102 protein-coding genes are annotated in these 115,343 nt (G+C 56.3%); 26 read left to right on the forward strand and 76 right to left on the reverse strand.

From position 1 onward, the window contains the following. Window positions 1-57: 57 nt before the first annotated feature. Window positions 58-318 carry a DUF2534 family protein gene (locus tag GM298_RS12820; protein ID WP_008500962.1) on the reverse strand — a complete coding sequence of 87 codons (261 nt, stop codon included), beginning with the start codon at window positions 316-318 and terminating at the stop codon, window positions 58-60. A 208-nt stretch (window positions 319-526) separates the two neighbouring features. On the opposite strand from GM298_RS12820, the gene eco reads away from it, so the two are divergent. Beyond that, window positions 527-1,030, forward strand: coding sequence for a serine protease inhibitor ecotin (eco, locus tag GM298_RS12825; protein WP_025756296.1), 504 nt, complete (start codon window positions 527-529; stop codon window positions 1,028-1,030). A gap of 103 nt (window positions 1,031-1,133) precedes the next feature. Here eco and mqo read toward each other — a convergent pair whose 3' ends face one another. After that, window positions 1,134-2,786 carry a malate dehydrogenase (quinone) gene (mqo, locus tag GM298_RS12830; protein WP_025756297.1) on the reverse strand — a complete coding sequence of 551 codons (1,653 nt, stop codon included), beginning with the start codon at window positions 2,784-2,786 and terminating at the stop codon, window positions 1,134-1,136. A gap of 187 nt (window positions 2,787-2,973) precedes the next feature. On the opposite strand from mqo, the gene GM298_RS12835 reads away from it, so the two are divergent. Beyond that, the gene (locus GM298_RS12835; RefSeq protein ID WP_266154255.1) at window positions 2,974-4,263 is read left to right on the forward strand and encodes a SulP family inorganic anion transporter; all 1,290 of its coding nucleotides are present in this window, start codon (window positions 2,974-2,976) and stop codon (window positions 4,261-4,263) included. Here GM298_RS12835 and mgtE read toward each other — a convergent pair. The 6 genes from mgtE to GM298_RS12865 form a co-directional block, all read right to left on the reverse strand. Beyond that, window positions 4,226-5,662 carry a magnesium transporter gene (gene mgtE / locus GM298_RS12840; protein WP_025756298.1) on the reverse strand — a complete coding sequence of 479 codons (1,437 nt, stop codon included), beginning with the start codon at window positions 5,660-5,662 and terminating at the stop codon, window positions 4,226-4,228. The two genes, GM298_RS12835 and mgtE, sit on opposite strands and share 38 nt — an antisense overlap. A gap of 582 nt (window positions 5,663-6,244) precedes the next feature. Then, window positions 6,245-7,888, reverse strand: a complete 1,644-nt coding sequence (locus tag GM298_RS12845; RefSeq protein WP_266154201.1) for a multidrug ABC transporter permease/ATP-binding protein — start codon at window positions 7,886-7,888, stop codon at window positions 6,245-6,247. 69 nt (window positions 7,889-7,957) lie between these two features. Beyond that, window positions 7,958-8,614, reverse strand: a complete 657-nt coding sequence (gene alkB / locus GM298_RS12850; RefSeq protein ID WP_025760348.1) for a DNA oxidative demethylase AlkB — start codon at window positions 8,612-8,614, stop codon at window positions 7,958-7,960. After that, window positions 8,614-9,672, reverse strand: coding sequence for a bifunctional DNA-binding transcriptional regulator/O6-methylguanine-DNA methyltransferase Ada (ada, locus tag GM298_RS12855; protein ID WP_262746063.1), 1,059 nt, complete (start codon window positions 9,670-9,672; stop codon window positions 8,614-8,616). The genes alkB and ada overlap by 1 nt, the downstream gene beginning before the upstream one ends. Window positions 9,673-9,744: 72 nt before the next feature. Continuing rightward, a complete protein-coding gene (gene apbE / locus GM298_RS12860; protein ID WP_266154202.1) occupies window positions 9,745-10,800 on the reverse strand; it encodes an FAD:protein FMN transferase ApbE in 1,056 nt (351 codons plus the stop codon). A gap of 115 nt (window positions 10,801-10,915) precedes the next feature. Continuing rightward, window positions 10,916-12,031, reverse strand: a complete 1,116-nt coding sequence (locus GM298_RS12865; protein ID WP_045286069.1) for a porin OmpC — start codon at window positions 12,029-12,031, stop codon at window positions 10,916-10,918. Between the two features lie 742 nt (window positions 12,032-12,773). On the opposite strand from GM298_RS12865, the gene rcsD reads away from it, so the two are divergent. Together rcsD and rcsB are read left to right on the forward strand one after the other, a co-directional pair. Next, window positions 12,774-15,446, forward strand: coding sequence for a phosphotransferase RcsD (gene rcsD, locus GM298_RS12870; RefSeq protein ID WP_266154203.1), 2,673 nt, complete (start codon window positions 12,774-12,776; stop codon window positions 15,444-15,446). 16 nt (window positions 15,447-15,462) lie between these two features. Then, on the forward strand, window positions 15,463-16,113 hold the full coding sequence (gene rcsB / locus GM298_RS12875; RefSeq protein ID WP_003859405.1) for a response regulator transcription factor RcsB: 651 nt from the start codon (window positions 15,463-15,465) through the stop codon (window positions 16,111-16,113). Window positions 16,114-16,202: 89 nt separating this feature from the next. On the opposite strand, the gene rcsC is transcribed toward rcsB, so the two are convergent. Together rcsC and gyrA are read right to left on the reverse strand one after the other, a co-directional pair. Further along, a complete protein-coding gene (rcsC, locus tag GM298_RS12880) occupies window positions 16,203-19,049 on the reverse strand; it encodes a two-component system sensor histidine kinase RcsC (protein WP_266154204.1) in 2,847 nt (948 codons plus the stop codon). Window positions 19,050-19,184: 135 nt separating this feature from the next. Next, window positions 19,185-21,821 carry a DNA topoisomerase (ATP-hydrolyzing) subunit A gene (gyrA, locus tag GM298_RS12885; RefSeq protein WP_095441342.1) on the reverse strand — a complete coding sequence of 879 codons (2,637 nt, stop codon included), beginning with the start codon at window positions 21,819-21,821 and terminating at the stop codon, window positions 19,185-19,187. A 146-nt stretch (window positions 21,822-21,967) separates the two neighbouring features. Here gyrA and ubiG point away from each other — a divergent pair, with 146 nt between their 5' ends. The 4 genes from ubiG to yfaE all read left to right on the forward strand — a co-directional run bounded on the left by ubiG (window position 21,968) and on the right by yfaE (window position 26,814). Next, window positions 21,968-22,696 carry a bifunctional 2-polyprenyl-6-hydroxyphenol methylase/3-demethylubiquinol 3-O-methyltransferase UbiG gene (ubiG, locus tag GM298_RS12890; protein ID WP_025757205.1) on the forward strand — a complete coding sequence of 243 codons (729 nt, stop codon included), beginning with the start codon at window positions 21,968-21,970 and terminating at the stop codon, window positions 22,694-22,696. Between the two features lie 347 nt (window positions 22,697-23,043). Further along, on the forward strand, window positions 23,044-25,329 hold the full coding sequence (gene nrdA, locus GM298_RS12895) for a class 1a ribonucleoside-diphosphate reductase subunit alpha (RefSeq protein WP_025757204.1): 2,286 nt from the start codon (window positions 23,044-23,046) through the stop codon (window positions 25,327-25,329). A gap of 100 nt (window positions 25,330-25,429) precedes the next feature. Continuing rightward, complete coding sequence (gene nrdB / locus GM298_RS12900) at window positions 25,430-26,560, forward strand: class Ia ribonucleoside-diphosphate reductase subunit beta (protein WP_045286072.1); 1,131 nt, start codon at window positions 25,430-25,432, stop codon at window positions 26,558-26,560. Next, window positions 26,560-26,814, forward strand: coding sequence for a class I ribonucleotide reductase maintenance protein YfaE (yfaE, locus tag GM298_RS12905; RefSeq protein ID WP_025757202.1), 255 nt, complete (start codon window positions 26,560-26,562; stop codon window positions 26,812-26,814). The genes nrdB and yfaE overlap by 1 nt, the downstream gene beginning before the upstream one ends. A gap of 83 nt (window positions 26,815-26,897) precedes the next feature. On the opposite strand, the gene glpQ is transcribed toward yfaE, so the two are convergent. Continuing rightward, the gene (gene glpQ / locus GM298_RS12910) at window positions 26,898-27,959 is read right to left on the reverse strand and encodes a glycerophosphodiester phosphodiesterase (protein ID WP_047959136.1); all 1,062 of its coding nucleotides are present in this window, start codon (window positions 27,957-27,959) and stop codon (window positions 26,898-26,900) included. Window positions 27,960-27,970: 11 nt separating this feature from the next. Then, window positions 27,971-29,323 (reverse strand): glycerol-3-phosphate transporter, encoded by a 1,353-nt coding sequence (glpT, locus tag GM298_RS12915; RefSeq protein WP_045286075.1) that lies wholly within the window; start codon window positions 29,321-29,323, stop codon window positions 27,971-27,973. A 255-nt stretch (window positions 29,324-29,578) separates the two neighbouring features. On the opposite strand from glpT, the gene glpA reads away from it, so the two are divergent. From glpA to glpC, 3 genes are read left to right on the forward strand one after another with little or no spacing between them, the layout of a single operon-like run. Then, window positions 29,579-31,207, forward strand: coding sequence for an anaerobic glycerol-3-phosphate dehydrogenase subunit A (gene glpA / locus GM298_RS12920; RefSeq protein WP_266154208.1), 1,629 nt, complete (start codon window positions 29,579-29,581; stop codon window positions 31,205-31,207). Continuing rightward, the gene (gene glpB / locus GM298_RS12925; protein WP_266154209.1) at window positions 31,197-32,414 is read left to right on the forward strand and encodes a glycerol-3-phosphate dehydrogenase subunit GlpB; all 1,218 of its coding nucleotides are present in this window, start codon (window positions 31,197-31,199) and stop codon (window positions 32,412-32,414) included. Before glpA ends, glpB begins: the two co-directional genes overlap by 11 nt. Continuing rightward, window positions 32,411-33,601 carry an anaerobic glycerol-3-phosphate dehydrogenase subunit GlpC gene (glpC, locus tag GM298_RS12930; RefSeq protein ID WP_045286078.1) on the forward strand — a complete coding sequence of 397 codons (1,191 nt, stop codon included), beginning with the start codon at window positions 32,411-32,413 and terminating at the stop codon, window positions 33,599-33,601. Before glpB ends, glpC begins: the two co-directional genes overlap by 4 nt. 33 nt (window positions 33,602-33,634) lie before the next feature. Here the strand turns inward: glpC and GM298_RS12935 are convergent, their stop codons facing one another. The 10 genes from GM298_RS12935 to GM298_RS12980 all read right to left on the reverse strand — a co-directional run bounded on the left by GM298_RS12935 (window position 33,635) and on the right by GM298_RS12980 (window position 43,499). Beyond that, window positions 33,635-34,834: a nicotinamide mononucleotide deamidase-related protein YfaY gene (locus GM298_RS12935; protein ID WP_047959140.1), complete on the reverse strand. Its 1,200-nt coding sequence runs from the start codon at window positions 34,832-34,834 to the stop codon at window positions 33,635-33,637. A 93-nt stretch (window positions 34,835-34,927) separates the two neighbouring features. Further along, a complete protein-coding gene (locus GM298_RS12940) occupies window positions 34,928-35,467 on the reverse strand; it encodes a YfaZ family outer membrane protein (protein ID WP_025757196.1) in 540 nt (179 codons plus the stop codon). Window positions 35,468-35,589: 122 nt separating this feature from the next. Continuing rightward, on the reverse strand, window positions 35,590-36,951 hold the full coding sequence (gene menE / locus GM298_RS12945; protein WP_266154211.1) for an o-succinylbenzoate--CoA ligase: 1,362 nt from the start codon (window positions 36,949-36,951) through the stop codon (window positions 35,590-35,592). Next, window positions 36,948-37,913 (reverse strand): o-succinylbenzoate synthase, encoded by a 966-nt coding sequence (gene menC, locus GM298_RS12950; protein ID WP_045286081.1) that lies wholly within the window; start codon window positions 37,911-37,913, stop codon window positions 36,948-36,950. Before menC ends, menE begins: the two co-directional genes overlap by 4 nt. Continuing rightward, window positions 37,913-38,770, reverse strand: a complete 858-nt coding sequence (gene menB / locus GM298_RS12955) for a 1,4-dihydroxy-2-naphthoyl-CoA synthase (RefSeq protein WP_025757193.1) — start codon at window positions 38,768-38,770, stop codon at window positions 37,913-37,915. Before menB ends, menC begins: the two co-directional genes overlap by 1 nt. Continuing rightward, complete coding sequence (gene menH / locus GM298_RS12960; protein ID WP_266154212.1) at window positions 38,767-39,543, reverse strand: 2-succinyl-6-hydroxy-2,4-cyclohexadiene-1-carboxylate synthase; 777 nt, start codon at window positions 39,541-39,543, stop codon at window positions 38,767-38,769. The genes menB and menH overlap by 4 nt, the downstream gene beginning before the upstream one ends. Beyond that, entirely contained in the window at window positions 39,540-41,210 is a 1,671-nt protein-coding gene (gene menD, locus GM298_RS12965) for a 2-succinyl-5-enolpyruvyl-6-hydroxy-3-cyclohexene-1-carboxylic-acid synthase (protein WP_045286084.1), read from the reverse strand. Before menD ends, menH begins: the two co-directional genes overlap by 4 nt. 88 nt (window positions 41,211-41,298) lie before the next feature. Next, window positions 41,299-42,594 (reverse strand): isochorismate synthase MenF, encoded by a 1,296-nt coding sequence (menF, locus tag GM298_RS12970; protein WP_266154214.1) that lies wholly within the window; start codon window positions 42,592-42,594, stop codon window positions 41,299-41,301. A gap of 84 nt (window positions 42,595-42,678) precedes the next feature. Next, window positions 42,679-42,984 carry a stress response protein ElaB gene (gene elaB, locus GM298_RS12975; protein ID WP_008500219.1) on the reverse strand — a complete coding sequence of 102 codons (306 nt, stop codon included), beginning with the start codon at window positions 42,982-42,984 and terminating at the stop codon, window positions 42,679-42,681. A 53-nt stretch (window positions 42,985-43,037) separates the two neighbouring features. Further along, window positions 43,038-43,499 carry a GNAT family N-acetyltransferase gene (locus GM298_RS12980; RefSeq protein WP_266154215.1) on the reverse strand — a complete coding sequence of 154 codons (462 nt, stop codon included), beginning with the start codon at window positions 43,497-43,499 and terminating at the stop codon, window positions 43,038-43,040. Window positions 43,500-43,570: 71 nt separating this feature from the next. Here GM298_RS12980 and rbn point away from each other — a divergent pair, with 71 nt between their 5' ends. Then, a complete protein-coding gene (rbn, locus tag GM298_RS12985; protein WP_266154217.1) occupies window positions 43,571-44,488 on the forward strand; it encodes a ribonuclease BN in 918 nt (305 codons plus the stop codon). A 64-nt stretch (window positions 44,489-44,552) separates the two neighbouring features. Further along, window positions 44,553-45,557, forward strand: a complete 1,005-nt coding sequence (locus tag GM298_RS12990) for a chemotaxis protein (protein WP_045286087.1) — start codon at window positions 44,553-44,555, stop codon at window positions 45,555-45,557. Between the two features lie 91 nt (window positions 45,558-45,648). Here GM298_RS12990 and nuoN read toward each other — a convergent pair whose 3' ends face one another. From nuoN to lrhA, 14 genes are all read right to left on the reverse strand, one after another. Further along, window positions 45,649-47,106 (reverse strand): NADH-quinone oxidoreductase subunit NuoN, encoded by a 1,458-nt coding sequence (nuoN, locus tag GM298_RS12995; RefSeq protein ID WP_023312531.1) that lies wholly within the window; start codon window positions 47,104-47,106, stop codon window positions 45,649-45,651. Between the two features lie 6 nt (window positions 47,107-47,112). Then, window positions 47,113-48,642, reverse strand: a complete 1,530-nt coding sequence (nuoM, locus tag GM298_RS13000; RefSeq protein WP_025757186.1) for an NADH-quinone oxidoreductase subunit M — start codon at window positions 48,640-48,642, stop codon at window positions 47,113-47,115. Between the two features lie 76 nt (window positions 48,643-48,718). After that, window positions 48,719-50,560, reverse strand: a complete 1,842-nt coding sequence (gene nuoL, locus GM298_RS13005) for an NADH-quinone oxidoreductase subunit L (protein ID WP_023312533.1) — start codon at window positions 50,558-50,560, stop codon at window positions 48,719-48,721. Beyond that, a complete protein-coding gene (nuoK, locus tag GM298_RS13010; protein WP_003861496.1) occupies window positions 50,557-50,859 on the reverse strand; it encodes an NADH-quinone oxidoreductase subunit NuoK in 303 nt (100 codons plus the stop codon). The genes nuoL and nuoK overlap by 4 nt, the downstream gene beginning before the upstream one ends. Beyond that, window positions 50,856-51,410, reverse strand: coding sequence for an NADH-quinone oxidoreductase subunit J (gene nuoJ / locus GM298_RS13015; protein ID WP_008500212.1), 555 nt, complete (start codon window positions 51,408-51,410; stop codon window positions 50,856-50,858). The genes nuoK and nuoJ overlap by 4 nt, the downstream gene beginning before the upstream one ends. Window positions 51,411-51,420: 10 nt before the next feature. After that, entirely contained in the window at window positions 51,421-51,963 is a 543-nt protein-coding gene (gene nuoI / locus GM298_RS13020; RefSeq protein ID WP_003861491.1) for an NADH-quinone oxidoreductase subunit NuoI, read from the reverse strand. Window positions 51,964-51,976: 13 nt separating this feature from the next. Then, window positions 51,977-52,954 carry an NADH-quinone oxidoreductase subunit NuoH gene (gene nuoH / locus GM298_RS13025; RefSeq protein ID WP_008500211.1) on the reverse strand — a complete coding sequence of 326 codons (978 nt, stop codon included), beginning with the start codon at window positions 52,952-52,954 and terminating at the stop codon, window positions 51,977-51,979. Next, window positions 52,951-55,674, reverse strand: coding sequence for an NADH-quinone oxidoreductase subunit NuoG (gene nuoG, locus GM298_RS13030; protein ID WP_266154218.1), 2,724 nt, complete (start codon window positions 55,672-55,674; stop codon window positions 52,951-52,953). Before nuoG ends, nuoH begins: the two co-directional genes overlap by 4 nt. Before the next feature lie 55 nt (window positions 55,675-55,729). Next, a complete protein-coding gene (nuoF, locus tag GM298_RS13035) occupies window positions 55,730-57,067 on the reverse strand; it encodes an NADH-quinone oxidoreductase subunit NuoF (protein WP_008500209.1) in 1,338 nt (445 codons plus the stop codon). Then, complete coding sequence (nuoE, locus tag GM298_RS13040; protein WP_003861486.1) at window positions 57,064-57,564, reverse strand: NADH-quinone oxidoreductase subunit NuoE; 501 nt, start codon at window positions 57,562-57,564, stop codon at window positions 57,064-57,066. The genes nuoF and nuoE overlap by 4 nt, the downstream gene beginning before the upstream one ends. A 2-nt stretch (window positions 57,565-57,566) precedes the next feature. Beyond that, window positions 57,567-59,369 (reverse strand): NADH-quinone oxidoreductase subunit C/D, encoded by a 1,803-nt coding sequence (gene nuoC / locus GM298_RS13045; protein ID WP_025757183.1) that lies wholly within the window; start codon window positions 59,367-59,369, stop codon window positions 57,567-57,569. Window positions 59,370-59,458: 89 nt separating this feature from the next. After that, the gene (gene nuoB, locus GM298_RS13050) at window positions 59,459-60,133 is read right to left on the reverse strand and encodes an NADH-quinone oxidoreductase subunit NuoB (protein WP_003861482.1); all 675 of its coding nucleotides are present in this window, start codon (window positions 60,131-60,133) and stop codon (window positions 59,459-59,461) included. A 15-nt stretch (window positions 60,134-60,148) separates the two neighbouring features. Further along, the gene (gene nuoA, locus GM298_RS13055; protein WP_014171000.1) at window positions 60,149-60,589 is read right to left on the reverse strand and encodes an NADH-quinone oxidoreductase subunit NuoA; all 441 of its coding nucleotides are present in this window, start codon (window positions 60,587-60,589) and stop codon (window positions 60,149-60,151) included. Window positions 60,590-61,219: 630 nt separating this feature from the next. Next, the gene (gene lrhA / locus GM298_RS13060; RefSeq protein WP_095449820.1) at window positions 61,220-62,158 is read right to left on the reverse strand and encodes a transcriptional regulator LrhA; all 939 of its coding nucleotides are present in this window, start codon (window positions 62,156-62,158) and stop codon (window positions 61,220-61,222) included. Window positions 62,159-63,094: 936 nt separating this feature from the next. Here lrhA and alaA point away from each other — a divergent pair. After that, window positions 63,095-64,309: an alanine transaminase AlaA gene (gene alaA / locus GM298_RS13065; RefSeq protein ID WP_003861471.1), complete on the forward strand. Its 1,215-nt coding sequence runs from the start codon at window positions 63,095-63,097 to the stop codon at window positions 64,307-64,309. Between the two features lie 118 nt (window positions 64,310-64,427). Continuing rightward, window positions 64,428-65,027, forward strand: a complete 600-nt coding sequence (gene yfbR / locus GM298_RS13070) for a 5'-deoxynucleotidase (protein ID WP_045285782.1) — start codon at window positions 64,428-64,430, stop codon at window positions 65,025-65,027. A gap of 53 nt (window positions 65,028-65,080) precedes the next feature. Here the strand turns inward: yfbR and GM298_RS13075 are convergent, their stop codons facing one another. From GM298_RS13075 to yfbV, 4 genes are all read right to left on the reverse strand, one after another. Then, window positions 65,081-66,913 (reverse strand): SLC13 family permease, encoded by a 1,833-nt coding sequence (locus GM298_RS13075; RefSeq protein WP_025757180.1) that lies wholly within the window; start codon window positions 66,911-66,913, stop codon window positions 65,081-65,083. A gap of 75 nt (window positions 66,914-66,988) precedes the next feature. Then, complete coding sequence (locus GM298_RS13080; RefSeq protein WP_025757179.1) at window positions 66,989-67,648, reverse strand: sugar phosphatase; 660 nt, start codon at window positions 67,646-67,648, stop codon at window positions 66,989-66,991. 11 nt (window positions 67,649-67,659) lie between these two features. Further along, the gene (locus GM298_RS13085) at window positions 67,660-68,154 is read right to left on the reverse strand and encodes a YfbU family protein (protein WP_008502874.1); all 495 of its coding nucleotides are present in this window, start codon (window positions 68,152-68,154) and stop codon (window positions 67,660-67,662) included. Window positions 68,155-68,245: 91 nt separating this feature from the next. Next, entirely contained in the window at window positions 68,246-68,701 is a 456-nt protein-coding gene (gene yfbV / locus GM298_RS13090; RefSeq protein WP_045285783.1) for a terminus macrodomain insulation protein YfbV, read from the reverse strand. Window positions 68,702-69,038: 337 nt separating this feature from the next. Between yfbV and ackA the strand changes: the two genes are divergently transcribed. Continuing rightward, window positions 69,039-70,241, forward strand: coding sequence for an acetate kinase (gene ackA, locus GM298_RS13095; RefSeq protein WP_025757177.1), 1,203 nt, complete (start codon window positions 69,039-69,041; stop codon window positions 70,239-70,241). A gap of 76 nt (window positions 70,242-70,317) precedes the next feature. Then, window positions 70,318-72,459 (forward strand): phosphate acetyltransferase, encoded by a 2,142-nt coding sequence (pta, locus tag GM298_RS13100; RefSeq protein WP_025757176.1) that lies wholly within the window; start codon window positions 70,318-70,320, stop codon window positions 72,457-72,459. 110 nt (window positions 72,460-72,569) lie between these two features. Here the strand turns inward: pta and GM298_RS13105 are convergent, their stop codons facing one another. The 5 genes from GM298_RS13105 to GM298_RS13125 form a co-directional block, all read right to left on the reverse strand. Continuing rightward, window positions 72,570-73,523, reverse strand: coding sequence for a transketolase family protein (locus GM298_RS13105; RefSeq protein WP_025757175.1), 954 nt, complete (start codon window positions 73,521-73,523; stop codon window positions 72,570-72,572). Then, on the reverse strand, window positions 73,516-74,346 hold the full coding sequence (locus GM298_RS13110) for a transketolase (RefSeq protein WP_266154222.1): 831 nt from the start codon (window positions 74,344-74,346) through the stop codon (window positions 73,516-73,518). The genes GM298_RS13105 and GM298_RS13110 overlap by 8 nt, the downstream gene beginning before the upstream one ends. Continuing rightward, the gene (locus GM298_RS13115; protein ID WP_025757173.1) at window positions 74,343-75,734 is read right to left on the reverse strand and encodes a PTS ascorbate transporter subunit IIC; all 1,392 of its coding nucleotides are present in this window, start codon (window positions 75,732-75,734) and stop codon (window positions 74,343-74,345) included. Before GM298_RS13115 ends, GM298_RS13110 begins: the two co-directional genes overlap by 4 nt. 21 nt (window positions 75,735-75,755) lie before the next feature. Continuing rightward, on the reverse strand, window positions 75,756-76,028 hold the full coding sequence (locus tag GM298_RS13120; RefSeq protein ID WP_025757172.1) for a PTS sugar transporter subunit IIB: 273 nt from the start codon (window positions 76,026-76,028) through the stop codon (window positions 75,756-75,758). Window positions 76,029-76,108: 80 nt separating this feature from the next. Beyond that, window positions 76,109-76,552: a PTS sugar transporter subunit IIA gene (locus GM298_RS13125; RefSeq protein WP_025757171.1), complete on the reverse strand. Its 444-nt coding sequence runs from the start codon at window positions 76,550-76,552 to the stop codon at window positions 76,109-76,111. Between the two features lie 233 nt (window positions 76,553-76,785). Between GM298_RS13125 and GM298_RS13130 the strand changes: the two genes are divergently transcribed. Then, window positions 76,786-77,805, forward strand: a complete 1,020-nt coding sequence (locus GM298_RS13130; protein ID WP_262783357.1) for a LacI family DNA-binding transcriptional regulator — start codon at window positions 76,786-76,788, stop codon at window positions 77,803-77,805. A gap of 3 nt (window positions 77,806-77,808) precedes the next feature. On the opposite strand, the gene yfcD is transcribed toward GM298_RS13130, so the two are convergent. Genes yfcD through yfcF form a run of 3 tightly spaced genes read right to left on the reverse strand, consistent with a single transcriptional unit; the run spans window position 77,809 to window position 79,670 of the window. Continuing rightward, complete coding sequence (yfcD, locus tag GM298_RS13135; protein ID WP_025757169.1) at window positions 77,809-78,363, reverse strand: NUDIX hydrolase YfcD; 555 nt, start codon at window positions 78,361-78,363, stop codon at window positions 77,809-77,811. 55 nt (window positions 78,364-78,418) lie between these two features. Then, window positions 78,419-78,970: a phosphodiesterase gene (yfcE, locus tag GM298_RS13140; protein ID WP_047959153.1), complete on the reverse strand. Its 552-nt coding sequence runs from the start codon at window positions 78,968-78,970 to the stop codon at window positions 78,419-78,421. Between the two features lie 55 nt (window positions 78,971-79,025). Continuing rightward, window positions 79,026-79,670: a glutathione transferase gene (gene yfcF / locus GM298_RS13145; RefSeq protein WP_266154226.1), complete on the reverse strand. Its 645-nt coding sequence runs from the start codon at window positions 79,668-79,670 to the stop codon at window positions 79,026-79,028. A 141-nt stretch (window positions 79,671-79,811) separates the two neighbouring features. Between yfcF and yfcG the strand changes: the two genes are divergently transcribed. The 4 genes from yfcG (at window position 79,812) to GM298_RS13165 (ending at window position 82,346) form a co-directional block, all read left to right on the forward strand. Next, the gene (yfcG, locus tag GM298_RS13150; protein ID WP_047959154.1) at window positions 79,812-80,441 is read left to right on the forward strand and encodes a GSH-dependent disulfide bond oxidoreductase; all 630 of its coding nucleotides are present in this window, start codon (window positions 79,812-79,814) and stop codon (window positions 80,439-80,441) included. A gap of 75 nt (window positions 80,442-80,516) precedes the next feature. Further along, window positions 80,517-80,885, forward strand: a complete 369-nt coding sequence (gene folX, locus GM298_RS13155; protein WP_025757165.1) for a dihydroneopterin triphosphate 2'-epimerase — start codon at window positions 80,517-80,519, stop codon at window positions 80,883-80,885. A 13-nt stretch (window positions 80,886-80,898) separates the two neighbouring features. Beyond that, on the forward strand, window positions 80,899-81,792 hold the full coding sequence (locus GM298_RS13160) for a TIGR01777 family oxidoreductase (protein ID WP_032672455.1): 894 nt from the start codon (window positions 80,899-80,901) through the stop codon (window positions 81,790-81,792). A 44-nt stretch (window positions 81,793-81,836) separates the two neighbouring features. Continuing rightward, complete coding sequence (locus tag GM298_RS13165) at window positions 81,837-82,346, forward strand: GNAT family N-acetyltransferase (RefSeq protein WP_128338736.1); 510 nt, start codon at window positions 81,837-81,839, stop codon at window positions 82,344-82,346. A 121-nt stretch (window positions 82,347-82,467) separates the two neighbouring features. Here GM298_RS13165 and hisP read toward each other — a convergent pair whose 3' ends face one another. The 15 genes from hisP to pdxB form a co-directional block, all read right to left on the reverse strand. Then, complete coding sequence (gene hisP / locus GM298_RS13170) at window positions 82,468-83,241, reverse strand: histidine ABC transporter ATP-binding protein HisP (RefSeq protein WP_014832781.1); 774 nt, start codon at window positions 83,239-83,241, stop codon at window positions 82,468-82,470. A gap of 8 nt (window positions 83,242-83,249) precedes the next feature. Then, window positions 83,250-83,966 carry an ABC transporter permease gene (locus GM298_RS13175; protein WP_008502590.1) on the reverse strand — a complete coding sequence of 239 codons (717 nt, stop codon included), beginning with the start codon at window positions 83,964-83,966 and terminating at the stop codon, window positions 83,250-83,252. After that, window positions 83,963-84,649 (reverse strand): histidine ABC transporter permease HisQ, encoded by a 687-nt coding sequence (locus tag GM298_RS13180; protein WP_008502591.1) that lies wholly within the window; start codon window positions 84,647-84,649, stop codon window positions 83,963-83,965. Before GM298_RS13180 ends, GM298_RS13175 begins: the two co-directional genes overlap by 4 nt. An 88-nt stretch (window positions 84,650-84,737) precedes the next feature. Then, complete coding sequence (hisJ, locus tag GM298_RS13185) at window positions 84,738-85,520, reverse strand: histidine ABC transporter substrate-binding protein HisJ (RefSeq protein WP_023336423.1); 783 nt, start codon at window positions 85,518-85,520, stop codon at window positions 84,738-84,740. A 226-nt stretch (window positions 85,521-85,746) separates the two neighbouring features. Beyond that, entirely contained in the window at window positions 85,747-86,529 is a 783-nt protein-coding gene (gene argT, locus GM298_RS13190) for a lysine/arginine/ornithine ABC transporter substrate-binding protein ArgT (RefSeq protein WP_025757162.1), read from the reverse strand. Window positions 86,530-86,820: 291 nt separating this feature from the next. Next, window positions 86,821-87,390 carry a UbiX family flavin prenyltransferase gene (locus tag GM298_RS13195; RefSeq protein ID WP_025757161.1) on the reverse strand — a complete coding sequence of 190 codons (570 nt, stop codon included), beginning with the start codon at window positions 87,388-87,390 and terminating at the stop codon, window positions 86,821-86,823. Between the two features lie 88 nt (window positions 87,391-87,478). Beyond that, a complete protein-coding gene (gene purF, locus GM298_RS13200; protein ID WP_045285794.1) occupies window positions 87,479-88,996 on the reverse strand; it encodes an amidophosphoribosyltransferase in 1,518 nt (505 codons plus the stop codon). Window positions 88,997-89,032: 36 nt separating this feature from the next. Next, window positions 89,033-89,521, reverse strand: coding sequence for a colicin V production protein (gene cvpA, locus GM298_RS13205; RefSeq protein WP_000262116.1), 489 nt, complete (start codon window positions 89,519-89,521; stop codon window positions 89,033-89,035). Window positions 89,522-89,774: 253 nt separating this feature from the next. Then, window positions 89,775-90,473, reverse strand: coding sequence for a cell division protein DedD (gene dedD / locus GM298_RS13210; protein ID WP_025757159.1), 699 nt, complete (start codon window positions 90,471-90,473; stop codon window positions 89,775-89,777). Continuing rightward, window positions 90,463-91,731 (reverse strand): bifunctional tetrahydrofolate synthase/dihydrofolate synthase, encoded by a 1,269-nt coding sequence (gene folC / locus GM298_RS13215; protein WP_047959158.1) that lies wholly within the window; start codon window positions 91,729-91,731, stop codon window positions 90,463-90,465. Before folC ends, dedD begins: the two co-directional genes overlap by 11 nt. Window positions 91,732-91,801: 70 nt before the next feature. Then, window positions 91,802-92,707 carry an acetyl-CoA carboxylase, carboxyltransferase subunit beta gene (accD, locus tag GM298_RS13220; protein ID WP_025757157.1) on the reverse strand — a complete coding sequence of 302 codons (906 nt, stop codon included), beginning with the start codon at window positions 92,705-92,707 and terminating at the stop codon, window positions 91,802-91,804. 154 nt (window positions 92,708-92,861) lie between these two features. Further along, window positions 92,862-93,521 (reverse strand): DedA family protein, encoded by a 660-nt coding sequence (locus GM298_RS13225; protein ID WP_039263236.1) that lies wholly within the window; start codon window positions 93,519-93,521, stop codon window positions 92,862-92,864. Between the two features lie 28 nt (window positions 93,522-93,549). After that, the gene (truA, locus tag GM298_RS13230) at window positions 93,550-94,362 is read right to left on the reverse strand and encodes a tRNA pseudouridine(38-40) synthase TruA (RefSeq protein WP_025757155.1); all 813 of its coding nucleotides are present in this window, start codon (window positions 94,360-94,362) and stop codon (window positions 93,550-93,552) included. Further along, complete coding sequence (locus GM298_RS13235; protein WP_025757154.1) at window positions 94,362-95,375, reverse strand: aspartate-semialdehyde dehydrogenase; 1,014 nt, start codon at window positions 95,373-95,375, stop codon at window positions 94,362-94,364. Before GM298_RS13235 ends, truA begins: the two co-directional genes overlap by 1 nt. Window positions 95,376-95,442: 67 nt before the next feature. Further along, on the reverse strand, window positions 95,443-96,579 hold the full coding sequence (gene pdxB, locus GM298_RS13240; protein WP_266154229.1) for a 4-phosphoerythronate dehydrogenase PdxB: 1,137 nt from the start codon (window positions 96,577-96,579) through the stop codon (window positions 95,443-95,445). 113 nt (window positions 96,580-96,692) lie between these two features. On the opposite strand from pdxB, the gene flk reads away from it, so the two are divergent. Further along, window positions 96,693-97,697, forward strand: coding sequence for a flagella biosynthesis regulator Flk (flk, locus tag GM298_RS13245; protein ID WP_045285799.1), 1,005 nt, complete (start codon window positions 96,693-96,695; stop codon window positions 97,695-97,697). Window positions 97,698-97,787: 90 nt separating this feature from the next. Here the strand turns inward: flk and GM298_RS13250 are convergent, their stop codons facing one another. Both GM298_RS13250 and fabB read right to left on the reverse strand, forming a co-directional pair. Beyond that, on the reverse strand, window positions 97,788-98,966 hold the full coding sequence (locus GM298_RS13250) for an MFS transporter (RefSeq protein WP_252087547.1): 1,179 nt from the start codon (window positions 98,964-98,966) through the stop codon (window positions 97,788-97,790). Between the two features lie 208 nt (window positions 98,967-99,174). Beyond that, a complete protein-coding gene (gene fabB / locus GM298_RS13255) occupies window positions 99,175-100,392 on the reverse strand; it encodes a beta-ketoacyl-ACP synthase I (protein ID WP_266154230.1) in 1,218 nt (405 codons plus the stop codon). Window positions 100,393-100,550: 158 nt separating this feature from the next. Here fabB and mnmC point away from each other — a divergent pair, with 158 nt between their 5' ends. Continuing rightward, window positions 100,551-102,548, forward strand: coding sequence for a bifunctional tRNA (5-methylaminomethyl-2-thiouridine)(34)-methyltransferase MnmD/FAD-dependent 5-carboxymethylaminomethyl-2-thiouridine(34) oxidoreductase MnmC (mnmC, locus tag GM298_RS13260; protein WP_266154231.1), 1,998 nt, complete (start codon window positions 100,551-100,553; stop codon window positions 102,546-102,548). 62 nt (window positions 102,549-102,610) lie between these two features. Here mnmC and GM298_RS13265 read toward each other — a convergent pair whose 3' ends face one another. The 6 genes from GM298_RS13265 to prmB are packed head-to-tail and all read right to left on the reverse strand — an operon-like array spanning window position 102,611 to window position 107,159. Then, the gene (locus GM298_RS13265; protein WP_025757148.1) at window positions 102,611-102,886 is read right to left on the reverse strand and encodes a YfcL family protein; all 276 of its coding nucleotides are present in this window, start codon (window positions 102,884-102,886) and stop codon (window positions 102,611-102,613) included. A 13-nt stretch (window positions 102,887-102,899) separates the two neighbouring features. Then, entirely contained in the window at window positions 102,900-103,445 is a 546-nt protein-coding gene (locus GM298_RS13270; RefSeq protein WP_025757147.1) for an elongation factor P hydroxylase, read from the reverse strand. Continuing rightward, on the reverse strand, window positions 103,445-104,254 hold the full coding sequence (locus GM298_RS13275; RefSeq protein WP_025757146.1) for a sulfite exporter TauE/SafE family protein: 810 nt from the start codon (window positions 104,252-104,254) through the stop codon (window positions 103,445-103,447). The genes GM298_RS13270 and GM298_RS13275 overlap by 1 nt, the downstream gene beginning before the upstream one ends. Then, window positions 104,254-105,078: a penicillin-insensitive murein endopeptidase gene (gene mepA / locus GM298_RS13280; protein WP_266154233.1), complete on the reverse strand. Its 825-nt coding sequence runs from the start codon at window positions 105,076-105,078 to the stop codon at window positions 104,254-104,256. Before mepA ends, GM298_RS13275 begins: the two co-directional genes overlap by 1 nt. Window positions 105,079-105,080: 2 nt before the next feature. Next, window positions 105,081-106,166, reverse strand: coding sequence for a chorismate synthase (gene aroC, locus GM298_RS13285; protein WP_025757144.1), 1,086 nt, complete (start codon window positions 106,164-106,166; stop codon window positions 105,081-105,083). Between the two features lie 60 nt (window positions 106,167-106,226). Continuing rightward, window positions 106,227-107,159, reverse strand: coding sequence for a 50S ribosomal protein L3 N(5)-glutamine methyltransferase (gene prmB / locus GM298_RS13290; protein WP_025757143.1), 933 nt, complete (start codon window positions 107,157-107,159; stop codon window positions 106,227-106,229). Between the two features lie 145 nt (window positions 107,160-107,304). Between prmB and smrB the strand changes: the two genes are divergently transcribed. Further along, window positions 107,305-107,856 carry an endonuclease SmrB gene (smrB, locus tag GM298_RS13295; RefSeq protein ID WP_045285802.1) on the forward strand — a complete coding sequence of 184 codons (552 nt, stop codon included), beginning with the start codon at window positions 107,305-107,307 and terminating at the stop codon, window positions 107,854-107,856. 49 nt (window positions 107,857-107,905) lie between these two features. On the opposite strand, the gene sixA is transcribed toward smrB, so the two are convergent. From sixA to GM298_RS13315, 4 genes are all read right to left on the reverse strand, one after another. Next, window positions 107,906-108,391 carry a phosphohistidine phosphatase SixA gene (gene sixA / locus GM298_RS13300; protein ID WP_025757141.1) on the reverse strand — a complete coding sequence of 162 codons (486 nt, stop codon included), beginning with the start codon at window positions 108,389-108,391 and terminating at the stop codon, window positions 107,906-107,908. A 209-nt stretch (window positions 108,392-108,600) separates the two neighbouring features. After that, on the reverse strand, window positions 108,601-110,748 hold the full coding sequence (gene fadJ, locus GM298_RS13305; RefSeq protein WP_266154237.1) for a fatty acid oxidation complex subunit alpha FadJ: 2,148 nt from the start codon (window positions 110,746-110,748) through the stop codon (window positions 108,601-108,603). Continuing rightward, window positions 110,748-112,058 carry an acetyl-CoA C-acyltransferase FadI gene (gene fadI, locus GM298_RS13310; protein ID WP_025757139.1) on the reverse strand — a complete coding sequence of 437 codons (1,311 nt, stop codon included), beginning with the start codon at window positions 112,056-112,058 and terminating at the stop codon, window positions 110,748-110,750. Before fadI ends, fadJ begins: the two co-directional genes overlap by 1 nt. Window positions 112,059-112,304: 246 nt before the next feature. Then, window positions 112,305-112,589 carry a YfcZ/YiiS family protein gene (locus GM298_RS13315; RefSeq protein ID WP_014832805.1) on the reverse strand — a complete coding sequence of 95 codons (285 nt, stop codon included), beginning with the start codon at window positions 112,587-112,589 and terminating at the stop codon, window positions 112,305-112,307. 372 nt (window positions 112,590-112,961) lie between these two features. Between GM298_RS13315 and fadL the strand changes: the two genes are divergently transcribed. Next, window positions 112,962-114,284 carry a long-chain fatty acid transporter FadL gene (gene fadL, locus GM298_RS13320; RefSeq protein ID WP_032672454.1) on the forward strand — a complete coding sequence of 441 codons (1,323 nt, stop codon included), beginning with the start codon at window positions 112,962-112,964 and terminating at the stop codon, window positions 114,282-114,284. Window positions 114,285-114,328: 44 nt separating this feature from the next. Here the strand turns inward: fadL and mlaA are convergent, their stop codons facing one another. After that, window positions 114,329-115,081 (reverse strand): phospholipid-binding lipoprotein MlaA, encoded by a 753-nt coding sequence (gene mlaA / locus GM298_RS13325; protein ID WP_025757137.1) that lies wholly within the window; start codon window positions 115,079-115,081, stop codon window positions 114,329-114,331. Window positions 115,082-115,343: the final 262 nt, after the last annotated feature.

A 115,343-nucleotide genomic window follows, 5' to 3' on the forward strand; every position in this document is an offset into this window, starting at 1 on the left:
TCGTCAGGCATAAAAAAAGCCACCCCGCAGGATGGCTTAGTTATCGCAAATCGGTGCTTAGTGCTTCTCGCGTCCGCCCAGGAAAAAAATACCCAGCGGTATGGCCAGCAGAACGGTGAACACCAGGCTATAGACGAAGATCATTGCCGATTGCAGCACGTACATGCTGGTTGTCCAGGCTGAGAGGGGGATATTGTACTGTTCGATCACACCCACAATGGTTGCCCGCCCCACGCACGCAGCAGCAATCATAAAGACCACCAGCAGCGCCAGGAGGAACTTACGGCCTTCAGGTGTTTTCAGTTTTGCACGAACCATCTCTCTTCCCTTCACAGATGAATAACATTATGTGAGGAATAAAATAACACGATCTGCCGCCCGATTCCATTCCAGCACAAAAAACCAATTCACTGGCAAAATCGTAGTTTATTACGCTACCCGCATTGAAAATGTAAGTAAATGAAGCTAATCATTCAGAATTGTTATGCTAATCTGGTTCTGCTCGTTTTGACATAAAGGAATGACAATGAAAAACGCACCTAAATTTGCCATCGCTCTGATCGCCGCCGCGTGTGCCAGCGCCAGTGCTTTTGCCAGCGAAACCCCAAAAGAACAGCCGCTGGAAAAAGTCGCCCCGTATCCGAAAGCAGAGAAAGGGATGAAGCGTCAGGTGATTCAACTGCCGGTTCAGCAGGATGAAGCCAATTTCAAAGTGGAACTGTTAATTGGCAAGACGCTGGAAGTGGATTGCAACCAGCACCGTCTGGGTGGCCAGCTTGAAAGCAAAACGCTGGAAGGCTGGGGTTATGACTATTACGTCTTTGATAAAGTGACCTCTCCGGTCTCCACCATGATGGCCTGCCCGGATGGCAAGAAAGAGAAGAAATTTGTGACGGCGTATCTGGGTGATAACAGCCTGATCCGCTACAACAGCAAGCTGCCGATTGTGGTCTATACGCCTGAAAACGTGGAAGTGAAATACCGCGTGTGGAAGGCTGAAGAGAATGTCGGCCAGGCGGTAGTACGTTAAAACCAGGTCGGGTGCGCTCTGGCGCCCTCACCGCAACCCTCTCCCACCGGGAGAGGGAGAAAACACGAAAAACGGCAACGTATGTTGCCGTTTTGCTTTTACCTTACAGCGCGATATCCGCAACCGGTTTGTTTTCCGGCTGAGCCTTCAGCTCCGCTTTTGGTGCGGCATCTGCAGCAGCCTGCGGTTTGACGTATTGCAGTTGCAGTACGCGGCTGGTGTATTCCAGCTCCTGCTCCGTCGCGTCCACGTTACCGTTCAGCTTCGTGCCGTAGGATGGAATAATCGTTTTCAGCTTCGCCTGCCATTCCGGGCTGGAAACTTTATCTTTAAACACTTTTTCCATCAGGTGCAGCATGATTGGCGCAGCAGTAGATGCTCCCGGGGACGCCCCCAGCAGCGCGGCAATGGTGCCGTCCTTATCGCTTACCACTTCGGTACCCAGACGCAGCACGCCACCTTCTTTCGGATCGCGTTTGATGATCTGTACGCGCTGACCCGCCTGCCACAAACGCCAGTCTTCTTTTTTCGCCTGCGGATAGTACTCTTTCAGCGCTTCAAAGCGTTCTTCGTCTGAGAGCATCACCTGGCTAATCAGGTATTTCACCAGGTCGAAGTTATCCAGACCGACATCCATCATCGGCTTGACGTTAGACGTGGTCGTGGCGCTCAGCAGATCCCACAGGGAGCCATTTTTCAGGAACTTGGTGGAGAAGGTTGCGAACGGTCCAAACAGCACCACGCGTTTGCCGTCAAGCATGCGGGTGTCGATGTGCGGCACGGACATCGGAGGTGCGCCTACGGAAGCCTGGCCGTACACTTTTGCCAGATGGCGATTCACCACTTCCGGATTATCGGACACCAGGAACTGACCGCCCACCGGGAAGCCCGCATAGTCGTCAGCTTCCGGAATACCGGACTCCTGCAGCAGTTTCAGCGCGGCACCACCCGCACCAATAAAGACAAACTTCGCCTTGATAACGTGCTCAGCTTCGTTGTTTTTCAGATCGGCAACGGTCACGCTCCAGCTGTTGTCCGCGTTGCGCTTGAAGCCACGCACTTCGGTGCTGAGCTGCAGGTTGAAGTTCTCTTTCTTCTTCAGAGAGGCTACCAGCTGACGGGTGATTTCACCGTAGTTGACGTCGGTACCAATCTCAGTGCGGGTCGCCGCCACTTTCTGGTTCGGATCACGACCTTCCATGACCAGCGGAGCCCATTCTTTGATCTGCGCGTGATCTTCAGAGTATTTCATGCCGCGGAACAGCGTGCTCTGCTGCAGAGCAGCGTAGCGCGCGCGCAGGAAGTTGACGTTCTGCTCGCCCCACACAAAGCTCATGTGCGGTACGGTGTTGATGAAGGAGTGCGGATCGTGCAGCACGCCGTTGTTGACCTGGTGAGACCAGAACTGGCGAGAAATCTGGAATGCTTCGTTGATCTCTACCGCCTTCTCGATACTAATGGAACCGTCCTTTTTCTGCGGCGTATAGTTCAGTTCCATGAGTGCCGAATGTCCGGTACCGGCGTTATTCCAGCCGTTCGAACTCTCCTGCGCCACGCCATCGAGGCGCTCGACCATGGTCATTGACCAGTCCGGCTGCAGTTCCTGCAGATAGGTTCCCAGCGTGGCGCTCATGATACCGCCACCAATTAAAAGGACGTCCGTTTCCTGCTCTTTTGGTGCGTCAGCTTTCGCCGCCATAGAGACGGTGTTAAGCCCCACGGCCAGAGAAAAGAGCATGGCAGTCATTTTTTTCATAATTTATGCCTTAGTGTAAAAGTGCTTGATGCGTGGAAATTGCAGGTGAAAAAAGCTGCGGGGGCACGGTAACAACTTTTAAATATTGTTTAAAGGTTACGAAATTATTGTAATTGTGAAATTTAATGATGGATTGTTTGTGGGGGATTACGCTGGCGGCTGGCAATAGGCGCATTTTCTGGCTACTATCCTGCACTTTGTGATCGCGCGCACGGAAGCCTGCCCTAACCAGCGAAGTGTTATGTCCTTACCCCAACCTGCTTTACCCCGCGAAGGCCACGTCAGCATGGTCCTCAGCTCACCCAAACGTCTGATGCGTGAAACGCTGGCGGGTGTGATTACCGCTCTGGCGCTGATCCCCGAAGTGATTTCATTTTCCGTGGTTGCGGGCGTTGACCCAAAGGTCAGCCTTTTTGCCTCTGTAGTGCTGTGTCTCGCCCTGTCCGTGCTGGGTGGTCGTCCGGCGATGGTCACGGCAGCGGCCGGTTCCGTCGCGCTGGTCATTGGCCCAATGGTGCATCAGCACGGCGTGCAGTACATTCTGCCAGCGGTGCTGATGGCTGGCGTGATTCAGATCCTGTTCGGGGTATCGGGCATGGCGCGGCTGATGCGCTTTATCCCGCAGGCCGTCATGACCGGGTTTGTTAACGCGCTCGGTATATTGATTTTCTTCGCCCAGGTTCCCCACTTCTGGAGCCGAAGCCCGCTGATTGTAGGCCTGTTCGCGCTGACGGTGCTGATTGTGCTGTGGGTACCACGCTACATCAAAAGTGTCCCCTCGCCGCTGATCGCCATTGTGGTGTTGACGCTGTATACCGTGAGCACCGGTCAAATCCTGCCGACCGTGGGTGATGAAGGTGCGATAAGCGGCGGTTTACCGGGGCTTACCGAACTGCGGGTACCGCTGAATTTACAGACGCTGAGCATTATCTGGCCGTGCGCGCTGAGTATCGCGTTCGTCGGCCTGCTGGAATCCCTGCTTACGGCAAAGCTGGTGGATGAGCTGACCGCAACGCCGTCGAGCAAGCGCCGTGAGAGCATCGGGCTGGGCGTGGGGAATATTCTGTCCGGTTTTTACGGTGGCATTGCGGGCTGCGCGATGATCGGACAAACCATCGTCAACGTCGAGATGGGGAAAGGACGAAGCCGCATTTCAACCCTTGCGGCGGGCATCGTGCTGCTGGTTCTGGTGACGGCGCTCAGTGACGTAATGGCCAAAATCCCGATGGCCGTGCTGGCCGGGATCATGGCGATTGTCGCCATTAAAACCTTCAGCTGGCACAGCCTCCAGCCTGCAACCGTAAAAAATGCCCCGATTGCGGAAACGGTGGTCATGCTGGTCACCGTGGCCGCCACGGTATCAACGGGCAACCTGGCGATTGGCGTACTGGGCGGGATCATCGTCATGGCGCTGCTTCCCGCCCGCGTTAAGCGTCGGCCTAAAGCAGAAAAATCGTCGCCAGGCCAAGAAAAATAAAGAAACCGCCGGTATCGGTGATGGCGGTGATCATCACGCTCGACCCCACCGCGGGGTCGCGCCCCAGTTTGGTCATCGTTAACGGAATAATAACTCCCATCATCGATGCCACCAGCAGATTCAACACCATCGCCAGCATCATGACCCCACCTAACGCCATATCGTCATACAGCCACCAGGTGATGCCGCCCATAATGCCGCCCCATACCAGGCCGTTAATCAGCGCCACGCCCATCTCTCTGAAAATCAGAAAGGCGAAGTTACCCGGCTGAATGTTCTCCAGCGCCAGCGCGCGGACGATCATAGTAATGGTCTGGTTGCCGGTGTTACCGCCAATCCCGGCCACAATCGGCATCAGCGAGGCTAAAGCCACCAGTTGCGAAATGGTATGTTCAAAGCCATCAATCACGCGGGAGGCGATGAACGCGGTACACAAATTTATGGCAAGCCAGGCCCAGCGGGTTTTGACCGCCTTGCCGACGGAGGCATGGACATCGTCTTCGGCGCTGATCCCCCCAAGGGCGCGCAGGTCGTTATCCGTTTCTTCATAAACGACGTCAACGATCTCATCGATGGTCAGACGCCCCATCAGTTTGCCGACGGAGTCGACAACCGCCGCGCTCACGAGGTCGTCACGTTCGAAGGTACGCGCCGCTTTTTCCGCATCGTCTTCCGGGGAGAAGACCATCGGCTCGTTTTCCATCACCTCGCTCACCTTCCGCTGGGTGCTGTTAAGCAGGATGGTTTTCAGCTCCAGCTCGCCGAGCAGGGTTTTATCCCGCGAGGTGACAAACAGTTTATCGGTGTTGTCCGGCATCCTGCCCAGGCGACGCAGGTAGCGCTGGACGGTACCGAGCGTGACGTCAGGACGGACGGTGATAACGCCGAACTCCATAATCGCGCCGACGCTGTTTTTCTCATAGTGCATCACCTGACGCACCCGCGCCCGTTCATCGGCAGGCAGGGAAGCCAGCAGGCGACCGGTCAGGTTTCGCGGCAGGTGCTGGACCAGGTAAATCTGCTCGTCGATATCCAGCGTTTGCAGGGCGTCGAGGATGTCCCGGTCGCTCATTTCATCAATGAGGTCATCCCAGACGTTTTCCGAGGCCTCAAGCAGCACCTGCCCGCGCTCGTGGTCCTGTACCAGCCGCCACAGAGCGTGACGCTCTTCCGAGGGAAGCGCTTCCAGGGTGTCCGCCAGGTCAGGTGGGGGTAAATGCGCAACCAGCGCCCCTACCTCAGCAATATCGTCGGCTAACGTGCCGACATCATATTGCTCAGCCAGGGTGAGTTTGCCTAATAACGTAGACGTGACCGCTTTATCGGTCGTGAGAAGCCAGATAAGTCGCGCGCGTTCCTGGTCGCGCTGTCTGGCGCTGTTTTTCTTTAATACCGACATCAATCATAAATCCATGAAATAAGTTGGTATTAAGCATAGCGCGGGGATATGTAAATAAGAATAAACAACGGGTCGGGATGGAGAAAAAATCGGCATTACGGCCACGATCTATCCCCTCTCCCTGTGGGCTGAGGGATCCCCAGTAATTTTTTACCTGAAGCGATGAACGTTGCTTCAGCAAAATTAATGACTTACAGCGATGCCCTGGTCCGGCTGTAAATCGCCGAAGCGTTTCCGTAAGGCCGGGGCGAGGCGCAGGGATGCGCCGAGAGGGCGTGGCCTGCAGGGATGCAGGCTCATGCCCGACCCGATAGCCTGGAGGAATAAGCTGAGGGTACCGCGAAGCGGCGATTTACCGCCGGGAGCCCGGGTCGCCAGGGCGGTGGCGATTGAGCCGCCCTGGCACGTTCACTGGTCATGCCGTTACAGAGTAGCAAGGAACATAAAGTGAACGGAATAACCTCTACAGCCGTATGTTCCCCCTCACCCCGGCCCTCTCCCTCAAGGGAGAGGGGGTTGTCTGTGCAGGCATTATTTTGTGGGGATCCCTCAGCCCTGTGGGAGAGGGTTAAGATGAGGGCATCAGGCCGTGCGCGCCACCGCATCACGCGATGCCGCATCGCGCGCTTCACCGGTCAGCTCGCTCAGCTTGCCCTCGCGCATCTCCAGCAAACGGTCAGCATGAATAAAGTAATGATCGTCATGGCTGATGGCGAAAATGGTTTTGCCCATCTGCTGCATCAGCGGCAGCAGCACCTGGTAAAACTCGCGGCGGAAGTGGGGATCCTGATCCGCCGCCCACTCATCCAGCAGAATGATGTCACGCTCTTCCGCCAGCGCCAGCAGCAGCGCCACGCGTTTTTTCTGCCCTTTCGAGAGCCTGAGGTTGAGGATCTTGCCGTCCTGCAGCTCCAGCTTGTGCGACATCTGCAGCTGCGCCAGCCATTTCTCCACCAGCGCAGGATTGGCCAGTTGCCCTTCCGGTCCCAGCAGGTGGTCAAACAGCCAGACGTCGGTGAACACCGCCGAGAAAAGCTTGCGGTAATCCTCAGGTTTTTCTGCGCTCAGCGCCTTACCATCCAGCAAAATCTCACCCGACTGCGGCTGATAAAGCCCGGTGAGCAGCATCGCGAGGGTCGATTTCCCACTGCCGTTACCGCCAATCAGGAACAGCAGCTCGCCGCGGTGAATCGTCAGATTGATCGGCCCCACGGAGAAAGCGTTGTCCTGATAGCGGAACGTGACGTTACACAGCTCCAGCGTCTGCCAGTTCGGGAAGGCCTGCGGGCGCGGGAATTCAGGGTTAAACGGTGCGAGATCGAACTTTTTGAGCTTATTAAACGCCACCTGCGCGCTCAGCAGGGTCGGCAAAGCTCCGACGGCCGAAAGCAGCGGCGTGCGCAAGAACAGCAGCGTCAGCGAGTAGGTTGCCGCGACGTTCGTATCCGCCCAGCCCAGGCTGTTCGCCATCCAGAATACCAGGCCAATCGCCCCCAGCATCATAATGTTTGACCAGTTCACCGCGCTCAGGTGGAAGGTATCGGCACGAATAATATGGTGCCGGTATTCGCGGGCGTCCGGGATATAGAGATTGTTAAAGATATGCTCGGCGCGCTCGCGGTTCAGGGTCAGCTCTTTGCGCCCTTCGAGTACCGTCTGGTAATCGTTGTAGAGTTTATCCTCGGTTTCGCGCAATACCGCCATGTGTTTGTAGACGCGTGACACCAGCACAAAACCGCCCCAGATGGTGATGGCAATCCACAGGGCGGTTACCGCCAGCATTTTGCTGGAGAGCCAGGCGAGATAAGCCGCAGAGCCGAAGGTCAGAATAATCCCCTGCACCAGCTCCGGCAGACGAACGAACGCAATGGTAATGGCGCGCACGTCACTGGTTAACCCCGCCAGCAGAGACGCGCTGCCGAGCTGTTCAATGCGCTCTACGTGGGTGTCCAGAATCCGCTTGATAAACTCGCTGCGCAGACGAAAAACGAAATGGTGGCCGAGCGCGGTCAGCGCCAGCTGAGAGCCGAGCGTGACTGCCATCAACAGCATGAGCAGGGCAAGAAATTCCGGCAATACGGCGAGTGATGTGTCGACCATTTCAATCAAACGCACGTTGATAAACGCGATCAGGCCAATACCCAGTGCGGCGCTGGCGAGGCTTAGCGCCATGACGGCCATGAACGGCCAGCGATACTGACGCCAGACAAGGAGAAGTAGTTGCATGCAGGCAATCCGGACAATAAAAATCAGCCAGCAGTGTAAACTGCCCGGCGTGTACATCAAGAATAATTCTTATTTTTGTTTACTAAAACCCGCCTGGCGGAACGTCAGGTTGTAACGGTACTCGCCCGTCAGGGGGTGAACGCCGGGTTTCAGCGGCTGAATGCCGTGATAATACAACCGCGACTCCCTGCCCCACACCACCACATCGCCATGTTCCAGCATGATGCGTTTGAGCGGGTCGTTGCGGCGTAACCCGCCAAACTGGAACACGGCGGGCAGACCTAACGATACCGAGACGATAGGCGCGCGCAGATCGGGCTCATCCTTATCCTGATGCAGCGAAAGCTTTGCACCAACGGCGTAGCGGTTAATCAGGCAGGCATCAGGACGGAAGTCGGCATAATCCGCGGCGACGGCGGCATCGTGACACAGCGTCTGAAAAACCGCAGGCATGGGAGGCCACGGCTGGCCGGTTGCGGGGTCGTTCGGCGCATACAGATAGCCGCGTTCGTTGGTCGCCCACCCCAGTTCACCGCAGTTAGCCATCGCAACCGACATGGTGTAGCCGCCCGGCGTGACCATGTGACGAAACGGTGAAACCGCCGTGACCTCGTCAATACCCTCCAGCAGCGCCGCCGCACGGGAAAGTGCAAAGCGGCGCAGGATGACCGCCCCCGGCGCCAGCGGCTCCTGCCAGGGTTCAGCATCCGCAAAAAGATCGAGCATTATCCCTCCCGGCGTTTCGCCTCACGTTTCAGTAATAACGCTTTTCGCGCTGTCCCCCACCGATAACCTGACAGCGCGCCGTCGTTGCGAACAACACGATGACAGGGGATCACAATCGCCAGCGTGTTTGCCGCACAGGCACCGGCAACCGCGCGTACCGCGTTGGGCTGACCAATCGCCTGCGCCACCTGCTGGTAACTTGCCGTTTCACCGCAGGGGATAGTTCGCAGGGCTTGCCAGACCCGCTGCTGGAACGCCGTCCCGCGAATATCCAGCGGCAGCGCAAGCGGTACAGAACGGTTATCAATACTGGCAATTACCTGATGGATCCGTTGCACGAAGTCGTCGTCCAGCGGCGCGTGCTCTGCGTTTGGGAACACCGTCGCCAGCTCTTCGATTAATTGCGCATCGGTGTCAGCCAGCAGGATCGCGCAGATCCCCCGCTCACTTTCTGCCACCAGGCAGCGTCCTAAAGCGCAATTATCGATGGCATAACGCACTGCCGCATCCCCTTTACGGTACTGCTTCGCCGTCATACCCAGCGCATCGTTGGCTTTACGATAATAGCTACTGCTGTCAGGAAACCCAGCCGCCAGCACGGCATCGGTAATTTTATCACCCTGCGCTAGCGCGGCGCGCAGGCGCTGACCTCGCGCCGCCTGCTGCCAGGCTTTCGGGGTCATACCGGTGACAGACTTAAACAGACGGTGGAAATGGTAAGGACTCATGGCAACCTGCTGCGCCAGCTTCTCCAGGGTTAACGCCGGATCCTGCTCCAGCAGACGGCAGGCGTGTTCCACTTTGGCCAGCTTCTGTGCCTGCGGATCGCGCCTGTCCGGCATGCAGCGCTTGCATGGCCGGAATCCTGCCTGAACGGCATGGTGGGCATCAGGATAAAAGCGGACATTTTTACGCAGCGCGTGGCGGGCACGGCATGACGGACGGCAGAAAATACCCGTCGTCTGCACAGCGAAGACAAACTGATCGTCAGCGCGCGGATCGCGGGCCAGCACGGCCAGCCAGCGATCCTCATCGGTCATTAAGGTCAGATTTCTCATGATCGGCTCCTCGTATAAGCATATATACAGCCTGCCTGAGCGCCACAGATTAAAAACCCGCAACCTTGCTTTTTAATTTTTTTCATTCACCAGGAAGCTGGCGAACTGCGGCGAATGCCAGGTTTTGAACCCGTCGGCCTCTTTAACGATCATATACACCGCCAGCCCTTCCTGACGCACTACCTCTTTGGCTTTCTCCGGACCGAGAACCATCAACCCGGTGTCCCAGGCATCCGCTTCCAGCGCGGTCGGTGCAATAACCGTCACCGACACCAGATTATGCGTAATGGGTCGCCCGGTCTGCGGGTCGATAACGTGCGAAATACGCTTTCCGTCAAGCTCGTAATAGTTACGGTAGCTCCCTGAGGTGCTGATGCCATGTCCGTTGATGTCCACCATCGCCTGCACGGCATTTTGTTGATCGGTCGGTTTTTGAATCGCTACGCGCCATGGTTTGCCGCTGGCGTTCATGCCCCGGCTGACTAACGCGCCACCCACTGATACCAGATAGCGGGAGATGCCTTCCTGCGCCATCAGCGCAGCCAGATGATCCGCCGCATAACCTTCGCCTACTGTCGACAGATCGACAAACAGATCGGGAATATCTTTTTGCAGGTACTGTTGCCCGTACTGATTGATCACCGTCAGATGCTGTAGCCCTGTCCGGGCGCGGGCGTCATCAATGGCCGCCTGATCGGGCGTGGTCGCCGGCTGCTTGTTGGGGCCAAATCCCCAGAGGTTCACCAGGGGCCCCACCGTCACGTCCATCGCCCCGTTGGTTTTGTAGCCCACGCGCATGGACTCGGTCACGATATCGGCCATCGCCTCGCTCACCGGCCACAGGGAGGTACTGCTTGAAAGGTTAAAGCGCATCAGCGCCGAGTCATTTTTGTAGGTCGACAGCAACTGATCGTCAGCATCCAGCTGTGACTGAATTTTGCTACGCAGTTCTTCGGCGCGTGCCTTCTCAAGATTCATTACGCTGACGCGCCAGAAAGTGCCCATCGTTTTGCCTTCGAGCACCGTCGCCGCGGGGGCGTCGGTGGTGCTCGAAGGCGTGGAAGCGTCACAAGCGGTCAGGAAAAAAAGGATTGCCAGGAAGCTGGCGCGTAAAAAAGTCATGTCCATTCATTATTATCCTCATGCCAGGGCGGCAAGAGTACACCAAAACGGGTGAATTGTGAGAGCCTAAAAAAAACACAAAAAAGGGGCCGTGAGGCCCCTGAGTCATACCGTGTAGCGATTAGAACTGGTAAACCAGGCCCAGCGCGACGATATCGTCCGTGCTGATACCTGCCTGACGGGTGAACTCTTTGTCATCCAGCAGGTTGATTTTGTAGTCCACATAGGTAGACATGTTTTTGTTGAAGTAGTAAGTCGCGCCCACATCAACATATTTCAGCAGATCCTGGTCGCCGTAGCCTTCGATGTCCTTACCTTTAGACTGCAGGTAAGCCACGGATGGACGCAGACCAAAGTCGAACTGGTACTGAGCGACCACTTCGAAGTTCTGTGCTTTGTTAGCAAAGCCGTAAATGTCGCTGCTGCTCTGAGAGTTGCCGAAACGCGTTGCGTTATAGGTCTGGGAGTATTGCGCCGCCAGATAAATGTTGTTGGCGTCGTATTTCAGACCACCCGTATAGACTTCAGCACGATCGCCTTCGCCTTTCAGCGCCAGGTTACCCGTGTCGTTCTGGTCAGCGGTACGTTTGGAAGAAGACAATGCACCACCGATGCTGAAGCCTTCACCCAGGTTATAGGTCAGGGACGCACCGTAGCCGTCGCCGTTCTGTTTCAGGGTGCTACGACCGGTGTCGTTTTCACCGCTTACGCTGCCGTTTTTACCCTGATACTGCAGAGCAAAGTTCAGGCCATCCACCAGACCGAAGAAGTCCTGGTTACGGTAGGTTGCTACGCCGTTAGCACGGGACTGCAGGAAGTTATCTGCACCGTAAGTATCTCCACCAAATTCTGGCAGAACGTCGGTCCAGGAGGTCACGTCGTAGATCACGCCGTAGTTACGACCGTAATCGAAAGAACCCGCTTCAGCGAACTTCAGACCCGCGAACGCCACACGCGTCCAGGCCTGGTTGTCGCTTTCAGAGGTGTTGCCCTGGATCTGGTATTCCCACTGACCGTAACCGGTCAGCTGATCGTTAACCTGGGTTTCGCCTTTGAAACCAAGACGCATGTAGGTCTGGTCGCCATCAACGCTGTCGTCATCGGAGAAATAGTGCAGACCATCCACTTTACCGTACAGATCTAATTTGTTGCCGTCTTTGTTATAAATTTCAGCCGCATTTGCTGCGCCTGCCACCAGCAGAGCTGGTACCAGGAGGGACAGTACTTTAACTTTCATTTTATTAACCCTCTGTTATATGCCTTATAATTGCCACTGCTTACTGGTTAACCCTCATTAACCAGTCGGCAATTTCATTCTCCGCAAAATTACAGAATAATCCAATGCGAATATGATACGAAAACTTTGAAGATGTTTCATTTATCTATCAACATGTTTCAAAATGTAAACAGGAAGGAACTTTTGCAAAGCACAAATAGCTTAGAAATTTAGCACTTATAATCAAACGAGAAAATCACCACATTAATATCAACAAGTTACAATAAAATACGTTACCGCACTGAATGACAAAACAAGATCGCGCCTAATCTCTAAAATATCTCTCGCTATCATCATTAACTTTATTTATTACCGTCATTCAGTTTTGAATGTCTGTTTATCCCTAATTCAACCGGATGCTTCGCATTCGGTTTTTTTTTACCTTTCTTTACGTAACCTTTCTTTTTTTGTGCTACCGCCGCGTAATTGTAACGACTATTAACTAAACGTCCGCCGGATCGCTGTAGAAAGCTCGTAATTCTCGAAAAACTTAATTTCTTGTTAATTCGTGCTATTTGCCGACTGGTGATGCGCCATATTTGTACGACTCTGACGACTTTGTACATGTCTGGAGCCCGTCTGGCGACGATATTGTCCGTTGAAAAAGTCGCCTGTTCCAGGACAGTGGCGCTGGAAATTCAGTTATTACCCTTTATACTGCCCTATCGCCACAGAGCACGACCATAACGGGTTAAAGATATCAATGAGTCAGACTGAAACTACCGCCCCGAGCAAATTCTCCCTCCTTCCCGGGAGCATCACCCGTTTCTTTCTTCTTTTGATCGTTGTGCTGTTAGTCACAATGGGCGTTATGGTCCAGAGTGCGGTGAACGCCTGGCTGAAGGATAAGAGCTATCAGGTCGTTGATATCACCCACGCCGTACACAAGCGCATTGATACCTGGCGCTACGCCACCTGGCAGATTTACGACAACATCGCGGCAGCACCGGCCTCGTCATCCGGCGACGGACTTCAGGAGACGCGGCTTAAGCAGGATGTCTATTATCTTGAGAAACCGCAGCGTAAGACCGAAGCGCTTATTTTTGGCTCTCACGACAGCGCCACACTTGAGATGACGCAGCGAATTTCAACCTATCTGGATACCCTCTGGGGTGCCGAGACGGTGCCGTGGTCGATGTACTACCTGAACGGTCAGGACAACAGCATGATCCTGATTTCGACCCTGCCGTTAAAAGATCTCTCGTCCGGGTTTAAAGAGACAACCGTGGGCAGCATTGTTGATTCCCGCCGCGCTGAGATGCTGCAGCAGGCGAACGCCCTCGATGAACGGGAGAGCTTCTCGTCCCTGCGTCGGCTGGCCTGGCAAAATGGCCACTATTTTACCCTGCGTACCACCTTTAACCAGCCGGGGCATCTGGCAACGGTCGTGGCCTTCGATTTACCGATTAATGATTTAATCCCGCCGGACATGCCGCTCGACAGCTTCCGTCTGGAGCCAGACAACAGTACCCAGAATATGCGTTCGGCACCTGATAAAGAGGCCGCAGAGAGCGTATCGATCTCCTTTAATGGCTCGAAAATCGAGATTGCCTCGTCGCTGAACTCGACCGGCATGCGTCTGGTGTGGCAGGTGCCGTTTGGCACCCTGCTGCTTGATACCCTGCAAAATATCCTCTTGCCTCTGCTGCTGAATATTGGCCTGCTGGCGCTGGCCCTGTTTGGCTACAGCACGTTTCGTTTCCAGCCGGGGCGCCAGAGCGACGCTTCTGCGGTTCCGGCCGGAACCAGCAATGAGCTGCGCGTACTCCGCGCGCTGAATGAAGAGATTATTTCCGTACTGCCGCTTGGGGTGCTCGTTCACGATCAGGAGGCGAACCGTACGGTGATGAGCAATAAAATTGCCGATCATCTGCTGCCGCATCTTAACCTGCAGAACATCACCACCATGGCGGATCAGCATCAGGGCGTCATTCAGGCCACCATAAATAATGAACTGTACGAGATCCGTCAGTTCCGCAGCCAGGTCGCCTCCCGCACGCAGATCTTCATCATTCGCGATCAGGACAGGGAAGTGCTGGTGAATAAAAAGCTCAAGCAGGCGCAAAGGCTGTATGAGAAAAACCAGCAGGGACGTGCCGCCTTTATGCAAAATATCGGCGATGCCTTCAAGCAGCCGTTAAGGATGCTGGCAAGCCAGGCGGCGGCGTTGAATACCTCTGAAAGTCATCAGCTTGCCTGCCAGGCCGACTCGCTGGTGCGTATGGTCGATGAGATCCAGCTGGCGAACATGCTGGAGAATGATTTCTGGAAGGGAACGCCAACCCTCTTCTCCATCCAGGATCTGATCGATGAAGTGGTTCCGGAAGTTCTTCCCGTGATTAAGCGTAAAGGGCTGCAGCTGCTGATCAATAACCATTTGTCCGCGAATGACGAACGCCATGGCGATCGAGAAGCGCTGCGTCGCATTCTGTTGATGATAATTCAGTATGCCGTCACCACCACGCAGATCGGCAAGATCACCCTGGAAGTGAATACGGACGAGTCGGCTGAGGATCGCCTGACGTTCCGCATTCTGGACACCGGGGAAGGTGTCACGACAAGTGAAATTGATAATCTCCACTTCCCGTTCCTGAATGACACACAAAGCGATCGTTACGGCAAAGCCAATGCCCTGACCTTCTGGCTGTGCGACCAGCTAGCACGTAAGCTTGGCGGCCACCTGAATATTAAAGCCCGCGAATCCCTCGGCACCCGTTATTCTCTGCACGTGAAAATGGCCGCCAATCCGCAGGAAGAAGACGAAGAACGTCTGCTGGATGATGTCGTGGTGATGGTTGATGTGACCTCAAATGAGATCCGCAATATAGTGGTTCGTCAGCTGGAAAACTGGGGTGCGGCCTGCATCACGCCGGATGAAAGACTTGCAAGTCAAGAATTTGATCTGTTTTTAACGGATAATCCGTCTAATCTTACTGCCTCAGGCTTGCTTTTAAGCGATGATGAGTCAGGCGTGCGAAAAATCGGCCCAGGCCAGTTGCGCGTCAACTTTAATATAAGCAATGCGATGCAGGAAGCTGTACTACAACTAATAGAAGAGCAACTGGCGCAGGAAGAGATAGCGGAATCACCGTTAGGCGGCAATGAAAATGCCGAGCTTCACGCCAGCGGATACTATTCACTCTTTGTTGATACAGTACCAGATGATGTTAAGCGGTTGTATACTGAGTCCGCTGCGAATGATTTTGCAGCGCTGGCACAGACAGCACACCGGCTTAAAGGGGTGTTTGCCATGCTTAATCTGGTTCCCGGCAAGCAGTTATGTGAAACGCTGGAACATCTAATTCGTGAGAAAGATGCCTCTGGCATTGAAAAATACATCAGCGACATTGACGCCTACGTCAAAAGCTTGCTGTAGCAAGGTAGCCTAATACATGAACAATATGAACGTAATTATTGCCGATGACCATCCGATTGTACTGTTCGGTATTCGCAAATCACTTGAACAGATCGAGTGGGTGAATGTAGTCGGTGAATTTGAAGACTCTACAGCACTGATCAATAACCTCCCAAAGCTTGATGCACACGTGCTCATTACCGATCTCTCCATGCCCGGGGACAAGTACGGTGATGGGATCACGCTCATCAAATATATTAAGCGTCACTTCCCGGACATCTCGATCATTGTTCTGACCATGAACAACAACCCGGCGATCCTGAGCGCCGTGCTGGATCTGGATATCGAAGGGATTGTGCTGAAACAAGGCGCACCGACCGATCTGCCAAAAGCGCTCGCCGCGCTGCAGAAAGGCAAGAAGTTCACCCCTGAGAGCGTCTCTCGTCTGCTGGAAAAAATCAGCGCGGGTGGCTACGGTGACAAACGTCTGTCGCCAAAAGAGAGCGAAGTTCTGCGCCTGTTTGCAGAAGGTTTCCTGGTGACCGAGATCGCCAAGAAACTGAACCGCAGTATTAAAACCATCAGCAGCCAGAAGAAATCAGCAATGATGAAGCTGGGCGTGGACAACGATATTGCTCTGCTGAACTATCTCTCCTCCGTTACGCTGAGCGCAACGGATAAGGATTGATCCCAAACGGGTGTGCGGCCTGATGCCCTAACCCCGCCCTCTCCCACGGGGAGAGGGGGAAAAACGTAAAAGGCCCTTACGGGCCTTTTTTATATTCTGGTTTTTCTCACCCGGTCTGCGTAAATCGACAATGTCTGCTTCAGCACGTCCAGGGTCACCGGTTTCGACAGACAGCTGTCCATGCCTGACTCCAGACAGCGCTGCTTCTCCTCGGCTAGCGCATTCGCCGTGACGCCTACAACCGGCAGCGTCAGGCCAAGCTGTCGGATGCGCTGCGTCAGGCGGTAACCATCCATGTTAGGCATGTTGACGTCGCTAAGGACGATATCAATGTGATTTTTACTCAGCACATTCAGCGCATCCACGCCATCATTCGCGGTTTTACACTGGTAGCCAAGCGATCCGAGCTGATCAGCCAGCAGGCGGCGGTTAATCGGATGGTCATCCACCACCAGAATCATCATATCGTCATTCACTGACGCCAGCGCCTCCGGTGAGGGCAACCCGCCCGCGCTGTCGCTCTCTTCCAGCTGTACCTTGTAGATGCGCGCCAGCAGGCTCAACAGCTCATGCGGCGTTGCGACACTGTGTACCCACTCCCCAGGTGCACGTTCAACCGGGATACCAATGTGGCGACGACAGAACATCACCACGCCTCTTCCCTGCCATGGCTGTTCCAGCATCTCGTCGGTAATCAGCACATCGTCGACGTCCGGCGTCTGGCCTTCATATCCCGAGACCCGCACGCCGCTGTGGGTCAGCAGTGCCGTCAGATAATCATTCAGCGAAGCATTGTGCACTGCCAGCCAGCAGCGCTTATCGCTTAGACCATCAACCGTCGCTTTCGCCGGATACTGCGCCGAATAGAGCGGAATACGGATGGTGAACTGGCTACCCATGCCGGGCTCGGTATCCACCGAGATATCGCCGTCCATCATGCTGACGAGTTTCTCACAAATCGCCAGCCCCAGTCCGGTGCCCTGGAAGTTACGCTGCACGCCGGTTCCCACCTGGAAGAACGGGTCAAACAGACGAACCACTTCCTTCGCCGGGATGCCCACCCCCGTGTCGCGCACGCGGATGCTCAGGTAATCCCCCGCCCGGCGGACGTGCAACACAATGCAGCCGATATCGGTGAATTTAATGGCGTTGCTGAGCAGGTTAGAGATAACCTGCTGCAGACGCATCGGATCGCCGTGCAGCGTCAGCGGTACATCCGGTTCGATAAAGCAGTAAAGCCCCAGCTGTTTACGCACCACCAGCGGCAGATAGTTGGCGCTAATATGGTTCATCACCTCGCGCGGTGAGAACTCCCGCGGTTCGATTTTCAACTGCTCAGACTCAATTTTAGAGAAGTCGAGAATATCGCTAATGATTTTCAGCAGCAGACTGGAGGAGTTGTTCATCGCCGTCACCAGCCTGTCGACCCCTTTCGGCAGCTCTTTCGTCTGCAGCAGATCGAGGTTACCGATAATCCCGTACAGCGGCGTGCGCAGCTCGTGGCTGACCGTTGCAAGGAACATCGATTTCGACTGGCTGGCCTGCTCGGCAGCCTGGGCCATCTCCTGCAACGACTCTTCCATCTTCACGCGCGCAGAGACATCCACCAGCACGCAAATCGCCACGTTTTCATTGCGATAGCGGGAATGGACAAAGCTGATCTGCAGGTTGGTATGGGTACTGGTGAGCACGTCGACAAAGTTAACCTGCTGACCGCAGATAATCTGCGTCAACCGCTGCCGGTCCTCATGCGTCAGCATATTCAGGTAGTTATGCGCCAGCTCGTTACTCAGAATATTTGTCCCGTCCTGGGTACGCAGAATGCAGATCCCCACCGGGGCCGAGGCAACAATCTTACGGTTAAACTGCTCGTGCTCCTCCAGTCGCTGGGCGTCGCTTTCGGCGGGAATAAAGATCTTTCGCTCATACATGCGTGCCAGGGTAAACAGCGCGCCGCCCGCCAGCAGGTTCAGCAGAATGGCATTCATGATAAGAATGCGTATCCGCTCGAGCACCATGTCCACCGGCAGCGAATAGACAATACTCAGCGAAGAAGGCGGCAGACTTTTCTTCAGCACCAGCTCGCGGAAGCCTGAGGTATAACCAAACCATGACCGCTCCTGCATCCATTGCGGTTCAACGTTTAAACGGTTATCGGGTCCGGCAAGGGAGATCAGCTGATGACCGTTTTCATCCAGAATGGTCACCCCCATGGGCAGGCTGCCTGGGGTAAAGAAGTTTTCCATGCGAATGGTCTGCTCAATCCCCAGCAGTGCCTGCAGGCGATTGCCGAGATAGACCGGGGTCAGGGCGTAGAAATAGCCCACGCCTGTACGCGGGCCCTGGCTAACCCAGAAGATGTTATTCCCGCGCTCGTCCTGCGGCGCATTGCGATATTTCACGATACGTTCATGCAGGCTTTTCAGCGCATCATCACGCTCAACGGGCACATCGCGCAGGCCAAAATCCGCCATGCAGAGATTTTCACTGCCAATCAGGAATACGCGGTTCAGGTCATAGGCGGCGGAGAAATTATCACGCCAGTAACGCATGAACCAGGCAAGTGATTCCAGCGATCCGCGCCAGGTGTTGCTCAGCGTGGAACAATCGGAATCCGGGAACAGGGGCTGGAAGTCCGGGACTTCGGTTTTCTCACTCCGGCCGCGAAGCGCCAGAATACCGTTTTCCGCCGTGAGGCGATTTTCGGCAATATACTTCAGCTCCTTCATCACATCAGACGTTCGCTGAATGTAGCGCTGGGCCTGGTCGGAGCTTAAATTAAACTCCTGGCGGATCTCCGCTTCTTTCTGGTGCAGCGCGTTAACGATGTAAAACACCGAGAACAGGGCTACCAGCAGCCAAAGCAGGAGCGCCAGCGCCCGAAACAGATAGCGAGAAACTTTCAGCGTAGTACGAAAGGAGACGAGGTATTTCAAAGGGGCGAGGCTCCGCCGTCGGGGTCAAAAGAATGTGGTTAAGGTAGCGGTAAACGCGCCAGGTCGCAACGTTGACTTCTCTGCTTGTGCAAAAGAAAAGGGCCGGAATCCGGCCCTTTTTTGCATCAGGAGACATTACTCGTCAGCGTCGTCCGCTGCATCATCATCGGTGTCGGCTTCCGGCGCGATATCATCATCACCTTCCGCGACGCTACCGTCGATGGAGTCGAGCTCTTCGTCATCCACTGGCTCAGCAACGCGCTGCAGACCTACCACGTTTTCATCTTCCGCAGTACGGATGAGGATCACACCCTGGGTGTTACGACCCACGACGCTGATCTCAGAAACGCGAGTACGCACCAGCGTACCGGCATCGGTGATCATCATGATCTGATCCGCGTCGTCTACCTGCACCGCGCCAACAACGGAACCGTTGCGCTCGGTCACCTTGATAGAGATAACGCCCTGCGTGCCGCGAGACTTGGTTGGGTATTCCCCTTCCGCCGTACGTTTACCGTAACCATTCTGCGTGACGGTCAGGATGGCTCCTTCACCGCGCGGAATGATCAGCGAAACGACGCTGTCTTCGCCCGCCAGTTTGATACCGCGAACGCCCGTCGCGGTACGGCCCATTGCGCGAACGGCGTCTTCTTTGAAGCGCACCACTTTACCGGCAGCAGAGAAGAGCATGACTTCATCGGAGCCCGAGGTCAGATCGACACCAATCAGCTCGTCGCCTTCGTTCAGGTTCACCGCGATGATACCGGCAGAGCGTGGACGGCTGAATTCGGTCAGCGCGGTTTTCTTCACGGTACCGCTGGCGGTCGCCATAAAGACGTTCACGCCCTCTTCGTACTCACGTACCGGCAGAATGGCGGTGATACGTTCGTTCGCTTCCAGCGGCAGCAGGTTAACGATTGGACGACCACGTGCGCCACGGCTCGCTTCCGGCAGCTGATAGACTTTCATCCAGTACAGACGACCCCGGCTGGAGAAGCAGAGGATCGTGTCATGGGTGTTCGCCACCAGCAGACGGTCAATAAAGTCTTCTTCTTTAATACGTGCCGCAGACTTGCCCTTGCCGCCACGACGCTGTGCTTCGTAGTCGGTCAACGGCTGGTACTTCACGTAGCCCTGGTGAGACAGGGTCACAACAACGTCTTCCTGGTTGATCAGGTCTTCGATGTTGATGTCCGCGCTGTTGGCGGTGATTTCGGTGCGACGCTCATCGCCGAACTGATCGCGGACCAGCTCCAGCTCTTCACGGATCACTTCCATCAGGCGCTCTGCGCTGCCCAGGATGTGCAGCAGCTCGGCAATTTGCTCAAGCAGCTCTTTATATTCGTCGAGCAGTTTTTCATGCTCAAGGCCGGTCAGTTTCTGCAGACGCAGATCCAGAATCGCCTGGGCCTGCTGTTCAGTCAGGTAGTATTGACCGTCACGCACGCCAAACTCAGGCTCCAGCCACTCAGGACGCGCCGCGTCATCACCCGCACGCTCCAGCATCGCCGCAACGTTGCCCAGATCCCACGGACGGGAAATCAGCGCGGTTTTCGCTTCCGCCGGGGTTGGCGCGCGACGGATCAGCTCGATGATCGGGTCGATGTTGGCCAGCGCAACCGCCAGCGCTTCAAGGATATGGGCACGGTCACGCGCTTTGCGCAGTTCAAAGATGGTACGGCGGGTCACCACTTCACGGCGGTGACGCACGAACGCGCTCAGGATCTCTTTCAGGTTCATGATCTTCGGCTGACCATGGTGCAGTGCAACCATGTTGATACCGAAGGAGACCTGAAGCTGAGTCTGGGAGTACAGATTGTTCAGCACAACCTCACCCACCGCGTCGCGTTTAATCTCAATCACGATGCGCATCCCGTCTTTATCAGACTCGTCACGCAGCGCGCTGATGCCTTCAACGCGTTTTTCTTTTACCAGCTCGGCGATTTTCTCAATCAGACGCGCTTTGTTCACCTGATACGGGATCTCGTGAACAATGATGGTTTCACGGCCGGTTTTGGCGTCCGCTTCCACTTCAGCGCGGGCACGGATGTAGATCTTGCCGCGACCGGTACGGTACGCTTCTTCGATACCGCGACGACCGTTGATGATCGCCGCCGTCGGGAAGTCCGGGCCCGGGATGTGTTCCATCAGCCCTTCAATGCTGATGTCTTCATCGTCGATATAGGCCAGGCAGCCGTTGATCACTTCCGTGATGTTGTGCGGCGGAATGTTGGTTGCCATACCTACGGCGATACCGGACGAACCGTTGACCAGCAGGTTAGGGATTTTCGTTGGCATAACGTCAGGAATTTTTTCCGTGCCGTCGTAGTTATCAACGAAATCAACCGTCTCTTTTTCCAGGTCGGCCATCAGCTCATGGGCAATCTTCGCCAGACGGATTTCCGTATAACGCATTGCCGCGGCGGAGTCGCCGTCGATAGAACCAAAGTTACCCTGACCATCTACCAGCATGTAACGCAGCGAGAATGGCTGCGCCATACGGACGATAGTGTCGTACACCGCGGAATCACCATGGGGATGGTATTTACCGATTACGTCACCAACGACACGGGCAGATTTTTTGTAGGCTTTATTCCAGTCATTGCCCAATACGTTCATGGCGTATAGTACGCGACGGTGTACCGGCTTCAGGCCATCGCGGACGTCCGGCAGCGCACGGCCAACAATGACCGACATCGCATAGTCCAGATAGGAGCTCTTCAGCTCTTCCTCGATGTTAACCGGTGTAATTTCTCTCGCAAGGTCGCTCATCTAACCGCTATCCCTCTACTGTATCCCGGATTCAAAGGTCGCAAATTATAACACAGCCGAGGTGATACAGGTAAACCTATACGCTTTATTCACGGGGATTGCCTGATATACTCATTCGTCTTGCTAAATAAGGAGTAAAAGCGCCCATGAATGCCGAAAAATCCCCGGTGGCTCACAACGTTGACCACGAAGAGATTGCCAAATTTGAAGCGGTGGCCTCCCGCTGGTGGGATCTCGAAGGTGAGTTCAAACCGCTGCATCGCATTAATCCGCTGCGTCTGGGCTATATCGCGGAGCGTTCCGGCGGTCTGTTCGGTAAGAAAGTGCTCGATGTCGGCTGCGGCGGCGGTATCCTGGCTGAGAGCATGGCGCGCGAAGGGGCGAACGTCACGGGTCTGGATATGGGCTTCGAGCCGTTGCAGGTTGCCCGTCTGCATGCCCTGGAGTCGGGTATTCAGGTTGAGTATGTGCAGGAAACCGTCGAGGAACACGCGGCGAAACATGCCCATCAGTACGATGTGGTGACCTGCATGGAGATGCTGGAGCACGTTCCCGATCCGCAATCCGTGGTGCACGCCTGTGCAAAACTGGTGAAACCGGGCGGCCAGGTCTTCTTCTCGACCATCAACCGTAATGGTAAAGCCTGGCTGATGGCCGTCGTCGGTGCGGAGTATGTGCTGCGCATGGTGCCGAAAGGGACGCACGACGCGAAGAAATTCATCAAGCCTGCGGAGTTGTTAAGCTGGGTTGACCAGACGTGGCTCAAAGAGCAGCACATTACCGGCCTGCACTACAATCCGCTGACCAATAAATTCAAACTCGCACCGGGCGTTGATGTTAACTATATGTTGCACACAACCGCCAAAAACGACTAACGTCATTCGTTATTCTTATAAAGATTGCGCGACATCATGTTGCGCAATTCTGACCACCCGTCGAAGAAATCAGCACTCGATCAAATTTTGAATTTTTTTTCTTAATTATTGACATCTCTTCCAGGCCTTACAGCATGAGGACTTAGCCTTTTTTACCCTTTCACAACCTCAATTTAACGTCAAAATCAACCCTTGTGCTGAAAAGAATCCTTACTAGAATACTCACCATATAGCGTTTTTCTTATCGCAAACCCCCTATATGTAGTATTTATCCACAGAGTTAGTCACAAGACGGTTCTGTGGATAAGCGGGGGATATTTTTTATTTCACGGACAGGTAAACCCCACATGAATCAGAGTCTGCTGGTGACAAAGCGCGACGGTACTACCGAGCGTATCAATCTGGACAAAATCCATCGAGTTCTCGACTGGGCAGCAGAAGGACTGAACAACGTATCTATCTCCCAGGTTGAACTGCGTTCTCACATCCAGTTCTACGACGGCATCAAAACGTCTGATATCCACGAAACCATCATCAAAGCGGCGGCAGACCTGATCTCCCGTGAAGCACCGGATTATCAGTACCTTGCGGCACGTCTGGCCATTTTCCACCTGCGTAAAAAAGCCTACGGCCAGTTTGAGCCGCCGAAGCTGTACGACCACGTGGTGAAAATGGTTGAGCTGGGCAAATACGACACGCATCTGCTGGAAGACTATACGGAAGAAGAGTTCGAGCAGATGAACGGGTTTATCGATCACTGGCGCGATATGAACTTCTCCTATGCGGCAGTGAAGCAGCTCGAAGGCAAATACCTGGTTCAGAACCGTGTCACCGGTGAGATCTACGAAAGCGCCCAGTTCCTCTATATTCTGGTGGCCGCCTGCCTGTTCTCCAACTATCCGCGTGAAACCCGTCTGGACTACGTGAAGCGTTTCTACGATGCGGTTTCTACGTTCAAGATTTCTCTGCCTACGCCAATCATGTCTGGCGTGCGTACTCCAACCCGTCAGTTCAGCTCCTGCGTACTGATCGAGTGCGGTGACAGCCTGGATTCCATCAACGCCACCTCCAGCGCCATTGTGAAATACGTTTCCCAGCGTGCCGGTATCGGTATCAACGCCGGCCGCATTCGTGCGCTGGGCAGCCCGATTCGCGGCGGTGAAGCGTTCCACACCGGCTGTATCCCGTTCTACAAACACTTCCAGACGGCCGTGAAATCCTGCTCTCAGGGCGGCGTGCGTGGTGGTGCAGCGACCCTGTTCTACCCAATGTGGCACCTGGAAGTGGAAAGCCTGCTGGTCCTGAAAAACAACCGCGGCGTGGAAGGCAACCGCGTGCGTCACATGGACTACGGCGTACAGATCAACAAGCTGATGTATACCCGTCTGCTGAAAGGCGAAGATATCACCCTGTTCAGCCCTTCTGACGTCCCGGGCCTGTATGACGCGTTCTTCGCCGATCAGGACGAGTTCGAGCGTCTGTATACCAAATACGAAAAAGACGACAGCATCCGTAAACAGCGCGTGAAAGCGGTCGACCTGTTCTCCCTGATGATGCAGGAACGTGCCTCTACCGGTCGTATCTACATCCAGAACGTTGACCACTGCAACACCCACAGCCCGTTTGACCCGGTGGTTGCCCCAGTGCGCCAGTCTAACCTGTGCCTGGAGATCGCCCTGCCGACCAAACCGCTGGAAGACGTGAACGACGAAAACGGTGAAATTGCGCTGTGTACGCTGTCCGCGTTCAACCTGGGTGCGATTAAGAGCCTGGACGAGCTGGAAGAGCTGGCTGTGCTGGCCGTCCGTGCCCTCGACGCCCTGCTGGACTACCAGGATTACCCAATCCCGGCAGCCAAACGCGGTGCGATGGGCCGTCGTACCCTGGGTATCGGCGTGATCAACTTCGCCTACTGGCTGGCGAAAAACGGCAAGCGTTACTCTGACGGCAGCGCCAACAACCTGACCCACCAGACGTTTGAAGCCATTCAGTACTATCTGATGAAAGCCTCTAACGAGCTGGCGAAAGAGCAAGGCGCGTGCCCGTGGTTCAACGAAACCACCTATGCGAAAGGCATTCTGCCTATCGACACCTACAAGAAAGACCTGGATGCGATTGTCAGCGAGCCGCTGCATCTCGACTGGGAAGGCCTGCGCGAGTCCATCAAGACCTACGGCCTGCGTAACTCCACGCTCTCTGCGCTGATGCCGTCCGAGACCTCTTCGCAGATCTCCAACGCCACCAACGGTATTGAGCCACCGCGCGGCCACGTCAGCATCAAAGCCTCGAAAGACGGCGTGCTGCGTCAGGTGGTGCCGGATTACGAGACGCTGGGTGACAACTACGAGCTGCTGTGGGAAATGCCTAACAACGACGGCTACCTGCAGCTGGTGGGTATCATGCAGAAATTTATCGACCAGTCGATCTCTGCCAATACCAACTACGACCCGACGCGCTTCCCGTCTGGCAAGGTTCCGATGCAGCAGCTGCTGAAAGACCTGCTGACCGCCTACAAATTTGGCGTGAAAACCCTGTACTATCACAACACCCGTGATGGTGCGGAAGACGCGCAGGACGACCTGGTTCCGTCAATTCAGGACGATGGCTGCGAAAGCGGCGCATGTAAGATCTAAGCACTTTGCCGGGTAGCGCTACGCTTACCCGGCCTACGATTTTGGAGGCCCGGCAAACGCAGTGCCGCCGGGCAATAAAATCTCAACAGGACTCACCGCAATGGCATATACCACCTTTTCACAGACGAAAAACGACCAGCTCAAAGAGCCGATGTTCTTCGGCCAGCCGGTCAACGTGGCACGCTACGATCAGCAAAAATATGACATCTTCGAAAAGCTGATTGAAAAGCAACTCTCCTTCTTCTGGCGTCCGGAAGAAGTGGACGTTTCCCGCGACCGTATTGACTACCAGTCGTTGCCGGATCACGAAAAACATATCTTCATCAGCAACCTGAAATACCAGACGCTGCTGGACTCCATTCAGGGACGTAGCCCAAACGTGGCGCTGCTGCCGCTGATCTCCATTCCTGAGCTGGAAACCTGGGTAGAAACCTGGGCGTTCTCCGAGACGATCCACTCCCGCTCTTACACCCACATCATCCGCAACATCGTCAACGATCCGGCGGTGGTATTTGACGATATCGTCACCAATGAGCAGATCCAGAAGCGCGCGGAAGGCATTGCCCATTACTACGACGAGCTGATTGAGATGACCAGCTACTGGCATCTGCTGGGCGAAGGCACTCACCATGTGAACGGTAAAACCATCACCGTGAACCTGCGTGCGCTGAAAAAGCAGCTGTATCTGTGTCTGATGAGCGTCAACGCGCTGGAAGCGATCCGCTTCTACGTGAGCTTTGCCTGCTCCTTCGCCTTTGCCGAGCGCAAGCTGATGGAAGGTAACGCCAAAATCATCCGTCTGATCGCCCGTGACGAAGCCCTGCACCTGACCGGTACCCAGCACATGCTGAATCTGCTGCGCAGCGGTTCGGACGACCCGGAGATGGCGCAAATTGCCGAAGAGTGCAAACAGGAGTGCTATGACCTGTTCGTGCTGGCGGCCCAGCAGGAGAAAGAGTGGGCAGACTACCTGTTCCGCGACGGCTCCATGATTGGCCTGAACAAAGATATTCTGTGCCAGTACGTTGAATACATTACCAACATCCGTATGCAGGCAGTTGGTCTCGACCTGCCGTTCCAGACGCGCTCTAACCCTATTCCGTGGATCAACACCTGGCTGGTGTCCGATAACGTGCAGGTGGCGCCACAGGAAGTGGAAGTCAGTTCTTACCTGGTCGGTCAGATTGATTCTGAAGTGAACACTGACGACCTGAGCGACTTCCAGCTCTGATGACACGCGTCACGCTGAGCCTTTCGGGCACCGAAGTGCTGTGTCAGGAAGAGCACCCTTCCCTGCTGGTGGCGCTTGAAGCGCATCAGGTGGAGGTGGAGTACCAGTGTCGTGAAGGTTATTGCGGCTCCTGCCGCTGCCGCCTGGTCGCAGGCCAGGTGGACTGGCTGACCGAACCGCTGGCCTTTATCAACGAAGGGGAAATTTTGCCCTGCTGCTGCCGGGCAAAAGGCGATATAGAAATCGAGATGTGATTGTGTCGGGTGACGCTTCGCTTACCCGACCTACAAAACCGCAGTTCGTAGGCCGGGTAAGGCGCAGCCGCCACCCGGCAATTTCAGCGTTTATCCTTCAAAAAACTCACCGCTTTATCCGGGAAATCCGTAAACAGTCCGTCCACGCCCGCCTGGTTATACAACACCTCATAAAGCTGATTCACGTCCGTGGCATACGGCGGCAGCTGGTCTGCGCGCACCGTGTACGGATGGACCTGCATCTTGCTGGCATGCGCCTCTTTCACCATCGCCGTCAGCTTCACGTGGCCCGGTGTAGAGCCCTCTGCCACCAGCATGTGGTAATCCGGCCCGATACCGTCGGCGTACTGCGCAATCTGCTTCATCGCGCCCGGCTTAAACATCCAGTCGTAGTTGTAGTTTACCCACTTGCCGTCCGGCTGCTTCTCCTGGGTTTCATTCCAGTCGGTGTAGGCAATCAGCTGCACCAGATTGAGATCCATCCCCATCTTCGGCTCCAGCTCGGTCTTGATGCGCTTGAGCTCAGCGGCGTCAAAACACTGCAGATAAACCTTGTCCTTCTTGCTGGTGTAGCCGTACTGCTTCAGCACTTCCAGCGTTTTCGCGGCAATGTCTTTCCCTTCCTGGTGGTGGAACCACGGCGCCTTGATTTCCGGGTAGATGCCGATATTTTTCCCGGTTGAGTGGTTCAGCCCCTGAACAAACTCAATCTCGTCCTGGAAGGTATGGATCCGGAAGTCAGATTTGCCCATCGGGAAACGTCCCGGATAAACCTGCTTCTTCTTGCCATTTTCAATCTCGAAGCCTTCCGTGAACTTCAGCGAGCGGATTTCTGCCAGCGTAAAGTCAATGGCGTAGTAGCGGCCATCTTTGCGGGCGCGGTCCGGGAAACGCTCTGCCACGTCCGTCACGCGGTCAAGGTAGTGATCGTGCAGGACAACCAGCTGGTCATCCTTCGTCATCACCAGATCCTGCTCCAGATAATCCGCACCCTGCGCATAGGCCATCGCTTTTGCCGGCAGCGTATGCTCCGGCAGATAGCCGCTCGCGCCGCGGTGGGCGATGACGATTTTATCTGCCGCCAGCGCGGACCCGGTCATCAGGCCCGCCAGCAGCAGGCCCGTCGCTAACTGTGTTAATTTCATAACAATGCTCCTTATTGACGACGCGCCAGCACTTCCGCGTGGTGACGTTTTTCACCGATCATCACAACAACCAGCAGCAGGACCGCCAGCACGCTGCCGCCAATCATCACCATAAAGCCGCCGTCCCAGCCGAAGAAGTCAACGGTGTAGCCGACAATGGCGCTCGCCGCGACCGAACCGCCCAGATAGCCAAACAGACCGGTAAAGCCCGCCGCCGTGCCTGCCGCTTTTTTCGGTGCCAGCTCCAGAGCGTGCAGACCAATCAGCATTACCGGACCGTAAATCAGGAAGCCGATGACGATCATACAGGCCATATCGACTGATGGGTTACCCGGCGGGTTGAGCCAGTACACCACGGTGGCGATGGTGACCAGAGTCATAAAGAAGACGCCCGTCGCACCGCGGTTGCCTTTAAACACTTTGTCCGACATCCAGCCGCAAATCAGGGTGCCCGGGATCCCCGCATATTCATACAGGAAGTAGGCCCAGGAGGATTTATCCAGCGCGAAGTGCTTCACCTCTTTCAGGTAAGTCGGCGACCAGTCGAGAATGCCGTAGCGCAGCAGATAAACGAACACGTTGGCGATCGCGATATACCACAGCAGCTTGTTAGGCAGCACGTACTTCATGAAGATCTGCTTTGCCGTCAGCTCTTCTTCGTGCTTCTCGCTGTAATCATCCGGGTAGTCGTTTTTGTACTCTTCAATCGGGGGCAGGCCGCAGGACTGCGGCGTATCGCGCATCAGGGCGAAGGCAATAATCGCCACCAGAATGGCGCCAAAGGCCGGCATGTAGAGCGCTGCATGCCAGTCGTTAAACCAGGCCATCCCCAGCAGGAACAGCAGAGGCGGAATGCCGCCCCCCACGTTATGCGCACAGTTCCATACCGACACGATGCCGCCACGCTCTTTCTGCGACCACCAGTGCACCATGGTACGTCCGCATGGCGGCCATCCCATCCCCTGGAACCAGCCGCAGAGGAACAGCAGCACGAACATGATGGCAATGCTGGAGGTTGCCCACGGCACAAAGCCCATAAACAGCATGACCGCAGCCGCGAGGATCAGACCCGCCGGCAGGAACACGCGCGGATTCGAGCGATCCGAGACGGACCCCATGATGAATTTGGAAAAACCGTAGGCGATGGAGATCCCCGACAGCGCGAACCCCAGATCGCCGCGCGAAAAGCCCTGCTCCACCAGATACGGCATAGCAAGCGCGAAGTTTTTGCGCACAAGGTAATACGCCGCGTACCCGAAGAAGATCCCGAGGAAAATTTGCCAACGCAGACGGCGGTATAGCGGATCAATTTCTGCCTCTGGCAGACGCGCCCGATGCGGCGCAGGTTTGAAGATACTGAGCATGACAGCCTCCGTGGCCAGCTATTGAATTTACAGGGGTTTAACTGCCCCATACTCCAGAGAGGTCGCGATGTTAAGAAATCACGGTGATTGTTACTGTGAATCAACGCACAAATTGTTACAGAAATATGACAGGATGCGCAAAAAAGCGCATGAAATCACGTTTTACTTTCGAATTTCGCTCGTTTGTGTTCGAAATCAAACAAACCACAGTTTTCATGTGGCTAAATGATAAAAAACGAACACTGAGGGATGACAATGACAATTCACGATCCACGCTTTCGCGATGTGATTATCATTGGCGGTGGCGCAACCGGCGCCGGCATCGCGCGCGATTGTGCCCTGCGGGGGTTAAGCGTCACGCTGGTGGAGCGCCATGACATTGCGACAGGCGCAACCGGACGCAATCATGGACTGCTTCACAGCGGCGCCCGCTACGCCGTGACGGACGGCGAATCAGCACGCGAATGTATCGCCGAAAATCAGATCCTGCGGCATATTGCCCGCCACTGCATTGAGCCGACCGACGGTCTGTTTATCACCCTTCCCGAAGACGATCTCGCCTTTCAGTCAACCTTTTTGACGGCATGTCATGCGGCGGGGATTCAGGCCGAGGCCATCGACCCGGCCCTCGCGCGCCGCCTTGAACCCGCCGTCAACCCGGCCCTGACGGGCGCGGTCAAAGTGCCCGACGGGACGGTTGATCCCTTCCGCCTGACGGCCGCCAATATGCTGGACGCCCGCGAGCATGGGGCGCACATCCTGACCGGGCACGAAGTAACCGGGCTGATCCGTGAAGGCCATCGCATCTGCGGCGTGCGGGTGTTTGATACGCAATACAACGAACACAGCGAGCTGCTTGCCTCCGTCGTCATCAATGCCGCCGGGATCTGGGGTCAACGTATTGCGGAATATGCTGACCTGTCGGTACGCATGTTCCCGGCGAAAGGCTCCCTGCTGATCCTCGACCACCGCATTAATAACCATGTGATCAACCGCTGCCGCAAACCCTCCGATGCCGATATTCTGGTGCCGGGCGATACCATTTCGTTAATCGGCACCACCTCCACCCACGTGGACTACAGCGAAATTGATTACAACCGCGTGACCGCCGAAGAGGTGGACATCCTGCTGCGCGAAGGGGAAAAACTGGCCCCGGTCATGGCGCAGACCCGGATCCTCCGCGCCTATGCCGGCGTCCGCCCGCTGGTGGCCAGCGACGACGATCCGAGCGGGCGTAACGTCAGCCGCGGCATTGTGCTGCTCGATCACGCCGCGCGCGATGGCCTGGACGGGTTTATCACGATTACAGGCGGCAAGCTGATGACCTATCGTCTGATGGCCGAGTGGGCGACGGATGCCGTCTGCCGCAAGCTGGGCAATACCGAACGGTGCGTGACGGCAGAACAGCCTTTACCCGGATCGCGCCAGTCTACCGAGAAAACGCTGCAAAAAATCATCTCCCTGCCCGCGCCGCTGCGCGGGTCCGCAATTTACCGCCACGGCGACAGAACGCCACAGTGGCTCGGTGAAGGACGATTGAGCCGCAGCCTGGTGTGCGAGTGCGAAGCCGTGACCGCCGGTGAAGTGCAGTACGCGGTGGAGAACCTGACGGTCAATAGCCTGCTCGATCTCCGCCGCCGCACCCGCGTCGGAATGGGAACCTGTCAGGGTGAGCTCTGCGCCTGCCGTGCCGCCGGGCTGCTGCAGCGTTTTCATACCACCACCGCCACCCAGTCGCTCGATCAGCTCAGCGCGTTTTTAAACGAGCGCTGGAAGGGGATTCAGCCTGTCGCCTGGGGTGATGCCCTGCGGGAAAGCGAGTTTACCCGCTGGGTCTACCAGGGACTGTGCGGTCTTGAGAAGGAGCAACACGATGAAATTTGATGCCGTGATTGTCGGCGGCGGGCTGGCAGGCCTGCTTTGTGGAATCAAACTCACAAAGCAGGGGCTGCGCTGCGCCATTATCACCCGGGGACAGAGCGCCCTGCACTTTTCGTCAGGCTCGCTGGATCTGGTGGACGAAACCTGCCGCGAAAAGCTGCCGCCGCAGCATCCGTATCACCTGATTGGCGCGCAACATATTGACCGCTTTGCCCTGGAAACCGAAGCGCTGCTGGCAGAGTGCGGCGCACGTCTGCAGGGCAGCGCCAGGCAAAATCATCAGCGCGTCACGCCGCTTGGCACCCTGCGTTCAGCCTGGCTCAGCCCGGAGGAGGTGCCCGTTGCCCCGTTCAGCGCCGTGCGCGTGCGGGTGGTGGGCATCAGTGGTTTTCTGGATTTTCAGCCCCATCTCGCGGCAGCGTCACTCTGTCGCCAGGGGGTTAATGCTGACACCGCAGAGATAGAGCTGCCAGAGCTGGACGTTCTGCGCGATAACCCAAGTGAATTTCGCGCGGTGAATATCGCCCGTTTCCTTGATAACGAAGAGAAATGGCCGCTGCTGTATGAGGCACTCAGCCCGCTTGCGGCAGGATGCGATGCGCTATTGATGCCCGCCTGCTTTGGCTTAAACGACAACCGACTCTGGCGCTGGCTCTCAGACCGTCTGCCCTGCACGCTCGGTTTGTTGCCCACGCTGCCCCCTTCCGTACCCGGTATTCGCCTGCATACCCAACTCCAGCGCCAGTTTGTTGCGCAGGGTGGCGTCTGGATGGCAGGGGATGAAGTGAAAAAAATCCCCCTGACGGACGGCGCGGTGAACGAAATCTGGACGCGCAACCACGATGATATCCCCCTTCGGGCCCGTTATACGGTGCTGGCCAGCGGCAGTTTCTTCAGTAACGGGCTGCTGAGTAGCCGGGAGGGCATCCGGGAAGCCATTATGGGGCTGGATGTCCGACAGAGCGCCTCCCGCGCTGACTGGTACCAGAGCGATTTCTTCTCGCCGCAGCCCTGGCAACAGTTTGGCGTCATCGTCGATAACCGGCTACATCCGCAGCTTGCCGGTAAGCCCATCAGTAATCTTTTTGCCATTGGCTCGCTGCTGGGTGGATACGACCCCATCGCCCAGGGCTGCGGTGGCGGCGTCTGCGCCGTTACGGCGCTGTATGCGGCAGAGCAGATTAGCCAGCGCATGGAGGCTGAACAATGAACGATACCCGTTTTGAAAGCTGCATCAAATGCACGGTGTGTACCACGGTCTGCCCGGTCAGCGGCGTCAATCCACGCTATCCAGGCCCGAAACAGGCCGGGCCGGACGGCGAACGCCTGCGCCTGAAGGACGGCAAGCTGTACGACGAAGCCCTGAAATACTGCATCAACTGCAAACGCTGTGAAGTCGCCTGCCCATCGGATGTGAAAATCGGCGATATCATCCAACGCGCCCGGGCGCGCTACAGCACGCAAAAACCGTCACTCCGGGACGCCATTCTGAGCCATACCGATCTGATGGGCAGCCTGTCGACGCCGTTCGCTCCGCTGGTAAACGCCGCCACCTCCCTCAAACCGGTACGCCAGCTGCTGGATGCCACCCTTAAGATCGATCATCACCGCAGCCTGCCGAAATATTCTCACGGCACCTTCCGCCGCTGGTACACGTCCGTCGCGGCGAAGCAGGCGCAGTATGCCGACCAGGTGGCTTTTTTCCACGGCTGCTACGTGAACTACAACCACCCGCAGCTGGGGAAAGATCTGCTGAAGGTGCTGAACGCCATGGGAACAGGCGTACAGCTACTGAACAAGGAGAAGTGCTGCGGCGTGCCGCTGATTGCCAACGGGTTTACCGATAAAGCGCGCAGGCAGGCGCAGAGCAACGTCACGTCGCTGCGCGAAGCCATCGTCGAGAAAGGTATTCCGGTGCTGGCGACCTCCTCCACCTGTACCTTTACCCTGCGCGATGAGTATCCTCATCTGCTGGATGTGGATAACCGCGGGCTGCGCGAGCACATCGAGCTGGCGACGCGTTTCCTGTGGCGCAAACTGGACAGCGGGCAGACCCTGCCGCTCAGGAAATTGCCCCTGAAAGTGGTGTATCACACGCCGTGTCATATGGAGAAAATGGGCTGGTCGCTGTATACGCTGGAGCTGCTGCGGTTAATCCCGGGCCTGAAGCTGACGGTGCTGGATTCGCGCTGCTGCGGAATTGCGGGAACCTACGGCTTTAAACGGGAAAACTACGCCACGTCACAGGCAATTGGCGCCCCGCTGTTCCGTCAGATTGAAGAGAGCGGCGCGGATATCGTGGTGACCGACTGCGAAACCTGCAAGTGGCAGATTGAGATGTCCACAAGCTTACGCTGTGAACATCCGATTACCCTGCTGGCGAAGGCGCTGGGCTGAACATGGCCGGGGCGAAAGGCCCCGGCCAACGATTTACTCAACGAACAGCGACTCGACAACGTGGATCCAGCCGTGCTCGCTGGCCACCTCTTTGCCATTCAACCAGCGGCGCAGCATGTTCAGTGCCATCATCGCACAAACCTCCTGACGCACCGCCAGGCTGTGGCGGGTGATACTCATCTTAACCCGCAGCGCCCAGGTGCCTTCCGGCGTGGCCAGCGCGAAGTTAAGGTATTCCTCATCCAGCCCCCCGACAAACAGCGCCAGCCCGGCAAAATGTTTTACCCTTCTTTCAGATGCCCAACGGGCGGTCTGCGCCAGGGTCTCCTGCTGGAACGGCACCACTTCGCTGGCCAACAGCGGCGCGTTGACGCGAGACAACTGCAGCGCCAGCAGGCCGCCGGTGAACTGCTCGCTTAAGGTCACGCTCAGCTGGCGCGACTGCAGATGCTTCGCAATCTGCGCCGGTAGCCCTTCCGTGCCTTCGAAAATCAGGCTTTCGCCCGCCACGCGCTGCACCTCGGGCCACAAGGCCAGCATCGCCTCTTTCTGCGTGGCAGGTCCGGTCAGCTTAAGCTCAATGATTGGCATGGAGGAGCGATAGCCCATGGAAACGCCCGGCGGGAGTGAGAGGTGATCGAGGCTCTGGGCCAGATCGCTTTCAGAGCGGCCAAAAGTGGTCAGGCGCAGGCAAAGCGGGGGTTCCGGCAGGGTAAAGCGCTGGCGAAGGCGCGGCAGGATCTGCTGCTCGACCATCACCTTAAATTCTGAGGGCACGCCCGGCGTAAAGAACATCAGGCAGCGGTTCAACTGCATGGCAAACCCACATGCGGTACCAACCGGGTTATCGACCAGCTCCGCGCTGGCGGGGATCTCAGCCTGTTTGCGGTTGCTGGGGGCCATGACGCGACCGCGTTCGGCGAAAAAGCGCTCCATCTGCGAGAGCCACGCTTCATGCAGCACCAGCCCTTCGCCTTTGGCAGTCGCAGCGGCCAGCGCGCTGAGGTCGTCGCTGGTGGGGCCGAGCCCACCGTTTACAATCAGCACGTCACAGTGTTCGCTGCGCTCGCGCAGAACACTCACCAGCGACTCAAGATTGTCGCCCACGGTATTGCGGCGCGTTAACGGTAATCCTTGCTCAAAGAAAAGATCGGCAAGCCAGGCGGCATTGGTATCAATAATTTGTCCATGCAGCACTTCGTCGCCGGTGGATAACATCTCCACGTTAATCATTATGTTCTCCCGCTTATTTGGTCAGAACACTATAGCGCAAACGTGGGTGGGAGAAGAGAGAAACTGGCGCGACAGCGTGCCGCGCCGGTGTGTTTAGAAGCCTGCGCTAACGCCCACGTATGGACCGTCAGCCAGCGCATTGTCGCGGTTGCCGTCTTTGCCGGCCAGGTTCAGATAACGATAGCCCGCTTCAATGGTAATCGGACGCATGATGGTCCAGCGCGCACCGGCGTTGGCCTCTTCATAGCTGTCGATACCGCTGGAAAGCGAGTCCGGTGAGTAGTAGTACTCGCCGAACAGGCCGAAGCTGTCGCCAATTTTCCACTGCAGACCGCCGCCCACCGCCGCCGCGTACCCTTCGTCACCGTCATTCGGGTTGGTGTAGATACCTTTACCGCCAACAGTCGCCAGGAACGGGCCCAGCGGAACGTTCAGACCGAGACCGAGGCTTGCCGCGTCGCCGTCGTCATCGTTATGCGTCCAGCCACCGGTCATCGCCAGACCGGAGGTTTCCGTGCCCATGCCGAAGCCCAGGTGGGTATAATCCTGACCCGCCGAGCCGTTAATGCTAATGGCGTTTGCCGCCGCAGAAACAACCATCAGGCCGAAGCCCATTAATGCCACTTTTTTCATTATTGCGATCCCGCACATTTTATAGAGAAGTCCCAAAACCGCGAGATTTTAACCGGAGTCTTCCGGGGATCAAGGACTCTGCGTGCGGCAGGTCGAAAGATTGTCACTATTTGAAACGGCGCTTATCCCTTAAGTGATGCATTGACCCACTGCTGCAGCGCGCGACGGGAGACTTTGATGCCGCCATTTTTGAGCTCGGTCGGCAGCAGCAGCCAGCGGATGGGTTGCTCAAACCGCGCCAGCTTATCCCTGACCCAGTCAGGGAAACAGGTGATATCCGTTCCCGGTTCACACTCCACCACCGCCACCGGACGTTGGCCAAATTCGGCGTCGTCCAGCGGGACGATAAACACCTGATTAATCTGCGGGTGTGTTGCGATAACCCGCTCAAGGCTTTCCGGCTGGATCCCTTCTCCCCCGCTAAAAAAGAGGTTGTCCATACGACCCAGAATCGTCAGGCGGCCATCATGCCATTCACCGCGATCGCGGGTGGCGAACCATCCCTGCGCGTTGGTCAGTGGAATTAACGCACCGTCCCGCCAGTAGCCTGAGGCCATGCTGTGCGCCTTGATCCAGACCTCACCGTTCACGATCTGCACCTCTCTGCCCGGCAGCGCAGAGCCCACGTCCGGCTCGCCGTCCGCCTCTTTCGCGCAGACGGTAGAGGCAAACTCGGTCAGGCCGTAACCGCAGAAGCTGCGGATCCCCTGCTCCCGCGCCTGTTGCGTTAACGCCACCGGGATCGCCGCCCCGCCAAGCAAAACCGCTTTCAGGGCAATGTGGCTGTCGGTATTCAGAAGACGCCAGAGCTGGGTTGGCACCAGCGAGGCGTGCGTGCAGCCGCGCAAAGCCTGCTCCAGAGGCTGTTTCTCGCGCACGGTTAACCTCGCCCCCGCCTGCAGCCAGCGCCATAAAATCCCCTGGCCGGAGACATGAAACAGCGGCAGCGAAAGCAGCCAGTCATCGTCACCGCCATAGGGCATCAGCGACAGTACGCCGCGCGCGCTGGCAAGATGGGCCGCGCAGGTATGGACCGCCGCTTTTGGCAGCCCGGTGGAGCCTGAGGTGAGCGTCATGGACGCCAGCCGCGCCGGTTGCCACGCGACGCGATGTTCCCCTTCACGATCGCGCATGCTCAGGGCAGGAAGAGCGTCATAGCTGCCGTCCAGCGCCAGCGCAAAGCGCAGCGTCATCTGCGGGAGTAACACCTCCAGCAGCGGGCGCGGCAGCTGTGGGTTAACGGGAAGGATACGCGCGCCGCACTGAAGCAGCGCCAGCCACGCCAGCAGGGTCTGCGGATGGTTATGGGCCAGCAGCAGCACGCCGTCGCCCTCCGCCACGCCCTGCTGGTGAAACCCCGCCGCGAGACGGTCGACGCGGGCGCACAGCTGTTGCCAGGTAAGCACCTCGTCGTTCAGTCTCAGGGCCGGTTTATCCGCAAACTGCACGCACCAGTGACGCCAGGGCCAGTCGACAAAACTCATAACAACGGCTCCAGCGCCCCGGTATTCAGGCACGGCAGCGTACTGCCCGGCCACGTGCGGATAAGCTGAGCCTGCATCAGGTTCAGCGTGTCGAGGCCAGGCACCGTGTCCGGCGTTAACCAGGCGGCAATACGCGCCAGCTGCGTCAGCCCAAGGCTGGATTCTATAGAGGAGCTGATCACCGCCGTCAGCCCTGCGGCGTGCGCCGCTGCAACCTGCTCGCGCACCTTCGCCAGACTGCCGGTCAGGGTCGGTTTTATCACCACTGCGCTGACGCCGGGCTCGGCAACGAAGGCAAAATCCGCTTCGCGCAGGCTTTCATCCCAGGCGATGGCAATCCCCGTTTCGCGGGCAAACGCGCGCGAATCGTCGCGGGTTTTACACGGCTCTTCCAGAAAGGCAATGCGGCTGCGGTATGCCGGGTTGACGTACTTTGCAAACTGCTGCGCCTTCAGCGGCGTCCAGGCGCGGTTCGCATCCAGACGCAGACGAAGGTCGGGGATCGCTTCCAGCAGCAGGTTGGCCACCATGCCGTCGCGTACCGCTTCGTAGAGGCCGACTTTGATTTTTGCGACCTTCTCACCCGGCGTGGCGGAGAGCAACGCGAAGAGTTCGTCCGGATCGCCCGTACAGAGCGGCGCCGCGCGATAATCGGCCGCTTCCGGCAGGCTACCGTCGAGCTCCGCCAGCGCGCAGCTGATGCCAAAGGCGGCGGAAGGCACGTCCGGCAGCGGTGGATTGGCCCCCTCGCGCCAGGCATCCGCCCAGGCCACCAGCGCGGCCTGCGCTTCCTCCAGCGACTCCAGGCTAAAGCCCGGCAGCGGCGACACCTCGCCCCAGCCTTCCCGCTCGCCCTGCTGCAGATGCACGAAAACGCCGTCACGGGTTTTTAACCGCCGTTCACGCAGCACCACGCCCGCGTCCATCGGTATCTGCCAGCGGTAAACCTGCGCGCGACGCATTACGGGTTCCGTTTGAATTTGCTGAAGTCTGGCTGGCGTTTTTCGTTAAACGCGTTGCGCCCTTCCTGACCCTCTTCGGTCATGTAGAACAGCATGGTGGCGTTGCCCGCCAGCTCCTGCAGGCCTGCCTGGCCGTCACAGTCGGCGTTGAGGGCCGCTTTCAGGCAACGCAGCGCCATGGGGCTGTTTTGCAGCATTTCGCGACACCAGCGGACGGTCTCTTTTTCGAGGTCGGCAATCGGGACCACGGTATTGACCAGCCCCATCTCCAGCGCTTCCCGGGCGTTGTACTGACGGCACAGGAACCAGATTTCGCGGGCTTTTTTCTGCCCGACGATACGTGCCATATAGGAGGCGCCCCAGCCGCCGTCGAAGGATCCCACTTTCGGGCCGGTCTGGCCGAAGATGGCGTTCTCTGCGGCAATGGTCAGGTCACACATCATGTGCAGCACGTGACCGCCACCGATGGAGTAACCCGCCACCATCGCCACCACCGGTTTTGGACAGGTGCGGATCTGACGCTGGAAATCGAGCACGTTCAGGTGGTGCGTGCCCGCATCGTCCTGGTATCCGCCGTAGTCACCGCGTACTTTCTGATCGCCGCCGGAGCAGAACGCCTTATCCCCTTCGCCGGTCAGGATAATCACGCCGATATTGTCGTCGTAGCGCGCATCCGCCAGGGCCTGAATCATCTCTTTAACGGTCAGCGGACGGAAGGCGTTACGCACCTGCGGACGGTTAATGGTGATTTTGGCAATGCCGTCGGTGGATTTGTGGTAACGAATGTCGGTATAGCCTTCGGAGCAGTCTTGCCATTCAACCGGTGCATAGAGCATGTTTTCATCAGGATAGATCATAGAGTGTCCTTTATTCGAAGACGCAGTATCTGAGCCAGACTCGCGCTCACCGCTTCGGGGTTTTCCCGATGGGCGTTGTGTCCGGCGTTTGGAATGAGATGGCGAACGGCGTTCAGTTCAGCGGCAAGGGCCGCAAACTTCTCATCGCGTTCGCCACAGAGATAATCAAAAGCGAAATCGCGTGCGCTAAGCGCGGCGCGTAAATCGGGCTGCACCGCCAGCGACGTCGCCTCGAGCATCATCGCCAGCGCCACGCCGCTGTTCTGGCTGCGCAAGGTAATCAGCGCATCGCGCTGAGTGTCCGTCAGGGTGGCAAAAACGGGCTGTTGATACCAGTCAGTGAATACCTTATCCAGCGGTTCGGTGCGAAAACGTCTCGCCCAGTTGCGGTCCGATGCCAGGCGCGTATGACGCGCTTCGGCATCCTGCAAGCCCGGATGCCCGCCTTCAACTATCAGGCCCAGCAACCCCTTTGGCTGCTGGCAGGCGTGGAACATCGCAATGCGGCCGCCGAGGGAGTACCCGATGAGCCAGAAGTTGAGTATGTTGTAACTAATTAAAGTTCGGGTGAGTAATGTGCTCATCTCTTCGAACCCCGCCACGCCAACCTGCCGGGATCCGCCGTGCCCCGGCAGATCGAGATACAGCCGGGGGTAGTCGCTGAGTTTTTCACCCACCTTCTGCCACTCGCGGCTGTCGCCGGAAAAGCCGTGCAGAAAAACCAACCAGGGGTAGCCTGGCTTACCGGCCTGCTGTACCGCCCGGAGGATCACAGCTGGCTCACCTGCGCCAGCAGGCTTTGCAGCGCCTGCGCACCGTCAGCCTCGTTCACCACCAGCTCAATCAGCGTCGCACCCGGCTGTTTCCAGGCGGTCGCTAGCGCGGCACCCAGCTGCTCCCAGCTTTCCGGACGATGATATTTCAGGCTGAACATCGCTGCGGCGTGTTCGAACTGCACGTTCTGCGGCATCAGATAGAATCGCTCGCGCTCGGTCTGCGGCGTGGGCAACAGGGAGAAAATTTGCCCGCCGTTGTTGTTTACCACCATCAGCACGAACGGGGCGGACGCCTGACGCAGTAGCGCCAGCGCATTGAGATCGTAGAGCGCGGAGAGATCGCCCACGATGGCCAGCGTCGATTTCGCGCTGGCGCGCTGCACGCCCGCCGCTGTCGAAATAAGCCCGTCGATGCCGCTGGCGCCACGGTTGCTGTACACCGGGTAGCCAGCAGGCAACTGTGAAAAGGCGTCAATCAAACGCACGACCAGGCTGTTGCCGACAAACAGTTGCCCCTGTTCAGGCAGGAGCTGGTGAATACGGTGCGCCAGCCCGGCTTCGCTAAATGCCTCACAGTGCGCCGTTGTTCGTTCCCACGCCTGGCGCGAGAGTTCCGGGATGGCAACCGCCCAGGGTTTACGTTTTTCAGCCGGATGGAGCGTCAGCCAGGTCTCGATACTGCTGACCAGGCGACGACCGCGATGGTGCGCCGGGTCGAGCCGCCCCTCCAGCGCGTCCACCAGCCAGTACTCTTCGGGCGTGCAGGTCGCCTGCCACTGCAGTAACCGTTTGCCGGTTAAACTCGATCCAAGCTGGACCACAATCTGCGCCTGCGACAGCTCGGTGACCGCTTTCGCATTACCCAGCCAGAGGTCGGCGCACGGCAGCGGCTGACCGGTCTGGGAAAGCACGTCGCCAATCAGCGGCCAGCCGAGCGTTTGCGCCCATTCGGCCACCAGCTTGCCTTCCGCGGCGCTCATACGCCCGGCGATGACCACGCCGCGCTTCTGCCGCCAGAAGAACCAGTCCCGCTGTTTTGCGCTTTCAAGATGCGTCTGCTCGCGCAGCCACGGTTTCTCACTCTCCCACCAGCTACCCAGGGCGTGCTGCCATTCAAGCCCCGTGTCGTCCATTTCACCGTACAGCGGCTCGGCAAACGGGCAGTTGATATGCAGCGCCCCGCCGCGCAACGTCTCCATGGCGTGATCGACAGTAGAGACCAGCCAGCTTGCCGGAATATCCTGAGTGGGGCGAGGAAGCGATATCGTCTGCGAAGGATGGGAAGAAAAGAGCCCCGGCTGACGAATCGCCTGATTGGCGCCGCAGTCGATAAGTTCGGGAGGGCGGTCGGCGGTGAGCAGGATCAACTTTTCACCGGTTAACCCGGCTTCAATCAGTGCCGGATAGAGGTTTGCCACCGCGGTACCGGAGGTGACAATCACCGCCACAGGTTCTTTGCTGGCTTTCGCCAGCCCCAGCGCCAGATGACCGAGGCCGCGTTCATCGAAGTGGGTGTGATGAATCAAGGCCCGGTTTTCGGCAGCCGCCAGCGTCAGCGGCGTTGAGCGAGAACCCGGTGCAATACACACGTGCCTGACGCCATGGCGCGTCAGGGCTTCAAGGATCACCGCCGCCCAGCGTCGGTTAAAAGAACTTACTGACATGAGATTGTCCGGTATCAAGAATACGACACAGTATAAATAATAGAAAAAACTGGAATTTTGATATGAATCGGGATTGCGCGAATCTGTATTAATCCCTTAGTAGCAGAGAGCGCAATCCGGCGGCTTTGTTTTCAATCTCCTGCCACTCCTGCTCCGGGTCAGACCCGCTGACAATGCCGGCGCCGGCGTAGAGACGCAGGGAGTCCTCCTGGACGCGGGCGGAGCGCAGCGCCACGCAGAACTCACTCTGGTCAGGCGATAAATACCCGGCCGAACCGGCGTACCACTCGCGGTTAAAAGGCTCCACCTTCTGGATAAACTCGCGCGCTGGCTGTCGCGGTAATCCGGCAACGGCCGCCGTTGGCTGCAGCATGTGCAGACACTGCTCATCATCGGCCTGTTTTAGCTCGGTCCAGATACAGCGGCGCAAATGCTGCACTTTACGCAGGCGCACCACCTGAGGCGGCAGTACCTCAAGGGTCTGCGTATGGCGCTGAAGGCGCTGGCAAATATCTTCCACGACCAGCATATTTTCACGCTGGTTTTTATCATCATTCAGCAGCCACTCCCCCAGGCGCTGCGCCTGTTTATCATCGGGATGGCTGGCGACCGTACCCGCCAGGGCTTCCGTGCGCAGCAGCTTGCCGCGCCGCCGCCAGAGACGTTCGGGCGTTGAGCCGAGAAAGGCGTTGCTGGCGTCGAATACCATGCAGAAGTGAAAGCAATTTAAATTCAGGGCGCGGCTGGCCGCCATCAGCGCGACGGGATTAACGCGCTGTGTAAACTGCAGGTCGGTAGCGCGGGCGAGGACAACCTTTTCAAAATCACCGCGTGCGATGGTGTCTGTCGCTTTGCGGACCAGCCTCAGCCATTCGGGCTGTTGCGGCTGATGGGTTTCGTGCTCAACCTGAACGGAGAGCGGGCGGACAGGCTTTGCAGGACGGAGCTGCTGTAAGAAATCCCGTGCGGCCAGGGCATCGTCCTGCAGCGAACTGTCGCTCCACAGCTGCAGGCGCAGCGTGGCGTGACCCGCGCTACGTCGCCAGAGCAGGCGCGGCAGAAAGAGACTGCCCTGCTCCGGGTTAAACGCGTTCAGGCCGCAAATGCGGGTATCCCCTGCCGCGTGTTGCGCACGTAAAAACTGCGAGGCTTCTGTCAGAGAGGAAAACCGGGTAACCGCCCCCAGCGCCGCCAGCTCTTCATCGCCGTTACGCTGTTGCCAGTAAAACTGAGGATAGGACTGCTGCGCGCCCAGCCAGGCGAGCGGATCGAAAGCATCGTTTAACGGGAAAGAGACGTCGAAATGACGTAAACCGGGTATAGCGGGTAACGCTTGCGCAAGCTGAGTACGCAGACGTTCCAGCGCGGTGGAAATCGAATGCACGCGAACCTCTCCCTGTGAAAACGCTTAGTATACGGGGTACCATCAGAAATATCAGTACCCACGTATAGGGAGTGGTTAAGCGGCCTAACGACGGGCTAACAGCAGACCGAGTACCAGCCCTACGGCGGCCCCGACGCCAATACCCTGCCACGGTTTTTCATGCACGTAATCATCGGCACGATACACCGCTTTTTTGGCGCGGTAGTAATAGGTATCCGATGCGTGGCTGACGCGATTTTTAACCTCATGCAGCGCCTGTTCGGCACGGGCTTTAAGCTCAATATATTTCTGATCGGCAGGGTCGCCCGAGGAACGTAACACCTCTTCCAGCGTTTCACTCAGTAAGGCCAGATCGTCATCGATACGGGTATCCCAGGATTGAAATGACATATTTTTCTCCATGTTAGTACACCAGTCCGCTAACTATAGCCAACGACTCGCCATTACGCCTGCTTCGCTTCCCGCGCCATACCAATGTGGGGAATGCCATCTTCGTCGTAGACTTCAGTAACCGGCACGAAGCCAAAGTGGCCATAGAAGGGTTGAAGGTGTGCCTGCGCACCCAGGTATAACGCCTTGTCTGGCCACTGTTTCTGGCACGCTGCCAGCGTTTTTTCCATCAGCTGATAGCCCAGTTTTTCACCGCGCGCGCTACCGCTGATGATGACGCGGCCAATGACCACGGGCTCCATATCGTCTTCGCTTTTCAGAATCCTCGCATACGCCACCAGCTCGTTATCGCGCCAGCCGAGGATATGGCGGTTTTCGCCGACCAGATCATCGCCATCGATGTCCTGATACGGGCAGGTCTGTTCGACCACAAACACTTCACAGCGCAGTTTAAGCAGGGCATACAGCACATTAACGGTGAGTTCACTATGGTGTAAATCTTGCCACTGGATCATGTCAGTCTCCTTCCTGGGGTTCATCACGTTATACTAAACCCCTCCCCGTTCGGCAAAGGGCTGATTGCGTTATGGAACTGATATTTCTGGGTACGTCCGCTGGCGTGCCAACCCGCTCACGAAATGTGACGGCGATTCTGCTGGATCTTAAACACCCAACCCGCGGTGGGCTGTGGCTGTTTGACTGTGGCGAAGGGACGCAGCATCAGCTGTTACGCACCGCTTATCACCCTGGCAAGCTGGATAAAATCTTTATCACACACCTGCATGGCGACCATCTTTTTGGCCTGCCCGGGCTGCTGTGCAGCCGCTCCATGGCCGGCAATGCCAACCCGCTGACGATTTACGGGCCTGCGGGTGTGCGTGAATTTGTTGAAACCACGCTGCGCCTGAGCGGGTCGTGGACGGATTATCCGCTGGAAATCGTTGAGATTGGCGACGGTCTGGTTTTCGATGACGGGGATTATCACATCACCGCCCAACCGCTCAATCATCCTGTGGCGTGCTACGGCTACCGCATTGAAGCGCATGACAAACCCGGCGCGCTGGATGCCGCCGCGCTAATGGCCGATGGCGTCAAACCCGGGCCGCTGTTCCAGCGCCTGAAGCACGGAGAGACCGTCACGCTGGAGGACGGGCGCGTCATCAACGGTCAGGATTATCTCGCCGCCCCGCAGCCCGGCAAAAAACTGGCGATTTTTGGCGACACGGCCCCTTGCCCGGCAGCGTTAACCCTGGCGCAGGGCGTGGACGTGATGGTGCATGAAGCCACGCTTGAAACGGCGATGGAAGAAAAAGCCAACAGCCGGGGCCATAGCTCAACGCGACAGGCAGCGCAGCTTGCCCGTGACGCAGGGGTCGGCAGGCTCATCATCACCCATGTCAGCTCACGCTACGACGCACGGGGGTGTGCAGGCCTGCTGGCAGAGTGTCGCGCGCTGTTCCCGGAATGTGAGCTGGCCGAAGATTTCGCTCAGGTCAGCGTTTAGTCCTTCATTTTTCTCTCAGGATGCCGATAACGATTAAAAGGTCAGCATTTCTCTCGAGGGTAGAATGGATAATTTCCAGAAAGATATTGATGACAGGGCGAATCTGACCCTGTCGAACCGTTTTGAACTGTTGCTGTTCCGTCTCGGCACCTCTCTTAACGAAAATAAATCTGAGCTGTTTGGCATTAACGTCTTTAAACTGCGTGAAATAGTGCCGATGCCGGAGTTCACGAAACCCGCAGGAATGAAATCACCGCTGATGGGAATGGTGAATATTCGCGATCAGGTGATCCCGGTGATTGACCTGGCCGCCGTGGCGGGCTGTAAGCCCACTACCGGGCTGAACATTCTGCTGATCACCGAATATGCACGTAGCGTGCAGGCGTTCGCCGTGGAATCGGTTGAGAACATCATGCGTCTGGACTGGAAGCAGGTGCACGCCGCGGAAACCGCCGTCAGCGGGCGCTACATCACCAGTATTGCGTGTCTTGACGAGAAGACGGATACCAACGAACTGGCGATGGTGCTGGACGTTGAGCAGATCCTGTATGACATCACGCCGGCCAACCACGATCTTCATGCCACCAATCTGAAGACCACCAAATTCCATATTAAGCCTGGCGCTGTCGCGATTGTCGCGGAAGATTCCAAAGTGGCGCGCTCCATGCTGGAGAAGGGCCTGCAGGCAATGGAAATTCCGGCGCAGTTGCATATCACCGGTAAAGACGCATGGGAGAAAATTGGCGTGCTGGCGGCACAGGCGCAGGCGGAAGGGGTGCCGATTACCGATAAGATTGCCCTGGTACTGACCGACCTCGAAATGCCGGAGATGGACGGTTTCACGCTGACGCGTAAAATCAAAACCGACCCGCTGCTGAAAGATATTCCGGTGGTGATCCACTCCTCCCTTTCCGGCAATGCCAACGAAGATCATATTCGTAAGGTGAAGGCGGACGGTTATGTGGCGAAGTTTGAGCTGAACGAGCTGTCATCGGTGATTGAGGAAGTGCTGGACCGCTCGATGAAGAAGATTGACGGGCCGTTGATTAGCAGAAAACAGCTGGCTTAAATCTGGTGCGGGCTGGTGCCCTCACCCCGGCCCTCTCCCACGGGGAGAGGGAGAAAACCATAAAAAAACCCGCCGAGGCGGGTTTTTTGTTTTACATCAGCGGCATCGCTCGCTGCACGATATCAATTAGCGGCTGCGGATAGATACCGAAGATCAGTACCAGCAGTGCGGAGATGAGGACCACAATACCGCCGGCGCTGTACTGCCAGTTGGTTGGGGCGTCACGGTTGAGCTGCTGAGGAGCACTCAGGTACAGACTCACGGCCACACGCAGGTAGTAGTACAGACCAATCGCAGAGCCGATCACCACGCCCGCGGTCAGCCACCACAGATGCGCCTGCACACCGACAGCCAGCACGTAGAACTTACCGATAAAGCCCAGCGTCATCGGGATACCCGCCAGAGAGAGCATCATCACCGTCATCACCGCGGACAGGATCGGACGGTGCCAGAACAGACCACGGTAGGAGAACAGTGAATCGGCATCCGGGCCACGGTACGGGCTGGACATCAGGCTCACCACGCCGAACGCGCCGAGGCTGCTGAACAGATAACCGGCCAGATAGACGCCCACGGTTTCCATCGACATCTCACCGCTCTGCAGCGCAATCAGCGCCACCATCAGGTAGCCCAGATGCGAGATAGAGGAGTAACCCAGCAGACGTTTGATGTTGGTCTGGCTCAGCGCCATCAGGTTACCGAAGATGATGGAGACGAACGCGATGATGCCCAGCACCACGCGAACCGCTTCGCTGTCACCCACCGGTGCGTACAGGAACAGACGCATCACCACCCCGAAGATAGCGATTTTGCTCGCCGTCGCCAGGAAGGTAGACACCGGCGCTGGCGCACCCTGGTAGACGTCTGGCGTCCACAGGTGGAACGGAACCAGAGAGAGTTTGAAACCAAGGCCAACAATCATCATGCCCAGACCCGCCAGCAGCAGCGGCTCATGCAGCATGCCGTCGCCGAGGCTCTTGCCGAGCGCCATGAAGGAGAGATTACCGGACTGTGCGTACAGCAGCGCAATACCAAACAGCAGGAACGAGGACGCCGCCGCAGACAGGATGGTGTACTTGATGCTTGCTTCCAGCGAGCGCTTCTGACGGAAGGCGTAACCAATCAGACCGAACAGCGGCAGAGAGATCAGCTCAATGCCGAGGAACAGCGCAGCCAGGTGGTTCGCGTTCGCCAGCAGAATGCCGCCCAGTGCGGCAATCAGAACCAGCAGGTAAAACTCTTCTTTGTTGTCGTTGTAGCCTTCAAGCCACGGGTACGCAAAGGTACAGGTTGCCAGGCTCGCCAGCAGAACCAGACCGGTATACAGCATAGCGTAACCGTCAACGCGCATCAGCGGGGTGACGTCCATCGCCCCACCCTGGCCAACAAACCAGAGAGAGACTAACGCGGCGTTCAGGCCAATGACCGACAGCGTGGCATTCAGGAAGTGATTGCGTCGCCACGCAATGGAGAGCATCACAACCACCACCGTCAATCCGACGATCAGCAGCGGTAGCAGCGCGATCAGTTGTTGTGGAGTTATTGTCATGGCGAATTACGGCCTTGTAGTAGAAGCAGAATTAACAAACCACTGCTGGATGTTACCCATCGCGCTATGCGAGGTATCCAGAATCGGCTGCGGGAAGAAGCCCAGCAGCACCAGCAGTACGACCAGCAGCAGGATGATGAACAGCTCACGCAGCGACATCCCCGGCAGTTCTTGTGCAGCAATTTCGCTCTTCGCTTTACCGAAGTAAGCGCGGTGCAGCATCGCCAGCGAGTACACGGAAGCGAACACCAGACCAAAGGTGGAGATCACGGTAATCACCGGTACCACTTTGAAGCTGCCGAACAGAATCATAAATTCGCCGACGAAGTTACCGGTGCCCGGCATCCCCAGGGTGGCCACTGCGAAGAACATGGACAGCGCTGGCAGCCATTTAATTTTGCTCCACAGGCCGCCCATCATACGCATGTCGCGAGTGTGCAGACGTTCGTACAGCTGGCCACACAGGATGAAGAGACCGGCTGCGGACAGGCCGTGCGCAATCATCTGGATCACCGCGCCCTGGTACGCCAGCTGGCTGCCGGTGTAGATAGCAATCAGCACGAAGCCCATGTGGGAGACGGAGGTGTAGGCAATCAGACGTTTGATGTCGTACTGCGTAAACGCCATCCAGGCACCGTAGAAGATACCGATCACACCCAGCCACATGGCAATCGGTGCGAACTCAGCGGAGGCGTTCGGGAACAGCGGCAGTGCGAAACGCAGCAGGCCGTAGGCCGCGGTTTTCAGCAAGATGCCCGCCAGGTCAACGGAACCCGCCGTTGGTGCCTGAGAGTGCGCGTCTGGCAGCCAGCCGTGCAGAGGAACCACCGGCATTTTCACCGCGAAGGCGATGAAGAAGCCCAGCATCAGCAGGTATTCCACGCCGTGCGACATCGGAGTCTTCAGCAGCTCTTCGTAGTTGAAGGTCCAGACACCGGTCGCATTGTGGTGCACAAACACCAGCGCCAGAATGGCAATCAGCATCACCAGACCACTCGCCTGGGTATAGATGAAGAACTTGGTGGCCGCCGTGATACGCGTTTTACCGTCGGACGCCTTATGGCCCCACAGCGCGATCAGGAAGTACATCGGCACCAGCATCATTTCCCAGAAGAAGAAGAACAGGAACATGTCGATGGCCAGGAACACGCCGATAACGCCGCCCAGGATCCACATCAGGTTCAGGTGGAAGAAGCCCTGGTATTTTTCGATTTCACGCCAGGAGCAGAGTACCGCCAGAACGCCGAGCAGACCGGTCAGCACCACCATCAGCAGCGACAGACCGTCAATCGCCAGGTGGATCGTAATGCCGAAACGTGGGATCCACGGCAGGATAAACTCAGACTGCCACTGCGGAATGCCCGCAGACTGAGTCAGAGAGTAGCCACCCTGCAACCAGAGTTGCAGACCAAGCGCGAGCGTCAATCCCATGGTGATCAGCGCGATCCAGCGCGGCATTTTCACGCCAAAGCGTTCAGTCTGCCAGCACAGGAAGCCGCCGATGAAGGGAATTAATATTAGCCAGGGTAGTAACATGGCGATTTACATTCCTTTTTAAGGCCCCCAGCAGGGGCCTGATTTTCAACGAATTCGAATAAAATTCACTTAACGATCAACGCAACACCATCAGCAGCGCCAGCACGACAACCGCACCGATGCTCATGGACGCCACATACCAGCGCAGGTAACCGTTCTCGCTGTACAGCAGGCCTTTACCTGCAAAGCGGGAAAGGATCGCCGGGATATTCATCAGGCTGTTCAGTGGGTCGCGCTTCAGCAGCCACGCAATGCCCAGGAACGGCTTCACGAAGATCATGTCGTACAGCCAGTCGAAGCCCCACGCGTTGTACCACCAGGTGCCCAGCAGACGGCCCGGCGCACTGTTGGCAACGGCAGTTACCAGCGTACGTTTACCCAGCCACAGCCATGCAGCGATCAGGATGCCCGCGATAGCGACCACACCGGAGGTGATTTCAAGCGTCAGAACGCGACCATGCTCAAGCTCGGTGGTGTCTGGCAGTACGCCCTGCAGTGGCGGAACAATCATCGCGCCAACGAAGGTGGACAGGACCAGCAGCACAATCAGCGGCAGGTGGTGGGTAATCCCCTTCCCTGCGTGAGCGTGAATTTGTTCTTTACCGTGGAATACGATGAAAATCATACGGAAGGTATACAGGGAGGTCATGAACGCGCCGACCAGACCCGCTACCATCAGATTGATATGACCATTCGCCATGGCACCCGCAAGGATTTCGTCCTTACTGAAGAAGCCCGCGGTGATCAGCGGCAGTGCCGCCAGCGCCGCGCCGCCCACCAGGAAGCAGACATAAACCAACGGGATGGACTTACGCAATCCGCCCATCTTGAAGATGTTCTGCTCGTGATGGCAGGCCAGAATGACGGAACCGGATGAGAGGAACAGCAGCGCTTTAAAGAACGCGTGCGTCATCAGGTGGAAAATCGCCGCGTCCCACGCCTGAACGCCCAGCGCCAGGAACATGTAACCAATCTGGCTCATGGTGGAATAAGCAAGAACGCGTTTGATATCGGTCTGCACCAGCGCGGCAAAGCCTGCCAGCACCAGCGTGACCGCACCGACGATACCCACCAGATGCAGAATTTCCGGGGTCATCAGGAACAGGCCATGGGTACGCGCAATCAGGTAGACACCGGCGGTGACCATGGTCGCAGCGTGGATCAGCGCGGAGACAGGGGTTGGACCCGCCATCGCGTCGGCCAGCCATGTCTGCAACGGCAGCTGTGCGGATTTACCCACAGCACCACCCAGCAGCATCAGCGTTGCCCACCACAGCATGTTGTTGCCTGCAGCGAAGTGTGCCGGCGCCAGTTCCACCATTTCGCGGAAGTTCAGCGTGCCCAGTTCGTTATAGAGAATGAACAGCGCGAACGCGAGGAAGACGTCACCCACACGGGTCACGACGAACGCTTTCATCGCCGCTGCGCCATTCTTCGGATCGGTGTAGTAGAAACCGATCAGCAGGTACGAGCACAGGCCCACGCCTTCCCAGCCCAGATACATCAGCAGCAGGTTATCGGCCAGCACCAGAACCACCATGCTGGCGATAAACAGGTTGGTGTAGGCGAAGAAGCGGGAGTACCCCTCTTCACCGCGCATATACCAGGAGGCGAACATGTGGATCAGGAAGCCGACGCCGGTGACCACGGAGAGCATGGTCAGCGAGAGACCATCCAGCACCAGGTTGAAACCGATGTTGAAATCACCGACCGACATCCAGGTCCACAGCGGCACGCTGAAGGGCTGACGTCCGTTATTAAAGAAGTCGATACCCGCATACGCTGTCACCAGCGCAGCCAGACCAACAGAGCCGATGCCGACGGTCGCAGACAGATTCTCAGACCAGCGGCCGCGAGAAAACGCCAGCAGCACGAAGCCAATCAGCGGAAAAATAATGGTTAAGGCAAGCATGTTCATCCACGCAACTCACTTACTGAATCGATGTTCAGATTCTGGCGGCGACGATGGAGCTGCAGTAACAGCGCCAGGCCAATACTCGCTTCAGCAGCCGCAAGGCTGATGGCGAGAATGTACATCACCTGACCATCGGTCTGGCCCCAGTAGCTTCCGGCGACCACGAAGGCCAGCGCAGAGGCGTTAATCATGATTTCCAGACCGATCAGCATAAACAGCAGATTGCGGCGGATAACCAGACCCGTCAGACCCAGAACGAATAAAATCGCAGCGAGGATCAGTCCATGTGTTAAGGGGATCATGCGCGCTCCTCCGTTTTTCTTTTCGCGCGGTCGTCAGTGCGGTTGCTCAGCACCTCGCCAGCACGCTCTTCGCGGCCAACGTGGAAGGCAACAACCAGACCTGCCAGCAGCAGCATGGAGGCCAGTTCAACCGCCAGAACGTATGGGCCAAAGAGCGTAATACCGACCTCTTTAGCGCCGATCGGCGTACCGTCGATGCCCTGATCGTTGACGCCGAGAATGGCGTATACAATCACCACCAGCATGATGGCCGACAGAATTGCCGGGCCAATCCATACCTGCGGTTTTAACCACTGACGTTCCTGCTCAATTTCAGAGCCGCCCAAGTTCAGCATCATCACCACGAACACGAACAGCACCATGATGGCCCCGGCGTAGACGATGATTTCCAGCGCACCGGCGAAGTGCGCGCCCAGCGCAAAGAACACCCCGGAAATGGCCAGCAGTGAAATGATTAAGTACAGCAGCGCATGCACCGGATTGGTGTGCGTAATCACTCGCAGCGTAGCCAGGATGGCGATAAGGCCACAGATATAAAAAGCGAATTCCATTGCCCTCTCCTTACGGTAACAGGCTCTTGACGTCGATAGGCTTAGCTTCGTTCTCTGCTTCGCCCTTATCTTTGCCGTCGATTGCCATACCCGCCATCCGGTAGAAGTTATATTCCGGGTATTTACCCGGACCGGAAATCAGCAGATCCTCTTTCTCGTACACCAGGTCCTGACGCTTATACTCACCCAGTTCAAAGTCTGGAGTCAGCTGAATCGCCGTGGTTGGGCACGCTTCTTCACACAGACCGCAGAAGATGCAGCGTGAGAAGTTGATGCGGAAGAACTCAGGGTACCAGCGGCCATCTACCGTCTCTGCTTTCTGCAGAGAGATACAGCCTACCGGACACGCTACCGCACACAGGTTACAGGCAACGCAGCGCTCGGAACCGTCCGGGTCGCGCGTCAGCACGATACGGCCACGGTAGCGCGGCGGCAGATATACCGGCTCTTCCGGGTACATCCGGGTTTCGCGTTTGGCAAACGCGTGCAGGCCGATCATCCAGATACTGCGTACCTGAGTGCCGAAGCCTACCAGTAATTCTTTTAAGGTCATGGTCTATAGCCCCTTATGGCTGCTGCCAGAGAATGACAGCCGCCGTTACCAACAAGTTGACGAGCGTCAGCGGCAGGCACACTTTCCAGCCGAAGGACATTACCTGGTCATAACGCGGACGCGGTAACGCTGCGCGAATCAAAATGAACATCATCATGAAGAACGCGGTTTTCAGCGCGAACCAGATGAACGGCGGTAAGAACGGGCCATGCCAGCCACCAAAGAACAGCGTTACCATCAACGCGGAAATGGTGACGATACCGATGTATTCGCCCACGAAGAACAGACCGAATTTCATACCGGAATATTCAATGTGGTAACCGTCGGCCAGTTCCTGTTCGGCTTCTGGCTGGTCAAACGGGTGACGGTGACACACCGCCACGCCCGCGATAGCAAAGGTAATAAACCCAAAGAACTGCGGGATAACGTTCCAGATGTCGGCCTGGTTGTTGACGATGTCGGTCATGTTGAATGAACCGGCCTGCGCCACCACGCCCATCAGGGAGAGACCCAGGAACACTTCGTAGCTCAGCGTCTGCGCAGACGCACGCATCGCACCCAGCAGCGAGTATTTGTTGTTACTGGACCAGCCTGCGAACAGCACCGCGTAAACCGCGAGGCCTGCCATCATCAGGAAGAACAGAATGCCGATGTTCAGGTCAGCCACCACCCAGGTCGGGCTGACCGGAACGATAGCAAACGCCAGCAGCAGCGAGGTGAAGGCGATCATCGGTGCCAGAGTAAAGATCACGCGGTCCGAGAAGCGCGGGATCCAGTCCTCTTTAAAGAACATCTTGATCATGTCCGCGACCAGCTGGAGTGAACCACCCCAGCCCACGCGGTTCGGTCCGTAACGGTTCTGGAACAGACCGAGCAGACGACGTTCACCAAAGCTCATGAACGCGCCGCAGGTGACCACCACCAGCAGGATAACAATCGCTTTCAGAATGCTCAGCAGGATGTCGATAAGATCCGGCGTTAACCAACTCATGCTTTTGCCTCCTGCAGATTATCAAGACGCGCACCCGCCAGAACCGGCGCGATGCCAGGCATACCCATCGGCAGACCTACCTGCCCTGCTGTCAGACTTTCCGAGATAATCAGCGGCAGGCTGATGGTCTGGCCGTCGTAGCTGAAGGCAATGTTCGCACCCGCGTTGACGCCAAGCTTCGCGGCGTCCGCCGGGTTGAGCTTGATGTACGGCTGCGGCATGCGGGTCTGGAAGACCGGAGAACGCTGGGACAGCTCTTCACTACCGAACAGATGGTAGTAAGGGGCGATACGCCAGCTACCGTCCTGCGCCTGGAAGCTCGCCGGCACGGTGGTGAAGAAGTCCAGACCGGTTTCAGAGGCTTCAATCAGACGCACGCCCGGATCACCGTGACGCAGTGAACCGCCCACTTCAGCCTGGAACTTGTTCCATGCCTGCGGGGAGTTCCAGCCCGGAGCCCATGCGAATGGGATCTGTGAACGCGGCGCAGACGGCTGGTTGTTCCCTTCCATTGAGAAGGCGAACATGGTGTCTTTATCCTGCGGCTGACGCGGTTCGTGTACGCTGATATTGGCACGCATTGCGGTACGACCGCTGTAACGGTGCGGTTCACGCGCCAGTTTCTGGCCGCGAATACGGAAGCTTGCTTCAGGCGCGGCATCTTTAATGCCTGCCAGCTGAGGCAGTTTTTCCACCACCGCGTCGATAACATGGTCAAGCTGCGTCCAGTCCACTTCACGGCTCTGCACGCTGCTGTGCAGGGAGTGCAGCCAGCGCCAGCTTTCCAGCATCACGGTGTTGCTGTCGTAATATGCCGGGTCATAAACCTGGAAGAAACGCTGCGCGCGGCCTTCGTTGTTGATAACGGTACCGTCGCTTTCTGCGAAGCTTGCCGCAGAGAGCACCAGGTGCGCTTTATCCATAATCGCGGTGCGCTGATGGTCGATAACCATCACCAGCGGCGCTTTGGAGAGCGCGGCGTCTACGCGTGCGGCAGAAGCGTGGCGATGCAGATCGTTTTCCAGCACCACAACGGCGTCAGCGGCACCGGATTCCAGTTCGCTTAACGCTTCTTCCAGCGAGCCGCCGCCAATCATACCCAGACCGATGCTGTTTACCGCACGGGCAATCATGGTCACGCCAACGTCGGCACCGCGGCCTTTCAGGGCTTTGGCAACGTTCGCTGCAGCCTGAATGATCTCGGCGCTTCCGGCGTTAGTCCCGGAAATAATCAGAGGTTTCTTCGCACCCGCCAGCGCCTGAACAATCACGTCGACCTTGTTTTGCAGGTCACGATCCAGTTCAACGGCTGGGGAGTTGCTGTCCAGCGCGTGGGCAATGGCAAAGCCAAGACGCGCCTGATCTTCAACCGGTGCGCAGTAGGTCCACGCCGCGATATCGTCCAGACGGGTATTGTCTACGTTCGTCACAAACAGAGGATGCTTCGCGCGCTGGCCGATGTTGAGGATTGCCGCAATCTGCCAGTCAGCCACTTTTTGCGCCGCTGCCATTTCACGGGCTTTACCCTTCACCGCCTGGCGAACTGCCAGAGCCGCACGAGCGCCGGTCTGCGTCAGATCTTCCCCCAGCACCAGAACCGCATCATAGGATTCAATTTCACGCAGCGCAGGGGTATGAATACCGCCTTCACGCAGCACTTTCAGTACCAGCTGCAGACGTTCCTGCTCGCCCTGGGCGATACCGGTATAGAAGTTTTCCGCACCCACCAGCTCGCGCAGCGCGAAGTTGCTTTCGATGCTGGCGCGCGGGGAGCCGATACCGATCACTTTCTTCGACTGGCGCAGAATGTCTGCCGCGCCCTGCATCGCCTGTTCAGCGTTCAGGGTAATGAAGTCATCGCCACGGCGCTGAACCGGCTGACGCGGACGGTCTTTCAGGTTCACATAGCCATAGCCGAAACGACCGCGGTCGCACAGGAAGTAGTGGTTAACGGTACCGTTATAACGGTTTTCGATACGACGCAGCTCGCCGTAGCGCTCACCCGGGCTGGTGTTACAGCCCAGCGAACACTGCTGGCAGATGCTTGGCGCAAACTGCATGTCCCATTTACGGTTGTAACGCTCGGAGTGGGTTTTGTCGGTGAACACGCCGGTCGGGCAGATTTCCACCAGGTTACCGGAGAATTCGCTCTCAAGCACCCCGTCCTCCGGACGACCGAAGTAGACGTTGTCATGTGCACCATAGACGCCCAGATCCTGGCCGTCTGCGTAGTCTTTGTAGTAACGCACGCAGCGGTAGCAGGCGATGCAGCGGTTCATTTCGTGAGAGATGAACGGCCCCAGATCCTGGTTACGGTGGGTACGCTTGGTAAAGCGATAGCGACGGAAGCTGTGACCGGTCATTACGGTCATATCCTGAAGGTGGCAGTTACCGCCCTCTTCACAGACCGGACAGTCGTGCGGGTGGTTGGTCATCAACCATTCCACAACGCTTTCGCGGAACTGTTTGGCTTCTTCGTCATCAATCGAAATAAAGGTGCCTTCGGTGGCTGGCGTCATACAGGACATCACCAGGCGACCACGCGTGTCTTCCGCGTTTTGATATTGCTTCACCGCACACTGGCGGCAAGCACCGACGCTGCCCAGCGCCGGATGCCAGCAAAAATACGGAATATCAAGGCCGAGCGACAGACAAGCTTCCAGCAGGTTGTCCGCCCCGTTGACCTCATATTCTTTGCCGTCTACATGAATCGTAGCCATTAGCATGCTTCCAGTTGGCTCAGTCGAAACCGAGCGTTAATCAAAATTCTTGTCGTTACCAGCGCGCTTTCAGCAGGTTCGGCTGAATCCCATTAATCGCATGGGTATTGCTGAACGGCTGCTTGATGCCTGCTTCGAATTCGTCGCGGAAATATTTAATCGCGCTCTGCAGCGGTTCGACAGCACCCGGTGCGTGGGCACAGAAGGTTTTACCCGGACCTAAGAATCGACACAGTTGCTCAAGTGTCTCGATATCGCCAGGCTGGCCTTCGCCACGTTCGATTGCACGCAGGATCTTCACGCTCCACGGCAGACCGTCACGGCAAGGTGTACACCAGCCGCAGGACTCACGGGCGAAGAACTCTTCCAGGTTACGCACCAGCGATACCATGCCGATCTCGTGGTCGACGGCCATCGCCAGCGCCGTACCCAGACGGCTGCCTGCTTTACCAATGCTTTCGAATTCCATCGGCAGGTCAAGGTGCGCTTCGGTCAGGAAGTCTGTCCCTGCCCCACCCGGCTGCCAGGCTTTGAATTTCAGGCCATCGCGCATGCCGCCAGCGTAGTCTTCAAGAATTTCACGTGCGGTGGTACCGAACGGCAGCTCCCAGACGCCAGGATTTTTCACGCGGCCGGAGAAGCCCATCAGCTTGGTACCAGCATCTTTGCTTGAGGAGATGCCCTGATACCACTCCACGCCGTTGGCGAGGATTGCCGGAACGTTACACAGGGTTTCGACGTTGTTTACGCAGGTCGGCTTACCCCATACGCCGGAGCTTGCCGGGAATGGCGGCTTGGAACGCGGGTTCGCACGGCGGCCTTCCAGGGAGTTAATCAGCGCGGTCTCTTCACCGCAGATATAACGCCCGGCACCGGTGTGCACGAACAGCTCGAAGTCAAAACCAGTGCCCAGAATGTTTTTGCCAAGCAGGCCCGCTTCAGTGGCTTCCGCAATCGCGCGACGCAGGTTTTCTGCTGCTTCGATGTACTCACCGCGCAGGAAGATGTAACCACGGTACGCTTTCAGCGCAAACGCGGAGATCAGCATGCCTTCCACCAGCAGGTGCGGCAGTTGCTCCATCAGCAGACGGTCTTTATAGGTGCCCGGCTCCATTTCATCGGCGTTACACAGCAGGTAACGGATGTTCATGGATTCGTCTTTCGGCATCAGACTCCACTTCAGACCGGTGGAGAAGCCCGCGCCGCCGCGGCCTTTCAGACCCGACTCTTTCACCGCGTTAACGATGTCGTCCGGCGCCATGCCGCCGAGGGCTTTACGCGCACCGGCATAGCCGTTTTTGCTCTGGTATTCGTCGAGCCATACCGGCTGTTTGTCATCGCGCAGACGCCAGGTCAGCGGATGGGTTTCAGCAGTACGAATTACAGTTTTCATTTGTACTGCTCCAGCAGGTCAGGAATCGCTTCCGGCGTCAGATGGCTGTGAGTGTCCTCATCAATCATCATGGTCGGCCCCTTGTCGCAGTTACCCAGGCAGCAGGTTGGCAGCAGAGTAAAGCGACCATCAAAGGTGGTCTGGCCCGGCTTGATATTGAGTTTCTTCTCAATGGCAGCCTGAATGCCCTGATAACCGGTAATGTGACAGACAACGCTGTCGCAGTAGCGGATCACATGGCGGCCTACCGGCTGACGGAAGATCTGGCTGTAGAACGTGGCTACGCCTTCTACGTCACTTGCCGGAATACCCAGCACTTCTGCGATCGCATAGATCGCCCCATCCGGCACCCAACCACGCTGTTTCTGTACGATTTTCAGCGCTTCAATGGACGCCGCACGCGGGTCTTCGTAGTGGTGCATCTCGTGCTCGATGGCGGCACGCTCTGCTTCACTCAGCTCAAAAGCCTCGGTTTGTGGTTGTTGATTCTCGTGCATAATTAGCGGTCCACATCTGACATAACAAAATCGATACTACCCAGATACACAATCAGGTCGGAGACCAGACTGCCGCGAATGGCGGACGGGATCTGCTGCAGGTGCGCGAAGCTTGGCGTACGCACACGGGTACGGTAGCTCATGGTGCTGCCGTCGCTGGTCAGGTAGTAACTGTTAATACCCTTGGTCGCTTCAATCATCTGGAAGGATTCTTGCGCCGGCATGACCGGACCCCAGGAAACCTGCAGGAAGTGGGTGATCAGGGTTTCGATATGTTGCAGCGTGCGCTCTTTCGGTGGCGGCGTGGTCAGCGGGTGATCCGCTTTGAACGGGCCTTCCGGCATGTTGTTGAGGCACTGCTCAAGGATGCGCAGACTCTGACGCAGCTCTTCCACTTTCAGCATCACGCGGGTGTAGCAGTCGGAAACACCGCCGCCCACCGGGACTTCAAAGTCGAAGTTCTCGTAGCCAGAGTAAGGACGCGCTTTACGCACGTCGAAATTAATACCGGTCGCACGCAGACCTGCACCTGTTGTCCCCCACTCCAGCGCTTCTTTCGCGCCGTAGGCCGCAACGCCCTGGGAACGCCCTTTCAGGATGGTGTTACGCAGCGCGGCTTTCTCATAGGAGGCCAGACGTTTTGGCATCCAGTCGAGGAACTCACGCAGCAGTCGATCCCAACCACGCGGCAGATCGTGTGCCACACCGCCGATACGGAACCAGGCAGGGTGCATACGGAAACCGGTAATCGCTTCCACCAGATCGTAGATTTTCTGACGGTCGGTAAAGGCGAAGAAGACCGGGGTCATCGCGCCGACGTCCTGAATGAAGGTGGAGATATACAGCAGGTGGCTGTTAATGCGGAACAGTTCTGACAGCATCACGCGGATGACGTTAACGCGATCCGGAACGGTAATACCTGCCAGTTTCTCAACGGCCAGCACGTATGGCATCTCGTTTACGCAGCCGCCGAGGTACTCGATACGGTCGGTATACGGAATGTAGCTGTGCCAGGATTGACGCTCGCCCATCTTCTCAGCACCACGGTGGTGGTAGCCAATGTCAGGAACACAGTCGACAATCTCTTCGCCATCAAGCTGAAGAATGATACGGAAGGCACCGTGCGCAGACGGGTGGTTCGGACCGAGGTTGAGGAACATGAAGTCCTCGTTGTCGGTACCGCGCTTCATGCCCCAGTCTTCTGGCTTGAAGGTCAGGGCTTCCATCTCCAGATCCTGCTTGGCTTTGGTCAGCTCAAACGGGTCGAATTCGGTAGCACGTGCAGGGTAGTCTTTACGCAGCGGGTGGCCGGTCCAGGTCTGCGGCATCATGATGCGCGTCAGATGCGGGTGACCGTCGAAGGTCATGCCGAACATTTCCCAGGTTTCACGCTCATACCAGTTGGCGTTCGGGAAAAGTTTGGTGAGCGTCGGCAGATGCATGTCGTTTTCAGACAATGCCACCTTGAGCATGATATCCGTATTACGGTCTATTGAGATCAGGTGGTAGAAAACGGAAAAATCCGCAGCAGGGAGACCCTGGCGGTGGGTACGCAGACGTTCATCCATGCCGTGTAAGTCAAACAGCATGACGTACGGTTTTGGCAATTTCTTGAGGAAATCGACAACTTCCAGCAATTGCTCACGCTTCACCCAAACAACGGGTACCCCGGTGCGGGTAGCCTGAACAGTAAAGGCATCCGGCCCAAAACGGTTGCGCAGTTCGCCAATGACTGGGTCATCCAGATGATCCCGTGTCTGCCAGGCGGCTTCTTGCGCGGTTAAGTCGGTCATATTGTTCACCATTGCAAATGGTCCGTGGTGACTGTTGAGCCTGGCTTCGCGCTATTTGAGTAGTGATATGCGAAGGTGTTCTCCAGGCCTACAGGCGCAAATTAAATTTCGTCAGGCGTACGCAGATTGGTGACGGCAATACGTTCACCACGTTTACGCTCGCGCTCAGACTGCATGTTCGCGCGATACACACCCTGATCGCCAACAACCCACGACAGTGGGCGACGTTCTTTACCGATAGACTCCTGCAGCAGCATCAGCGCCTGCATGTAAGCTTCCGGACGTGGCGGACAACCCGGGATGTAGACATCCACTGGGATAAACTTATCTACGCCCTGCACGACAGAATAGATGTCGTACATACCGCCAGAGTTTGCACATGCGCCCATGGAGATAACCCATTTTGGCTCCAGCATCTGGTCATAAAGACGCTGAATAACAGGTGCCATCTTGGTAAAGCAGGTACCGGCGACCACCATCAGGTCAGCCTGACGTGGGGAAGCACGCAGTACCTCTGCCCCAAAACGCGCAACGTCATGCACCGCAGTGAATGACGTCACCATTTCAACGTAGCAGCAAGAAAGGCCAAAGTTGTAAGGCCAGATGGAGTTCTTACGACCCCAGTTGACCATATCGTGCATGGCATGCTCGAGTTTGCCCATGTACACGCTTTTATTGACTTCTTGCTCCAGGGGGTCGGTTACGATCTCCTGTTTTTGCAGGGGGTAACGGTCATTCTCACCGTTAGGATCTATGCGGGTGAGCGTATAATCCATCTTATTGCCTCGCTGTTACTGCTGACGATTAGAGATACTGTTTTCCGGGTTGATATGTTCACGACGTGAACGCGCAGGCGTCCAGTCAAGCGCGCCAATACGCACCAGATAAACCAGACCGGCCAGTAGCACTAAAATGAAAATTGCGGCCTCGACAAAGCCCACCCAACCACTTTCGCGGATGGAGGTTGACCATGCGAAAAGGTAAAGCGCTTCCACGTCGAAGATGACGAAGAACATGGCTACCAGATAGAACTTGGCAGACAGGCGTAAGCGAGCGGAACCGACCGAATCAATACCTGATTCGAAAGGTGTGTTTTTGTGCCTTGCGCGGGCGCGACCGCCCAGGAACCAGCCGCCGACTAACATCAGGCAGCACAGGCCAATGGCTACAATAAGAAAGATTGCGAATGCCCAGTGATGAGCGATGACTTCTGTGGATGTTGACATACTCATTGCTTACTCATCAAAAGTGATACCAACGACACTGCTCTTGCTGGCAAATGGGCATCACATCGATTCATGGGGAGGAACAAATAACCTTACACTAACTGTCAGAAATGAGACGTAGACAGCAAAATGATGGGGTTTTTTACTCCTTTCTATAACCTATTGTCAACTTTAACAAAGGTTTCTTCACATTAAATTACATCGAGCGATTCTCATTAACATTTGGTGCCCTTTAACCCTGGTGGGTACATGACTTTCCGTCAAATGTATGTTGTTGAATCGTGTCCGTTTCGGAAGTAAAAAAAATAACCCTCCTATTTTGACAGGATTTGCCAACGATTCCTCCCCCCAAATAGGAGTATTTTCTTGATCTGAGACACGCTTTTGTTAATTCAACCTGGAAAACGGCAACATCTTTCCTGTTTTATTAACATAGGTGACATAAGGATGAAGTGAGAACAGAAAATGGATAAGTTTTGAGCGAAATGATTTATATTATTGATCTGTAATATGAATTCTTAAAACCCACGCTTCCTGAGCGGGTATTATTGCGAAAAAAAAGCCACTGCATGCAAAATTCACACGAGTGGCTTTTTTTTACACTTACATTTTGTTACCAGAATTTTGAGTCAGCGATCACTCAAAGTCCCCTTCAACAATCAGAGAATCATCCCCTCCTTCGGAGGTAATGCGCTCGAACTGCCACGGGTTATGGTAGTTTTCCATCGCCTCGAACACCACGCTTGCCAGTTCATTATGACTGGACGCGTTGTGGCAGAGCAGATACTCCGTATCAGGCAGCAAGGGAAGTCCATCGGATTTACCCAGCACGCGCAGATCCGGGCTCATCATCTCCACCGGGCGTGCCGTTACGCCAAGCCCGGCTTTCACTGCAGCACGAACTGCGGGTAACGTGGATGCCACATATGCCAGGCGCCACGGGATGTTGGCTTCATTCAGCGCTGTCAGCACCATATCGCGGAACGGGCTCGGGTCATCCAGGAGCACCAGTGGCACCGGCTCCCCTTTTTGCAGCACATATTCGGCTGCGCAATACCAGTGCGTTGGGGATGTACGCAACGTCAGGCAATCAAACTGCCCGGGACGGTGCGTCGTCACCACCAGGTCGACTTTATTTTCCTTTAACATCTCAACCATAAAGGCATTACGTTTCACGCTGACATCCAGCGCAAGCTTCGGATAAACCGAACTAATGCGATTGAGAAGAAACGGCAATATGGTGTCCGCTGACTCATCAGATGCGCCTAACGTTAGCACGCCTTGTAGGTTGCTAAACATTAATGACATACATGCTTCATCATTAAAGCGAAGAATTTTCCTGGCATAACCCAGTAGCTGAATACCGTGTTCCGTTAAGAGCTTATTGCGCCCATGACGGGCAAAAAGCTCTTTACCAACCAGTTGTTCCAGCCGCTGCATTTGCTGACTCACGGCAGACTGGGTTCGGCAAACGGCGGCAGCAGCAGCTGCAAAAGTGTTGAGATCGGCGACCGCAACAAACGTTCTCAGCAGATCGAGGTCGAGATTCATTATCGGACGATTTGCATTTATCATATCTATTCACTTTCAGGTTGCTCGTGCGGAGCTGCCCGGGTTGAAGCTGTGTGTAACAGTTAAGCAATTCCCTCTGAAGGTTTTCCCTCGCATCCCGGCCCGGCAGACTGCCTGACAGATAGTTATTGTGCTGCTTAATATCAACAGTCAGAAAGCACGTTTCATGACGTTATTTTTATTCTCTTAAACGTTCAGGATATTTAGATGTTCGCAGGATTATGTAAATTACATTAAAGGTGTAACACCTTTTCTGCCATCTTTATCGCAGCGCTGTCAACGTAGCAGGAGATCGTTAAACCCTTCCCGCCAGAGATAACTCCAACAATAACAATCAATTAAACAGGAATAGCAGTTCCAGACAGACAAAAAACATGTCTCTGACATCTGCTTTCCTGAAAGACATCTTAACCCAAATCCATTTTATTTATAAGTCTTATTGCAATATTGCGGATTAAAGAAGAATGTTAAGCATCTAAACAAATTTTATTAAAATTAACTAAAGTTGCATTTTATAGGTTAATAATAAATAAATTTTAATTTTGATTAAGAGCATCCATTAATGCCACTTAACATTAATTTCACATGAGTAACTTTTAACCACACTGCGCTATTAAAGCAAGACGACGCTAACATTCAGGTTTTACGAAAAGTCACGCAGGGTGATTGCCCCCTCATCTGGCTCATCACATATTTTTCACCAGCACAATATACAGTAATCCAGCAAATGAATAGCAGAATAAACCTAATCTTTCGCTATGCATGCAACTTTACGGTAGCAAAGGGGGCACCTGCAGCGTAAAAGATTTATCAAGAATTTGCTGTCGGTACAAAATCTTCTCCTGCACACCCTTCAAAACGAAGCGAGGGGGGAGTACATTATTCCGTGCTGACTTCCACGGCAGGGAGCGGCAATAATAGCGAAAAGGTTAAAGGTTCATGTCCCCTATCGAAAAATCCAGCAAGCTAGATAACGTCTGTTATGACATCCGCGGCCCGGTTCTGAAAGAGGCGAAACGCCTGGAAGAAGAAGGCAATAAGGTTCTGAAACTCAACATTGGTAACCCTGCGCCATTTGGTTTTGAAGCGCCGGATGAAATTCTGGTTGATGTGATCCGCAACCTTCCTACTGCTCAAGGCTATTGTGATTCAAAAGGACTGTACTCCGCACGTAAAGCCATCATGCAGCACTACCAGGCACGCGGTATGCGTGATGTTACCGTTGAAGATATCTATATTGGCAACGGCGTCTCCGAACTGATTGTGCAGGCGATGCAGGCGCTGCTGAACAGCGGTGACGAAATGCTGGTTCCCGCCCCGGACTACCCGCTGTGGACGGCGGCCGTGTCACTCTCCAGCGGCAAAGCGGTACACTATCTGTGTGATGAATCTTCTGACTGGTTCCCGGATCTCGACGATATTCGCGCGAAAATCACTCCACGTACGCGCGGCATCGTGATCATCAACCCGAACAACCCAACGGGCGCGGTTTATTCAAAAGAACTGCTGATGGAGATCGTGGAAATCGCTCGTCAGCACAACCTGATCATCTTCGCGGACGAGATTTACGACAAGATCCTCTACGATGCAGCGCAGCACCACTCCATCGCCGCGCTGGCTCCGGATCTGCTGACCGTGACCTTTAACGGCCTCTCTAAAACCTACCGCGTGGCCGGTTTCCGTCAGGGCTGGATGGTATTAAACGGTCCGAAAAAACACGCCAAAGGCTATATTGAAGGGCTGGAGATGCTGGCTTCCATGCGTTTGTGTGCCAACGTTCCGGCCCAGCACGCAATCCAGACGGCGCTCGGCGGCTATCAGAGCATTAGTGAATTTATCGTTCCCGGTGGTCGTCTGTACGAACAGCGTAACCGCGCATGGGAGCTGATCAACGATATCCCGGGCGTCTCCTGCGTGAAGCCAAATGGGGCGCTGTATATGTTCCCGAAAATCGACGCGAAGCGCTTCAACATTCACGACGACCAGAAGATGGTGCTCGACTTCCTGCTTCAGGAAAAAGTGCTGCTGGTTCAGGGCACGGCATTTAACTGGCCATGGCCGGACCACGTACGTATCGTCACGCTGCCGCGCGAAGATGACCTTGAAATGGCCATTAGCCGCTTCGGGCGTTTCCTCTCCGGTTATCATCAGTAATATTCTCTTTCTGCCGGGTAGCGCTGCGCTTACCCGGCCAACGAAACCTGCAAATTTGCATCTTCCCTCCCCTCCCCGCACAATGAAGTCCTGTCGCAGTGAAGACAAAAGGTAACCTATGAGTCAGAGTCATTTCTTTGCCCATCTCTCCCGCCTGAAACTCATCAACCGCTGGCCGCTGATGCGCAATGTCCGCACTGAGAATGTGTCAGAGCACAGCCTTCAGGTCGCGATGGTCGCACACGCGCTGGCCGCCATTAAAAACCGCAAATTCAACGGTCAGGTTAATGCTGAGCGCATTGCCCTGCTGGCGATGTATCACGATGCGTCAGAGGTGTTAACCGGAGATCTGCCGACGCCGGTGAAATATTTCAACTCGCAGATTGCGCAGGAATATAAGGCCATCGAGAAAATTGCCCAGCAGAAGCTGATTGACATGGTGCCGGACGAGTTACGCGATATCTTTGAGCCGCTTATTGATGAACAGCAGTACACAGAGGAAGAGAAGTCGCTGGTAAAACAGGCCGACGCGCTATGTGCCTATCTGAAGTGTCTCGAAGAGTTATCCGCAGGGAATAACGAATTTTTACTGGCAAAAACGCGTCTGGAAAAAACGCTGGAATCCCGCCGCAGCGAAGAGATGGATTACTTTATGCAGGTGTTTGTACCGAGCTTCCATTTATCGTTGGATGAGATTAGCCAGGATTCTCCGTTGTAATTTTCTGCCGGGTGGCGGCTTCGCCTTACCCGGCCTACGTTTCTGCGCTCATGCTAAAACGGGAATAAAACCGGTATCAACACCACGCATACCAGCATCACCAGCACGGTGAACGGCACGCCCAGCTTCACAAAATCGCTGAACCGGTAGTTCCCCGGCCCCAGAACCAGCGTGTTCACCGGTGACGACACCGGCGTCATAAATGCCGCGGAAGCGGCCATCGCCACCATCATCGCAAACGGATACGGCGACACGCCCATGGATTTCGCCATCGCCAGCGCGATGGGCGCCATCAGCACCGCCGTAGCGGTATTGGAGATAAACAGTCCGATCGTGGCGCACATGATAAACAGGCATACCAGCATCATGTACGGCCCGTATCCGCCGCCAACGTCCATCAGCCCTTTGACGACTAAATCCACACCGCCGGTTTTTTGCAGAGCAAGGGCGAACGGCATCATCCCCACAATCAAGATGATGCTTGGCCAGTGTATCGCCTTATAGGCGCTCTCGGCATCAATACAGCGAAACTTGCCCATTAACAGACAGGCAATAATGGCCGCGACCGGATTGGGGATCTCGTCGGTCAGCATCAGCGCCACCATCAATACCAGGCAAAAAATCGCATGGGGCGCCTGGCTGTGCGCCGGGGAGGCATCGCTCTCTTCAACAGGCATGTTGAGCACCACAAAATCGCGGCCCTTTTGCCCAAGCTGACTTATCAGCTTCCAGTTACCGACGACGAGAAAGATATCCCCCAGCAGGATCGGCTCATCCACCACCGCCCCTTCCATCGCCACGCCATCACGCTTCAGCCCCACGACATTCAGACCATAACGGGTACGGAACCCCATTTCCCGCACGGTTTTACCCAACAGCTCCGATTCCGGGATCAGCGATACTTCGGCCATGCCGACATCCAGCGCCTGGTCTGAGAAATACTCTCCGCGTAGCACCATCGGTTCCAGCAGCTGTTCACTACAAAACTCACGCAGATCCACCTCCGCGGTGGACATATCAATCAGCAGGACATCCCGCGCGCGGAATTCCGACACCCCGTTAACGTTGACGATGACCCGGCGAAAACGACGCCAGCGCTCAACACCAATCACATTCGCGCCGTAGCGCTCACGCAGTTTCAGATCGTCAAGCCGCTGGCCCACCATTGGCGAACCGGGGCGAATGGCAAGGCGGCGCGCCCGCCCGGTGAGGCGGTATTCTTTAATCAGATCGCGGAAGGTGCGTCGTTTCCACCCTTCTTTGCTTTTGTCCTGTTTTTCGCCTTTCAGGGCAAAACGGGTCAGCAGCATGTAAACCACGCCCATCACCAGAACCACCAGTCCAAGCGGAGTCACGCTGAAAAAACTGAAGCCCTGAAAGCCTTCCCGGATCAGCTCACTGTTGACGACCAGGTTCGGCGGCGTGGCCACCAGCGTCATCATGCCGCTTATCAAACCGGCAAAACTCAGGGGCATCATCAGGCGCGACGGCGAGCTCTGCATCCGCATGGAGACGCTCAACACCACCGGGATAAAGATAGCGACCACCCCCGTTGAACTCATAAACGCCCCCAGTCCGGCGACCGTCAGCATTAGATAGACCAGCATTTTCGTTTCGCTGTTGCCAGCCACCTTCACCAGCCACGCGCCCATAATCGTTGCCACACCGGTGCGCACGAGGCCATCACCGATGATAAACAGGGCGGCAATCAGAATAACGTTGGGATCGCTAAACCCGGAGAAGGCTTCCGGCAGCGTGAGCGTACCGCTCAGCACAAAGGCGACGATGACAAACAAGGCGACGGCATCCATGCGTACCTTGCCCGTGGCAAAAAGGATAATGGCGATTAAAAGCAGGCTCAGGACCCAGATCAGTTCACCGTTCACAACATGTCCTTGTCAGTGGGAGATGAGAAATTTTGCCATAAAAAAGCCCCATCAGCGTGGGGCTATATCATGGGGTTACACTTTTAGCGAGACGGTTACAACACCGTCAGGTGCTTTTGACACAGCCAGTGCAGTGAGAGAATCCAGCACCAGGTCAGCCTCCTCCAGGCGGGGGGACCCCGCCGGAACGTTCACCGCAATAACGTGGCTTCCGGCGTTCAGCCCGGCCAGTACGCCAGCCGCCGCATCTTCTACCACCACACACTCTGCGGGAGCGAGGCCCAGCAGTTCAGCTCCCAGCAAAAAGGCGTCGGGTTCGGGTTTACCGCGCTTGACGCGCTCCGCCGTGATAAACACTTCCGGCTTCGGTAAACCTGCCGCCTTATGACGGGCGTGGGCGACGGGAATGGAGCCGGAGGTGACGATAGCCCACGGGATCTGCGCTTCGTTCAGATGCTCAAGCAGTTCGCGCGCGCCCGGTAAAGCGGTGATACCGTCCGTGTCCGTGGCTTCAATGTGTTCCAGGTATTTGAACTCCGCCTGAATATCGTCCTCAGAGCGTCCGGCCAGAAAGTGCCGTAACGAGGTAATGGCCTGTTTGCCATGGATAAAATTCAGCACCTCCTGATGGTCGATGCCATGTCTGTCAGCCCAATGGCACCATGAACGCTCCACAACCGGCAGCGAATCCACCAGCGTACCGTCCAGATCAAACAGAAAACCTCTACACTGCACACGCACCTCCGTCAGGCATTAATAATTTGTTGAATTTCGTTGCTGCTTAAATGGTACTGACGCGGGCAGGCGTGCCACGCGCTCAGCATACGCTGGTATTTATCCCACATTGGGGTCTGCGCGTTGAAACCGTGGGTACCCGCGTCAAAGTGGGTATAACGCCCTTCGGTATTCACCATAAAGCGCACATAGCTCAGATAACGCGCTTCCGTTGCCGCATCAAAGCCTAAGAAGGTCACGCGGCGCTCGTCAATGGACTGCTGATCTTTGAGATTCGTCCAGGAGACGTGCAGGGCGTGATACATCTCCATAATGTCGATCACGATGCGACAGGTTTCTTCTTTCAGCTCGCCAAATTCGCGGTCGAGTTCACGCATCTGCAAACCAAAGCCGCGTTCGACAATGGTCTGCAGGCGGCTGTAGCGCGCAGCGTTATCGGGATCAAGCATAGTCATCATCTTGTACTGGTTAGACAAAATCAGACGTTGAGCATGGGTCATTTCCATCTTTCGACTCCTGTAGCGCATTGCACTTAAAAAAAAGACACGGTAACGGATTGTTACTGTGCCTTCTTTTCATCGTCGTTTCGATGATCAATCACAAGTCATCGAGGAATGTTTTATCCAGCTGCTTAAAAGCGCGCTTTAACGTGTCCGCCAGCGCCTGGTAATCCGGCTTGCCTTCCACCGGGGCGAGCGCCTGCCCGGCCTCCTCCAGTTTTCCGCGGACTTCATAAAACCAGTGTAAAATAGAAGGTGGCAGTGGGGTGACAGAACGTTTTCCTAACCACCACAGGCCCTGCATTGGCAGGCTTAGCGCGAAGAGCGCCGTTGCGACAGCAGGACCAAGCTGTCCACCCAGCGCAATCTGCCAGCACAGCGTAAAGACAGCGACGGGTGGCATAAAGCGAATCGCATGGCGCGTGGCGCGGATAGTGCGATTCTCAATGAACATGGGCGCAAGGCGCTTTTCCATTGGCCACGTCTTTGCGTAATGCTGTCCCCGACGAAACAGACTGAAGAAATTTACGGACGGGTTCTCTGGTGTCGACATGGCTGTACCTCAACTTCACATATAAAAATTAAAATTTTCGTGCAAAACCACAACAAGCTATGACAACGTTCAAAATATTTTGTCATCTCTACCCCGTATCGGGTATCCTGTGCCAGCCTGATAGGGCCATAGACGAGAATCATTAACTCGTCAAATTATTGCACATTATGCCATTGGCTGAAAATTGTGCAAAATGGCATAAAATCATAGTTATTTCTTCCATCATGCCACAATGTTCGTTTGGCATGATGTTAATCATAAATGTCTGAGTCATCATGCGTTACGCTGTTAGACTCACTGACGTTTTTTTAGCCACGTATCAATAATAGGTACTTCCATGTCGAGTAAGTTAGTACTGGTTCTGAACTGCGGTAGCTCCTCACTGAAATTCGCCATCATCGATGCGCTCAACGGTGACGAATACCTCTCTGGTTTGGCCGAATGTTTCCATCTGCCTGAAGCACGTATCAAGTGGAAGATGGACGGCAGCAAACAAGAAGCGGCTTTAGGTGCAGGCGCCGCTCACAGTGAAGCGCTGAACTTTATCGTTAACACTATTCTGGCACAAAAACCAGAACTGTCTGCTCAGCTGACTGCGATTGGTCACCGTATCGTCCACGGCGGCGAAAAATACACCAGCTCCGTCGTGATCGACGAATCTGTTATTCAGGGCATCAAAGACTCTGCCTCTTTTGCACCGCTGCACAACCCGGCGCACCTGATCGGTATCGCTGAAGCGCTGAAATCCTTCCCGAATCTGAAAGACAAAAACGTGGCCGTCTTCGACACTGCGTTCCATCAGACCATGCCGGAAGAGTCTTACCTCTATGCCCTGCCTTACAGCCTGTACAAAGAACACGGCGTACGTCGTTATGGCGCACACGGCACCAGCCACTTCTATGTGACTCAGGAAGCCGCAAAAGTACTGAACAAGCCGGTTGAAGAACTGAACATCATCACCTGCCACCTGGGCAACGGTGGTTCTGTTTCTGCTATCCGCAACGGTAAATGTGTTGATACCTCCATGGGTCTGACCCCGCTGGAAGGTCTGGTGATGGGGACTCGTTCCGGTGACATCGACCCGGCGATCATCTTCCACCTGCACGACACCCTGGGCATGAGCGTTGACCAGATCAACAAAATGCTGACTAAAGAGTCTGGCCTGCTGGGTCTGACCGAAGTCACCAGCGACTGCCGTTACGTTGAAGACAACTACGCAGAGAAAGAAGACGCTAAACGTGCAATGGACGTTTACTGCCACCGTCTGGCGAAATACATCGGCTCTTACACTGCGCTGATGGACGGTCGTCTGGACGCGGTAGTCTTCACCGGTGGTATCGGTGAGAACGCGGCAATGGTGCGTGAACTGTCCCTGGGCAAACTGGGCGTTCTGGGCTTCGACGTTGATCACGAGCGTAACCTGGCTGCCCGCTTCGGCAAGTCTGGCTTCATCAACAAAGAAGGCACCCGCCCTGCTCTCGTTATCCCAACTAACGAAGAACTGGTCATCGCGCAAGACGCGCACCGCCTGACTGCCTGATTCCACACCGCCAGCAATGCTGGCGGTGCTGTTTTGTAACCCGCCACATTCAGGCGGTAACGAAAGAGGATAAACCGTGTCCCGTACTATTATGCTGATCCCTACCGGAACCAGCGTCGGCCTGACCAGCGTCAGCCTTGGCGTGATCCGTGCTATGGAACGCAAAGGCGTTCGTCTGAGCGTCTTTAAGCCAATCGCCCAGCCACGCGCCGGTGGCGATGCGCCAGACCAGACCACCACCATCGTTCGTAAGAACTCCAATCTGCCAGCGGCTGAACCGCTGAAGATGAACCACGTTGAATCTCTGCTGTCCAGCAACCAGAAAGACGTGCTGATGGAAGAGATCATCGCCAACTACCACGCCAATACAAAAGACGCGGAAGTGGTGCTGGTTGAAGGCCTGGTTCCAACCCGCAAACACCAGTTTGCTCAGTCTCTGAACTTCGAAATCGCGAAAACCCTGAACGCAGAGATCGTTTTCGTGATGTCTCAGGGCACAGATACCCCAGAGCAGCTGAACGAGCGTATCGAACTGACGCGCAGCAGCTTCGGCGGTGCGAAAAATACCAACATCACCGGCGTGATCGTCAACAAACTGAACGCGCCAGTGGATGAGCAGGGCCGTACGCGTCCTGACCTGTCTGAGATCTTTGACGACTCTTCCAAAGCGAAAGTCATCAAAGTTGACCCGGCGAAACTGCAGGAATCCAGCCCGCTGCCAGTACTGGGCGCGGTGCCATGGAGCTTCGATCTGATTGCCACCCGTGCAATCGATATGGCGCGTCACCTGAACGCCACCATCGTTAACGAAGGCGACATCAACACCCGTCGCGTGAAGTCCGTGACCTTCTGTGCACGCAGCATTCCGCACATGCTGGAACACTTCCGCGCAGGCTCCCTGCTGGTGACCTCCGCAGACCGTCCTGACGTGCTGGTTGCAGCGTGTCTGGCCGCGATGAATGGCGTGGAAATCGGCGCTATTCTGCTGACCGGCGCTTACGAGATGGACCCACGCGTCAGCAAACTGTGCGAGCGCGCGTTCGCGACCGGCCTGCCGGTCTTCATGGTGAACACCAACACCTGGCAGACCTCCCTGAGCCTGCAGAGCTTCAACCTGGAAGTGCCGGTTGATGACCATGAGCGTATTGAGAAAGTTCAGGAATACGTTGCGGGCTACATCAACGCAGACTGGATCGAATCCCTGACGGCGACCTCCGAGCGCAGCCGCCGTCTGTCTCCTCCTGCATTCCGTTACCAGCTGACCGAGCTGGCGCGTAAAGCAGGCAAACGCGTTGTGCTGCCAGAAGGCGACGAACCGCGTACTGTGAAAGCGGCAGCTATCTGTGCAGAGCGCGGCATCGCGACCTGTGTGCTGCTGGGTAACCCGGATGAGATCAACCGCGTGGCGGCGTCTCAGGGCGTTGAGCTGGGTGCTGGCATCGAAATCGTTGACCCGGAAGTGGTTCGCGAAAGCTACGTTGCCCGTCTGGTTGAGCTGCGTAAGAGCAAGGGCATGACCGAAGCCGTTGCGCGCGAACAGCTGGAAGACAATGTGGTGCTGGGTACGCTGATGCTGGAGCAGGACGAAGTTGACGGTCTGGTTTCCGGTGCGGTTCACACCACCGCAAACACCATTCGTCCACCGCTGCAGCTGATCAAAACGGCACCGGGCAGCTCCCTGGTCTCTTCCGTATTCTTCATGCTGCTGCCGGAACAGGTTTACGTTTACGGCGACTGCGCGATCAACCCGGATCCAACGGCAGAGCAGCTGGCAGAAATCGCAATTCAGTCCGCGGACTCCGCGATTGCCTTCGGTATCGAACCTCGCGTGGCGATGCTCTCTTACTCCACCGGTACCTCTGGTGCAGGTAGCGACGTAGAGAAAGTGCGTGAAGCGACCCGTCTGGCGCAGGAAAAACGTCCTGACCTGATGATCGATGGCCCGCTGCAGTACGATGCCGCCGTTATGGCTGACGTTGCGAAATCCAAAGCACCGAACTCTCCGGTTGCCGGTCGCGCTACCGTGTTCATCTTCCCGGATCTGAACACCGGTAACACCACCTACAAAGCGGTACAGCGTTCTGCAGACCTGATCTCCATCGGGCCGATGCTGCAGGGTATGCGCAAACCTGTGAACGACCTGTCTCGTGGCGCGCTGGTTGACGATATCGTCTACACCATCGCGCTGACGGCGATCCAGTCTTCACAGCAGCAGTAAGCCAAAAAGCCCGGTGGCGCTGACGCTTACCGGGCCTACGGTTTTGTAGGCCGGATAAGCGGAGCGCCACCGGGCAACAAAAAGGCGACCACAAAGGGTCGCCTTTTTTATTACAGCAGCTCTCTCGCCGCCGACACTATGTCATGTGCCGTCAGGCCGTACTCCTTCTGCAGGAACTCCTGCGTCCCCACCTGGCCGTAACGCTCTTTTACCCCCACCCGCCGCATCGGCACCGGACAAGTTTCCACCAGTACTTCCGCCACCGCCGAACCCAGCCCGTTGTGAATGCTGTGATTTTCACAGGTCACAATCCGTCCGGTTTTCTCGGCGTAGTTTTTCACCAGCATCCGGTCGATGGGCTTCAGGGTAAACATGTCGATGACCGCCGCACTGACCCCCTCCTGCTCCAGCTGATGCGCCGCCTCAAGCGCTTCCGCCACCATAATGCCGTTGGCAATAAGCGTAATATCACTCCCCTCGCGCAGCACGTTGCCTTTGCCAATGGTGAAGGTTGAGCCCGGCGCATAAACGCTCGGCGCCTGCTTACGGATGGTACGCACCCAGTAGAACCCTTCCAGGTCAATCAGCTGGCGCAGGACGTCTTCAAACATCACCGCGTCAGTCACCTCCAGCACCACCGAATGCGCCAGACCGCGCACGATCCCCATGTCCTCAAACGACATATGGGTCCCGCCGTTGTGACAGGCGGTTACCCCCGCATCCGAGGCAATCACCTTCACGTTGTTGCGCTGGTAGTCGAGAGACATAAATAGCTGGTCGAAGCAGCGACGGCTGGCAAAGGCGGTGAAGGTGTGAACAAACGGCTTACGTCCGGTAAGCGCCAGCCCCGCCGCGGTGCCAATCACGTTGGCCTCCATAATGCCGCAGTTAATCACGTGCTGCGGATAATCGCGCGCTACGCCATCCATCGCCATTGAGCTCATCAGGTCCGCTTCCAGCGCGATAATCTCACTGCCAGCCTCAATCTGTTTTGCCACAAAGCCCGCGTAAACCTTGCGCATCTCAACGGCATCTTTCTGTCGTGGCGGTGCAACCTTAATCATGTGAAGCCTCCAGTTGGCGAATCGTCTCGTTGAGGGCCGCTTTGCTCTCTGCGGTCAAGCGCAGGTGGTGCGAGTTGCTAAGCTGCTCCAGATATGGCACCCCCTGCCCCTTAATGCTGTCGAGGATCACCACCCGCGGGCGCGCATCCGCGGCAGGCACACGGGACGTCACCTCCAGCAGCCCAGGGATATCGTCACCTTTCACCGTCACCACGTCGAAACCAAAGGCGCGGAATTTCCCCGCCAGATCGAAGGCGCTGATGATGTCATCCAGTTCGCCATCCAGCTGCTGCTTATTCCAGTCGACGAACACCGTCAGGTTATTCAGGCGATGGTGGGCAATAAACTGGAAGGCTTCCCAGCACTGCCCCTCGTTCAGCTCACCGTCACCGACGATGCAAAAGACCCGGTTCGGCCTGCCTGCCAGCTTGTGCGACAGCGCCATGCCGCCGGCGATGGAGATCCCCTGCCCCAGCGAGCCGGTCGTGGCATCCACGCCGCGCGTTTTCAGCCGGTCCGGGTGGCTGGGCAGCCGCGTACCGTTCTGGTTCAGGGTGCTCAGTTCCTCAATCGGGAAATAGCCCTTAAGCGCCAGCGTGCTGTAGAGCGCCGGGCCCGCATGGCCTTTCGACAGGACAAAATAGTCTCGCTCAGGCCAGTCCGGATCTGCCGGGTCAATCTTCATCACCGCGCCGTACAGCACGGCGAGCGTTTCAACCACCGACATACTGCCGCCGTAGTGGCCAAACCCCAGCTGCGTCAGCGATTTCAGGGTCTCAAGACGAATGTAACGCGCGAGTTCAGTTATCTCTTTCTCATTCATGATTTGGCTCCGCTGTTTTCCTGCGCGTTACCACCCGCAGGTTTGTTTTTCGCGAACACGTTGTACACCACCAGCAGCGCGAACAGCGCCACAACCAGCCCGGTAATGGCAAGCGGTGACAGGAAGCGCGCCAGGTTGCCGAGCACAATCCCGACAGCGCCGAAATCCGCGTCCGAGAAGGTGGTGTTGGCAAAGCCAATGGCGCCCAGTACCGGCAGCAGCAGGACCGGCAGGAAGGTGATCAGCAGACCGTTGGCAAAGGCGCCAATCATGGCCCCGCGACGTCCACCGGTGGCGTTACCGAACACGCCTGCCGTTGCGCCAGTGAAGAAGTGCGGCACCACGCCCGGGAGGATCAGCACCCAGCTGAACTGCCCGCAGATGAACAGCCCAACAATTCCCCCGAGGAAGCTGAACAGGAAGCCAATCAGCACCGCGTTTGGCGCATACGGATAGACCACCGGGCAGTCCAGAGCCGGACGCGCATTGGGTACCAGCTTTTCCGAGAAGCCGGTGAAGGCCGGGACGATTTCCGCCAGAATCAGACGCACGCCCTGCAGGATGATGAACACGCCCGCCGCAAAGGTGATCGCCATAATGATGGCGTAAACGAGGTAGTTCTGACCGCCGCTGAAGGTGGCCTCGACGTACTCGCGTCCGGCGCTCACCGCCATGATCAGGTAGATAATCATCATGGTCAGGGAGATCGAAATGGAGCTGTCGCGCAGGAAGCTCAGGTTCTTCGGCAGGTTCATCTCTTCGGTTGAGCGCGAGCCTTTACCTACCTTGCTGCCAATCCAGCCGGAGAGCACGTAGCCCAGCGTGCCGAAGTGGCCGAAGGCAATCTCGTCGTTGCCGGTAATACGCTTCATATAGCGCTGCGCAATGGCCGGGAAGAAGGCCATAATCAGGCCAAGGATCAGCGAGCCGGTAAAGACCAACCCTACCCCCTCAAAACCCGCCACCGTCAGGATCACGCCAATCATGCACGCCATGTAGAAGGTGTGATGCCCGGTCAGGAAGATATACTTCAGGCGGGTAAAACGGGCGACGATAATATTTGCCACCATCCCGAAGGCCATAATCAACGCGGTTGAGGCGCCGTATTTCTCCAGCGCAATGGACACAATCGCTTCATTATTTGGAATAATTCCCTGGATATTAAAGGCGTGTTCAAACATGCCGCCTAAAGGATTTAACGACCCAACCAGTACCGTGGCGCCGCCGCCCAAAACAATAAAGCCAAGAATGGTTTTAATGGTCCCTTTCACCACATCAGAAAAGGCTTTTTTCTGCGCGACCAGACCAATTAATGCAATTAACCCCACCAGCACCGAAGGGACTTTTAATATATCAACAACGAAATTCAGCGTTTCAAGGATAAACATATCCACCTCGCCTTATCAGGTTTAACGTTTGTCGAACCAGCTGCGCAGTTGCGCTTCCAGTTCATTGATATCAATGATGTTGTTGATCACCACCAGCTGGCCTTCCGGCACGCTGGCGCTGGCCGCAATGTCTTTTGCCATCACGAACAGATCGGCCGCGCCCGGCGTGGCCGAGGAGAGATCGGAGTGTTCAACGTCAGCCTCAATCTCCAGTTTTTTGAGCACCTTTTTAATGTTCATTTCAACCATAAAACTGCTGCCCAGGCCGGAACCGCAAATAGCCATGATTTTCATTGTTGTCCCCTTATTTTGAGTAGAGTACGCCCCACCACGCTGACGCGTAATGTTGTGAAAAAGCGGATTAAAAAAGTAAATCAGAAGCGGTTAATAATCGTTTTTATCTCCTCCAGCGTATTCGCCTGATGCAGTTCGGCCATATCGGCCTCGCTGGAAAATAACTCAGCCAGCGCCGAGATCATCTCGATATGGCTATTTTTGTCAGGTGCCGCGAGCATAATAATCACATCCACAGGGTCGAACTCACCGGCACCAAAAGAGACGCCCTGCCTGAGTTTTAATAATGACAATCCCAGTCCTTTGGCGCCTTCCTCCGGCCGCGCATGCGGCATAGCCAGCCCTGGTGCCAGCACATAATAAGGTCCTAACGTATGATGTTGCTCAATGATTGCCGTCACGTATTCTGGCGCTATCGTCTTAAGCTCCAGCAGCGGTTTCGCGCAGATCTCAAGGGCCTGCGGCCAGCTTTCAACGCTGTCCTGCAGCGTGATGGTTGTATCATATATCCATTTTTTCAGCACTTTTCACTCCTGCCAGACTGCAAAAGATGAGCAAACTTTATTCAACACATCCATTATTAACCGTGATGATTATCACAAAGATAGCGCTACCAAGATCTAACATTCAGAAGTGTGATAGCGCTATCAAATTAGCATCCTGGCGTGAAATCACAGCAAAAAAAGGGATTTAAGGCGTATACTGCGTGTCACGTGAAATGAAGGAAAACGAACGCGTCTGGTCAGCAGGAAGGTGTATGTCTCTAACCCGAAAACGGCGCAGTACTGGTAAAGTGACACTCGCCGATGTCGCACAGCTTGCCGGTGTGGGCACGATGACCGTGTCCCGTGCACTCCGCACACCTGAACAGGTTTCCGATAAACTACGAGAAAAAATTGAAGCCGCGGTGCAGGAGCTGGGTTATATGCCCAATCTTGCCGCCAGCGCGCTGGCCTCGGCCTCCTCATGGACCATAGCCATGGTGGTGCCTAACCTCTCCGAAGCAGGCTGCTCGGAGATGTTCGCCGGGCTACAGCATGTGCTGCAGCCCGCCGGATATCAAATCATGCTGGCTGAATCCCAGCACCGCCTTGAGCAGGAAGAGAAGTTGCTGGAGACGCTGCTGGCGTCAAATATCGCCGCCGCTATCCTGCTCAGCGTTGAACATTCCGACACCGTTCGTCACTGGCTGAAGAATGCCTCCATTCCGGTGATGGAGATGGGAGCCATGCGCGCCGACCCGATCGATATGAACATCGGGATTGATAACGTGGCGGCCATGTATGAACTCACGGAAATGGTCATTAAGCGCGGCTATCAGAATATTGGCCTGCTGTGCGCCAACCAGGAACAGTGGATTTTCCAGCAGCATCTGCAGGGCTGGTACAAAGCCATGCTGCGCCACCACATGTCGCCAAACCGGGTGATTAACGCGGCCATGCCGCCGAGTTTCTCGACCGGTGCGGCGCAACTGCCTGAATTCCTGCTGGCCTGGCCGGAGCTGGATGCGCTGGTGTGCGTTTCTGACGAACTGGCCTGCGGGGCGCTGTACGAATGCCAGCGCAGGCGCATCAAGGTACCGGACGATCTGGCGATAGTGGGTTTTGGGGATAGCGACGTCAGCCGGGTCTGTCAGCCGCCGCTGACCACCATGGTGGTACCGCATCGTAAGATCGGGATTGAAGCCGGAAAAGCGTTACTGGAGCGTCTGAATGGCGGAGACTGGCGCGACCAAAAACCCATCGCGTCCAGTCTGTGTCTGAGGGAGAGTTGCTAGCGCTTACTCGGCCTCTTCCTCTTTCTCGGATTTGGTCGATTCGTTATTGGCGTTACGGCTCATCCAGAGCGCCAGCGCTTTTAACGAATCCGGCGTAAACTCGTCGCAACGCGCAGTAATCTCTTCCGGCGTCATCCAGTTTACTTCGCTGACTTCTTCTTCCTGCAGGGCGAACGGGCCATGAGAAACGCAGCTGAACAGCCCGCCCCAGACGCGGCAATGCTCATCCTCGAAGTAGAACTGCCCATGTTCGGCAAACGGCACACCGGCAATACCTAGCTCTTCTTCCGCTTCACGACGCGCGGAATCCAGCAGCACCTCATCCGCCTGGACAACGCCGCCTGCAGTGGCATCCAGCATACCCGGGAGAAAATCTTTGGTGTCCGTGCGGCGCTGAACCAGAATTTTACCCATACCGTCATGGACAACGATATATGTCGCACGGTGACGCAGGCGCTCCGCACGCATTTGTTCGCGGCTGGCCTGCGCGATCACTTCATTCTCTTCGTTGACAATGTCAACCCACTCTGTACTTGCCAAATGACTCTGCTCCACCATCGGGAAACCTTCTCGTCTAAGCGCTCTGTCGGCGCGTTTGCAGTTGAGGTGTAACTTACGGATTAATCGTTACCTGCGCAATAACTTGCTGATCATTAAGTGCGATAACGCTCAGGGTATTACCCTCCAGCATGCCATAACTCGCAGGATATCCACCTTTCGGTATGCTGACCGACCCCGGATTAAAGTGATAAGTATCACCGCGTTTTTCAGCGACCGGAATATGAGTATGACCGTAAACCAGGACATCGCCAGCCGCGAGCGCCGGGAGATTATCCGGGCCAAAAAGATGGCCATGCGTCAGGAACAGTCGGCTGTGTTCCAGCAGCACCTGCTGCCACGGCGCGGTGAGGGGAAAATGCAGCAGCATCTGGTCCACTTCGCTGTCGCAGTTGCCGCGAACGGCGATAATGCGCGAGGCATATGCGTTCAGTTTTTCAGCCACCTGCGCAGGGGCGTAGCCTTCCGGCAGCGCATTGCGCGGGCCGTGATTAAGCACATCGCCCAGAATGATCAGCCACTGCGCGCCGCTTTGAGCAAACAGGGAGAGGACACGCTCGGTCGCGGGCAGCGATCCATGGATATCCGACGCAAACATCAGTTTCATCAGTCACTCCTCGGGAAAACAGACTGCCCCATCATACCTGAAGCGTCAGGGCTTATCAGCCCGCATGCTTAGCGGAGAGTGCCACATAGCGCTGCACGGAGGATCGCTGCCACTGAAACGCGGCATAATCGACCAGCAGCTGCGGTACCGCATCACCGTTGAGGATCAAACGATTTAGCATTAACGCCAGATCGGCGTCAGCAATACACCACTCACCGAACAGGTTCGGGTTGCCATGAGCGAGCAGTAAGGTGGCGGTATCAATCAGTTTTTGGGCGCTTTCCTGGCCTTCTGCGCTCAGGGAGGGCTTTTTTACCCCGGCAAACACGACATCCGTCGGGCGTTCCACGCGAATCGGCACCAGATCGCTGCGCAGCCACGCCTGAATCTGCCGCGCCCGGGCGCGCTTTTGCAGATCGTGAGGATAGATCCGCTCCCACTCTGGCGGCGAAAACCGATCTTCCAGATATTCATCGATCGCCGACGATTCGCTCAGGGCAAAACCCTCTATTTCCAGCACCGGCACGCGTCGAGTCAGGTCGTATCCCTGCCACTGCGGTTTAAGATGTTCACCACCGTCAAGATCAACGGTCTTCAGCGTAAAAGTGAGTCCTTTTTCGGCCAGCGCAACGTATACGCTCATGACATAGGGAGAAAAGAAATTCGCATCGGACCACAACGTGATTACGGGCTGGTTCATAACATCCTCATTGGCTGATCGGGTTTTGACTCAACATATAATCTCTTTGCCTCGCTGTCACTTGATGAAAACTCACGATTTACAACAACCACCTATACTCATTTGATATGGCACCACTCTTCGCATGGACAGGAGTTGAGAATGATCGACCTTTATTATGCCCCTACCCCAAACGGCCACAAGATCACCCTTTTTCTCGAGGAGGCCGAACTGGATTACAGGATCATTCGCGTGGATATCAGCAAAGGCGATCAGTTCAGCCCTCTCTTTCTGGCTATTTCGCCGAACAATAAAATTCCGGCCATTATTGATAACCAGCCGACGGACGGGGGCAGGCCGTTGAGCCTGTTTGAATCCGGTGAAATTCTGCTCTACCTGGCGGAGAAAACCGGCAAGCTGCTGAGCGGGGAGTTACGCGAGCGTCATCACACCCTGCAGTGGCTCTTCTGGCAAGCCAGCGGGCTGGGGCCCATGCTTGGGCAAAATCACCATTTTACCGCCTACGCCCCGCAGCCCATTCCTTATGCGATAGAGCGCTATCAGGTTGAAACTCAGCGGCTCTATGGCGTTCTGAACCGTCGGCTGGAGAAGACGCCGTGGCTCGGGGGCGATCATTACAGTATTGCCGACATTGCCTGCTGGCCGTGGGTGAATACCCATGAAAAACACCGGATTGACTTAGGCGCATACCCGGCAGTAAACAACTGGTTCGAGCGCATCCGTACCCGCCCGGCGACCGAACGCGCGATGCAAAAAATCCAGCAAATTTAACCCGGTATGAGGCTGGGTGCCTGTGAGCCTCTCATGTATGATGAGCGGGAAATACTGACACGGAGAAGACCTGCAATGTCACAGCCAGACGCCATTATTCGTATAAAAAATTTACGCTTGCGTACCTTCATCGGTATCAAAGAGGAAGAGATCGCCAACCGTCAGGATATTGTCATTAACGTGGTGATTCACTATCCCGCAGACAAAGCGCGGGCCAGTGAAGACATCAATGACGCGCTGAACTACCGCACCATCACCAAAAATATCATCCAGTACGTGGAGAATAACCGCTTCTCTCTGCTGGAAAAATTAACTCAGGATGTGCTCGATATCGCACGCGAACATCACTGGGTCACTTATGCTGAAGTTGAGATCGATAAACTTCACGCCCTGCGTTACGCCGACTCCGTCTCTATGACGCTAAGCTGGAAACGCCAGGCGTAAACCTGGAGGTTGTATGAAGATTTTGCTGACCGGCGGTACAGGCCTCATTGGTCGTCACCTTATTGCGCGTCTGCAGGCCTTGCATCACGACATTACCGTGGTCACGCGCAGCCCTGAGAAGGCACGCCAGGTGCTGGGGGCAGGTGTCGACATCTGGAAAAATCTCGCCGATCAGCAAAATCTCGACGGCTTCGACGCCGTCATTAACCTCGCGGGTGAACCCATCGCCGATAAGCGCTGGACGGAAGAGCAAAAACAGCTGTTGTGCAGCAGCCGGTGGAACATCACCGAAAAGCTGGTCGAGCTTATCCGCAACAGCCACACCCCGCCTTCGGTGCTGATTTCAGGCTCCGCTGTGGGCTACTACGGCGATCTCGGCGAGGTGGTGGTCACCGAGGAAGAGCCGCCCCATAACGAGTTCACCCATAAACTCTGCGCCCAGTGGGAGCGTATTGCCTGCGCGGCGCAGAGCGATCGGACCCGCGTCTGCCTGCTGCGGACCGGCGTTGTCCTGGCACCGAAAGGCGGCATTCTGGCGAAAATGCTTCCCCCTTTCCGGCTTGGACTTGGCGGGCCCATCGGTAATGGGCGTCAGTATCTGGCCTGGATCCATATCGACGATATGGTCAACGGTATTCTCTGGCTGCTGGATAACGATCTGCGCGGGCCGTTTAACATGGTTGCGCCGTATCCGGTGCGTAATGAGCAGTTTGCCCATGCGCTGGGACATGCCCTGCACCGTCCGGCGATTTTGCGGGTGCCCGCTACGGTGATCCGCCTGATGATGGGTGAAGCCGCGGTGCTGGTATTAGGCGGGCAACGGGCGCTGCCCAAACGGCTGGAAGCGGCCGGTTTCGCGTTCCGCTGGTATGACCTTGAGGAAGCGCTGGGGGATGTGGTGCGGTGAATATGCTACAGTCGTACGCCATGTTCCGATGAAATGGCGTAACAATGGCAACCCTCACTACCCCCCGGCTTCATCTCACTCCCTTCAAACCCACTGACTGGGCCTTCTTTCGCTCGCTGCGCGAAGATCGCAGCATCATGCGCTATATGGCCGCCATCGCCCCGGAAAAAGAGACCCGACGCGTGTTTGCCGCGCGGCTTACGGCTGCACATGTTTTTGTGATCCGCTTTCGTAATGATGACACCCCCCTTGGTGACATCGGCCTGCAAATCAGCCCTGAGAATCATGAAGAGGCCGATATCGGCTATACGGTCGTGCCTGCCGTACAGGGAAAAGGCATCGCCAGCGAGGCGCTGCGCGCGGTGTGTGAATACGCCTTTAACCAGACCGGCGTGAAGGCGATTAACGCCTACGTGCTGGCGGACAACGGCGGGTCGGTGCGGGTGCTGGAGAAAGCCGGATTTGTGCGTACCCAGGTGCTGGAAAAGGCGTATGAGATTGACGGCGTGCGCTATGACGACTGGGTATATCGGCTGGAGTGCGGTGCGCTCTGAATGCCGGGCGGCACGGCGTTTGCCCGGCCTACGGTTTGTGTAGGCCCGGTAAGCGAAGCGCCACCGGGCGATTGAGCTGCACCGCGGTCCTCTCCCACAGGGAGAGGGAGAAAGGCAAAACCTACTTCAAAGAACCCTTCAGGAACTGCTGCAAACGCGGGCTTTGCGGGTTCGCCAGCACCTCATCCGGGTGCCCCTGCTCTTCAATTTTCCCCTGATGCAGGAAAATCACGTGGTTCGAGACGTTACGGGCGAAGCCCATCTCGTGCGTCACCACCACCATCGTTTTGCCCTCTTCGGCCAGCTTCTGCATGATGCGCAGCACTTCGCCAACGAGTTCCGGGTCCAGCGCTGAGGTCGGTTCGTCAAACAGCAGTACCTCAGGTTCCATTGCCAGGGCGCGGGCGATAGAGACGCGCTGCTGCTGACCGCCGGAGAGGTGCACCGGGTATTTCATCTGCTGGCGCTCGTCGATCCCCACCTTTGCAAGGTATTTCACCGCCCGCTCGCGGGCTTCATGCTTGCTCAGCCCCAGCACCTGCACCGGCGCTTCCATCACGTTCTCCAGCACCGTCATATGGCTCCAGAGGTTAAAGTGCTGGAACACCATCGTCAGACGCGTACGCAGCAGGCGCAGCTGGTTCTTGTCGGCCACCTTCAGCTGGCCGTCTTTGTCACGCACCAGGTTAATATTCTGCCCGCTCACCACAATTGAGCCTTCGCTCGGCTTTTCGAGGAAGTTGATGCAGCGCAGGAAGGTACTTTTACCCGAGCCGGATGAGCCGATAATACTGATCACGTCGCCCGCATTCGCCTGCAGCGACACCCCTTTCAGCACTTCATGTTCGCCGTAGCGTTTGTGCAAATCAATTACGTTTAATTTGTTCTCAGCCATCATCTTTCTCAGTGCGTCGAAGAAGGTTTTATATGCTGCAACCAGCGTTTTTCAGCCTTACGGAACAGGCTAATCAATACATAAGAGATAATTAAATAGAGCACCGCCGCAATGCCAAATGCGGTAAACGGCTGATAGGTCGCGGAGTTAATATCGCGCGCAATTTTGAGCAGGTCCGGTACCGTCGCGGTAAAGGCGAGCGCGGTGGAGTGCAGCATCAAAATCACTTCGTTACTGTATGCCGGTAACGCGATACGCAGCGCCGACGGCAGGATAATGCAACGGTAGAGTTTCACAGAAGAAAAACCGTACGCACGCGCCGCTTCAATTTCACCGTAAGGGACGGAGCGAATAGCCCCCGCGAAAATCTCGGTGGTATAGGCGCAGGTGTTGAGCGTCAAGGCCAGTACCGTACAGTTCAGACCGCTACGGAAGAACGCGTTCAGCATCTCAGTGCCTTTGACGATCTCAAGCGTATACATCCCCGAATAGAAGACCAGCAGCTGCACGTACAGCGGCGTACCGCGAAACACATAGGTAAACAGCCAGATTGGGAACTGGATAAATTTATTGTTCGACACGCGGCCAATGGCAAGAAACACCGCCAGAATACCGCCCATCACCACCGAGGAGATCAGCAGCCAGAGCGTGATCGCCACGCCGGTAAAGCGGTAACCATCTGTCCACAGCAGCGATTTCCAGTATTCCTGAATAATCTCAATCACAGGTCAGCCCTCTTCACACCCACGGAATAGCGACGCTCAAGCAGAAGCAGCACCCCGTTGGAGACAGTCGTAAAGACCAGATAGATAACGCCACAGACCACCGCAAAGTAGAACGGCTCCCAGGTGCTTTTGCCTGCCAGCTGCGTGGCTTTCACCACGTCTTCCAGGCCCAGCAGCGAGACCAGCGCGGTGGCTTTGAGGATGACCTGCCAGTTATTACCGATGCCAGGCAGCGCATAGCGCATCATGGCGGGGAACATAATCCGACGAAACGTTTGTGAAGAGGTAAAACCAAATGCGGTTGCCGCCTCAATGTGACCTTTCGGCACGGCCATGTAAGCCCCGCGGAAAGTTTCAGTGAAGTAGGCACCGTAGATAAAACCGAGGGTAATAATACCGGCCACCATCGGGTCGATATCAATTTGTCCCATGCCCATCGCGTCTGTTATGCCGTTAAGCGCAATCTGCAGACCGTAAAAGATCAGCAGCATCAGCACCAGATCGGGAACGCCGCGAATGAGCGTGGTGTAGCCTTCAAAGATCAGCGCCAGCGGTTTGTTAGCCGAAAGCTTCGCCCCTGCGCCTGCCAGACCTATCAGCACCGCCAGCACCACGGAGCTGATAGCCAGCTCAAGGGTGACAAGCGCGCCCTGTAAAATAACGCCAGAAAATCCGTACAGCATACCGCGAGCCCTGTCGTATCGTGAGTGGTGGAACCGTGTCTTTTCCCCTCCCTCAGCGGGAGGGGCCGCACGTTATATGACGGGGCGATTAGCCGCCGTAAACATTAAAATCGAAGTATTTTTTCGCCAGTTTGTCGTACGTTCCGTCCGCGCGCATTTCAGCAAACGCCTTGTTCAGGGCTTCACGCAATTCGTTGTCTTCCTTGCGCAGGCCCATACCGGTCCCTACACCAAACAACTTCACATCCTTAATGGACGGGCCGCCAAACTTGTAATCTTTACCCACCGGCGTTTTCAGGAAGCCTTCGCTCGCGGCGACTTCATCCTGGAAAGCGGCATCAATTCGGCCTGCCGTCAGGTCAGCGTAGATATTTTCCTGGCCCTGATAGGAGACGATTTCAATCCCCTTCGGCGCCCAGTGCTCGTTGCCGTAGGTTTCCTGCGTGGTGCCCTGCAGTACGCCGACGCGTTTGCCTTTCAGGGATTCCAGCGTTGGCTGAATGTCGGAAGCTTTAGCCACCACCAGACGAGAATCGGCCGCGTAGAGTTTGTCGGTAAAGGCAATCTCCTGCTGGCGTTTTTCGGTAATGGAGAGCGAGGACATAATCACGTCGATTTTTTTCGCTTTCAGAGACGGGATCAGCGCATCCAGCGGGTTCTCAACGTAGGTACACTGTGCTTTGATGCGTTTGCACAGCTCATTGGCCAGATCGATGTCAAAACCGACCAGTTCACCCTTTGAATTCTTTGATTCGAACGGTGCATAGGTTGGATCGGTACCAATCCGAATTTTCTGCGGAATGGCTGCGAATGCCGCGGTGGCGCTGGAAAAGGCCAGCACCAGAGATAATGACAACACGAGCTTTTTCATATTTATCCTCAACAAACTGTCTTCATACGGGATTTTTACGACGACGGGGTGGTGCTAATGTGCCATTAATCCCCTCAGTCAGGCAAAGATTAATGCCTTTTAGCCGGGAATTTTTGCATTTTAAATGCGTAAGTATGCACACAGCGATCCAATACAGTGCAACAAATGCACTGCATTGGGTCAATCCCACCCATAACGCACCTTTGCGGTGCGTTATCGTCAGGTCTTAGTCACCGTAGACGTTGAAGTCGAAGTATTTCTTCGCCAGTTTGTCGTAAGTACCGTCTTTACGCAGCTCAGCAAAAGCTTTGTCGAAGGCAGCTTTCAGCTCGGTATCATCCTTACGCAGGCCAATACCGGTGCCGTCACCAAAGTATTTTTTGTCTTTCACAGACGGGCCTGCAAAGGCGAACTCTTTACCCGCAGGCTGTTTCAGGAAGCCTTCGCTTGCCGCGACTTCATCCTGGAATGCCGCATCCAGACGGCCTGCCGCCAGATCAGAGTAAATCAGATCCTGGTTCTGATAAGCCACCACGTCAACGCCTTTCTCACGCCAGTTAGCATTGGCATAGCCTTCCTGCGTCGACCCCTGCAGCACACCCACATGCTTGCCTTTCAGCGAGTCGATGGTGGGCTGAATCGGGGAACCCTTAGGCGCAATCAGGCGAGAATCCGCGGCGTAGAGCTTGTCTGAGAAGGCAATCTCCTGCTGACGTTTTTCGGTGATGGAGAGAGAAGAGATAATGGCGTCGATTTTCTTGGCTTTCAGCGACGGGATTAACGCGTCAAAGTCGCTGCCCACCCATGTGCATTTCACCGCAATGCGTTTGCACATTTCATTACCCAGATCGATATCAAACCCCACAAAATCGCCTTTCGCATCCTTGGAAGAGAATGGCGCGTAGGTTGCGTCTGTACCGATACGAACTGTCTGTGGAAGCGCTGCGTAGCTACCTGCTGCCGCACTTAACCCCACCAGCAAAGACAGAGCCAGAACCGTCTTCTTCATACATTTACCCTCAAGTACCGTGATTTTATTATGTATTGTGTTGTGTGTTGTGTTGCAGGCTTCATCTTGCAGGTCTTATGCCACATTGCCGTCTGGTTAAAACTTCGACGTTAAATATGTTAATAAAACGTTGCGATACTGCCTTAATGGTGAAAGATAGCAGGTCTGCCGAACGAACCGGAGAGAGAAAAAGGGAAAAAACGAATTAAATGTCGAGGATATGATCGCCGTTGCATAATTGCCCTGAAACAGGGCAACGTCTTTTTTCATGCACACTGTTTGTGCACAAATTCAGGCTCCCTGCCAGCGAGTGAAGAGATCGGCCGGCAGGTCAATGTCGAACTGATCGAGCACGCGGTTAACGGTCTGGTTAATCACGTCATCCAGCGAGGTCGGACGATGATAAAACGCCGGGACCGGGGGCATGATCACCGCGCCGAGTTCGGCGGCCTGGGTCATTAAACGCAAATGGCCCAGGTGCAGCGGCGTTTCCCGCACGCAGAGCACCAGAGGACGACGCTCCTTCAGCACCACATCCGCCGCGCGGGTGACCAGGGTGTCGGTATAGCTGTGCACAATGCCGGAGAGGGTTTTAATCGAACAGGGAAGGATAACCATGCCAGCCGTTTTAAACGAGCCGGAAGAGATACTGGCAGCGATATCCCGGGCATCGTGAACGACATCCGCCAGGGCCTGCACATCGCGCAGGGAGAGATCGGTCTCCAGAGAGAGGGTCTGTCGCGCCGCCTGGCTCATGACCAGATGGGTCTCGACGTCCGCCACGTCACGCAGAACCTGTAACAGACGTACGCCGTAAATCGCGCCACTGGCACCGCTGAGCCCAACAATGAGTCGTTTCATGATTTTCGCCCTTACTGATTTCAGGGCAGACTGTGCAGGATTTTGCGGGGAGTTGCAAGTGAGGGCGAACGCCCTCACCTGCCGAAGATTACCCTTCGTTGTGCATCTCTAAACTTTCGAGATCGTTTTGCAGCTGAACGGCTTTTGCGTCGTCATTGCGCAGCGAATCGAGATAGTCGAGGTACTGCTGGTCAACGTCTTTGGTGACATACACCCCGTTGAACACGGAGCATTCAAACTGCTGAATATCCGGGTTCTCGGCGCGCACCGCGTCGATGAGATCGTTCAGATCCTGGAAAATCAGGCCATCGGCACCGATGATCTGGCGAATTTCATCCACTTCGCGACCGTGAGCAATCAGCTCGTTGGCGGTTGGCATATCGATCCCGTACACGTTCGGGAAACGAATCTCTGGAGCCGCGGAAGCCAAATAGACTTTCTTCGCCCCGGCTTCGCGCGCCATTTCGATAATCTGCTCTGAGGTGGTGCCGCGCACGATGGAGTCATCCACCAGCAGCACGTTCTTGTCGCGGAACTCCGCACGGTTGGCGTTCAGCTTGCGGCGCACGGACTTACGGCGCAGCTGCTGGCCTGGCATGATAAAGGTACGGCCAACGTAGCGGTTCTTCACGAAGCCCTGACGGTATGGCTTATCGAGAATACGGGCGATTTCCAGCGCGATATCGCAGGAGGTTTCCGGGATAGGAATCACGACGTCGATATCGAGATCGTCCCACTCGCGGGCAATCTTCTCGCCAAGCTTGGTACCCATGTTCACGCGCGCGCTGTAGACGGAAATCTTGTCGATGAAGGAGTCCGGGCGGGCGAAGTAAACGTATTCAAACAGGCACGGGTTGCTGACCGGGTTATCGGCACACTGGCGGGTAAACAGCTGGCCTTTCTCGGTGATGTACACCGCTTCGCCCGGCGCCACGTCACGCAGGAACTCAAAGCCCAGAGTGTCCAGCGCCACGCTCTCAGAGGCAACCATATATTCGGTACGACCATCGCCGAGGTCGCGCTTGCCGAGCACCAGCGGACGAATGCCGTTTGGATCGCGGAAGGCCACCATACCGTGACCGATGATCATCGCCACGCAGGCGTAAGCACCGCGGATCTGGCGATTTGTCGCGGCAATCGCAGCAAAGATGTTGTCTGCTTCCAGCGGATAGTGGCGGAAGTTATCCAGCTCGCTGGCGAACACATTGAGCAGGATTTCAGAATCAGAGGTGGTGTTAATGTGGCGACGTTTCTCTTCGAACAGCTTTTTACGCAGCTCATGTGCGTTGGTCAGGTTACCGTTATGCGCCAGGGTAATGCCATACGGTGAGTTGACGTAGAAAGGCTGAGCCTCAGAGGCGCTGGAACTGCCAGCAGTAGGATAACGAACGTGACCGATCCCCATATTACCTTGCAGACGCTGCATATGGCGGGCTTCAAACACATCATTTACCAGGCCATTCGCCTTACGTAAACGGAAGCAGTTGTTTGCATCAATGGTGATGATACCCGCAGCATCCTGCCCACGGTGCTGAAGCACCGTTAACGCGTCATAAATCGACTGGTTTACCGGCATGAAACCGGCGATACCGACAATACCGCACATTCGTCTTTTCCTCGTTAAGCCACATCTCAGAACGGATTACGCTCTGGGCAAAAAACTCGACGAGCTTTGCAGATAGTCAAAGAACCATCTGATGATGAAGCTGAACTCCGGAATGAGCTGCGATTTCTGCCAGTCTTCACTTTTGGAGAACCCGGTGAAGGTATCCAGGAAGAACAGGATCGCGGCCACAATCAGCACGCCTCGTAATGCCCCGAAACAGATCCCGAGTACCCTGTCCGTTCCTGACAGACCGGTTTTCTCGACCAGCTGACCTATCACATAATTCACGATAGCGCCAACAATCAGCGTCGCGATAAACAGCACCGCGATGGCGATTCCATTTCGGACCAGTTCATCTTCAAAGCCCGTGAACCAGACAGACAGGTAAGTGTAGTAATGACTGGCGACAAAGAAAGCACAACCCCAGGTCACCAGCGATAACGCTTCACGAACAAAGCCACGGATCAGGCTAACCAGACAGGAAAAACCAATCACCGCAATGATGGCGTAATCAATCCAGACCATATATGTCCCACGATTTAACGCCCTGTCATCCAGTTCGGGGCGAATTCTAACAGAAAAAGAAAACGTTTGCGTAGGGATTTCCTTCCCGCGCGTAAATAAAAAAGGCGCTGAAAAAATGTTCAACGCCGTGGCCCTTTTGACGTTTCTTTGAACGTCTGCTCCCCCTCACCCCAGCCCTCTCCCTCAAGGGAGAGGGAGCAAACCATCCCCTCGCCCCTCTGGGGAGAGGGTTAGGGTGAGGGGAGAGATCTTATCAGTTCGCGCTGTAGCTCATCACGACGCCGCTCAGACCGGAGATCTGCTTCAGCTCGCCGAGCGAACCTTTCAGTTTGTCTTTAGACGCTTCTGGCCCCACGAGGATACGGGTAATTTTACCTTGCACCGGCGTGGAAGGTGAAGTGTAAACACGGTATCCCGCACTGCGCAATTTACCCACCACCTCATTGACCTTGTCCGCATTTTTCAGCGCGCCAAGCTGCACAACGTAAGCTTTACCCGTTGGGGCCGCCGCGTCCTGCTGAGCCGGTTTTGCTGGCGGAGGCGTCTCTGACGCCGCGGCAAGCTGTTCTGCCGTTTTATCCCGCTGCGGTTTCGGCTGTGGTTTATCGACCGGCTTCGGTTTTTCAACCGGTTTAGGCTGCTCTACCGGCACAGGATCGATATCGTTGTTGCTCGCGGCCGCCAGACGAGACGGATCGAGCGACGGTGCTGCGGCATCGCCCGCCCGTACCTCTTCAGCCGCACCTTCCGGTGGCTGAGCGGGAAGCGCCTGCGTCGCCGCGGGCAGCATATCCGGCTCATCCCGGTCGCCCGGTTTAGGGACCAGCGGAATAGCGGCAAACTCATCCTGGTAATGCTTTTTCTGCCCGTCGAGCAACCCCGGAAGAATAATCACCCCGAGCGCGACCAGCACAATGGTTCCTGTTAAACGGTTCTGAAACTTACTCGCCACCGGTTCTCCCCGCGTCCATCACTTCCATGACATGTGCCACCGTGTGGAATGAACCACACACCAGCACGGTATCTTCTGGTTTAGCATCCGCCATCGCGGCATGCCAGGCCTGCGCCACGCTAGTGTAGATTGCGCCTTTGCCGAGATGTTCCATCAGTTGCTCAGCCGTCGCGCCGCGTGGCCCCTCCAGAGGAGCACAATACCAGCTATCGACCACACTCTCCATGCAGGCCAGTGTCCCGCCGATATCTTTATCATGAAGCATACCGATAACCGCCAGCACGCGCCCGGTTTTTGGTAACGATTTGAGACGTCCCGCGAGATACGCCGCCGCATGCGGGTTGTGCGCCACATCCAGAATCAGGCGTGGTGACTCGCTGACAATCTGGAACCGCCCGGGCAGAATTGCCTGCTGTATACCGTCGCGGATCGCCTGCTCGCTCACCGCCAGCCCGCTGGCGCGAAGTGCTGCCAGAGCCGTTGCCGCGTTCGGTTGCGGTACCTGCGGCAGTGGCAGGTGCTCAAGCGTGCCCTGTGCATCGCTAAAGCGCCAGCCGTTGTCCTGAACTTCATACTGCCAGTCCACGCCGCGGCGCAGCAGACGCGCGCCCTTCTCGTTTGCGACATCCGCAATGGTGTGCGGCATATCCGGCTCGCCGACAACCGCCGGCTTATTCGCCCGGAAAATGCCAGCCTTCTCGCGGCCAATGCTTTCACGATCCGGCCCCAGCCAGTCGACATGGTCCAGCGCAATGCTGGTGACCACCGCCACATCCGCATCGACCATATTGGTGGCATCAAGACGTCCGCCGAGGCCGACCTCCAGGATCACCACATCCAGTTGAGCCTGTTTGAACAGCCACAGCGCCGACAGGGTGCCGTATTCAAAATAGGTTAATGAGATCTCACCGCGTGCGGCTTCAATTTCCGCGAACGACGCGGTATGCGCCGATTCCGGCAGTTCGCTGTTCTGCACGCGAACGCGCTCGGTGTAGCGTACCAGGTGTGGAGAGCTGTAAACGCCTACCCTGTAACCCGCAGCCATCAGGACAGATTCCAGCGTACGGCAGGTGGTGCCTTTACCGTTGGTGCCTGCGACGGTGAATACGAAAGGCGCCGGTTTTAGCACATCAAGACGCGCAGCAACCTGGCTTACGCGCTCAAGGCCCATATCGATGGTTTTACTGTGCAGGTTTTCCAGATAAGAAAGCCACGCGGCCAGGGGCGACGTGGCTTGGGGAATGCTTTTATTTTCCATAATGCCCGGTTGTCATTAACAGATTAGAAAGCAAAAGGGCAGCGCCAGCTGGCCCTGCCCTTTTCAGTTATCAGGCCTCGGGTTCCTGATCCGGTACCACCACGCCTTCGCGCGGCTCATCCGGGTTCGGCGCTGGCAGATTCATCAGCTTCGCCAGGATGCGCGCCAGCTTCAGGCGCATTTCCGGACGGCGGACGATCATGTCGATGGCACCTTTCTCGATGAGGAACTCACTGCGCTGGAAACCAGGCGGCAGTTTTTCACGAACGGTCTGTTCGATAACGCGAGGACCCGCAAAGCCGATCAGCGCTTTTGGCTCAGCGATGTTCAGATCGCCCAGCATCGCGAAGCTTGCAGAGACGCCGCCCATGGTAGGGTCGGTCAGCACAGAGATATACGGCAGACCACGCTCCTGCATTTTCGCCAGCGCAGCAGAGGTTTTCGCCATCTGCATCAGAGACATCAGGGCTTCCTGCATACGCGCCCCGCCGGAGGCAGAGAAGCAGATCAGCGGACAGTTATCTTCCAGCGCTTGCTCAACGGCACGCACAAAGCGCGCACCAACCACGGAGCCCATTGAGCCGCCCATAAAGGAGAACTCAAACGCAGCGGCAACAACCGGCATCTCATGCAGGGTGCCTTTCATCACCACCAGCGCGTCTTTCTCGCCGGTCTCTTTTTGTGCAGAGGCCAGACGATCTTTATATTTTTTGGAGTCGCGGAACTTCAGCACGTCTTTTGGCTCAAGCTCGCTGCCCAGTTCTACCAGAGAACCTTCGTCCAGCAGGCTATGCAGGCGGTTGCGCGCCGACATACGCATATGGTGGTCACACTTCGGACACACCTCAAGGTTGCGTTCCAGCTCTGCGCGATACAGAACCTGGCCGCAGCTATCACACTTCGTCCATACCCCTTCAGGAATGCTCGCTTTGCGCGTTGGGGTAATGTTGCTTTTAATTCGTTCAATCCAGCTCATTGATAACCTTTCTGCCTGAACCTGGTCGTATGCCAGTTTTGCTATAAGAGGCGAATAATGCCATTTTTGCCTCCAACAGACCATGAATGTTGCACATTAAAACATAACAGCCCGAAACTTTGGATAAAAAAGTGGTCGAACCGCCAGTGTGCATTTACTTCGCTTGTTTTGCCGCCGCACGTTTGTGACGAATAATTTCGATAACGCCCGGCAGGACGGAAAGCACAATAATCGCTACAATCAGTAACTTAAGATTTTCCTGAACCACCGGGAGATCGCCAAACAGATAGCCTGCATAGGTAAACAGCAGTACCCACAGCAGCGCGCCCACCACGTTATAAGCCGCAAAATGACGATAGGACATATGCCCCATTCCCGCCACAAACGGTGCGAATGTACGCACAATAGGTACGAAACGCGCAAGGATAATGGTTTTTCCACCATGGCGTTCATAAAACGCATGGGTTTTGTCCAGATAGCTGCGACGGAAAATTTTCGAATCCGGATTGCTGAACAGCCGCTCACCGAACACGCGACCAATGGTGTAGTTGACCGCGTCACCGACAATCGCGGCAATCACCATCAGTACCACCATAAGGTGCACGTTCAGATCGTTGGTGGGTAACGCCGACAACGCCCCGGCGACAAACAGCAGTGAATCGCCCGGCAGGAAGGGGGTAACGACCAGACCGGTTTCACAAAACAGAATGAGGAACAGAATGGCATAAACCCAGACGCCATACTGCGCGACCAGCTCTGCCAGGTGAACATCAATATGCAGGATGAAATCAATCAAAAAACGAATTACGTCCATATTGTCTAAGCCTTAATTGCACCTTTGTTTAGTCCGCTAAAAAGAGCGGCCCCATTGGCGGTTTCGGCAGGTCAAACCGATCCGGATAGTCTACCGAGACCAGATACAACCCTTCCGCTTTCGCCGTGGCTGCCGCAAGCGTTCTGTCCTTCGCTGCCAGCAGGTCTGCAATCCAGCTCTCCGGCTGGTGTCCGGCACCCACTTCCATCAGGCTGCCCACAATATTCCGCACCATATGATGTACAAAGGCATTGGCTTTGATATCCACCACCACATACGCGCCAAAACGGCTGACGTTTATGTGCATGACGTTACGCCACGGCGTGCGGGACTGACACTGCACCGCACGAAATGAGGTAAAGTCATTTTCACCAATCAGACACTGCGCCGCACGATGCATGCGTTCCGCATCGAGCGGTTCATAAAAATGCGTCACGCCCTGGCTTAATACCGCCGGACGCAGACGCTGGTTGTAGATGACATAACGGTAACGACGCGCCGTGGCGCTGAAGCGCGCATGAAAATCATCCGGTACAGCTTTCACCCAGCGCACCGCAATGTCACCAGGTAAATTCGCATTTACACCCAGCGTCCAGGCGGCATCTTTACGCACCGCGGTGGTTTCAAAGTGCACCACCTGCCCCGTCCCGTGGACACCAGCGTCAGTGCGCCCCGCGCACAGGACGTTGATCGGCTCGTTTGCCACCTGAGAAAGCGCTTTCTCCAGCTTTTCCTGGACGCTACGCACCTCATTCTGACGCTGCCAGCCATAATATTTACTGCCGTCGTACTCAATACCGAGGGCAATTTTATGAACCGGCTTTTGATCCACTGCGGACATCAGTACAGGTACTCCTGCACCAGTTTTTCAGCGATCTTCACCGCCATCAGCGCGCCGCCAAAGCGGACGTTATCGGCAACAGACCAGAACTGAACCTGCTCCGGCATACCGTAATCGTTACGCACGCAGCCGACAGAGAGGTGCGCGCTTCCGGTAGCGTCACCCACCTGGGTCGGGAACTCGCGCTCTTCGGAAAGCACAATATCTTCACCGCGGCCAAACGCATCACGCGCCTCTTCCGCCGCCAGCGGGCGTAGCGCCTCAAAACTCACCATCTGCGCGTGACCGTAAAAGACCGGGGACTGCACAACGTTTGCGGAGATCATCAGGCCATCGTCCTGTAGAATTTTACGCGCTTCGTCCACGATACGGCGCTCTTCGCGCACGGAGCCCTGATTATCTGGCAGCATCGGCAGCATGTTGAACGCCAGCTGGCGACCAAAGAAATCATCTTCGTCAATCGGGATGCCGTTCAGCAGCTTCGCGCTCTGCCCTGCCAGCGCATCGACGGCCTTTTTGCCGTTCGCGGACACGGAAAGCAGGCTGGTGACGGCAATGCGCGACAGGCCACCGTCGTCGATCAGCGGTTTCAGGGCCGTCAGCAGCTGACTGGTCAGGCTGTCAGGTACCGCGATGATGTTGCGGTTACGGTAGTCGGCCAGCACGAACGGGTTCACGTCCGGCACCACCAGCGGCACGTCCGGCTCCAGAGCGAACAGGCCGCTCAGGTCGATCACCAGACAGCCGGCATTGGTCGCCTCTTCAATGTACGCCGCCGTGGCTTCAGCGCCCGCGGCGAAAAACGCCAGCTGCGCCTGCGTCCAGTCGAACGCGGCGGCATCCTGGACCATGACGGACTTACTGTTGAAACGCAGATGCTCACCCGCGCTGTCGGTACGCGCCAGCGCATAGATATCGCCCACCGGGAACTGACGCTCAGCAAGGGTTTCGAGCAGGGCTTCGCCCACGGCACCCGTGGCACCTAAAATGGCAATGTTCCAGCCTTCAGACATGGTGGTTTACTCCAGAAATAAAAAAGCGTCCCTGTCGGAGTATCCGACAGGGAGCATTAAGAAGACATTAATGCGCCGGGTGATGAACGGCGTTAAAACCCAGCTTGTGCAGCAGCGTCGCCGCCGGGGCGTCATCGCACATCACATACAGGGAAGACCACTCGCGGCGCTCAACGTAGTGCTTGCGCAGCTTATCAAACTCACCCGGGATCCCCGCCACTTTACGCAGCAGCGCATCATCGCGGCGCACATCATACACCAAATGCACCAGCCTTTTCAGCGTTGCCTGATCGAGCGGACCGTGCAGGGTAATACGGCCAAATTCAGGCGCGGGGAGTAAGGTATCCAGCGCCACCTGCTGCGGGTGGCCAATAAAGGCGCTGTAGGCCTCGAAGACCTGCGTCGTACCGCGCGCTTTCCCCTCAAGCGTATAACCCGCGATATGTGCGGTCGCAACGTCCACCCTGTTCAGCAGCGCAACGTTGAGTTCCGGCTCTGGTTCCCAGACGTCCAGCACCACGCTGAGATCCTGTCCCGCTTCCAGACATTTCAGCAGCGCGGCGTTATCCACCACCGGACCACGGCAGGCATTTATCAGAATAGTGCCAGCCTTCAGACGGCGGATCAGCGCCTCGTCAGCCAGATGCAAAGTCTTATACGGCCCCTCTTTAAACAGCGGTGTGTGGAACGTCAGGACATCGCACTGTTCAACCAGCTCATCCAGCGAGCGGAAATCCCCCTCCTCGCCGTTGTCTTTGCGCGGCGGATCGCACAGCAGCGTGCGGATCCCTAACGCTTCCAGGCGCTTTTGCAGGCGTCCGCCAACGTTGCCCACGCCGACAATCCCCACCGTGCGGTCTTTCAGCACAAAACCGTCGCGCTCGGCCAGCATCAGCAGCGAGGAGAAAACGTATTCCACGACGGCAATGGCATTACAGCCCGGCGCGGCGGAAAAACCGATCCCGGCCTGCGCAAGCCATTTATCATCCACATGATCGGTTCCTGCCGTTGCGGTCCCGACGAACTTGATCCCTTTACCGGCGAGCAGTGCCTCATTTACTTTGGTCACCGAGCGCACCATCAGCGCGTCTGCGTCATCCAGTTCGTTGACCGGGATCGGGCGACCAGGGACAGCCTTCACGTTACCCAGGCGGCTAAACAGCTCACGGGCATAAGGCATATTTTCATCAACGAGGATTTTCACGTCTGAGTACCTGTTTGAGAGGAAGAAAACCTGCCAAGTGTGCCATAATCTGGCCGCCAGGCATATACGTATGCCAGGTTTACGCTGAGTTTTGACTTTAAGGATTTTTGACGATGCAGCCCATTTCAGGTACGCCGCCGCGCCCTCCGGGTGAAGGCCCTGTCACGCAAAACGTTGCCGGTGAACAACCGCTATCCACGCAACAGCGCACCGTGCTGGAGCGCCTGATCACGCGCCTGATTGCGCTGACTTCGCAGCAAAATGCGGAAGTCTGGGCCGGGGTAAAGCATGACCTGGGTATGAGAAACGACGCGCCGCTCCAGTCGCGCCACTTCCCTGCCGCTGAGCAAAACCTGAACCAGCGTATTACCACCGCGCAGCAGAACCACACCACGCGCCAGATTGTCGCGCAGCTGACGGAGCTGTTGGGCCAGGGGAATAACCGCCAGGCGGTGAGTGATTTTATTCGCCAGCAGTATGGTCAGACCGCTCTGGGTCAGCTGACGCCGGAGCAGCTTAAAACGGTGCTGACGCTGCTGCAGAACAATGAGCTCTCTATTCCACAGCCTCAGGTGCGTCCGTCGACCGAACGCTCGCTGCTGCCTGCCGAGCACAACACGCTTAAGCAGATGGTGACCAAGCTTGCCGCGGCCACCGGCGAACCGACGAAGCTTATCTGGCAATCCATGCTGGAGTTGTCCGGCGTGAAGGCGGGCGAGCTGATCCCCGCAAAACAGTTTACCCATCTGGTAACCTGGCTGCAGGCGCGCCAGACGCTCAGCACCCAGAGCGCCCCTACCCTGCATACCGTTCAGGCTGCGCTCAAACAGCCGCTGGAACCGCATGAGTTTGAGATGATTCGGGACTATGCCCAGCAAAACTGGCAGGCCACCCCGCAAACGGTTCTGACCACCGCGCAGGTGCAGGATGTGCTCAATCAGATCTTTGTTCGCCGCGCCGAGCGCGAAGGCGGCGTACCGGAGGTGAGAGATATTCAGCCGATCTACAGCCCGCTGTTTGCGCCGGTTGTGGAGACGTTCAGAACCCTCTCTGCGCGTCCGGGATTGCTGTTTATTGCGTTACTGATTGCACTGGCGATTTTCTGGCTGGTTGCCTGAGGATTTGCCCGGTGGCGCTACGCTTACCGGGCCTACAACGCCCCGAACCGTAGGCCGGGTAAGGCGCAGCCGCCACCCGGCAACAACGGCTCACGTTCTGCGAAACGCCACCAGCGTCACCACAATCCCCACCACTGCGGAAACCGCACCAGCCAGGAAGACGGACGGATAGCCAAACGACGTCGCTAACAGCCCGGCCAGCGGCCCGGTTACGCCGTATGAGATATCCTGAAACGCCGCATAACCGCCGAGCGCCGTACCCCGCACCTGCGGGGCCACGCGCTTCACCACTTCCACACCAAGTGCCGGGAAAATCAGAGAACAGCCGCAGCCGGTCAGCGCCGCGCCAAGCAGCGCAACGGATGCCACGGGTGCATTCCACAACAGCAGAAGACCGATAGTTTCAATGACCAGCGACGCCACCGCCACCTTCACACCGCCAAAGCGATCCGGCATCCAGCCGAAGAATACGCGCATCAGCACAAACGCACCGCCAAACGCGGTGAGCGTAAAGCCGGCCATCGCCCAGCCACGGCTCATAAAATAGAGCGAGACGAAGGTACCAATTACCGCAAAGCCCACGCCCTGCAGCGCCAGGCCAAGACCCGGCTGCCAGATTTGGCCGACCACGCTCCACAGGGAAGGACGCTCACCTTTGTGCGCGGGCACTTTACGCACCGAGCCGTTAAAGGCCCACGCCAGCAGCGGCAGCAGCATGGTGGTGGCCGCAAGCGTCGCAAACCCAAACTGGCTATTGATGAGCAGCCCAAGCGGCGCACCGGCGGCCAGGGCGCCATAGATAGCCATGCCGTTCCAGGACATCACCTTGCCGGAACGGGCGGGCCCCACCAACCCCATTCCCCAGGTCAGGGTGCCGGTCAGCAACTGGCTTTCACCAAAACCGAGGATCAAACGGCCCAGCACCAGCAGAGCAAATTTATACGCCGCGTCTACCGGCAGGAGCGCGGCCAGCAGCCATGCGCCGCCCGCCAGCCCACAGGCACACATTCCCTGGAGCGCTGAACGTTTCGCACCGTGCTGATCCGCCAGTCGCCCGGCGTAACCGCGGGTTAATACCGTGGCTAAAAACTGAATGCCTACAGCGATGCCAACCATGGTGTTGCCATACCCGAGCTCCTGATGAACGAACAGCGGGATCACCGGCAGTGGCAGGCCAACGGTCATATAGGTCAGGAATACCGCAAAAGCGATACGGAACAGCGAGACATTCGCTGAAGAGGTTGTTTCTGTTTGAGTGACTGCAGTCATGCTTTACTCCGAAATGAAGAGTAAGGCGGGGAAATGCCACGCCCCCTCTACCTGTTTACCAGGATTAAGGTGCGTTGGTTGACGTTAAACGCTTACGCATTATCGTGAGGATAATGTTGAGGTGTGAAGTTTGCCTGTGCAATCAGCCGCTTGTCAATGCATAAAAAAAGGGAGCCTTATGGCTCCCCTTTCGAATCAAACATAAAACTTATACTTTGTACTTACGCATCACCAGCGTGGCGTTAGTACCACCAAAACCGAAGCTGTTGGACATGACGGTGGTCAGTGTCGCTTCCGTTGGTTTGGTCACGATGTTCAGGCCAGCCGCCTGCTCATCCATCTCTTCAATGTTGATGCTTGGAGCGATAAAGCCATTTTCCAGCATCAGCAGAGAGTAGATCGCTTCCTGCACGCCCGCCGCACCCAGAGAGTGACCGGTCATGGCTTTGGTCGCAGAGATCGCCGGGCTGTTGTCGCCGAACACTTCGCGGATCGCCCCCAGCTCTTTCACGTCGCCTACAGGCGTAGAGGTACCGTGGGAGTTCAGGTAGTCGATTGGGGTATCAACGCCGTGCATCGCCATCTTCATGCAACGTACCGCGCCTTCGCCGGATGGCGCAACCATGTCGGCGCCGTCAGATGTGGCACCGTAGCCCACGATCTCAGCGTAGATGTGCGCGCCACGTGCCAACGCGTGCTCCAGCTCTTCAACCACAACCATACCGCCGCCGCCTGCGATAACGAAACCGTCACGGTGTGCGTCATAGGTACGGGAGGCTTTATCTGGCGTCTCGTTGTATTTGGTGGACAGTGCGCCCATAGCGTCGAATTCACAGGCCATTTCCCAGCCCAGCTCCTCGCCGCCGCCAGCAAATACGATGTCCTGTTTACCCAGCTGGATCTGCTCAACCGCATTACCGATGCAGTGCGCGGAAGTCGCACACGCGGAGCTGATGGAGTAGTTCACACCGTGGATTTTGAACGGGGTCGCCAGGCACGCGGAAACCGCAGAACCCATGGCTTTGGTCACCACGTACGGACCTACCGCTTTCAGACCACGCGGGCTACGCATTGCGTCAGCACCGAATACCTGCGCTTTTGAGGAGCCGCCGGAGCCGGCGATCAGACCCACGCGCGGGTTGTTCTGATAAACCTCTTCACTCAGGCCGGAATCTTTGATCGCTTCCTGCATGGAGAGATAAGCATAAATAGAGGCATCGTTCATGAAACGAACCACTTTGCGGTCAATCAAACCGGTGGTGTCCAGTTTGACGTTACCCCATACGTGGCTACGCATACCTGAATCTTTAAACTCTTCAGAGAAAGTGATCCCGGAGCGTCCTTCACGCAGAGATGCCAGGACTTCCTGCTGGTTATTACCGATGCTGGAAACAATGCCCAGGCCAGTAATCACTGCACGTTTCATTCAATACCTCTGTAAGTCGCACTATAGTAAGTTTCGAGTCGCACAATAGCGTACACTTGTACGCCGAACAAGTCCGATCAGACATTTTCTGCGGAAATTTGCACCGATGGACTCACATCGTTAAGATCGTGCCACTGCCTGTCAGACGAGTAACTTACGTGAAACAAAACGCTATACAACCCGCCAACCTCGAATTCAACGCTGAGGGTACACCTGTTTCCCGAGATTTTGATGACGTCTATTTTTCTAATGATAACGGACTGGAAGAAACCCGTTATGTTTTCCTCGACGGAAACCAGCTCAGCACCCGCTTCCCGGCCCATCCGCGGAGCCTGTTTGTGGTGGCGGAGAGCGGGTTCGGCACCGGGCTGAATTTTTTAACCCTCTGGCAGGCGTTCGATCGGTTTCACGCTGCACATCCTGAGGCTACGCTACAAAGATTACATTTCATCAGTTTCGAAAAATTCCCGCTCACCGCGCACGACCTGCGGCTTGCCCATCAGCGCTGGCCGGAGCTTGCAACCTGGGCAGAGCAGCTTCAGGCGCAGTGGCCGCCCCACATCGGCGGCTGCCATCGCCTGATTCTGGACGGTGGACGCGTCACGCTGGACCTCTGGCTGGGCGACATCAACGATCTGACCGACAAGCTTGATGATTCGATGAATCAGAAGGTGGACGCATGGTTCCTTGACGGCTTTGCTCCCGCCAAAAACCCGGATATGTGGAGCCAGCATCTGTTTAACGCGATGGCGCGACTGGCGCGCCCTGGCGCGACGCTCGCCACCTTCACCTCGGCAGGCTTTGTCCGCCGCGGGCTGCAGGAGGCGGGCTTTACCATGCAGAAGACCAAAGGTTTCGGCCGCAAGCGCGACATGCTGGTCGGCAGAATGGAGCACTCGCTGGATATCCCGGCCAGCACGCCCTGGTTTGCGCGCCGTGCCAGCGCATCCCATGAGGTTGCCATCATTGGCGGGGGGATTGCCAGTGCCCTGCTCTCGCTCGCGCTTATCCACCGTGGCTGGCAGGTCACGCTCTACTGTGCTGACGACGCGCCTGCAAACGGCGCCTCCGGCAACCGCCAGGGCGCGCTCTATCCGCTTTTAAGTGCGCATGACCCGGCGCTGTTCCAGTTTTTCCCGGCGGCGTTTACCTTCGCCCGTCGCCTGTATGACGCCCTTCCGGTGGCATTCGACCACGACTGGTGCGGCGTCACGCAGCTCGCCTGGGATGAGAAGAGCCAGCAAAAAATCACCCAAATGCTGTCGCTGGGCCTGCCTGACGAGATTGCCCGCCCGGTGAGCGCACCGCAGGTGGCAGAAAGCGCTGGCGTAGAGACGCACTGCGGCGGCATTCAGTACCCCCTCGGCGGCTGGCTGTGCCCGGCAGAACTGACCACCGCGGTCATTGCCCTGGCGCAGTCGCGCGGACTGACGGTGCACTATGCCCACAACGTGGAATCACTCAGCCGGACAGAACAGTGGGATCTGCATTTTGCCGATGGCAACACGGCGCACCATGCCAGCGTCGTTCTCGCCAACGGGCACCACATCAGCCAGTTTATCCAGACAGCGACGTTGCCGGTGTATCCGGTCGGCGGTCAGGTGAGCCATATCCCTTCGACGCCTGATCTGGGCAAACTGCGCCAGGTGCTGTGCTATGACGGCTACCTGACGCCGCAGAATCCGTCTAACGGTCACCACTGTATCGGGGCCAGCTATCATCGCGGCGAAACGGATATGCGCTACAGTGAGGCGGATCAGACGCAAAACCGTCAGCGCCTGGTTGACTGTTTCCCGGATGCAGCGTGGGCGAAAACGGTTGACATCAGTGCCGAAGACGCGCGCTGCGGCGTGCGCTGTGCCACCCGCGATCATCTGCCGATGGCGGGAAACGTGCCGGACTACGACGCCACGCTGGCGGTCTATTCGGATCTGGCTGAACATCAGGAAACGGCGGTGACTTCACCGGTCTACCCGGAACTGTTTATGCTGGGCGGGCTGGGTTCGCGCGGGCTCTGTTCTGCACCGCTGCTGGCCGAAGTATTAGCCGCGCAAATGAGCGACGAGCCGCTTCCGCTGGACAGGGTTACGCTTGCGGGACTGAATCCGAATCGCTTGTGGGTGCGGAAGCTGCTGAAGGGGAAAATGGTTAAGTAAAGTGCGGCCAAATCCCCTCACCCTAACCCTCTCCTCAAAGGGGAGAGGGAAGAGAAGGCGGCTTAGCGTTTAGCCTGCTGGAACAGGTTATCCCACATGCCCAGCACCAGAGACTGGTCGCGCGGAGAGAGTTCTCCTGCCTGAATAGCTTTCTCCAGACTACGGGTGACTTCATCGTGAACGGCCTCGGCAGAGTGATCGTCCCCGGCCTCCAGCTCAGCAATAGCCAGCGTCAGGTGACCACGCAGATAACCGCTGGCGAACAGCTCATCATCGCTGGCGTGTTCCACCATGTCATCAATTAACGCCAGAATGCGTGATTCAAATTCTGCGATCATCTTCTTTCCTCTGTTAAAGATCTTCCGGCCAAGGGAAGCATTCCGCCGTGATCTCCGGCGTGTGGTAATAATTCTGTAAAGCCTTGATTAAGCGTGCCGGACGTTCCGGAATGCCGTTCTCAAGATATGTCATCACCTGCGCGTGTACGCGGCGCTGGAAAACAATACGGTCCGGCTCGAAGTCCCCTTCAAGGTTGTCGCAGCTGACGTTGAACGGGAAACCCGCCGCCACGCAGAACAGCCACTCCAGCGCCTGCGGTTTCACTTCCACATCTTCAAACTGCCCCTGCGTAGCGGCGTCACGTCCGTCCGGGCAGTACCAGTAACCGAAATCCACCAGTTCGCGACGCGCTTTCCCTGCGATGCACCAGTGCGAAATCTCGTGCAGACCGCTGGCGTAGAAGCCGTGCGCGAACACGATACGGTGATACGGAACCTCGGCATCAGCAGGAAGATAGATCGGTTCGTCGTCGCCTTTAATCAGACGGGTATTAAAATCTTCAGCAAAACAGCCGTCAAAAATCTCAATCAGCTGTTCGTATTTATGCGTACTGTTCATTAGTTCATCCCCAACCAGGTGAGGATCTCCTGTCCATGGCTGTCATAAAGCAGTTTGGCGCTCATTACCGCCGAGACGATAACGATCATCGGGCGAATCAGTTTTTGTCCTTTGCTTAACACCAGACGCGAGCCTGCACGCGCCCCGAGGAACTGCCCTGCCATCATCACAAAGCCGGTTGCCCAGATGACCTTGCCGCCAATGATAAACAGCAGCAGGCCGCCGACGTTCGAGGTGGCGTTGAGCACTTTGGCATGGGCGGTAGATTTGGCGAGATTAAACCCGGCCAGCGTCACAAACGCCAGCGCGTAAAACGAGCCTGCGCCCGGGCCAAAGAAACCGTCGTAGAACCCCACGCAGCCACCGGCAATCAGAGCAAAGGGCAAACCGTGCAGACGACGCTGACGATCTTCTTCCCCGAGCTTTGGCATCAGCAAGAAGTAAAGGCCGATGCAGATGACCAGAACCGGCAGGATCTGGCGCAGAATATCGGACTGCACGTGCTGAACCAGCAGCGCGCCCGACGTCGAGCCGATAAAGGTCATCAGAATATTGAGCTTCTGGTCGGCAAGATTGACGACCTTACGGCGAATAAAATAGAGCGACGCGGAAAGCGAGCCGCCACAGGCCTGGAGCTTGTTGGTCGCCAGCGCCTGCGCCGGACTCATGCCCGCCGCCAGCAGCGCGGGTACGGTTAACAACCCGCCCCCGCCCGCAAGGGCATCAATGAAACCGGCCAGCATAGCCACAAAGAACAGCACCACCAGCAGCAGCGGTGACACCATAAACAGATCGACGAAATTATCCATTAAAGTACATGCTCATCCAGTAGCGCCTGGCAGGAAGGCGGCAACGGAGGCGGTGTCTTCTTCTCAGGCTTAGAGGTTCCAGGTTTTGCCGGTTCAAACCAGCTTTGCAGTTCCGCACCACAGCCATCGCCTGGCGGAGGCAACGGCTGATCTTCACATTCCAGGCTGTTTGCCGGGCAACGCAGACGAACGTGCATGTGGGCGCGATGCTGGAACCACGGGCGCACTTTGCGCAACCAGTCGCGATCGGTTCCCTCATCGAGGCACAGCTGTTGCTTGATAGCCGGGTTGACGAAGATCCGCGTAACGTCGTTATCTTTTGCCGCCAGCTTAATCAGGCTGAAGATATCCGGCGTCCACAGTGAGGGCACAACGCGCTTACCGTCGCCCGACACCAGATCCAGCGCCTGCGGTTTCAGCAACTGGGCTGAACTCCAGCGCGCTTTCGGCAGCTGCAGGAAGATATCGACATCCAGTCCGGTCTGGTGACTGGCGTGTCCACCGTTAAAACGACCGCCGGCAGGCATCCCCATATCGCCAATCAGCATCGTGCCCAGCCCCAGGTTATGCACCTGATTTCCCAGACGCTGGATGAACAGCACCAGGTCCGGGTGGCCGAAATAGCGTCGCTGATCGGTACGCATCACCTGGTAGGTATCGGACTGCAGAGGTAACTCCTGTGCACCGACGATACATCCGTTCGAAAAAGCGCCAATAGACTGGGCGCTCCCCGCCACCGGGTGGGTGATTTTTTGCCATGGCGTCGCGGCCAGACTGGCTCCACTGGCCAGCAGCGCCAGCAGAGCAATTGCGGTTTTTTTCATGTTTACCAGCGTGGAATGGTGGTCGTCACATCCGCGTTCTGCGCGCGCTGGCGCAGGAAGTGATCCATCAGCACGATCGCAAGCATCGCTTCTGCGATCGGCACCGCGCGGATCCCCACGCATGGATCGTGACGTCCTTTGGTGATCATCTCAACTTCTTCGCCATCGCGGTTAATCGTGTGGCCCGGCACGGTAATGCTGGAGGTTGGCTTCAGCGCGATATTGGCAATAATCTGCTGCCCGCTGCTGATCCCGCCCAGAATGCCGCCCGCGTGGTTGCTCTGGAAGCCCTGTGCAGTAATTTCATCGCGGTTCTGGCTGCCGCGCAGGGATACCACGTCAAAACCGTCGCCAATCTCAACGCCCTTCACCGCGTTGATGCTCATCAGCGCGTGAGCGATGTCGGCGTCGAGGCGGTCAAATACCGGCTCGCCCCAGCCCGCCGGGACGCCATCGGCCACCACGGTCACTTTCGCGCCAATGGAGTCGCCCTCTTTCTTCAGGCCGCGCATGAGTTCATCCAGCGCTTCAAGCTTGTCGGCGTCCGCACAGAAGAACGGGTTTTGCTCGACCTGATCCCAGTCTTTGATCGCCAGCGGAATGTCGCCCATCTGGGTCAGACAGCCGCGAATAACGATGCCGAATTTCTGCTGCAGGTATTTCTTGGCAATGGCCCCTGCCGCCACGCGCATCGCGGTTTCGCGCGCCGATGAGCGTCCGCCGCCGCGATAGTCGCGAAAGCCGTATTTTTGTTCGTAGGTGTAATCAGCGTGGCCCGGACGGAAGACGTCTTTGATGGCGCCGTAGTCCTGGGAGCGCTGATCGGTATTTTCGATCAGCAGACCAATGCTGGTGCCGGTGGTGCGGCCTTCAAAAACGCCGGAGAGAATTTTGACCTGGTCCGGCTCGCGACGCTGCGTGGTGTAGCGAGAGGTGCCCGGACGACGACGGTCAAGGTCGTGCTGTAAATCTGCTTCGGTCAGTTCTATACCTGGCGGTACGCCATCAACGATACAGCCCAGTGCCAGCCCGTGCGACTCACCAAACGTGGTCACCCGGAATACCTGTCCAATACTGTTTCCTGCCATCACGGCTCCGATGTTGTTGTTTGTGTTTGAGCGTTGTGAAACGGGCCGAAGCCCGCTGGATTAATCTTTATAGATGCTGAAGTGTTCGCGCGCGTCGAGCAGCTGCGCTTTGGTCAGCATAAAGACGCCGTCACCGCCGTTGTCGAACTCAAGCCAGGTGAACGGCACATCCGGGTACTGCTCTATCAGATGTACCATGCTGTTGCCCACTTCACAAATCAGAACGCCGTCGTCGGTGAGATAATCCGGCGCGCAGGCCAGAATGCGACGGGTCAGCTTCAGGCCGTCAGAGCCTGACGCCAGGCCCAGCTCCGGCTCGTGACGATATTCACTCGGCAGATCGGACATATCTTCCGCATCAACGTACGGCGGGTTGGTGACGATCAGATCGTACTGCAGCGTCGGCAGGTCGCGGAACAGGTCAGAGCGAATTGGCGTAACGTGATGGATCAGGCCGTGCTCTTCAATGTTGTGCTCGGTCACGGCCAGCGCGTCGGTGGAGATATCGACGGCGTCCACTTCCGCTTCCGGGAAGGCGTAAGCGCAGGCAATGGCAATGCAGCCGCTGCCGGTACACATATCCAGAATGTGCTGCGGCTGATGGCCGATCAGGCCTTCAAAGTGGTTGTTGATCAGCTCGCCAATCGGCGAGCGCGGCACCAGCACGCGTTCATCGACATAGAACTCGTGGCCGCAGAACCAGGCTTTGTTGGTCAGATAGGCGACCGGAATACGCTCGTTCACGCGGCGGATCACGCGCTCAACGATACGGTGTTTTTCGCTGGAGGTCAGACGCGCGGTGCGCATGTCTTCCGGAATATCCAGCGGCAGGTAGAGGGATGGCAGTACCAGCTGCACGGCCTCATCCCACGGGTTATCGGTACCGTGACCGTACCAGATATTGGCAGCGCTGAAGCGGCTAACCGACCAGCGCAACATGTCCTGTATGGTATGCAGCTCGTTTACTGCTTCATCGACAAATATTTTATCCACTCTTTCCTCCAGGGCATGCTCGCATAATTTTCGGCGGCTAGTTTGCCATGAAGACGGCGATAAATCAGCAATGACGCGTCGCGCTTGAGGTTAAAAAATGCGTTTAGTCGGGTACACTATTGGAAATACGAGATGAGAATGACGAATGAAAAAGAAAACATCGCTCAGCGAGGAGGATCAGGCGCTCTTCCGCCAGCTGATGACCGGAACGCGCCAAATCAAGCAGGACACCCTCGTCCACCGTCCGATGCGCAAGAAAATCTCCGAGGTGCCGGTCAAAAGACTGTTGCAGGAGCAGGCCGATAACAGCCACTATTTTTCAGATGAATTTCAGCCTCTGCTCAACACGCAAGGGGCTGTGAAGTATGTACGTGAAGACGTCAGCCATTTTGAGCTGAAAAAATTACGCCGTGGGGATTATTCGCCTGAGCTGTTTCTCGATCTGCACGGATTAACGCAGATGCAGGCCAAACAGGAGCTGGGCGCACTGATCGCAGCCTGTCGCCGCGAACATGTGTTTTGCGCCTGCGTGATGCATGGCCACGGTAAACATATTCTGAAGCAACAGACACCGCTGTGGCTGGCTCAGCATCCACACGTGATGGCATTTCATCAGGCACCCAAAGAGTACGGCGGTGATGCCGCATTACTGGTGTTGATTGAAGTGGAAGAGTGGCAACCGCCAGAATTACCCTGACAGGACGGCGGGAGGCAAAGTTTGCGCCCCCGCGTTATCGCACGTCACGTCAGATGGCTTTTGCCATCTTCAGGTTGCACGGACTCATTTGCCAGTTGAAGACACCTTTACCCGTTTCGTCGAGAGAAACATTGGCAATGGCAGATGTCGTGAACATCGGCGGGGTTTCGCCCGGGCACAGTTCAGATACCAGATAGCCAACCAGTGGCAGGTGGGAAATGACCAGCGCGGAGGCGACACCTTCATTGCACAGCGCCTGAAGATAAGCACTGACAAGGCCGACATCGCCACATGGGGTGAGTTCAGGGAGAACATCCACACTGGCTGGCAGGTTCATACACTCCCCCACCACTTCCAGCGTCTGTTCTGCACGCAGGAACGGACTCACCAGAACGCGTTCGATGTCCACTTTTTGACCTTTAAGCCAGGTCGCCATCAGACGAGATTCGTCGCAGCCACAGACGGTCAAAGGACGTACTGAGTCACTGGCGGCATCGAGTGCCGCGTCGCCGTGACGCATGATAAAAACTTGCATATTGCACCGCTTTTGTTAACCAGAATCACCGGCGTTAACTACCCGCGATAAATGCTGAGAGGTAGAAAACCCGATGGCCGGGCATTGTGCCTGATCCATTCGGTGAATGAAACGCTGTTTTTTACCTCAATGGCGTAAGTATAGTCAATCTCTGTTTACAAAATCGCCAGAACAGGTTCATTCACTTCAGGATTTACCCTTCTTTGACCTCAGTTTACGAGGTCAGTTTCCCTTGCGGGCCAAAATGTCTGGCCCCGCTCCGCCATCTGCAATAATTCGTCACACGGTGTAAACCGGGGGCCATATTGCGAAGCCAGACGTTGCAGGATTGCAACCACTTCACCCGCGCCGAGCGTATCCATGTAACGGAACGGGCCGCCAAGAAACGGCGGGAAACCTATGCCAAATACCGCGCCGATGTCGCCATCGCGCGCGCTCTTGATCACCTGCTCACCGAAGCAGCGCGCCGCTTCATTGAGCATCATCATCACGCAGCGTTCAGCACACTGAACGGCGGACAATTTTCCCTGACCGGTGGTCGAAATAAGCCCATAAACCGAAGGGTCGACCTGTTTTCTGCTTTTACGCCCTTTCGCGCCGTAAAGATAGAAACCGCGTTCATTTTTTCTGCCTTTGCGATCGTCCTTCAAAATTGCAGAAACAATGTTTGCAGGTGGGCTAAAACGATCTCCATAAGCTGCTTCCAGCACAGGTATAATTTTAGTGCCGGTGTCTATTCCCACCTCATCCAAAAGTTGGATTGGGCCAACAGGGAAACCAAACTTCACCAGCGCCTCGTCGACATGCTCGATTTTCTCGCCTTCCGTCAGCAGCCGCATCGCTTCATTAATATAGGGTGCCAGAATGCGGTTGACGTAAAAACCGGCTTTGTCCGCGACGACGATCGGCGTCTTACCCTGCATTTTGGCCAGTTTCACAACGGTGGCAATGGTTTGCGGGCTGGTTGCGGCATGCGGGATCACCTCTACCAGCGGCATTTTTTCTACCGGGCTGAAAAAGTGCAGGCCTATCACCTGCTCCGGACGCCCGGCCTTTGCCGCAATATCGCCAATCGGTAAAGACGACGTGTTTGAGGCAAAAATGGTATGCGGCGCGCAATATTGCTCAACGTCAGCGACCATTTGCTGCTTAAGCGCCAGGTCTTCAAACACGGCTTCAATCACGACATCGCGGTGGGCAAAACCGCGATAATCCGTCGTGCCGGAGATCAACGCCAGGGTTTTATCACGCTCGCTGGCTCTGATATGGCGACGTTTTACCTTTTGATCAAGGTTCTGCCAGCTGTACTGCAGCGCGTGGTTGATCCCTTTCGCAGAGATGTCTTTGATCCTTACAGGCAATTTGCCTTTGCTTGCGGTAACAAAAGCGATACCACCGCCCATAAGGCCGCCGCCCAGCACGCCAATGGCATGCAGCGGCGCGGGTTGCGCCTCGCTGCCGGGATCTTTTTTCACGTCGGTGCTGGCGAAGAAGATGCTGCGCAATGCCTGTGACTGTGGCGTCATCGCCAGTTCGCCAAAGGCTTTGGCCTCAGCGGCATAGCCGCTACTGGTTCCCTGAGACAGCCCGGTTTCAATAACCTCCAGGATCCGCTTTGCCGCCGGATAGTTGCCTTTAGTTTTCTGTTCGGTCTTTTTGCCCACCATCCTGAACAGCAGCGTTCTCCCCAGTGGCCCGGCGAGCACGCGCTCGCGTACCGGCAGAGGACGTTTTGCCTGACGCCCTTTCAGCGCAAGCTCAACGGCGGCCTCCAGCAAAATGGCGTGCGGCACGACGTCATCCACCAGACCGGCTTTTAGCGCCTGGCGAGCACGTAACTGTTTACCGGTTAAGATCATCTCCAGCGCCGTGCTGACGCCCACCAGGCGCGGCAGACGCTGCGTTCCGCCAGAGCCAGGCAGCAGGCCAAGCTGCACTTCAGGAAGGCCTAAAACGGTTTTCGCATCGTCGGTACAGATGCGGCTGTGGCAGGCCAGCGCCAGCTCCAGCCCACCGCCCAGACACGCCCCGTGGATCGCAGCAATAACCGGAATTGGCAGGCTGTTGATTTCCGCCATTACCTGCTGGCCCTGACGCGCCAGCTCTTCAGCATCCAGCGCGCTTTGCGCCCGGGCGATCATGTTAATGTCGGCCCCGGCAATAAAGTTATCCGGCTTAGCAGAGATAAATACCAGACCGCGAATGGCCTTGTTTTCGCGGATCTGCTTTAGCATCGCGCGCACCTGAGTGCCAAACTCGGCCTTCAGGGTATTCATCTTTTCATCAGGGACATCAATGGTTATCACAGCGACGTTATCGAGGCGAACTGTCAGGTTAAATGCAGATGTCATTTCCATTATTCAGCCTCCAGAACCATTGCTGCGCCCAGCCCGCCCGCCGCACAGGCGGTGACGAGACCAAAACCGCCGCCACGACGGCGTAACTCATGGAGTGTTTGGGTGATCATCCTCGCCCCGGTCGCCGCAAACGGATGACCGTAGGCAATGGAGCCCCCCAGCACGTTGAATTTACTCTGGTCCACTTCACCGGTGGCGTGCGCGCGGCCCAGCACGTCGCGCGCAAAACGCTCGCTTGCCAGCAGCTGTACGTTAGCCAGGGTTTGCGCGGCAAACGCTTCGTGCATGTCAATCAGGGTTAAATCCGCCAGCGTCAGCCCCGCGCGATCCAGCGCCAGCGGCGTGGACCATGCCGGGCCCAGCAGCATGTCCTGCCAGACATCAATGGCGGTGAAAGCATAGCTGCGTAAATAGCCCAGAGGCGTGATCCCAAGCTCTTTCGCGCGGGATTCGGTCATCAGGATCACGGCCGCGGCGCCGTCCGTCAGTGGCGTACTGTTAGCCGCCGTTACCGTACCGTGTTTACGGTCAAACGCTGGGCGCAGTTTTGCGTAATCCGCCAGCGTCGAGGTGCCGCGAATATTGTTATCCTCCGCGAGCGGTTCACGGAAAGGAGGAATATAGGCGGTCATGACCTCGTCGGTGAGTTTCCCTTCCGACCAGGCTTTTGCCGCAAGCTGATGTGAACGATGCGCCAGGGCATCCTGCTGTTCGCGGGTAATGCCGTACGTTTTGGCCATCTGCTCGGCGGTATCGCCCATGCGCAGGCCGGTGGAGTATTCCGCGACGGCAGGTGGCACAGGCAGGAGATCGCGCAGGCGTAAACGCGAGAAAAGTTTCAGTTTCTGCCCGGTCGTGCGGGCTTTGTTGGCATCCACCAGGATGCGCGCCAGCTTTTTGCTGACCCCAATCGGCAGTACCGAAGAGGAGTCCGCCCCACCTGCAATCCCGGCGCGGATCGTACCCGCCATCAGGCTTTCTGCGACGTTAGCCACGGCCTGGAAACTGGTTGCACAGGCGCGGCTGACGCTGTAGGCATCGGTATGAACGTTCATCCCGGTCCCGAGAACAATTTCTCGTGCAATATTGGGGGCTTCCGGCATCTGCACTACCTGGCCGAAAACCAGTTGTTCGATGACCTCAGGCGGAATTTCGCTGCGAGCCAGCATCTCCCCTACTACCATTTTCCCCAGGTCAACAGCCGGTATGCCGTGAAACGCCGTAGCCTGACGAGCAAATGGCGTGCGCAACCCACTGACGATGGCAATACGGTCGCCCTGACGGGTAATAAGCGGTAATGCCTGACTCATAACACTCCCCTGTAAAAAATTTTCGCAAACGTTAAGTGGTCTGACCTGATAATAGTCTTAACCATTTTTTTACATTCAGCCAATCGGGGAAACGAAAAAGTGCGAGCTAAAACACAGAGAAGAAAAAGAAAATGCCCCTGCATGGCAGGGGCATTTGTGCAATGTGTTGCCGGATGGTGGCGTTGCCTTACCCGGCCTACAAAATCGTAGGCCCGTGCAAGCGAAGCGCCGCCGGGCAAAAAGAAATTAACGCAGGCCTAACTGGAAGATCAGCGTTTCGGCTTCGCAGGCGAAGACAAAATCGATATCCAGCTTCACGCCGCCGTCTACTTCAGTGAAGGTAGACTTGATTTCGCACGGATCGGATTCAACGTCACGGGCACGCTTGCTCAGCGCGGCCAGAGTCTCTTCCGCTTCGGCACGGTTGGTGAATACACGGCTGTAAGAGGCGGTGCAATCGGAGTTGTCCATGATGGTGCCAACATCCATACAGCAGCAAACCGGGGTTTCATCAGCACTGCATTTACTCATAGCTCAATTTCCTCTGTATTCGCGCAGCGCGCGAGATAAACACGATGCTGATATTTTACGCCCCGGCGCGGGCGCTCTCCAGCCGTTAATGGCGTAAAAGCGGATAAGTGACCAATATCACACTAAAAAATGATCTAAAACAAAAACCACCCTTTTGGGTGAGTCGTGATGGTCACAATTTTGCCAACCAGATCTCGTTTCGTGAAACATGTTTGAAAATATTAATAAACAAACTTGCAACATTCATGCTGGTCGGACCTATACTCACGCCACTGGTCTGATTTGTCTGTCATACCTCAGACCCTACACTTCGCGCTCCTGTTACGGTATGTAACAATTATTGAATAAAAATAACTCAATGAGGTTATGGTCATGAGCCAGAAAACCCTGTTCAACAAAACTGCGCTGGCAGTCGCAGTGGCAATCGTCTCTACTTCCGCCTGGTCAGCGGGCTTTCAGTTAAACGAATTTTCTTCCTCTGGCCTTGGCCGCGCGTATTCAGGGGAAGGTGCTATTGCTGATGATGCGGGTAACGCGAGTCGTAACCCGGCATTGATCATGATGTTTGATCGTCCAACCTTCTCCGCCGGGGCGATTTTCGTTGACCCGGGCGTTGATATTACGGGCCGTTCACCTACCGGTGCCAGCCTGAATTCAGACAACATCGCGCCAACGGCGTGGGTGCCAAACCTGCATTTCGTGGCGCCTATAAATGACCAGTTTGGTTGGGGTGCCTCCGTGACCTCTAACTACGGTTTAGCGACCGAGTTTGGTGATAACTACGCAGCAGGTGCCTACGGTGGTAAAACTGACCTTGAAACCCTGAACCTGAACCTGAGTGGCGCTTACCGTCTGGACAGCCACTGGAGCTTCGGCGTGGGCTTTGATGCGGTGTACGCCAAAGCGAAAATCGAGCGCTATGCAGGTGATCTGGGCAAAATCGTCGCAGGTTCAGGCGCACTGCCGCCACCACTGGCGCAGCAAGTCGCGGGAATCCCGGCAGACACCCAGATTGCCTATCTGAAGGGTGACGAATGGGGCTTCGGCTGGAACGCCGGTATCCTGTACGAACTCGATAAGAACAACCGTTACGGCTTTACCTACCGTTCCGAAGTAAAAATCGACTTTGATGGCGATTACAAGAGCAGCCTGCCTTCCGCCTATAACCAGATCCTCGGCAACTTCGGCCTGCCGTTGGGTACCAACGGCAGTACCACGGGTGGTTCTCTGAGCCTGCATCTGCCGGAAATGTGGGAGCTGTCCGGTTATAACCGCGTGGCACCGCAGTGGGCGATCCACTATAGCCTGACCTACACCAGCTGGAGCCAGTTCCAGGAGCTGAAGGCGACCAACAGCAAGGGCGACACGCTCTTCTATAAAGATGAAAGCTTCCGCGACGCTTACCGCATCGCGCTGGGGACCACCTACTATATGGATGATAACTGGACGTTCCGTACCGGTATTGCCTTCGATGACAGCCCGGTTCCTGCCGACAAGCGCTCGATCTCTATTCCGGATCAGGACCGTTTCTGGCTGAGCGCAGGTGCGACCTATGCCTTCAATAAGGATGCCTCAATTGACGCCGGTATCTCTTATATGCACGGTCAAAAAGTTTCCTTCAAAGAAGGTCCGTATGAGTTCTCTTCCGAAGGTAAAGCCTGGCTGTATGGTATGAACTTCAACTACGCGTTCTAATCGCGCAGGAATTGAAAAAGGTGAGCATCGCTCACCTTTTTTATTTACTCCGAATCGATATCTTTTAGTTCGTTCTCGATCGCCTTCGCGTTTGGATTCTCTTCCGGTTTCAGCTTACCGCCGTTTGCAATAAAGTCATGATTCTGGAAGTACGCTTCACGCACCATAATGTACGGGTCAGAAGACTGACGCAGCAGACCGTCGGAGTCGAGCAGTTGCGCGCGGGTTTCAATCCCTTCCACCGTCCATTTACCCACCGACAGCGGCCAGGTCAGCCACGACAGGACCGGATACAGCGTATCCACCATATCGCCGCCATCATCACGGAGAGTAAAGCTGCCGTAGAACGGTAATTGCACGTAGGGACCATACCCGACGCCATAATGTCCCAGCGTGCTGCCGAAACGGTGCGGCTGTTCACGCTGCAGTTTCGGGTTAGCCATGCCGGCAACATCGATAAAGCCCCCCATCCCCAATATGGAGTTCAGGAAGAAGCGAGTAAAGTGGACCATCCCCTGATACGGGTCACCCTGCAGGAAGTAGTTCACCATAACCGCAGGCTCTTCGAGGTTGCTGGTAAAGTTACTTAACCCATTACGCGCAGGTTGTGGAACATAATCACGCCATGCTACAGCTACCGGACGAACCACATACGGGTCCAGCACGTTGTAGTTGAAGTTATACATTGAACGGTTAAATCCTTCGAGAGGATCGGAGCGTCCCGTTTGCTCCCCGGAGCTGGCGCAGCCCACAAGCATCGTCGCGCCCAGCGCAAGCGCCGACAGCCGAAGTTTCATAAAAATCTCCCTGTTCAGTATGGCTATCATTGATTGCCATCCGTAACGGAGCCGTTGACGCTCCGTCTGTAAACGTGCAAGCGATTGTAACAGCACGTTTACCGATGTCTATGAGCACAATTACGGGCAGTAACCACCGTGACTCTGATCTCAGCATAGCCTGGCTTTTGGAATTCGTTTCGCTGGCAATTTTATAATGTCTTTGAAAGAGATGTATCACCTTTGTTGTCATTGCCACCAATTTAAGACCATCCCCACAGGC

The sequence above is a fragment of the Enterobacter sp. HSTU-ASh6 genome (assembly GCF_026319105.1).
In the GTDB taxonomy this organism is placed as follows: domain Bacteria; phylum Pseudomonadota; class Gammaproteobacteria; order Enterobacterales; family Enterobacteriaceae; genus Enterobacter; species Enterobacter sichuanensis.

Bases quoted from the DNA above. Each gene is read 5' to 3' on its own strand.
- rbn (WP_266154217.1), top strand. From the start codon at position 43,571: ATGGAACTGATATTTCTGGGTACGTCCGCTGGCGTGCCAACCCGCTCA.
- truA (WP_025757155.1), bottom strand. From the start codon at position 94,362: ATGTCCGCAGTGGATCAAAAGCCGGTTCATAAAATTGCCCTCGGTATT.
- GM298_RS12845 (WP_266154201.1), bottom strand. From the start codon at position 7,888: ATGCAACTACTTCTCCTTGTCTGGCGTCAGTATCGCTGGCCGTTCATG.
- aroC (WP_025757144.1), bottom strand. From the start codon at position 106,166: ATGGCAGGAAACAGTATTGGACAGGTATTCCGGGTGACCACGTTTGGT.
- GM298_RS12935 (WP_047959140.1), bottom strand. From the start codon at position 34,834: ATGATTAACGTGGAGATGTTATCCACCGGCGACGAAGTGCTGCATGGA.
- glpQ (WP_047959136.1), bottom strand. From the start codon at position 27,959: ATGAAATTAACACAGTTAGCGACGGGCCTGCTGCTGGCGGGCCTGATG.
- cvpA (WP_000262116.1), bottom strand. From the start codon at position 89,521: ATGGTCTGGATTGATTACGCCATCATTGCGGTGATTGGTTTTTCCTGT.
- rcsB (WP_003859405.1), top strand. From the start codon at position 15,463: ATGAACAATATGAACGTAATTATTGCCGATGACCATCCGATTGTACTG.
- GM298_RS13315 (WP_014832805.1), bottom strand. From the start codon at position 112,589: ATGAGTAAATGCAGTGCTGATGAAACCCCGGTTTGCTGCTGTATGGAT.
- nuoA (WP_014171000.1), bottom strand. From the start codon at position 60,589: ATGAGTATGTCAACATCCACAGAAGTCATCGCTCATCACTGGGCATTC.
- GM298_RS12980 (WP_266154215.1), bottom strand. From the start codon at position 43,499: ATGATCCAGTGGCAAGATTTACACCATAGTGAACTCACCGTTAATGTG.
- fadL (WP_032672454.1), top strand. From the start codon at position 112,962: ATGAGCCAGAAAACCCTGTTCAACAAAACTGCGCTGGCAGTCGCAGTG.
- folX (WP_025757165.1), top strand. From the start codon at position 80,517: ATGTCACAGCCAGACGCCATTATTCGTATAAAAAATTTACGCTTGCGT.
- yfbV (WP_045285783.1), bottom strand. From the start codon at position 68,701: ATGTCGACACCAGAGAACCCGTCCGTAAATTTCTTCAGTCTGTTTCGT.
- flk (WP_045285799.1), top strand. From the start codon at position 96,693: ATGCAGCCCATTTCAGGTACGCCGCCGCGCCCTCCGGGTGAAGGCCCT.
- yfcD (WP_025757169.1), bottom strand. From the start codon at position 78,363: ATGGTGGAGCAGAGTCATTTGGCAAGTACAGAGTGGGTTGACATTGTC.
- GM298_RS13265 (WP_025757148.1), bottom strand. From the start codon at position 102,886: ATGATCGCAGAATTTGAATCACGCATTCTGGCGTTAATTGATGACATG.
- nuoJ (WP_008500212.1), bottom strand. From the start codon at position 51,410: ATGGAATTCGCTTTTTATATCTGTGGCCTTATCGCCATCCTGGCTACG.
- GM298_RS13165 (WP_128338736.1), top strand. From the start codon at position 81,837: ATGGCAACCCTCACTACCCCCCGGCTTCATCTCACTCCCTTCAAACCC.
- smrB (WP_045285802.1), top strand. From the start codon at position 107,305: ATGAAAAAGAAAACATCGCTCAGCGAGGAGGATCAGGCGCTCTTCCGC.
- menD (WP_045286084.1), bottom strand. From the start codon at position 41,210: ATGTCAGTAAGTTCTTTTAACCGACGCTGGGCGGCGGTGATCCTTGAA.
- glpB (WP_266154209.1), top strand. From the start codon at position 31,197: ATGAAATTTGATGCCGTGATTGTCGGCGGCGGGCTGGCAGGCCTGCTT.
- fabB (WP_266154230.1), bottom strand. From the start codon at position 100,392: ATGAAACGTGCAGTGATTACTGGCCTGGGCATTGTTTCCAGCATCGGT.
- argT (WP_025757162.1), bottom strand. From the start codon at position 86,529: ATGAAGAAGACGGTTCTGGCTCTGTCTTTGCTGGTGGGGTTAAGTGCG.
- GM298_RS13130 (WP_262783357.1), top strand. From the start codon at position 76,786: ATGTCTCTAACCCGAAAACGGCGCAGTACTGGTAAAGTGACACTCGCC.
- GM298_RS13105 (WP_025757175.1), bottom strand. From the start codon at position 73,523: ATGATTAAGGTTGCACCGCCACGACAGAAAGATGCCGTTGAGATGCGC.
- sixA (WP_025757141.1), bottom strand. From the start codon at position 108,391: ATGCAAGTTTTTATCATGCGTCACGGCGACGCGGCACTCGATGCCGCC.
- alkB (WP_025760348.1), bottom strand. From the start codon at position 8,614: ATGCTCGATCTTTTTGCGGATGCTGAACCCTGGCAGGAGCCGCTGGCG.
- GM298_RS13270 (WP_025757147.1), bottom strand. From the start codon at position 103,445: ATGAACAGTACGCATAAATACGAACAGCTGATTGAGATTTTTGACGGC.
- nuoM (WP_025757186.1), bottom strand. From the start codon at position 48,642: ATGTTACTACCCTGGCTAATATTAATTCCCTTCATCGGCGGCTTCCTG.
- mgtE (WP_025756298.1), bottom strand. From the start codon at position 5,662: ATGTCGGTATTAAAGAAAAACAGCGCCAGACAGCGCGACCAGGAACGC.
- nuoF (WP_008500209.1), bottom strand. From the start codon at position 57,067: ATGAAAACTGTAATTCGTACTGCTGAAACCCATCCGCTGACCTGGCGT.
- GM298_RS13120 (WP_025757172.1), bottom strand. From the start codon at position 76,028: ATGAAAATCATGGCTATTTGCGGTTCCGGCCTGGGCAGCAGTTTTATG.
- elaB (WP_008500219.1), bottom strand. From the start codon at position 42,984: ATGTCATTTCAATCCTGGGATACCCGTATCGATGACGATCTGGCCTTA.
- GM298_RS13195 (WP_025757161.1), bottom strand. From the start codon at position 87,390: ATGAAACGACTCATTGTTGGGCTCAGCGGTGCCAGTGGCGCGATTTAC.
- hisJ (WP_023336423.1), bottom strand. From the start codon at position 85,520: ATGAAAAAGCTCGTGTTGTCATTATCTCTGGTGCTGGCCTTTTCCAGC.
- nuoH (WP_008500211.1), bottom strand. From the start codon at position 52,954: ATGAGTTGGTTAACGCCGGATCTTATCGACATCCTGCTGAGCATTCTG.
- yfcE (WP_047959153.1), bottom strand. From the start codon at position 78,970: ATGAAACTGATGTTTGCGTCGGATATCCATGGATCGCTGCCCGCGACC.
- glpA (WP_266154208.1), top strand. From the start codon at position 29,579: ATGACAATTCACGATCCACGCTTTCGCGATGTGATTATCATTGGCGGT.
- yfaE (WP_025757202.1), top strand. From the start codon at position 26,560: ATGACACGCGTCACGCTGAGCCTTTCGGGCACCGAAGTGCTGTGTCAG.
- menC (WP_045286081.1), bottom strand. From the start codon at position 37,913: ATGCGTCGCGCGCAGGTTTACCGCTGGCAGATACCGATGGACGCGGGC.
- yfcG (WP_047959154.1), top strand. From the start codon at position 79,812: ATGATCGACCTTTATTATGCCCCTACCCCAAACGGCCACAAGATCACC.
- mqo (WP_025756297.1), bottom strand. From the start codon at position 2,786: ATGAAAAAAATGACTGCCATGCTCTTTTCTCTGGCCGTGGGGCTTAAC.
- folC (WP_047959158.1), bottom strand. From the start codon at position 91,731: ATGGAAAATAAAAGCATTCCCCAAGCCACGTCGCCCCTGGCCGCGTGG.
- GM298_RS13160 (WP_032672455.1), top strand. From the start codon at position 80,899: ATGAAGATTTTGCTGACCGGCGGTACAGGCCTCATTGGTCGTCACCTT.
- nuoI (WP_003861491.1), bottom strand. From the start codon at position 51,963: ATGACCTTAAAAGAATTACTGGTAGGCTTCGGCACTCAGGTACGCAGT.
- GM298_RS12990 (WP_045286087.1), top strand. From the start codon at position 44,553: ATGGATAATTTCCAGAAAGATATTGATGACAGGGCGAATCTGACCCTG.
- accD (WP_025757157.1), bottom strand. From the start codon at position 92,707: ATGAGCTGGATTGAACGAATTAAAAGCAACATTACCCCAACGCGCAAA.
- GM298_RS13235 (WP_025757154.1), bottom strand. From the start codon at position 95,375: ATGTCTGAAGGCTGGAACATTGCCATTTTAGGTGCCACGGGTGCCGTG.
- GM298_RS13275 (WP_025757146.1), bottom strand. From the start codon at position 104,254: ATGGATAATTTCGTCGATCTGTTTATGGTGTCACCGCTGCTGCTGGTG.
- alaA (WP_003861471.1), top strand. From the start codon at position 63,095: ATGTCCCCTATCGAAAAATCCAGCAAGCTAGATAACGTCTGTTATGAC.
- nuoC (WP_025757183.1), bottom strand. From the start codon at position 59,369: ATGGTGAACAATATGACCGACTTAACCGCGCAAGAAGCCGCCTGGCAG.
- GM298_RS12940 (WP_025757196.1), bottom strand. From the start codon at position 35,467: ATGAAAAAAGTGGCATTAATGGGCTTCGGCCTGATGGTTGTTTCTGCG.
- nuoL (WP_023312533.1), bottom strand. From the start codon at position 50,560: ATGAACATGCTTGCCTTAACCATTATTTTTCCGCTGATTGGCTTCGTG.
- yfcF (WP_266154226.1), bottom strand. From the start codon at position 79,670: ATGAACCAGCCCGTAATCACGTTGTGGTCCGATGCGAATTTCTTTTCT.
- GM298_RS13085 (WP_008502874.1), bottom strand. From the start codon at position 68,154: ATGGAAATGACCCATGCTCAACGTCTGATTTTGTCTAACCAGTACAAG.
- glpT (WP_045286075.1), bottom strand. From the start codon at position 29,323: ATGCTCAGTATCTTCAAACCTGCGCCGCATCGGGCGCGTCTGCCAGAG.
- nuoE (WP_003861486.1), bottom strand. From the start codon at position 57,564: ATGCACGAGAATCAACAACCACAAACCGAGGCTTTTGAGCTGAGTGAA.
- ada (WP_262746063.1), bottom strand. From the start codon at position 9,672: ATGAGAAATCTGACCTTAATGACCGATGAGGATCGCTGGCTGGCCGTG.
- gyrA (WP_095441342.1), bottom strand. From the start codon at position 21,821: ATGAGCGACCTTGCGAGAGAAATTACACCGGTTAACATCGAGGAAGAG.
- ackA (WP_025757177.1), top strand. From the start codon at position 69,039: ATGTCGAGTAAGTTAGTACTGGTTCTGAACTGCGGTAGCTCCTCACTG.
- fadI (WP_025757139.1), bottom strand. From the start codon at position 112,058: ATGAGTCAGGCATTACCGCTTATTACCCGTCAGGGCGACCGTATTGCC.
- hisP (WP_014832781.1), bottom strand. From the start codon at position 83,241: ATGGCTGAGAACAAATTAAACGTAATTGATTTGCACAAACGCTACGGC.
- ubiG (WP_025757205.1), top strand. From the start codon at position 21,968: ATGAATGCCGAAAAATCCCCGGTGGCTCACAACGTTGACCACGAAGAG.
- rcsD (WP_266154203.1), top strand. From the start codon at position 12,774: ATGAGTCAGACTGAAACTACCGCCCCGAGCAAATTCTCCCTCCTTCCC.
- GM298_RS13115 (WP_025757173.1), bottom strand. From the start codon at position 75,734: ATGTTTATCCTTGAAACGCTGAATTTCGTTGTTGATATATTAAAAGTC.
- mepA (WP_266154233.1), bottom strand. From the start codon at position 105,078: ATGAAAAAAACCGCAATTGCTCTGCTGGCGCTGCTGGCCAGTGGAGCC.
- mlaA (WP_025757137.1), bottom strand. From the start codon at position 115,081: ATGAAACTTCGGCTGTCGGCGCTTGCGCTGGGCGCGACGATGCTTGTG.
- purF (WP_045285794.1), bottom strand. From the start codon at position 88,996: ATGTGCGGTATTGTCGGTATCGCCGGTTTCATGCCGGTAAACCAGTCG.
- nuoB (WP_003861482.1), bottom strand. From the start codon at position 60,133: ATGGATTATACGCTCACCCGCATAGATCCTAACGGTGAGAATGACCGT.
- apbE (WP_266154202.1), bottom strand. From the start codon at position 10,800: ATGGACATGACTTTTTTACGCGCCAGCTTCCTGGCAATCCTTTTTTTC.
- GM298_RS13250 (WP_252087547.1), bottom strand. From the start codon at position 98,966: ATGACTGCAGTCACTCAAACAGAAACAACCTCTTCAGCGAATGTCTCG.
- nuoN (WP_023312531.1), bottom strand. From the start codon at position 47,106: ATGACAATAACTCCACAACAACTGATCGCGCTGCTACCGCTGCTGATC.
- GM298_RS13180 (WP_008502591.1), bottom strand. From the start codon at position 84,649: ATGCTGTACGGATTTTCTGGCGTTATTTTACAGGGCGCGCTTGTCACC.
- menB (WP_025757193.1), bottom strand. From the start codon at position 38,770: ATGATCTATCCTGATGAAAACATGCTCTATGCACCGGTTGAATGGCAA.
- GM298_RS13225 (WP_039263236.1), bottom strand. From the start codon at position 93,521: ATGGACGTAATTCGTTTTTTGATTGATTTCATCCTGCATATTGATGTT.
- GM298_RS13110 (WP_266154222.1), bottom strand. From the start codon at position 74,346: ATGAATGAGAAAGAGATAACTGAACTCGCGCGTTACATTCGTCTTGAG.
- yfbR (WP_045285782.1), top strand. From the start codon at position 64,428: ATGAGTCAGAGTCATTTCTTTGCCCATCTCTCCCGCCTGAAACTCATC.
- nuoK (WP_003861496.1), bottom strand. From the start codon at position 50,859: ATGATCCCCTTAACACATGGACTGATCCTCGCTGCGATTTTATTCGTT.
- GM298_RS12820 (WP_008500962.1), bottom strand. From the start codon at position 318: ATGGTTCGTGCAAAACTGAAAACACCTGAAGGCCGTAAGTTCCTCCTG.
- glpC (WP_045286078.1), top strand. From the start codon at position 32,411: ATGAACGATACCCGTTTTGAAAGCTGCATCAAATGCACGGTGTGTACC.
- fadJ (WP_266154237.1), bottom strand. From the start codon at position 110,748: ATGGAAATGACATCTGCATTTAACCTGACAGTTCGCCTCGATAACGTC.
- eco (WP_025756296.1), top strand. From the start codon at position 527: ATGAAAAACGCACCTAAATTTGCCATCGCTCTGATCGCCGCCGCGTGT.
- nrdB (WP_045286072.1), top strand. From the start codon at position 25,430: ATGGCATATACCACCTTTTCACAGACGAAAAACGACCAGCTCAAAGAG.
- menE (WP_266154211.1), bottom strand. From the start codon at position 36,951: ATGAGTTTTGTCGACTGGCCCTGGCGTCACTGGTGCGTGCAGTTTGCG.
- nrdA (WP_025757204.1), top strand. From the start codon at position 23,044: ATGAATCAGAGTCTGCTGGTGACAAAGCGCGACGGTACTACCGAGCGT.
- GM298_RS12865 (WP_045286069.1), bottom strand. From the start codon at position 12,031: ATGAAAGTTAAAGTACTGTCCCTCCTGGTACCAGCTCTGCTGGTGGCA.
- lrhA (WP_095449820.1), bottom strand. From the start codon at position 62,158: ATGATAAATGCAAATCGTCCGATAATGAATCTCGACCTCGATCTGCTG.
- nuoG (WP_266154218.1), bottom strand. From the start codon at position 55,674: ATGGCTACGATTCATGTAGACGGCAAAGAATATGAGGTCAACGGGGCG.